This window comes from Paraburkholderia phosphatilytica, assembly GCF_003443895.1.
GTDB lineage: Bacteria > Pseudomonadota > Gammaproteobacteria > Burkholderiales > Burkholderiaceae > Paraburkholderia > Paraburkholderia phosphatilytica.
Map to the genome: position 1 here is coordinate 1 of NZ_QQOA01000022.1, position 115,343 is coordinate 115,343.

Genomic DNA, 115,343 nt, shown 5'->3' on the forward strand with positions numbered 1-115,343 from the left:
TGAACACGACCCGCAAACCACCCGCGAACCGCGCCCAACCACACCTTCCCGCTTCCCCGCGCCCCGTTCCCGAAGCGCGAAAGACCGAGATTCTAGACACATGATCGTGGACATGCAAGCGCTTATTTTGCGCACGCTAAAGACACTCGCCGGCAAGCGATGAAGTGCAGTGAACGTTGACGCGCAATGCGATTTCACTTAGGCGGGCATCGCCTTTTCCATCACGCGTTCGACAACCTGAAGGTAGTGATCGATATCGGGCGTCGCCATTCCCGCGACCTTTGCGCGGTCGTCCCAGCGTCGCAAACGCAAAGCATCCTGCGCATACGCTTTGCCAAGAAATGCTTGCGCTGCTTCGTCGCTAAAGATGCCGCCTTGCAGTTCAAGGCTACGCACCGAATCCGCTGAAAGGCGCTCGAAGTAACCCGGCTCGATCGCGCACAGGCAGCGCTTGGCATCGACATGCAGCCTGATCGGTTCGAGCACGGCTTCCGGCAACGCAGGCCTAAGGAACGGCAGCACGAAATACTGATGCAGGTCGTCGATGCGCCGCGTCGTGGGCGATTCGCCTTTGCGGTTCAGCAAATGTCCAAGGTCATGCAGGAACGCTGCGGCAACGAGTTCGTCGCTTGCACCTTCCTGTTCCGCCAGCGCCCCGCTTTGCAGTGCATGTTCGAGCTGGGTCACGGGCTCGCCGCTATAAGCGAGACTTCCGTGGCGATCGAACAGCATGCGAACGTCGTCAAGACTCAAAGCCAACTTCTTACCCCCACGGTAATGAAAACGTCTTCAGATTCGTGAAGCTCTTCATTGCTTCCTGCACGCCTTCCTTGTAGCCGAGCCCGGAATCCTTGATGCCGCCGAACGGCGTCAGTTCAATGCGATAGCCCGGCACCTCCCATACGTTCACCGTACCCACGCGCAGTTCATTGATGAAGCGCGTGATCGCATCCTGCCGGTTGGTGCAGACACCGGACGACAAACCGAACGGCGTGCCGTTACTCAGCCGGATCGCGTCATCGAGCGTGTCGAACGTGAGAATCGGCGACACCGGGCCGAAGGTTTCTTCGCGCACCAGCGTCATCGACGGCGACACGTTGTCGACGACGGTAGGCGCATAGAGCGCGCCGCGCCGCGTGTTGCCGGTCAACAGCCGCGCGCCCTGCGCGACCGCTTCGTTCACGCGCGACTCGAACAGCGTCGCCGCGGCTTCATCGATCACCGTGCCCATCTGGTTCGACGCATCGAACGGATCGCCGTACGACCACGCGTGCGTCTTCTCCACCACGAGTTCGGTGAAGCGCGCCGCCACGCTCTTTTGCACCAGCATCCGCTTCACCGCGGTACAACGCTGGCCCGAGTTCTTGTACGAGCCTTGCACCGCGAGTTCAGCCGCACGATCGAGATCCGCATCCTCGAGGACGATCAGCGGATCGTTGCCGCCGAGTTCCAGCACGACACGTCGATAGCCCGCCTTCGCCGCGATCAGCTTGCCGATCGCGACGCCACCGGTAAACGTCACGAGCTCCGCGAGTGGATGCGTGACGAGTTCGTCGGCAATCTCGCCCGGGTCGCCGGTGATCACCTGCAGCATCGGCGCGGGCAAGCCCGCTTCGTACAGCAGGTCGGCGAGATAGAACGCCGACAGCGGCACTTTCTCCGACGGCTTGAGCAGCACGCGATTGTTCGTCGCGATGGCCGGCGCGATCTTGTGCGCGACCTGGTTCATCGGGTGATTGAACGGCGTGATCGCGACGATCACGCCATCGAGCGGCTCACGCTGCGTAAACACGCGGCGCTTGCGGCCATGCGGCGTCAGATCGCACGAGAAGCTCTGGCCGTCGTCGCGCATCGTTTCGATCGACGCGAAACGCAGCACATCCGCCACCCGCCCGATCTCGTAGCGCGAGTCCTGTTTCGACAAACCAGACTCGGCGGAAATCAGATCGGATGCTTCCTCGGTCCGCTCACGCAGCAAGGCCGCCGCGCGCTCGAGAATCTGCGACCGCTCGTACCGCGACAGCGTCGACTGGAACGCCGCCGCATGCTCGAGTGCGGCACGCACATCGTCGACGCTTGCCTTCGGCACGGTGCCGACACGCTGCCCCGAATACGGATCGAACACGTCTACCGTACGTTCGCGCGCAACGCGTTTGCCCTGCAGGCGCAGCGTTTCCGCGCGGAACAGCCGATGATCGTCGCGCGCAGCATTCATGGCGTCACCACGTGGTTGAGGACGAGATCGAACACGTCGAAATTGCGCAGACGCCTGCCGTCATGCGCCGATGCATCGACGCGCCGGTTGAACACGAGCGGCACGGTCTGCTCGGAAATGCCGCCATGCGAGCGCAACGGCACCGTGAGCCCCGACAGGTCATGTTCGTCGCGACGCGTGCCGAGCACCACGTCGCGGCGGCTGACCACCACCACGTCGCCGATGCGATCGCGCGGGAGCTCGAAGCGCTCGCACGCAGCGCGGTTATCCAGCACCGTTTCGATGCCGTCCGTGCCGCGCAGCCGCTCGATGAGTCCTGCCGCGTCCGCACTTTCAGGCAGATAGATCGTCGCGAACGAACCGAGCGCGCCGTGGTGCACGACGTACGGGTCGGTGATCGGCAGAATCACTCGCGCCGCGCGCGCGCCGAGCCATTCGTCCATCACGTCCTGCAGATAGATGACGTTCGGCTCGCCGGTAGCGGGATCGTGCTTCGCGTTCATGCCGTGATCGGCCGTCAGACCGATACGCCAGCCCAGTGCGTCGAGGCGCGCCAGATAGCCGTCCATCATCGCGTAGAACGCGTTGGCGTCCGGCGTGCCGGGCGCGCTCTTGTGCTGCACGTAGTCAGTGGTGGACAGATACATCAGATCGAGGCTGCGCGTTTCAGCGAGCCTCACGCCCGCTGCGAACACGAACTCGGACAGGCCCGCGCTATAGACGTCCGGCACCGGCAGACCGACCAGCTCGAGCACGTTGTCGATGCCGTTCTCAGCTAGCGTGACTTCATTGGCCTTCTCCGCCGAAAAACAGATGCCGTTCAGTTGCCAGCCGAGGAGCCGCCTCAGCTTGTCCTTCGCGGTCACCACCGCGACCGCTGCGCCCGCATTCGCCGCGGCGGCGAGAATGGTGCCCGCGCGCAGATAGGACGGGTCGTTCATCATCACTTCCGCGCCCTTTCCGCCGTTCGCGTCCGGGTCCCAGAAGTAGTTGCCGCAGATGCCGTGCACCGAGGGCGGCACACCGCACACGATCGACAGGTTGTTCGGGTTGGTGAACGACGGAATCACGCAGTCGCCCTTGAGCGCCGTGCCGTCGCGCAGCATGCGGCCGATGAACGGCGCGACGCCCGCGGCGACCGCCGCTTCGAGATAGTCGTACTCGCAGCCGTCCACACACACGACGACCACCGGCGCATTGCCCTCGCCGCCCAGCCGGTAACGGCGTCCATTCACATCAATCGTCGTTTGCATTTGCGTCGACATCGCGATTCATCCGTGTTCAGCGCGCAGTGCACCGCGCGGCATGCCGTTGATCCACGCGGGTTCAGCCCTGAAGCACCCGCACAACCTGTACCCGTTCAATCCGTTCAGTGAAGCCCTCATTGAACCGTTCAATGAACCCCTCAGTGAAGACTTCATTGAACGCTTCAACATCCTTACGCCGTCGCCACGCGCGCATAAGCTTCGTGGACCCGCCGGCGCCCACCCTCGACATGCTCGCGCAGCAACTTCACGGCCCGCTCCGCATCCCTCGAAGCGATCGCCGTCAGGATCGCGCGATGTTCAGCAAGCGACTGCTGCATCGCATCCTCATGCGCCGCCAGCGCCGCGCGTCGAAACAGGCTCAGCTCGCCCACCAGTTGCCGGTACATGCCGAGCAGCTTGCCGTTCCCCGCGCCCGCGACGATCGCCAGGTGAAACTCGACATTCGCTCTCGCATAAGCGTCGCGATCGCGCACGTCGAGCGCATCGCGCATCGCATCGACCGGCGCGCGCAACTGCGCAACCCTCGCCGCGTCGACCCGCTCCGCGAGCAGCGCGCACGCCGCCTCTTCGAGCATCAGCCGCACCGCATAGATCTCGTCGGCCTCCGCGAGCGACACGACGCGCACGAACACGCCGCGATGCTTCTCGGTCCGTACGAGGGCCGCCTGCTCGAGCGCGCGAAACGCTTCGCGCACCGGCCCGCGCGATACCGCGAGCCGCTCGGCCCAGTCGACCTCGTTCAGCTTGTCGCCCGGGGCAAGGCGCCCCGACACGATGTGCTGCTCGATCGCATCGCGCACCCGCTCGGCGAGGGAAACATCGCGCGCCGCCTCGACCGGTTCACCCAGAACCATTTGCATATTTTCCGTCATTTTGCCATTAATTGCCACATCGACAAACGCGATATGCCGGCAAACGGCACATCAAAGGAAAAATTTCAGGCATCGGCCGAGGCCGCGATCAGTAGCGCCGCGAAACATGCAAGCAGCGCTCAACCCAGTCGCGGCATGCATGCAGCAGCTCGCCCACGATCAGCGCTCGCGCAACACACAACGCTCAACACCGCCACCGCACGCGCGCAGCCACTCCCCCACCATCAGCGCTCGCGCAGCACGCAGCGACAGCCCTCACCGCCGCCGCGGCACCCGCGCGGCAATCAACGTCAACGCCGCGAGCGAAACGAGCAGCAGGATCAGCGACAGCGCCGAGGCCGGCAGATAGTAGCCACGCTCAACCTGGCCGACGACGACGATCGGCACCGTCGCGAAGCCCGGCGGGTAGACGGTCAGCGTCGCGCCCAGCTCGCCGAGCGACAACGCGAAGCCCAGCGCGAGACTCGCGCGTATGGCGGGCACCAACTGCGGCAGCACGACCCGGCGCAGCACCATCGAAGGCGGCGCGCCCAGACTTGCGGCCGCTTCGCGCAGGATCGTCAGCTCGGGCCGCAGCGCGGCGGCCGCGCAGCGATAGCAGAACGGCATCACCAGCGCGAGCTGCACCAGCACGACGATCGCGGCAGAACTCGACAGGTCGACCGGCGCCTTGTGATACGCGATCAGCACCGCGAGACCGAGCACAACGCTCGGCACGCCGTTGGGCATCATCGCGATCGTGTCGACGACGGCGCCGAGGCCGCGCCGGTCGCGCCCTTCGAGCGCCAGCGCCAGCCACAAACCGAGCACGGTGCCGAGCACCGCGACGCCGAAGCCGATCTCGAGACTCGCGGTCAGCGCGTCGAAATCGCTCGAACCGAGCCGCTCGAACCAGCGCGTGCTGAAACCGGACGGCAGGATCGTGCCGGACCAGTGCGACGCGACGCTCGACAGCGCGACAACGATCACCGGCAGCACGAACAGCCAGAAGCACAGCAACGCGGCGAACGCGAGGAACGCACCGCCCGCGATGCGCGTCAGCAGACTGCGCTGGACGGGACGCGCACGCAGGTGCATCACCGGCAATGCAGCGGGATCGACGTCAGCCACGGCGGACTCCTGTATTGCGACGGTTCACGCGGCGATAGAGCGCGTACAGCGACAGCGACATCGCGAGCATCACGACCGCGCCCGCGGCCGCGGTCGGCAGATCGAGGTCGACCGTCGCCGAGCTGTAGATCGCCACCGGCAGCGTGACGAGGTGCGCGCTGCCGAGCACGAGCAGAATGCCGAACTCGTTCAAGGTCAGCAGGAAACAGAGCAGCGTGCCCGCGGCGATGCCCGGCCACGCGAGCGGCAGGATCACGCGGAACGCGACCATCCAGCCGTTCGCGCCAAGGCTGCGCGCGGCCTCGATCAGCCGCATGTCGAGCAGCGCGAACGACGCGAGCGTCGGACGCACGACGAACGGCGCGTAGAACACCACCTCGGCGAGCACCACGCCGCCGATGCCGAACAGGAAGTCGAGCGGCGGCGACTGCAGATGAAAGAGCTGCTGCAGGCCGATGCTGACGGAGCCCTGCGAGCCGTACAGAAAGATCAGCGTGAACGCGACGAGGAACGACGGGAACGCGACGAACAGCTCGAGAAACCGCGTGACGAGCCGCGCGCCGGGAAATGGCTTGAAAAACAGGATCGACGCGAGCGCGACGCCGAGCAGCGACGCGAGACCCGCACTCAGGAACAGGATCCACAGCGTCGTGCCGATCACGCCGCGCGCATCGGGATTGCCGAAAAACGTCGCATACGCATGCAGGCCGAAACCGTGCGCTTCGGTGAGACTCAGCAGCAACAGGCGCACGAGCGGATAGATCACGATCGGGCCGAGCACCACGACGAGCAGAAACAGCAGATGCCATTGCGCGCGCCGTTCGCGCCGCCGCACCGCCGCCGCATGCGAAGCGGCGGTCGCGTCGCGGCGCGCCTGCGCTGCCGCGTCGGCGGCCAGCGCGTCAGGGCTGGATAAGGACGACATCGTCAGCCTCGTAGCGCAGGGAAATCCGGGTGCCCTTCTCGGGCGTCAAACCGTGGCCGCGTTGCGTCTGCACGAGCACGGGGTCGTTCGGCATCGCGTCGAGCACGACCGACACCGACAGCACCGCGCCATACCATTCGACCGACGCGATCTGCCCATGCAGATGGCCCTCGCCGAGCGGCACGATACGCATGCCCTCGGGGCGCAGACACGCGACCTTGTCACGCACGTCGTGCCGCGCATCGCCGAGCGGGAACGCGACGTTCGGCGGCAGCAGATTCGCCGCGCCCAGATAGCGCGCGACGAAACCGTCGTTCGGCTGGTCGTACAGCTGCTGCGGCGTGCCGAGCTGCGCGATGCGGCCGTCGCGCATCAGCAGCGTGCGGTCGGACAGCACCAGCGCGTCGTCCTGATCGTGCGTCACGCACACGATGGTCAGGTTCGGCAGCCGCTCGTGCAGCGCCTTCAGCTCCGAACGCACCGACGCGCGCAGGTTTGCATCGAGCGCCGACAGCGGCTCGTCGAGCAGCAGCACGTCCGGCTCGATCACGAGCGCGCGCGCCAGCGCGACACGCTGCTGCATGCCGCCCGACAGCTGCGCGGGCATCACGTGCCCCGAGTCGCCGAGCTGCACGAGCTTCAGCGCGTCGGCGACGCGCCGCGCGATGTCCTTCGTCGAGATGCCGCGCGCGCGCAGACCGAACGCGACGTTCTCGAACACCGACAGATGCGGAAAGAGCGCATAGCTCTGGAACAGCAGGCCGAGGTTGCGGCGATGCGGCGGCACGTGCGTGAGGTCGCGCCCCGCGACCGTCAGCGTGCCGGCCAGGCCATCGGCCTCGATGAACCCGGCGATGAAGCGCAGCAGCGTGGTCTTGCCGCAGCCGCTGCGGCCGAGCACGGTCAGCAGTTCGCCGCGCTCGATCGTCAGCGACAGGTCGTCGAGCACGGTGCGCGTGCCGAAGCGCACCGTCAGATGCTCGATCTGCACGCCGCCCGGCGCGCCCTCGAGGGCTGCGCCGGCGACGTCGGGCGTGGCGTCGAGCGCGCCGGGATGAGCAAGACTGGCTGTATTCACCGGGTTCATCTCCACTACGGATACGTCAGAAACCAACGAACGCCGAAACCAGGCTTACTGCGCCGGCTTCACGACATCGAGCTGCTTGCCCGAATTGCCGATCACGTCGTTCTTCCAGCGCGTCGTCCAGTCGGCCTTCTTCGCCATCACCTGGTTCCAGTCCACCGGCACCAGCTTCACGCCGGCGATCGCCTGCTTCACCGCCTCGCCGTTCTTGCCCGCGAGCGGCACGTCCGTGCGGCCCGGGATGCCGAAGATGTCCGGCACCTTCGCCTGCACGTCCTTTGACATCAGGTAGTCGATCAGTTTCTTGCCTTCGGTCTGGTTCGGACCGTTCTTGATCAGCGCGATCGCGTACGGCAGCTGGAACGTGGTCGGCTTGCCGCCGGGCGCGGCCGCGAGGAAGATCGGCTTCAGCGTCAGGCCGCCGTTCGCCGCGTCGTCGAGGTCCATCTGCAGGTCGCCGTTCGCCACCGAGATTTCGTTGCGCGACAGCAGCACGTCGAGGTAGCCCGTGCCCTTGGTGTGGAACTTCGCGCTCTGCTCGAGCTTCTTCAGGTAGTCGAACGCCTTGTCTTCACCCATCAGCGACGTCGTCAGGATGATCACGGCCATGCCGTCGCCCGCCGTCGCCGGGTTCGAGTACGCGACCTTGCCGCTGTAGTCCGGCTGCAGCAGATCGGCGAACGTCTTCGGCTCGCTCTTCACGACGTCCGGATTGATCGCGAACGAGAAGTAGTTGTTGACGAAGGTCGCCCACGCGCCGTTGCTCGCCTTCGCGATCGCCGGCACGCCCTTGTAGTTCGCGCTCTGGTACGGCTGCAGCAGACCCGCCTGGTCGGCCTGCTGGATGAACGGCGGCAGCGTGACGAGCACGTCGGCCTTCGGCGAATCCTTCTCGACCGTCGCGCGGTTCACGACTTCGCCACTACCGGCCGTCACGATATCCACCTTGACGCCTTCCTGCTTCTCGAAAGCCGGCAGCACATCCTTGTACAGGTTCTCGAGACCGTCGGCGGTGTACAGCACGACCGAACCGGCTGCCTGCGCCGGCATGGCCAGCGAACCGAAAGCGGCAGCTACCGCGAGTGCCGGCAGGAGCTTGCGCACGATGCGGCCCGTGGTGCGAACGTGATTCGTCTTTTTCATCTCTATCTCCGAAAGGCAGAAACCAGACGGTCGGGGGAACCCCGCAACCTGTTGTGATGGAACGGCGGTAGCGTTGCGCCGCATGTTGCCACGCTGGCCGGTTTCAGATTGCTGACAACCGGCCATTCCGCAGACGGATCCCCGGCCGGTCTCGCGAGCCGGTGGCGCGCTCGGCGCCCTGAAGTGCCCGTCCTGTGTGGGCCCGGCAAGAATCACAGGTTTGCGTGACGACGCCGTGACAATTGCAGCGATTTCCATAAAATGACACAATTTGCCAATAAACTCCATGTTGCCGATCCCGATGGACGGCATCATCTTGATAGAAGGAGGCGGTGTGATTCTCGGAAACGAACCCGTCCTGCTGACCCCGGGTCCGCTGACGACTTCCCCTGCAACGCGCGAGGCGATGCGTCGCGACTGGGGTTCGTGGGACACCGGGTTCAACCGGATGACGCAGACGATCTGCGCGGACCTGGTGGAAATCGTACATGGCGGAAATGACTATGTGTGCGTGCCCCTGCAGGGCAGCGGGACCTTTGCCGTCGAAGCGGCGCTCGGCACGCTCGTGCCGCGCCAGGCCCGCGTGCTGGTGCCCGACAACGGCGCGTACTGCGCGCGCATCGTGCGGATCCTGCAGCGGCTCGGTATCGATTATGTGGAGCTGAAGTTCGCCGAGCACGAACCGGCGAGCGTCGCCGCGATCGAGGACGCGCTGAACGCCGACCCGCGCATCACGCACGTCGCGCAGGTGCATCTGGAAACCAGCGCGGGCCTGCTGAACCCGCTCGAGGAAATCGCCGCGGTGTGCCGGCGGCGCGACGTGCGCCTGATCGTCGATGCGATGAGTTCGTTCGGCGCGCTGCCGATCGATCTGCGCGCGGGCGGCATCGACGCGCTCGTGTCGGCGAGCGGCAAGTGTCTCGAAGGCGTGCCGGGGATGGGCTTCGCGATCGTGCGGCGCAGTCTGCTCGAAGCGAGCGCCGGCCAGTCGCCGTCGCTCGCGCTCGATCTGTACGACCAGTACGCGTACATGCAGAAGACCACGCAGTGGCGCTTCACGCCGCCCACGCACGTGCTCGCCGCGCTGCGCGCCGCGCTCGACCAGTTTCTCGCCGAAGGCGGCCAGCCCGCGCGCGGCGCGCGTTACCGGCACAACTGCGAGACGCTGGTGAACAGCATGCGCGCGCTCGGCTTCGAGCCGTTTCTCGCGCCGGAAGTACAGGCACCCGTGATCGTCACGTTCCATGCGCCGCGCGATCCGAAGTGGCGTTTTGCGGACTTCTACAACGCCGTGCGCGACGCGGGCTACATCCTCTACCCGGGCAAGCTCACGGAGGTGGAGACGTTCCGCGTGGGCTGCATCGGCGCGATCGACGAGAACGAAATGCACAACGCGGTCGCGGCGATCGCGCGCGTGCTGACGGCGCTCGGCATCAGCGTGCGCTGAAGGGACGTGGGTCGGAGGACGCCGGCTCATCGGGCCGGCTCATCGGACCGGCAATACGCGAGACCCGCGCGAGGCCCGCGCGCGGCGCGCGGGTCGCTCACGCGATCGTGATTTCGGGGCCCTGCGCGGTGACCGCCTTCGCGATCGACCGTTCGGGCGCCACCTCGGTCACCACGTAACGCACCGCCTCGAAACCGAGGATGCGCACGGGCGTCACGCGGCCGAACTTCGAATTGTCGGCGACGACGACCGACAGGTTCGCCGCGGCGATCATCCGGGCGCGGACTTCGGCAGCCATCCGCGTGTAGTCGGTCAGATGCCCTTCCGGCGTGATGCCGCCCGCGCCGACGAACGCGAAATCCGCGTGGTACTGCGAGAGTTGCTGCACCGTGTCGAGGCCGAAGGTCGCGTCCTCGTTGTCGGACAGTTCACCGCCGAGCAGCGTCACGCGGTTTTCGTTGCGCCGCCCGAGCAGCAGCGCGATGCGCCAGTCGTTGGTGTAGATCGAGAGCCGGTGGCGATCGGTCAGCGCCCGCGCGACCGCCTGGGTGGTGCTGCCCGAATCGATGATCACCGAGGCGCCGTCCGGCACCAGCTGCGCCGCGCGCTCGCCGATCGCGCGCTTCGCGCCTGCGTTCGCCGCCTCGCGCACGTCGAGATCGGGTTCGCGCCGGTCGCTGGACAGCGCGCCGCCGTGCGTCGTGACGAGCAGCCCGCGGCCGGCGAGCGCGTTGAGGTCGCGCCGGATCGTCTCGCGCGACACGTTGAGCTCGCGGACCAGCTCCGCAACCGACAATGCGCCGTTTCGCGCGACCTGCGACAGGATGTATTGGTGACGTTGTTCTGCGAGCATGTGTCGATCCGAAAACGGGGTCAGTCGTCTGGAAATCCGGCGTATTGTATTACGTCATTTGTCGGCGCGCCGCAGCTTGCGAAATGCTTCCATCTCGCTCGCCGAACCGGCCCGCGCGGTCCCCGCGGTGTTCCCGCAACGCCCCTGCAGTACTCCAGGTGGCACTCCCACGTTCGGTCCGGCGCCGGATTTGCTACCCTGTCGGTCCCGGCAGGGCCAGGGGACGCGCGATCGGCACGCGCGCTGTCCACCGCAGCCAGCCGCATCGACCGACCGTAGATGCGTTCACTGTTTCGCCGTCTTCATCTCATCCTGCTCGCGCTGCGCTACGGCGTGCACCTGATCTGGTCGCTCGGACCCGAGCACCACCGGCTGCACTGGGCGCTCACGCTCGTCGAGCGGATGCATGTGCAGGGCCGCACGCCGGCCGGCCTGAACCGCGCGCTGCCGCGGCTCGGCCCACTCGCCGGCGTGTTCGCGCAGGCTCTTCTCGAGCACCCCGAACTCGCCGACAAGACGCTGCACGACGCGCTCGACGCGATCGCGCATCTCGAGATTCCGCTGCCTCCCGCCGAGACCGAGCACACGCTCGCCGCCGGTTACGGCCGGCCGCTCGCCACCCTGTTCCGCTCGATCGACCTGATCCCCGCGCGCAACGCGCTCGCCGAGCAGACCCATCGCGCGGAACTGCTCACGCCGATCAACGGCCACACGCACGTCGCGATCAAGCTCGTGCGGATGGCCCAGGTGCGCGAGATCGCCGACGACGCCGACCTGCTCTGCTGGCTCGCGCGCTGGGCCGAACGCTGTTCGCGCCGCGCGCGCGGCCTGAAGGTGCGCGCGCTCGCCGAATCGTTTTCGCGCGACATCCTCGCGCGTTTCGACCTGCGCGCGGAAGCCGCAAACCTGAGCCAGAGCGGTCATCACTTCGACGGCGACGCGCGCATCGCCGTCGCCGACGTGCTGTGGGAACTCTGCAACGACCACATCCTGACGATGCAGCACATCGAGACCGTCGCCGCCACCGACATCCCCGCGCTGCACGCGAACCACATCAAGCTCGCACCGCTCGCCGCGCACATCATCGAGCTCGTCACCGAGCAGGCGTTCGAGCACGGCTTCTTTCACGCGGCGCTCGACGCGCACCGGGTGCGCGTCAGCATCGAGCCGGACACGCTCGGCCGGCTCGTGCTCGCCGACTTCGCGGTGATGTCGAGTCTGTCTTCGCAGGAGCGCGAGTTTTTCGTGCACGGCGCGACGGCGCTCTTCGACCAGGACTACGAACGGCTCGCCGATCTGCATCGCGACCACGGCCACGTCGATCACACGACGCGCACCGAAGTGCTCGCCGCCGAACTGCGCACGCGCAGCGAGCAGCATTTCGCGGCGGAACCGCACGAGCGGACCGCGGGCGCGCTGTTCCATCATCTGCTGCATGCGGTGCAGCCGTTCGACGGCAACGTGTCGCCGCGTCTCGCCGCCGCGCAGCGCTCGTTCGAACAGGCCGAGATGCTCGCGCAGGCGCTGCATCCGGGCGCGAACACGTGGCATCTCGCGAAGGAAGCGCTTGGCCGCATCGCGCAGCGCGACATCGATCATCGCGGCTGGATCAGGCGGATCTCGGAGGAGCTGCCGCATCTCGCGCATATCGTGCCGCGCGTGCCGCAGCTCGTCGTGCGCTATCTGCAACATCAGCAGCATCGCGGCTCCGTGCAGTACGACGCGCAGCTGCTGCGCGAGCTTGCCGTCGAATTGCGCCGCACGCGGCGGCTCCTGTGGGCGTGCGGGCTGGCGCTCGGCGCGGCGGTGGTGTTCGCGGGCGCGTTGCAGTAGCGGAGGAATGCGCGTGCCCTGACGACGTGCGCGCGGCAGCCGGCGTATCGCGCAGGATGCCAGCGCGGAGGTGTCTGCGCCAGACCCGGCGCTGGAGGTGCGCACGCATGCTCCCGCCGCGGCTCGCGCAACACCAACGGGTGCAGGCGCAAACAAGACGCGTCGCCCTCGAACGGCGATGATGGCGTTTTCCACTTTCGTTCGCGTCGCGTCCCGCGTCTTTCATCGATGTTCGCCACTTTCATCGCTGCCGTGTTCGTCGTGCTGTGGTCGACGGGTTTCGTCGTCGCGCGCGCGATCACGCCGTACGCCGATCCCAACCTGTTCCTGCTGGCCCGCTTCGGCGGCACCGCGCTGCTGTTCGCGCTCGCCGCGATCGTCAGGCGCGCAGCCTGGCCGACTGGACGCGAACTCGGCAAGCATCTGTTCGCGGGCGCGCTGCTGCAAGGCGTGTATCTGGGCTCGGGCTACTGGGCGGTCGCGCAGGGATTGAGCGCGGGCGTGATGGCGCTGCTCGGCGCGCTGCAACCGCTGCTGACGGCAGCGCTCGCCGCGCGGCTCTTCGGCGAGCGGCTGGCGGCGCGCGGCTGGGCCGGCATGGCGCTCGGGCTTGCCGGCGTCGCGCTGGTGCTCGAACCGAGGCTCGCGGCTTCAGGGGCGACGGGGTCTGCTGTGTCTCACGCTGCACACGGCAGCGCGCCGGCGTGGCTCGTCGTCGCGATCTCGATTCTCGCGGTCGTCGCGATCACGGCGGGCACGCTGTTCCAGAAGACGTCGCTCGCGAAAGCGGACCTGCTGAGCGCGAGCGCGGTGCAGAACGCGGGCGCGGCGCTCGTCGCGGCCGTGCTCGCGGTGGCGCTCGGCGAGCACCGCTTCATCGCGGCGCCGATGCTGTGGGCGTCGCTTGCGTGGGGCATCGTGATGCTGTCCGGCGCGAGCGTGACGATACTCGTGTGGATGGTCCGGCGCGGCGACGCGTCGCGCGCCACCGCCCTGCTGTTCCTCGCGCCGCCGCTCGCCGCGCTCGAAGGCTGGCTCGGCTTCGGCGAGACGCTGCTGCCGGTGCAGATCGCGGGGTTCGTCGTGACGCTCGCGGGGGTGTGGCTCGCGCGGTCTTGAGCGGCTTCAGGCGCTGCGACCTCGAGCGGTATCAAGCGCGGCCCTGAACCGCCGCGAGGTTCGGCCCGCGCGGTCGTCAGCGTTCCCGCGCACGATCTCACGCGCTCGCAAACGCGACCATCAGTGCTCGCAAGATCAATCCGCCGTATCGGCGCTGGCCGGCATCTTCTTTCGCGCGGCGGGGTTCGGCAACGGCGACCACGCCGGGCGAACCTTGCGCTGCGAATCGATGACGACGAGATAGCGCCCCGCCCACGGCGTGATCTCGCGGTCGCCGTGCAGCACCCACAGCGAACTGCCCGAACTGACGAGCGCCTGATAGTCGGCATCGAGAATGCCGTAATGATCGAGCAGCACGTTCAGCGACGACGGAATCCGCACGCAGCCCTTCGAATGACGGATGCCGAGCAGCGGTTCGAGCTTGTCGGGGTCGGTCGCGTGCATCTGGAAGCGCATCTGCGACACACCGCCCTTGCCCCAGCCGCGCTCGGCGTTTGCCCAGCCGAAATCGAAGATGCGCAGGTCGCGCCTGCCGTAGCCGCGAATGCCGTTTTCGTTGGTCGTGCCTTCCGCGCGGAAATCCATGTTGTCGGGCGTGTGCTCGAACACGCCGACCGGCGTAATGAAGTGATCGTACTGCCCGGGCCGCCCGGTCGCGACCGGCGATGCGCCGATCATCTGCCACGCGTCGGCAGGCGTCGCGCGGAAATAGATGAAGAGCGCCTGCACATTCTGGTTCCGATCGACCAGCACGACGTATTCGCCTGCGAGCTGGGCGAGCTGCGCATCCGCGAGCGCGGCCTGCATGCGCTGGCCGTACGCGCGTTGCTCGGACGTGGGTACGCGCAGACGGCGGCTCACGTCCTTCGCGAAGATGCCGCGCAACAGGAATGCGCGACGAGGATCGACGGTGCCGTTTTCCGGAGCGACGGCCCATGGCGCGAAGGGCGGCGGTTTTGGGGGTGTGGCGGGAGCGGCCGATGAAGCAGGAGGCGTCGGCCAGCCGGTCGTGGCGCCAGGGGACACCCATGAGGCTGCCGACCGCGATGTCGCTGCTGGCGGCATCGATGCTGCCGAAGGCGCGGACGTCGTCGAACCCGCTTCAGCCGACGCCGCCAGCGCCTTCGTTACCGCGCCCGACGCAATCGCAGCCGGCGGGTCGCCCTGCGCGAGCGCAGCCACGGTCCAGCAGGTCACGAACGCGACGACGCACCACCGCAACACCGTGCCGCCAGATGTGCCAGATGGGCAAAATGCGGAGCCACAAGTAGCTCCACCCGCGAACCAGCCGAAAACCTTGTTGTAATCCATGCCTTCGTGAAGCGAATTGCCTATGCAATACCGCGCGACCCCGCGCGAAACATAGCGATCAACCGCGGCGGCGCGCGTGTAACGCGCCACCCCGATGCCCGGCCCGAACGTCGCACGTGTGCGCGGCAACGCCGCGATTGCGCGCCAGGCCCCTCATCGTTTGAAGGCAAATATCCGGATTGGTTTCGACAGCCGGCGACGCTTCGCTGCGCTGCGGCATGTCGAGGACAGCAGATCAACCGGCCAGTCGCATCCCGTCATTCAGGACGCGGGGCCTCGCGCTGGTCGAACGGCGCGGCGCTGACCCGCAGTTCCACGCCTTCGAGGCGGCGTCCCTGCAGCTGGCTCGCGATCGCTTCGCCAGCGTAGGGCGTTTCGGCATTGAGTTCGACTTTCGCATACGCGTTGTCCGTGCCGGTCTCGTAGACCGAGATGTCTTTCGCGTAGTGGCCGAGCTCGTGTGAAAGGAAATCGCGCACCTGCTGTTCCGTGCAGCGCTCAGGGATGTTCCAGACGATCAGGTTCATGGTGTCCACGACTCCGGTTTTGACGAGTCAACACGCTGCAGGCGGCGCGCCGGCTGCGAAGGTGCTGCAAGGTAGGCGCCGCGAAAACCAGCTCGGGTTGAGGCCGGCAAGCCATTCAAATACGCCCGGCGCATTTCGTCCTGATGTCAGCATAGCGGGAAACATACCCGAGCGCGCAGCGGCACGGCACCGGGGGCCGTCGCGGCGAAAAGAGGAAATCCGGGGAAGCCGGCAGGCAGGTCGATCGCGCGACGCCGGCACAGTCCGCCAACGGGGAAGGCGGCTGCACGCGAAGCGGGGAGCGCGACGGCGGACTGCGACGGGGTCGGTCCGCCGTTTCCCATTGTGGGTGGTTGCACTCACCATCGCTGGCGCCGCATCGCGCGAAAGCGCGAAGCCTGTTCGCGCCGCGACGAAACGTCGCGCTCAGGAGCCGCCGTCGTCGCTCGCCATACCGTCGCCATCCGAATCGCACGACATGTGCGTGACGTCGAGATAGTGCGCCGGCCAGTTGCCGCTGATGATGCCCTGCGCGTCACGCAGCGAGATCTTGCCCGCGCACACGCAACGCTTCAGCTTGACCGCGAGCAGGTCCTTGCGGCGCTCACCGTCGTGGCCCGCCCACGGCAGCAGATCGAGATTCGCCGGCGCTTCCGGCGAGCCGCCGAGCAGCACCGGCACGCGCCGGTCGAGCGCGTAGTCGTCGCGATCGTCGGGATCGATGCCGTGGCGCTGCAACAGCGCATCGCGATGCGCGATCATCCGGTCGAGCGGCGGCGAGACCTCGTCCACATAGCCTGGCCGGCAGATCGTCCTCGCGACCGAATGCTGCGTGACGCGCGCATCGAGCATCGACGCGTCCTGCGCGAACGCTCGCGCGGCGGGCGAGATGAGACCGGCGCAGAGTGCGCCCGCCGCGACGGCGCGAACGGTGCGCCTGCAACGACAGGACCAGCGCCCGCGAAGCGCGGGGCGCATGCACTTCACTGCGAGGAGATGCGCGTTGCGGCGCGTGTCGGATAACCCTGCATTCATTCGTCGGCGCACCGCTAAAACGGCGCGAGATGGTTCGATTGCAGCCCGATTAAAACACAATCGTTATGCGCGACGCACAAACGTGCGCCGCGCTGGCTGCCGCGAGCCGCTCGATGCCCCTCGAGCGGCCCTTCCAGTCTGACGAAACCCAGCGGCTCACGGCTTCTTGCGCGCCTGCAACGCCCGCACCCGCGTCAGCGCCTCGGTGTTGCTCACCGTGGAGTCGTACATCTTCGCCAGGTCGCCCTTCAGCGCGGTGCGCGAACCGTTGTCGAGATACACCATGTGCCCCGACGGGTAGAACCGCGCCGCAAGGTTCTGCCGCACCTGCGCGCTGACGAGCGGCATCTGCTGCAGATCCAGCACGGTCTGGTAGAACGGCGTCACGTAATCGTAGAAGCCGTTCGCCGACAGCACCTTCAGGTCGACGTTGAGCGCCATCACGGCCGCGAGGTCGCCCGCGGTGTAGAGGATCACGTTGCCTTTCGAATCGAGGCCCTTCTGCGCGCCGGTCGGGTCGATGTGGCTGAAGTCCCAGTACTTGAACGCCTGATCGTTGAGATCGGTGAACGACGAGTTCGACGTGTACTTCAGCTGCTCGTTGAGGTACGTGTTCCACATCGTCGTGTAGACGCCCGTCACCGCCGTCATCGTCGGATCGTTGCCGCCGGAGTTCGGGTCGATCTTGCCGGCGATGCCGGTGTCGATCGCGGTCACGCGGCCGTCGTACTCGCCAAGCGCAAGACCCTGCGATTTGAGCAGCGTGGTCAGGAACAGCGAATTGCCGCGGCTGTCGTACGCAGCGATGTCGAGGCTCCACGCGATCAGCGTCGTCTTGTCGATGCCGGTGTATTCGCTGAGCTTTTCCACCACCGCGTCGTCCGTGGTCGGGAACTTGCGCAGCGCGGCGAGATAGTCGGTGCGCGCGAACTGTGCGACTTCCTCGGCGAACGTGCCGAGGTCGGTGGGCGTGGGCGCGAGGCCGAGCTTCTTGTGGTACCACGCATCGGCGGCGGCCGTGGGCAGCGCGCCGACGGGGTTGCCCGCCTGCGTGTAGTCGAGAATCGACGACTGCAGCGTGACGCCGTTCAGGTCGATGCCGTCCTCGTGCAGCATGTACGCGAGCACGCAGCTGCGCGCCGTGCCGTACGATTCGCCATACAGAAACTTCGGCGAATTCCAGCGGTCGTTTTTTGTCAGGAAGCGCTTGATGAACTGCTTGATCGACGACGCGTCCTGATCGACGCCCCAGAACTTGCGGTTCGTGTTCGGCGCGATCGCGGCCGAATAGCCGGTGCCCACCGGGTTGATGAACACCAGGTCGCTGCGGTCGAGCAGGCTGTCCGGGTTATCTTCCATCGCGTACGGCGCGGGCGGCGTGAAGCCCGGCATCGAGGTCTTGATGCGGCGCGGCGCGAACGAGCCGAGCAGCACGAATACCGACGACGAACCCGGCCCGCCGTTATAGAAGAACGTGACCGGACGCGACTCTTCCTTCTGGTTGTCCTCCGTGAAGGCCACGTAGAACATTTTCGCGGACGGCTGCGAGCTGCTCGGGTCGACCGTGACGAGGTGGCCCGCGGTGGCCGTGTAGTTGATCTTGCGGCCGCCGATCACGCACGTGTGGTGGGTGATGGCCGCGGCTTCGGTGGCGTCCGTGACGGAATCGTCGGGACCGTTGCCGTACGCGGTGGGATCGAAGAAGGGCTCGTCCTTGCCCTGCTGCGCCGTCGTGCCGCCGTGGCTGACCGCCGCGGCGTGAAAGGCCGCGGGCGCGTGAGCACCGTGTGAATTGTGAAACGACTTCGAACTGCCGGTACCTGCTGCGGGATTCGTCATGATCGCTCCATCGGTGTTGTTGGCGGCGCACGGCCCTGACGGCAACGAGCCGGTACCGCTCGCGCAAGGCGCGCCGGTTGTGCCGGCACGCCGTCTGTCGACGACTATAGTGCCGCCGACACCTTCGCGCCATCGGGACTGCCAAGTCCGGTGCACGCATCCCAGCCGGACGCCGCGGCATAGCTGCCGTTGTTGCCCTGCGTGATGTCGTTGCAGACGCCCGATGCCGCATAAAGCTTCGCGTTGATGAAGCCGACCGACTGCCCCTTCGCCGCGTTGATGCGCGCGATCAGCGCCGCCCACAGCGGCGCCACCGCGCTCGTGCCGCCGACCACCGTCTGCTGGCCGTCGATCAGCACCGTGTAACCCGTTTCCGGCGACGCATCGGCCGCCACGTCCGGCACGCCGCGCTTCGTGAGCTTCGTCTTCCCGCCGCTGGTGAGCGCGGCCGACAGCCCTTCCTGCCACGCCGGCACCGCGAACGTGCCGCTGATGCCGCCGCCCGTCGCGCCGCCCTGCTCGCCGTCGTTCCACACCGTTTCGCGCGAGATCGACGCGCCCGACGCGTGCAGGTTCGTGCCGCCGCAGGCCAGCACATACGGGCTCGACGCCGGGAAATCGACGTGGTTCTGGCCATCCGTCGCGCCATCGGACGAGCCGCTGTCGCCCGCCGCGGCGCACACCGTGACGCCGAGCGTGGCGGCATCCTGCAGCGCCGCATTGAACGCCTGCAGCGACTGCGCGGGCCACGAGCTCTCCGGCGCGCCCCAGCTGATCGAGATCACCGACGGTTTGTTGGTCGTATCGTGCACCGCCTGGCTCACCGCGTCGACGAAACCGGCCTCGCCGTTCTGCGTGAAATAGACCGCGATCGTCGCGGCGGGCGCGATCGCGCCGACGATCTCGATGTCGAGCGTCACCTCGCCGTCCGGCCCGTTCGGGTCGCCGGTCGGCTGGTTCGAGCCCTGGTCGACGCTGACGGGCACCACCTTCGGCTCGCTCACGCCCAGCTGCGAGAAATACTGCTTCAGATCGGACGTGTTGTAGCCGCCGCCCAGTTCGACGATGCCGACGCACTGCCCTTTGCCGTCGCCGGCCGGGAACTGGTACAGCGACGCGAGTTGCACCGGCGTGTACGACACCTGCGCGGCCTGCGCGGCGCGCATCGGCGGACGGATGCGGAAGTGCGGTTGCGCCTGCGGCCGGTCGTCGAGACCGAGCACCGCGGTGACGGCGTCGTGAATGTCGTCCGGCACCTGCACGGGACCGGCGTGGGTGCGGTAGCGGCCCAGCTGATGATGCTCGAAGTGTTCGAGGCGCACGCCGAACGCGTCCTGGAACTGCGCGACCGTGCCGGACAGCACGACCGAGCGCGCGCCGGTATCCGAGCGCACAATCTTCAGCCCTTGCGCGTTCGCGAACGACTGCAGCTTCGCGACGTCTTCGGGCGCCGCGCCGAAGCGCTGCGCGAACGCCTCGCGCGACAGCGGCTTCGCGGCGGGGTCGCCCGCGCCGATCTGCTTCGCGAACGCCTGGAAACTCGCTTCGTCACGGCGGCGTAACATCACGACCACCTCGATGCTCTGGGCCGGATCGCACTGCCCCAGCGGTTTCGAACCCTGCGCCACGGCCCGCTCGCTACCAGCCAGTGGATGTTTCGTCATGGTGTCGACTCCTCTTGGCGGCCCGCGAAGGCCGCGCGTTGGATCCGGCGGGCATGCCTCGCGCATGCCGAAGTGCTCTCGAGTTTTCCTGGAAGCCGCGCCGGATCGTCGTTTCAGGACGTAAGCCATACCGTCCGACCGGATCCTTCGATCACAGTTCCAGGTTGCCGCGCAGTCAGCCGGATGGCCAGTCCGCGCAGGCGGAAAAATCGCCGATGCGGCGAGCATGGACATGCCGCGCAGTCAGCAGATGACCGCGCTATGATGGCGCGGCGGCCACGCTCGCGTGCCACATGCGCCGCGCGTCCTTCATGCGGAAGCGCGTGCGCGAACAAGGACACACAGGAAACCATCCCATGTCAATTTCGATGTTTCAGGCGTCGGTGCCGGTGCTCGTGCACGGTCTGACGAGCCTCAAGACGATCCTCGGCAAGGCCCAGGCCCACGCGGCCGAAAAGCAGGTCGACGAGCACGTGTTCACGGGCGCGCGCCTCTTCCCCGACATGCTGCCGCTCAACCGCCAGGTCCACATCGCGACGGATACCGCGAAGGGCTGCGCGGGGCGTCTCGCGCGCACCGAGATGCCGAAGTACGACGACACCGAAGTCACGTTCGACGAACTGATCGCCCGTATAGACAAAACGATTGGCTATCTGCAGGAATTCAAGGCGGAGCAGATCGACGGCTCGGAGGACGTGCCGATCTCGCTGAAGATGCGCAGCGGCCCGGTCGAGTTCACCGGGCAGAGCTATCTGCTGTCGTTCGCGCTGCCGAACTTCTTCTTCCACGTGACGACCGCGTACGACATCCTGCGTCATAACGGTGTCGACATCGGCAAGCTCGATTACCTGGGCGTGCGGCGCTAGGTTTTTTGTCGTTCAGCGCCGGCTGTCGCGCATGACTGACGACTGGCGTTTGACGACAGGCGGGGCGGTCGGATCGACTCGCCCTTCTGCGTGGCTTGAGGGCTTCGAGAGGATCGCTCGGCCACGCAGCGCGTACGCGTGACATCGCGCGTCGCGCGTGAACGTCGTTGTCGGAGTACGCGCGCGGGCTCGACCGTTAGTTGCGGTTGATGCGTTAAAAAAGCGGCGCGCTGCGGCCAACGGAAGCCACTGCGCGCCGGGGTCAGGTAATCGCGTTCATATCACCCTTCATGCCGCTGCTCGTGCCATCCCTCAGGCCACCCGCCTGCTGCGCCGGAACTGGTCGTACAGCACCGCGAGCAGCAGGATCGCGCCGCGGATCAGGTACTGGTAGAAGGTCGGCACGTTGAGCAGACTCATCGCGTCCTGCACCGCGCCCATGATCAGCACGCCGACCAGCACGCCGGAGATCGTCGCGACGCCGCCCGTCAGCGACACGCCGCCCAGCACGCACGCCGAGATCACGCCGAGCTCGAGCCCGACCGACGTTTTCGGATCGCCGAGGCTCATCCGCGACGCGAGCATCACGCCCGCGAAGCCGGTGACGAGTCCCTGCAGCACGAACACCGTGATCTTGATGCGCGTGACCGGCAGCCCCGCGAGCACCGCCGCCTCGCTGTTGCCGCCCACCGCCAGCACGTTCTTGCCGAACACGGTCTTGCGCAGCAGGAAGCCGAACAGCACGAAGCCGACGATGTTGCTCCAGATCGGATACGAGATGCCGAGGAACGCGCCGCCGCCGAGGTCGAAGAAGCGCTCTTCGGAGATCATCACCGCGTCGCCGTTCGACGTGAGGAACGCGAGGCCGCGCACCACTTCCATCATCGCGAGCGTGACGATCAGCGAATTGATCTTGTAGCGCGCCACCAGCACGCCGTTCACGAGTCCGACCGCGCCGCCCGCGAGCACGCCGACCGCGATGCCGAACAGCACGCTGTGCGTCGCGGTGATCACGGTCGATGCGACCACCCCGGAAAACGCGACGATCGACGCAACCGACAGGTCCACCTCGCCCAGCGCGAGCACGAACATCATCGTGACCGCGATCGAGCCGATCAGCGTGACCGACAGCAGCAGGCCCTGGATGTTGCGGGTCGTGAGGAAGTCCGGCACGGTGAACGACAGCACCGCGAACAGGATCACGAACACCATCACGATGCCCGAGCGGCTGATCAGATCCCACATGCGCGCCGCGCGCGCGGCCGCGCCGGGCTGCGTCTGGGCCTGGACCGCGGCGGGAGAGGTGGTCGGACGGCTGGTTGGAGATTCCATGATTTCTCTCGTTGCCAAGCCGCGCGCTTTGCGCGGCGTGTTTCGTCGATGCTTCACTTCATTCAGGTTGCGCAGGCGGATGTCGCCGTGCGCGAGAACGCCGCTCAGCGCGGCAGCGCAAGCTTGATCAGCTGATCGGGCGTGGCTTCGGCTTTCGGCAGATCGCCGACGATCTGCCCTTCCTTCATCACGAGCACGCGGTCCGCGACGCCGATCACCTCGGCCAGATCGCTCGACACGAGCAGCACCGTGCGCCCCGCTTCCGCGAGTTCGTACAGCAGGTTGTAGATTTCGGCGCGCGCGCCGACGTCGATGCCGCGCGTCGGTTCGTCCATCAGGAACACGTCGATCTGTTCCGCGAGCCAACGCGAAAGAATCACCTTCTGCTGGTTGCCGCCCGAGAGCGTGCCGATCGGCGTCTCGGTGTTGCGCGTCTTGATCGCGAGCTTCGCGATGTATTCGCTCGCAAGCGAACGTTCGCGGCGCGCATCGAGCAGGAAGCGCCACGGACTGAAATGGCGCCGCGCGCTGAGATTGAGGTTGTCCGCTACCGAAGCGATCGCGACGATACCTTCCGCCTTGCGATCTTCCGGACACAGCGCGAGCCCCGCGCGCACCGCGTCGCGCGGCGTGCCGAAGCGCACCGGCTTGCCGTTCAGCACGATCTCGCCCGAGGCCGGTTTCGCCGCGCCGTAGATCAGCTTCATCAGCTCCGAGCGCCCCGCGCCCACGAGCCCGAAGAAGCCGACGATCTCGCCCTTGCGCGCGGCGAACGACACCGGCGCCGCGAGCCCCGGCCCCGTCAGCTCGCGCACTTCGAGCTGCACGTCGCCGCCCTTGCGCGAACGGTAGCCGTAGACGTCCTGGATCGAGCGCCCCACCATGCACTGGATCAGCCGGTCGCGCTCCAGATCCGCGACCGATTCGAACGTCTCGATGCAGCGCCCGTCGCGAAACACGGTGACGCGGTCGCACAGCTCATAGACCTCGTCCATCCGGTGCGTGACGTAGACGATCGCGCGGCCTTCCGCGCGCAGCGCCTGGATGATCTTCATCAGTTGCTTCGTCTCGCGCGACGACAGCGAACTCGTCGGTTCGTCGAACGCGATCACGCGCGCATCGCGCATCAGCGCCTTGCCGATCTCGATCATCTGGCGCTGGCCGATCGACAGGTTCTTCACCTGCGCGTTCGGATCGATGCGCTCGCCGAGCCGCTCGAGCCCTGCCAGCGCCCGCGCGACCAGCGCGCGCTGGTCGAGCACGCCGAAGCGCGCCGGCATCTGCCCGAGCAGCAGATTCTCCGCGACCGTCAGCTCCGGCACGAGATGCAGCTCCTGGTAGATGATCGCGATGCCCGCATCGATCGCCGCCTTGGTGCCCGTGAAATGCTGCTCGACGCCGCCGATCCTGAGCGCGCCGGCCTGCGTCGTGTTGACGCCGGACAGCACCTTCAGCAACGTCGACTTGCCCGCACCGTTCTCGCCCATCAGGCCGTGCACCTCGCCCGCGCGCACGTCGAACGACACGCCGTCGAGCGCCAGCACGCCCGGAAACGCGACCGTGATCCCATCGAGCTCGAGATACGCGCGCCCCGCCTGCTGCGCGGGCCGCGCGTCGCTCACTACCGTTTCTGCCATGAGTATTGCCTCGTGCCGGTACAGCCTTAGATGCCCAGATCCGAGCGCACCTGCAGCCAGTTGTCGCGCGTCATCAGCTTGCCGGTGGTCTGCGTATCGGCCGGCGGCACCTTGCCTTTCTCGATCCAGTCGACGAGGTTCTCCGTGCTCTCGCGGCCGTGGTTCGTCGAGCTCACCGCGATCGTGCCGTAGAAGCCGGTCGGTTCCTTCTTCTGGAATTCGGCGAACGCTTCGCCCGCGCCGTTGATGCCGACGCCGATCACGTCGGCTGCCGGAATGTGCAGCTGTTCCGTTGCGCGCACGCCGCCCAGCACCGTCTCTTCGTTGAGCGCGTAGACGATCCACTTCTTGATGTTCGGATGCTTCGACAGCACCGGCGATGCCGCGTTGAAGCCGCCTTCGTCGTCGGTGGTCTTCTGCGGCGCGTCGAAGATGTTGTCCTTCTTGAAGCCGTTGGCCAGCAGCGTTTCGGTCGCGCCGTCGGTGCGCAGCTTCGCGGTCGGCAGTTCGTAGTCGGTGATGCGGATCGCGCCCACTTCTTCCGGCTTCCAGCCGCGCTTCTTCATTTCGTCGGAGATCGCCTGGCCCACCTGGTTGCCGATCTTGAACGCGGACATGCCGAGGTGCGGCACGCCTGCGAGCGGCTTGCCGGTCGAATCGACGAGCTGGTCGTCCACCGTCACGAACTTCATGTTGTAGCGCTTCGCGCGCGCCTGGATCGCCGGTCCGAGACGCACGTCCGGCGCGCAGATCACGAAGCCCTTCGCGCCTTGCGCGCCGAGGTTGTCGATCGCGCCGAGCACCTTCTCGCCGTCCGGCGTGCCGATGTTCACCACCGTGAAGCCGTCCTTCTTGCCGAGCGCGGTCGCCGCCTTCTGCTCGTTGATGAACCATGCCTGCTCGGGCATCTTCACGAGGAAGCCGACCTTGAGCGGTTCGTCCGCGTGTGCGGTCATCTGCATCGCGAACGGCGCCGCGAGGGTCGCGGCCAGAATCGCACTCAAGGTAGTGCGGCGAAGCTTGCTGGTCATACTCGTCTCCTGATGATTCGGGTCGTTACCGACCGCGCGTGTGGTTGGTGTTCGTGACTGGGAAAACGAAGGATGACGAAGTGTTCGTGTCCGTCAGAGACCGAACGCTTCGACCTCATGGCGCGCGCCGAGCAGGAATGCATCGGCGACGTGACGCAACGGGCGCACGTCGACGTCTTCCGCGCCATGCGCGATCAGCCAGTCGAAGCGCTCGTAGAGCGACGGATATTCGCGCTCGGCCGCGAGTTCGACCGCTTCGCCCGCGATCGACAGCCGCTTGCCGCCGCCCGAAATCTGCAGCAGGCCCGCGCCGGTGACGACGTCGATCTCCCACTGCTCGACCGGGCCATGCCGCCAGTCGAATTCGGCGCGCACCGGCACGCCCGCTTCGTCGATGAACGCGAGTTCGGCGGCGATCGGCGTCTGTGCGTCGGCGGGTACCCACAGCGTTGCGTCCTGCAACAGGATTTCGCGCGGCAGGATGCGCGTCACGATCGACAGCGCGTTGATGCCCGGATCGAACACGCCGAGGCCGCCTGGCTGCCAGATCCAGTCCTGACCCGGATGCCAGCGCCGCACGTCTTCTTTCCAGCGCACCGCGACCGATTCGATACGCTGCGTCGCGAGCCACTCGCGCGCGGGTTCGACCGCCGGCGCATGACGCGAATGCCACGTTGCGAACAGCGTGCGGTTCGCGTCGCGCGCCATCGTGCGCAGCACCTCGATTTCGCCGAGGTTCGCGGTGGGCGGCTTTTCGAGCATCACGTGCTTGCCGGCGGCGAGTGCCGCGCGTGCCTGTTCAAAGCGCACCTGCGGCGTTGCCGTGAGCGAGATCGCATCGAGTTCCGGCTCGACTGCCAGCAGCCGTTCGATGTCGGTGTAGTTGCGCACGCCGTTGACTTCGGCGTTGCGGCTCGCGCACGCAGTGAGCGCGAAACGCGGATTGGCGGCGATCGCCGGCAGATGCTGGTCGCGCGCGATCTTGCCGATGCCGACGAGGCCAAGCTTCAGTGAGTTGTTCATGGGACGAAGACGTGTGCGAGCTCAATGTCCCCAGCGCAGCGCGAGCGGATTCGCCTCGCGCGCGAGTTCGAGCAGTTCGGCACGCACGGCAGGCGCGAGCGGCTCGAGCGGATGACGCACGTGATCGCTCTTGATCACGCCGCCTTCCATCATCACGGTCTTGGTTGCGCGCAGACCGCACTGACGGTTCTCGTAATTGATCAGCGGCAGGATGCGCGCATAGCCGGCGCGCGCTTCGTCGCGGCGGCCTGCATGAAACGCGTCGAACACCGGGCGGATCAGATCGGGCAGCAGCGCGCTCGACATCACACCCGTCGCGCCCGCGTCGAGATCGGGCATCAGCGTAATCGCCTCCTCGCCGTCGAACGGCCCTTCGATCACGTCGCCGCCCGCGGCGATCAGCGCGCGCAGCTTCGCGGCCGTGCCCGGCATCTCGATCTTGAAGTAGCGCACCAGCGGCAGTTCACGCGCGAGACGCGTGAGGAACGGCACGCTCAGCGTGACGCCGGAGAGCGGTGCGTCCTGCACCATCACCGGAATGCCGGCCGCTTCGGACACGCGCGCGAAATGTTCGTACACGCCCTTCTCGTCGGCACGCAGCGATGCGCCGTGATACGGCGGCATCAGCATCACGATGCTCGCGCCCGCGTCCGCCGCGCGCTTCGCGCGATCGCTCGCGATCCGCGTGCTGAAGTGGCTGCACGTGACCATCACCGGCACGCGGCCGGCCGTGTGCTCGATGCACGCGTCCATCACCGCGTCGCGCTCGGCATCGGTCAGCAGGAACTGCTCGGAGTAGTTCGCGAGAATGCAGATGCCGTCGACCTGCTGGTCGACCATGCAATCGATCACGCGGCGCTGGCCGTCGAGATCGAGATCGCCCGTTTCGGTGAACGCCGTGGGCGCGACCGGGAACAGGCCGGAGAAAATTCGGGAAGCGTGATTCATTGGATCGGGTTTCCGCTGATCGAGGCTCGCAGCCGAGCCCGTTGGATGATTCAATAGTAATACTATCTCAGTCGTCATTGCGCGATTCCATTCGGGTTTTCCCGAAAATCCGTTTAAATAGTATTTCTTTTATGGATCTGCGGACGAACGTCAACGCGCCGCCCCACCGCGCGGCGTTCAAGGCCCCGTCATGCGTTTTTTATGTATCGAGCCCGTCCGCCACATCGCCCCGTTCGACGAGGCGCGCGAGACGCAGGATGTCGCTCAGACCGAAATCGCCCGGGTCCGGACGCGGCCGGCGATGATGCGCGGCGATCCGCGTCGCCAGATGCAGCGCTTCGGAGCGCTCGCGCAACAGAGCGCGCAGCGCGTCGGCGACGAGCTGCCGGTCGGCGGCGCCGCTCAGGTCGAGCGCGAGCCGTCGCGCCGTTCGTTCGGGGCTCACGTGGGTGCCCGACTGCGCGGCGCGCCCGGAGGCGCTGTCCGCTATGGAATGCTGTCGCATGTCATCACCTCGCCGGCATGGGGTGCACGTCGACAATCGCGCGCCACCCGGAAGCCGGTCTCACACCATCGACACGAGATCGGCCTTGCCCTCGGGCTCCGCGGGCGGCGGCCGTTTGCCGTCCGGCGGTTGCAGCTTCGCGTCGAGCCCCGTGCCGCCCGACTGCCGCCGCGCCGCATGCCGCTCGATGATCCGCTGCAGCAGGCAGAAGATGCACAGCAGCGCGCCGATCACGATGCGCGTCCACCACGAACTCAGCGTGCCGTCGAACGTGATCAGCGTCTGGATCGTGCCGAGAATGCCGACGCCGAACACCGAGCCGATCACATAGCCGACGCCGCCCGTCAAGAGCGTGCCGCCGATCACAGTCGCCGCGATCGCATCGAGCTCCATGCCCTGTGCCTGCAGGCCGTAACCCGACAGCACGTAGAGCGTGAACACCACGCCGCCGAGCGCCGAGCACAGGCCGCTCAACGCATACACCGCGACCTTCGTGCGCGCGACCGGCAAGCCCATCAGCAGCGCCGAGCGCTCGTTGCCGCCCACCGCATAGACGTTGCGGCCGAAGCGCGTGAAGTGCGCGACGTAGATCGCCACCGCGAGCGTGGCCAGCGCGATCAGCGCGCCCGAACTCAGCGAGCCGCCGCCGACCGGCACGCTGAACGCCGCGATCGCATGGAACACCGGCTCGTTGATCGTGATCGACTGCGTGGTGATCAGGAAGCACGCGCCGCGCGCGAGGAACATGCCGGCCAGCGTGACGATGAACGGCTGCAGCTTGAAGAAGTGGATCAGCGCGCCCATCGCCGCGCCGTACAGCGCGCCGAACGCGAGCACGAGCGGCACGATCACCCACACGGGCCAGTGCAGCCACTCCGCGCCGACCGCGCAGAAGATCGTCGTCAGCGCGACAACCGCGCCCACCGACAGATCGATGCCGCCCGATACGATCACGAAGGTCATGCCGATCGCGACGATCAAGAGGAAGCCGTTGTCGACGAGCAGCCCCGTCAGCACCTGCATCGAGAAGAAGCCCGTGTACATCACCGAGCCGAAACCGAACAGCACCGCGAACAGCACGACCGTGACGACGATCGGCAGCGTGCGAGGGTCGGCCAGCCGGCCGATCATTTTTCTCATGATGTCGTGGTCCCCGTGGTTGCGCCGTGCCGTGCCGGTGCAAAAAGCCGCAACACCTGCCGCACGAGGAACGCGCGCGCGGTGTCGGACTGGATCACGCTCACCACCAGCACGACGATCGCCTTCACGACGAGCGTCGCCTCCGGCGGCACGCCGATCGAATAGGTCGTATACGTCAATGTCTGGATGATCAGCGCGCCGAGCACCGTGCCCGCGAGACTGAAGCGGCCGCCCAGCAGCGACGTGCCGCCGAGCGTCACCGCAAGAATCGCGTCGAGTTCGAGCAGCAGGCCTGCGTTGTTGCCGTCCGCGCTGCGCACGTTCGAACTCGCGATCACACCCGCAACCGCCGACATCAGCCCGGAGAACACATACACGCTGAACACGATCGCGCCCGAGCGCAGACCGACCAGCCGCGTCGCGACCGGATTCACGCCGATCGAACGGATGAAGAGGCCGAGCGCGGTGCGGTTCATCAGCAACGCGGTGGCGGCCGTGACCGCGATCGCGATCCACACCGAGCACGGCACCGTGGCGAGATAACCGTCGCCCAGCCGCAGATAGCCGGGCGCGCCGATCGGGATGATCTGGCCGCCCGTCAGCAGCTGCGCGACGCCGCGCCCCGCCACCATCAGGATCAGCGTCGCGATGATCGGCTGCATGCCGACGAACGCAACCAGCACGCCGTTCCAGATGCCCGCGAGCACGCCGACCGCGAGCGCGGCTAGCACCGCCTCGCCGACCGCCGAAGGATCGTTCTGCAGCACGATCGCGGCCGCCGCGCCGGCAATCGCGACGATCGCGCCAACGGAAATGTCGATGCCGCGCGTCGCGATCACGAGCGTCATGCCAAGCGACACGATCACGAGCGGCGCGGCATGGTTCAGGATATCGATCGGCGCGCCGAACAGATGGCCGCCGAGCATCGTGATCGCGAGGAAGTTCGCTCGGTGCGCGATATCGAGCGCGAACAGCAGCACGAGCGTGAGCGCGGGCCAGACGAGCTGATGGCGAAACAGCGCCTGAATGCGCGTCATGACTGGCCTCCGGCGATGAGCTGATACACCTGGTCTTCCGACAGCGATTCGCCGGATACTTCGGCAACCTTACGACGGTCGCGCAGCACCGCGATGCGATGGCTCACGCGCACCACCTCGCTCACTTCCGACGAGATGAACAGGATCGCGAGCCCCTTCGCGCACAGCGCGAGCACGCGGTCCATGATGTCGAACTTCGCGGCGACGTCGATGCCGCGCGTGGGTTCGTCGAGAATCAAGAGCTTCGGTTCGGTCGCGAGCCAGCGCGCGAGCAGCACCTTCTGCTGGTTGCCGCCCGACAGCAGCCCGATCGGCTGCTCCGCGTCGCGCGCCTTGATGCCGAGGCGCGCGATGTAGTCGTCGGCGATCTCGCGCTGGCGCGCGCGGCTCAGCATGCGCCACCAGCCGCGCTGCGCCTGCAGCGCGAGCACGATGTTCTCGCGGATCGACAGCGCCGCGACGATGCCCTCCTTCTTGCGGTCTTCCGGGCAATACGCGATGCCGTGGCGCACCGCGTCGTGCGGCGAGCTGAGCTTCACGGTCGCGCCGTCCACCTGCATCGTGCCGGTGTCCGCACGCTCCGCGCCGAACACGAGCCGCGCGGTTTCGGTGCGCCCCGAGCCGAGCAGGCCGGCCAGGCCGAGAATCTGCCCCGGCCGCACGTCGAGATCGACCGGGTTCATCAGGCCGCGCCGGCCCACGCCCTGCATCGACAGGAACGGCGCGGCGCGCCGGTCCTCGCGCACGGCTTCGGACGCGCCGCCCTTCAGGCGTTCGCTCATGCGCTCGTGGCCCGTCATCTTCGAGACCAGCAGCTCGACCGGCAGGTCCTTCGCCAGATACTCGCCCTCGCGCTCGCCGTTGCGCATCACGGTGATACGGTCGGAGATCGCGTAGGTCTGCTCGAGAAAGTGCGTGACGAACAGGATCGCGATGCCCGACTCCTTCAGCTGCCGCAGCACCGCGAAAAGACGCGCGACTTCGCCGTCGTCGAGGCTCGACGTCGGTTCGTCGAGAATCAGCACGCGCGCGTCGACCGACACCGCGCGCGCGATCGCGACCATCTGCTGCACGGCGATCGGATATGAATCGAGCGAACGGGTGACGTCGAGGTAGATCTTGAGATTCGCGAGCGCTTCTTTGGCGCGCGTATGGATCGTCTTCCAGTCGATCGCGCCGCGCTTCATCGGCTGACGGCCCGCGAAGATGTTCTCCGCTACCGACAGGTTCGGGCACAGGTTCACTTCCTGGTAGAGCGTCTGGATGCCGGCGGCTTCCGCTTCGAGCGGCGCGGCGAAGCGCACTGGCGCGCCGGCCAGATGGATCTCGCCGGCGTCCTGTTCGATCACGCCGGTGAGCACGTTGATGAGCGTCGACTTGCCGGCACCGTTCTGCCCCATCAGCGTATGGACCTCGCCCGGGAAGAGCCGGAAGTTCACCTGCTGCAGCGCCTTGACGCCGGGGAAGGTCTTGTCGATGCCGATCGTTTCGAGAATGGGTGCGTCGGTCATAGGCAGAGCGGGACGCGAAGGCCGTCCGTGAAAGTCGTTCAGACAAAGCGCGACCCGGCGTCACGCGCCGGATCGCGCCGCTACTTCGAGCGTCGGTTACGCTATCCGATTAGTACTTGCGGGTCGGCAGCACCTGCGCCGCGACGTTCATCGGGAACACGGTTTCGTTCGTCACGATGCGCTTCGGCAGCTGCTTGCCGGCCACGACGTCCTTCACCGCGCTCATCAGCTGCGGCCCGAGCAGCGGGCTGCACTCCACGTCGACATTGATCTTGCCCGCCACCATCGCCTGGAAGCCGCCCTTCGTCGCATCGAACGACACGACGCTCACGTCCGTGCCGGGCTTGATGCCCGCTTCTTCCATCGCCTGGATCGCGCCGAGCGCCATGTCGTCGTTATGCGCGTAGACCACGTTGATCTGCTTGCCGTAGGTCTTCGCGAACGCTTCCATCACCTGCTTGCCGCCGGCCAGCGTGAAGTCGCCGCTCTGCGACGCGATGATCTTGAACTTCGGATCATTCTTGATCACTTCCATCAGACCCGAGTGACGGTCGTTGGCCGGTGCGGAACCGACCGTGCCCTGCAGTTCGACGATGTTGATCGGGCCTTTGTCGTTCTTGTAGCGCTCTTCGAGCCAGCGGCCGGCGCGGCGGCCTTCTTCCAGGAAGTCCGAGCCGATCATCGTGGTGTACAGCGACGTGTCCTTCACGTCGATCGCGCGGTCGGTCAGGATCACCGGAATGTGCGCGGCCTTCGCCTCGGTCAGCACCGGCTCCCAGCCGGACTCGACGACCGGCGAGAACGCGATCACGTCCACCTTCTGCGCGATGAACGAGCGGATCGCCTTGATCTGGTTTTCCTGCTTCTGCTGCGCGTCCGAAAACTTCAGGTTGATGCCCGCGTCCTTCGCGGCGGCTTTCACCGATACGGTGTTGGCCGTGCGCCAGGCGCTCTCGGCGCCGACCTGCGAGAAGCCGAGCGTGATCTGCTTGTCCTGCGCCGATGCGTTGAAGCTCGCGCCCAACGTCAGCGCCGTGCCGAGCAGCGCGCCGAGCGCCAGTCTTCTGGTGAGTCTCATGTTTACGTCTCCGATTGTCGTTGGCTTTTTTTTCCCGGCGCCGTACTGCGCGCGATGACGTCCACGACTCAACGCGTGACCCCCTCGCCAGCGCCACCTGTCACAGCACACCCACTTAATAGCCAAACTATATGTGTCGGATCCTGGGCTTTCGATTAGCGTTTTCCCCACCCCACATCCCTCAATAGTCATGCTATTTATAGTAGGAGACGTCGTACACTGTTAAGATTGCTGCTTCTGGCAAGTAATTTTCTGGAAACGGCGGGACCCAGGCTTTCGGAAAGGTTTGTCTGTAGCCGCGGGCTCACGTTTCACCCAGTTCGACTTATAGTCTTACTATTTAATCGTAGCTTACTTAACTCATGACCGACAGACAGCGCAAGTTACGCTCCGCCGAATGGTTCGGCACCGCGGACAAGAACGGCTTCATGTACCGGAGCTGGATGAAGAACCAGGGCATCCCGGATCACGAATTCCAGGGCAAGCCGATCATCGGCATCTGCAACACGTGGTCGGAGCTGACGCCGTGCAACGCGCACTTCCGCAAGCTCGCCGAACACGTGAAGCACGGGGTGCTCGAGGCGGGCGGCTTCCCCGTCGAGTTCCCGGTGTTCTCCAACGGCGAATCGAACCTGCGGCCCACCGCGATGTTCACGCGCAATCTTGCGTCGATGGACGTCGAAGAAGCGATCCGCGGCAATCCGGTCGACGCCGTCGTGCTGCTGACCGGCTGCGACAAGACCACGCCGGCGCTCTTGATGGGCGCCGCGAGCTGCGACGTGCCGGCGATCGTCGTGACCGGCGGGCCGATGCTCAACGGCAAGCACCACGGCCGCGACATCGGCTCCGGCACGATCGTGTGGCAGCTCTCCGAGCAGGTGAAGGCGGGCAAGATCTCGCTGCACGAATTCATGTCGGCGGAAGCCGGCATGTCGCGCTCGGCGGGCACCTGCAACACGATGGGCACCGCATCGACGATGGCGTGCATGGCGGAATCGCTCGGCGTATCGCTGCCGCACAACGCGGCGATCCCCGCCGTCGACGCGCGCCGCTACGTGCTCGCGCACATGTCCGGCATGCGCATCGTCGAGATGGCGCTCGACGACCTGCGGCTGTCGAAGCTGCTCACGCGCGAAGCGTTCGAAAACGCGATCCGCGTGAACGCGGCGATCGGCGGCTCGACCAATGCGGCGATCCATCTGAAGGCGATCGCGGGCCGCATCGGCGTGCCGCTCGAACTCGACGACTGGACACGCATCGGCCGCGGCACGCCGACGCTCGTCGATCTGCAGCCGTCGGGCCGCTTCCTAATGGAGGAGTTCTATTACGCGGGCGGTCTGCCCGCGGTGATCCGGCGGCTCGGCGAAGCGAACCTGCTGCCGCATCCGGATGCGCTGACGGCGAACGGCCGCACGCTGTGGGATAACTGCCAGGACGCGCCGCTCTACGACGAAGAGGTGATCCGTCCGCTCGACAAGCCGCTCGTCGACGACGGCGGCCTCTGCGTGCTGCGCGGCAATCTCGCGCCGAACGGCGCGGTGCTGAAGCCCTCGGCGGCAACGCCGGAACTGCTCGTGCATCGCGGCCGCGCGGTCGTGTTCGAGAACTTCGAGGACTACAAGGCGCGCATCGCCGACCCCGAGCTCGACGTCAGCAAGGATTCCATCCTCGTGATGAAGAACTGCGGACCGAAGGGTTACCCAGGCATGGCGGAAGTCGGCAACATGGGGCTGCCGCCGAAGCTGCTCGCGGAAGGCGTGACCGACATGGTGCGAATCTCGGATGCGCGGATGAGCGGCACCGCATACGGCACGGTCGTGCTGCACGTCGCACCGGAAGCGCGCGCGGGCGGACCGCTCGCGGTCGTGCGCAATGGCGACTGGATCGAGCTCGACTGCAACGCGGGCCGCCTGCAGCTCGACATTCCCGACGCAGAACTCGAAGCGCGTCTCTCACAATGGCACGAATCGCAGAAGAAGGAGCCGCTCGGCGCGGGCGGCGGCTACAAGAGTCTCTACGTCGAACACGTGCTGCAGGCCGATCAGGGTTGCGACTTCGACTTCCTCGTTGGATGCCGCGGCGCGGAGGTGCCGAGGCACTCGCATTGAACGGTGTGCGCTGCGCGGTGTGCGGTTGACACTGCGCAACGCACACGCGCACAAGCACGCGCATCGACCGTGGCGCGCGATGAACGCGTCTCGCGTACCAAGCACTACCAACACATCTCCCTGCATTCCGCCTGCCCTCCTGACACACGCGTGACACGTTCACGCGTCCCGTCGCATCGCTCCCCTCGCCTTTTCTCCACGCCTTCGCATCGACATGCGAAGGTCTTCGGGTTTACACGCAGCATGCTTCGCTCAAGCCGGCTTCCGCGCGCGCCGATATATGTACTATCTGGTTAACCTCGCGAAGGCCCCGCATGAAGCTGTCGACCAAACTGCTCGTACTCGTCATCGCCGCGTTGCTCGGCGTCGTCGCACTCGCCGCCACCGCGCTGCATACGTTACGCGGCGCGCTCGTCGATTCGCGGCGCGAGGAAGTGGTGATCCTGCTGGAAAAAGCCGAACATCTGATCGATTCGTATCACCAGCTGGAACTCGCCGGTACGCTCACGCGCGACCAGGCGCAGCAGCAGGCGAAAGCGGCGCTCGCACAACTGAACGCGAACGCGAAGAGCTACTACTGGGTCACGACGTCGGACGGCATCAATCTCGTGCATCCGAACGCGAAATTCATCGGTACGAAGGCGAAGGGCAATCGCACCACGACCGGCCTCACCGATAGCGAAGCGTACCGGCAAGGCATGGCGCAGGCGCATTTCGCGCTCGTCGACGTGCTGATCAAGCGCAGCCCCGACGCGCCGGTCGAACCGAAGCTGCAGGGCGTGGTCGGCGTGCCGTACTGGGACTGGTGGGTCGGCACCGGCTTCTGGTACGACGACATCAACGCGAGCTTCGCGAAACTGGCGACGATGCTTGGCGCGATCGCACTCGTGATTGGAGTCGTGGTCGCCGCGATCGCGTGGGCGGTGCTGCGCAGCGTGCGACGCACGCTCGGCGGCGAACCGGCTTACGCAACGCACATTGCGCGGGAAATCGCGAGCGGCAATCTCGCCGTGCAGTTCGACGCGGGCGACAACGCGAGCGGCAGCCTGCTCGCGGCGCTCGGCGACATGAAGGCGCGCCTCGCCGCGATGATCGCGGAAATCCAGTCGGCGAGCCAGTCGATCGCGCTCGGTTCCGGCGAGATCGCGCAGGGCAATCTCGACCTGTCGCAGCGCACCGAGGAACAGGCTGCGTCGCTGCAGGAAACCGCGGCGAGCATGGAGCAGATCACCGCGACCGTGAAGCAGAACGCCGATCACGCGCACAACGCGAACGCGCTCGTCGTCACCGCGAGCGAAGCGACCGGACGCGGCGCAAGCGCGGTGCAGCAGGTGGTCGACACGATGCAGCAGATCACCACGGAATCCAGCAAGATCGCCGACATCACGACCGTGATCGAAAGCATCGCATTCCAGACCAATATTCTCGCGCTGAACGCGGCCGTCGAAGCGGCGCGAGCCGGCGAGGAAGGCCGCGGGTTCGCGGTGGTGGCCGCAGAGGTCCGCTCGCTCGCGCAGCGCAGCGGCGCTGCGGCGAAGGACATCAAGGAATTGATCCAGCGCTCGGCCGAACGCGTCGGCGACGGCAACCGGCTCGTCGAAGTCGCGGGCGAACGGATGACCGACATCGAGCGTTCGATCCGCCAGGTCGCGGGCATCATGGGCGAAATCGCCGCCGCGTCGGTGGAACAGAGCACCGGCATCGAACAGGTGAGCCGCGCCGTCACGCAGATGGACGAAGTGACGCAGCAGAACGCGGCGCTCGTCGAAGAAGCGGCGGCCGCGTCGTCGTCGCTGGACGAGCAGGCGCAGCGGCTGCGCTCGGCGGTTTCAGTGTTCCGGCTTGTCTGAAGAAGCGGCGGCGCGGACGCGAAACGGCGCGACGTAGCAACCGCTCGAAGCACAGCGCCCGCGCCACCCTCAGGAGAGCGCCGCCCTTCCCGGCAGCCGCACCGGCACGCGCACCTTGATCACGGTGCCGTTGCCGCGCGCGCTGCCGACGACGATCTCGCCGCCCAGCATCATCACGCGTTCCTTCATGCCGGCGAGTCCGAACGAATTGCGCCGGATCGCGTCGGGATCGAAGCCGCGGCCGTCGTCGCGCACTTCGAGCACGCAGTCGTCGCCGCTCTGGCGCAGTTCCACTGCCACTTCATGCGCGCCCGCATGCCGCGCGACATTGGTAAGCGCTTCCTGAACGATGCGAAAGAGCGCGATGGCGCGGTCCTCGTCGAGCTCGATGCCGTCCGGCGGCACGTGCAGGCGGCACACCGCGCCGCTGTCGCGCGAAAATTCGTCGGCGAGCCATTCGAGCGCGGCGACGATGCCCGCATCGATCGCAGTGGGCCGCAACGAAGTCACGACGTCGCGCACCACCTGAATGGTCCGGTCCGTCACCGACAGCATTTTCTGCACGTGTTCGATCAGCTCCGGGTTGTCGCGCGCGAACACGATGCGCAGCGTCGACACGCCCATGCGCAGCGCGGTGAGCTGCTGGCCAAGCTCGTCGTGCATCTCGCGCGCAATGCGCTTGCGTTCCTCTTCGCGCGCCGTCTCGCGCCGCGACGTCAGCTCGCGCAGCATCTCGTACGATTCGCGCAGCCGATACTCCGCTTCCTTGCGCTCCGAGATATCGCGCCAGACCGTCAGCACGCTCTGGATCGAACCGTCGGCGCTGAATTCCGGCACCGCGTGCACGTACCAGCAGCGCTCCTTGAAGCCGTCGTCCCAGCTCAGCTCGAACTTGGTCGGCGCACCGGTTCGCATCACGTCGCGCAGCAGGATCTTGAGCTGTGCGGCCACCTGCGGCGCGCCGCGCCGGTCGCCCGCCGGCTTGCCGATCATCTCGTCGGCGCTCATGCGCGTGATCCGTTCGAACTCCGGATTGACGTAGGTCCGCGTGCACGCCAGGTCGTAGCGGATGATCGGGTCCGGCGCGTTCTCCGCCAGCGTGCGGAACGCGCGCTCGCTGTCGCGCAGCGCCTGCTCGGCCAGCCGCAGCGGTGTGATGTCGCGCGCGACGCCGAGCACGCTGACCACGCGCCCTTCAGGATCCTTCTCCGGAATGTGCCGGACCTCGAACACGCGCTCGCCGTCCACCGTCATCCAGCGCACTTCCTCGCCGTTCGGTTCGCCCTCCGCGAACGCGCGCCGGATGCCTTCCTCGAGCAGCAGGTTCTTGCCGATGTCGTCCGATGGCGAGATCTCGCTCGGCCGCCTGCCGATGAACGCTTGCCACGGCGCGCCGATCACGCGCATCACGGCGGGATTCACGTAGGTGAAGCGGCAGTCGCGGTCGAAGCGGCAGATGAAGTCGGGGAAGTTTTCGGCGAGCGTGCGGAACAGCTGTTCGCTGCGCTTCAGTTCGTCGATGTCGCGGTAGATTGCCAGCACGCTCGCGACGCGGCCGTCGGCGCCGAACTCCGGCACCACGCGCAGATGGCCCCAGCGCAGACGTCCGCCCGCATCGACGAGCGCCATTTCCTCGATCGCCTGGGTGCCGGTCTGCGCGACCGAGCGCAGCAGGTCCATGTACGCGGACACGTCGACGAAATACGACAGTTCGGCGGGCGTCTTGCCGAGCAGTTCGTCCGCCGTGCACTCCATCAGCGACAGCAGCGCGGGGTTCGCGAAAATGCGGCGGAAGTTCAGATCGTAGCGGGCGATGTAGTCCGGCGAATGTTCGACGACCGCGCGAAACGCCTGCTCGCTCGCGTGCGGCCGCGGCGGGTCGCGTTCGGCGGCCGCATGCCGCAGCGCGTCGAGCTCCCGCTCCAGCGCCTCGATCCGTCGTTCGAGCGCTTGCCGGGTGGTGCTAGCCATCTCGTCACGCTCGAACGCGCTCATGTTCCGCCTGTCGTGATGCCGGGACGGCGCTTGCGCGCCTGCATCGAATCCCGCCGGTACCGGCGGATTTCCTGACGCATCGCGCGGCGCGCTGCGCCCCGAAATGCTCGGCCAAGTGTAAGCGGAATGCCGTGTCATGTCTGCCCGGGACCGACCCGCGGACAGCGCGCGTCATGCGCCGCGACCGACGCCGTGCGGCGAGCGACGCCAGCTGCGGCGGTGCTCCGCGCGCTTCGTGCTGCGAATCATCGGTTTGCTTCAGGCAAGCATCGTGCAAGATGCTGTATGAATCGCGGGCCCAACTTCAGGAAATCCTGACCTCTGACAGTTTCGAATCCTGACGACCTGCATCGAGCCTGCAACAGGCCGACAGTAGACCGACAGCAAGCCATCCGATCGCGGACGGCAACCGGCAACACCCGCCTGACCGTGGCATAGTGGGCGCCCGGGCCGATCGCGGCCAGGCCACCTTGGAGCAGAGATGACAGACGAAGAGGCACGCGCGGAAGAAGCGCGCGCGATGGAACGCGTGCTCGACGCGACGAAGCGGGTCCAGACGGCGTTCACGTCGCTGCAGTCGCAGTTTCCGCCGGAGGGCGCCGGCAAGCCGTCGCAGTTCGCGCTGACGACCTTCGACGCCGCGCTGCAGGAGCTCGAAGACGCGCAGGCCGCGTTCGACGAAATGCTCGGCGATCTGCTCGACGGCAACCGTTGAGCGTGTTACCGGAAGGCGAGCTGCGCGCTCGTGGCGGAAGGCGCTGCGCCGCTCGCGGCGAATGCCGCGTGGCCGCGAGCGCATCGCTGGCGCTCGCGTTTCGCCGCGCGGCTCGTGGGCGCCGCGCGCGCTAGACCGTTAGTTGCTGTTTCCAGGAAAAAATTCGCTTGCCGCCTGGCCCGCGATTCAGCGAGCCAGGCGGCAAGCCACGTCGCGCAACGTCATGACCGCCGCGTCAAAGCACCTTGCCCGGATTCAGCATGCCGGACGGATCGAGCGCCGTCTTTATCCGGCGCATCAGGTCGATCTCCGCCGCGCTGCGCGAGTGGCCGAGCCAGGGCCGCTTCAGTTGCCCGATCCCGTGCTCCGCGGAAATCGATCCGCCCAGTTCGCGCACCATGCCGTACACCACAGCGTCCACTGCTGCTTCGCCGTGTGCCGGCAGATCCGCGAGCGATACGCCCAGGTGCACGTTGCTGTCGCCGATATGGCCGAAGAACAGGCTCACCGCGTGCGGCCAGCGTTGCGCGAGCGCGGCGCGGCAGCGCTCGGCGAACACGCCGATCTGCCCCACCGGCAGACTCACGTCGAAGTTGATCAGATGCGGTAGCGTATCGATCGCGAGACCTTCGCGCAGCGTCCACATGTTGGCGGCCTGGCGTGCCGAGGTAGCGAGCGCCGCATCGTCGATCAGACCGTCCTCGAGACAACCGGCGAGGCAGGCCTCGAGCGCGGCCTGCGCGTCCGCCGCGCCGTGCGCGTCACCTTGCGCTGAAACCTTCGCGCCGGCAGCAAACGCACACTCGACCAGCACGACGAAGCCGTCGTCGGCCGCGAGCGGCGCCGTCACGCCGGGCGTGTGCGCGGTGACGAACCCGTAGAACTCCGGCCACATCGCCTCGAAGCTCACGACCGACGGCAACCCCGCGCGGACCCGGTCCCACAGCTTCACGACGGCGTCGTAACTGGCCGCGCGGCACAGCGCGGTCGCCGGCGCCGCGAGCTTCGGATGCAGCCGGAGCACCGCGCGCGTGATCACGCCGAGCGTGCCTTCGCTGCCGATGAACAGCTGCTTCCAGTCGTAGCCGGCGTTGTTCTTCAGCATCCGGTTCAGCGACGTGACGACCGTGCCGTCCGCCAGCACGGCCTCGAGACCGAGCACCTGCTCGCGCATCAGTCCGTAGCGGATCGCGCGGGTACCGCCGGCGTTCGTCGCGATGTTGCCGCCGATCTGGCACGAGCCGCGCGCGCCCAGATCGACGCCGAGCGCGAAGCCCGCGGCGTCGGCCGCTTCCTGCGCCGTTTGCAGCGGGGTGCCGGCGCGCACGGTCATGGTGGCGGCCGCGGGGTCGATCTCCTCGATGCCGGCGAAACGCTCCATCGACAGCACGACCTCCCCGCCGCGCGCAACGCCGCCGCGCGCGAGCCCGGTGCGGCCACCCTGCGGCACGACGGGCTGCGCGAGCCGCGCGCAAAGCGCGAGCGTGCGCGACACGTCGTCCACCGTACGCGGCCGCACCAGCGCACGCGGGCGCACCCCCGGCGCTTCGTTCCACGCCGTGTAGTGGCGCGCGTCGATCGCGTCGCCGACGCTCACGAGGTCGTCGCCCAGTTCGCGTTGCAACGCCGCCGCCACCATCGCGTCGCGCTCCGGCGGGCCGGCTCCGTCAGGTTGCTGCGTGCCGGAAGCTGGCTGGCCGTGCGCCGCCGTCGGTTCCTGCTCCATCGCGCGCGCCGTCAATGCGCGGAAATATCGATGTCGCCGAAATACTTCTTGCCGAGCGTCGTCACCGTGCCGTCGGCCTTCACTTTCGCGATCGCGTCGTCGAGCTGTTTGCGCAGCGCGGCGTCGTTCTTGCGCACGCCGAACGCGATGCCGCTGCCGAGGATCTTGTCGTCGCGCACCGGCTGGCCGACGAACGCGTAGTCCTTGCCGTCCGGTTTCGTGAGAAAGCCCGACTGCCCCGCGGGCGCGAGCACGAGCGTGCCGTCCAGCCGGCCCGCGACGAGATCCGCGTACGCCTGGTTCTGGTCCTGGTAAGCCTCGATGTCGACGCCCGCCGGCTGCCAGTGCGCCTTCGCGTAGGTCTCCTGAATCGAGCCCTGCAGCACGCCGATGCGTTTGCCCTTCAGCGACTGCGGCGTCGCGTCGAGCCCGCTGTCGCGCTTCGCGATCAGCCGGGTCGGCACGCGGTAGATCACGGTCGTGAAGTCGATCGCCTGGCGGCGCTTGTCGGTCGCGTTCATCGCCGAGTTGATCGCGTCGAACTTGCGCGCCTGCAGCGCGGGAATCAGCCCGTCGAACGAGGTCTCGACCCAGCTGCACGTCAGATGCGCCGCCGCGCAGACCGCGTTGCCGATATCGATGTCGATGCCCTGCAGGCTGCCGTCGGCGGCCTTCGATTCGAACGGCGGGTATTGCGCTTCGAGCCCGAAGCGCAGCGACGTGGCGTCGGCAAGCGCGGCCGTCGAAGCCAGCGCGAACGCGAGTCCGAACAGCACCTTGAGTCGTGTCATCGTGGATCTCCTTTCCCTCTGTGTAATGTCGTTTTCCCTACTGCCGCATCGGTGCCCGCAAGCCGGGCGTCAGCGGCTCCGACCCGGATGGACCGGCGCCATGCGGGCGTCGCATGCGGGCGCTCAGTCCGGATACCGTCATTGGGCCCCACCATAAAGGCAGCCACAATCGAAACTTCGTCATGGGCGACATGCGCTCACGTCATACGTTCAAGCGGTCATCGCGTGCAACGTTGGCGCCGCAAGCTCGCATGCAAAACGCAAAACCTGACCGGCTCGAAAGCTCCGGGCGTTACAATGGCCGACGCGTTTGCCGCACCGCGTGAGGCCGATGCTGCCTATGCAATCGATGCGCACGCTTCGATTGCATGCGTCCCGACAGTATCGCCGCGCGCTGCCGATAACCATGGTGTGGCCGTGTCGTCGAGGTCCGCGCGGCAACGCTCATCATCCCGCTGGAGAAGGAGTCTATCGAGGTGTCGTACACGTGACGGACAACAGCCTCATCAGCCTCACTGCGACGCGGCGGCATCGCCTTTTTGCGAACTTCGTGATGGCGGCGCTGCTCGGGTCCGCGCTCGCGCTGCTCCCGTTCGCGCGGCTGCCGATGCCGCACATGGAGGCGTTCGTGCCGATGCACGCCACCGCCGTGTTCGCCACCGAAGCGCTGACCGCCTACCTGTTGTGGACGCAGTTCGTGCTGCGCCGCGACCCGTACCTCGCGGCATTGTCCGGCGCATACGCGTTCACCGCGGCGAACGTCACGCTCCAGCTGCTCGTGTTCCCGGGCGTGTTCGCACCGGAGGGCCTGTTCGGCGCCGGCGCCCAGTCGGCCGTGTGGCTATGGGTGACCTGGCATGTCGGCACCCCGCTGCTGCTGACGCTGGCGGTGGCGGTGCGCGCGCGGCACCCGGGTCCCGTGTCCGTCGCGCGCGGCGCGTCGCTCGTCGCACTGCCGCTGGTTCTCACGCTCGTTTCGCTCGCGGTCGTCACGCAACGGGCCAGCGCGCTGCCCGCGCTGCTCGCCGGCGATGGGTTCGCGCGCACGCATCCCGCGGGCATCGGCGTCGCGATCGGCCTGCTCGGCTGCGGCGCATGGCTTGCGCTCGTCGTCGTGACGCGGCTGCGCACGCTGCTCGATCTGTGGTTGTCCGTAGCGCTCTGCGCGGGCGTCGCCGACGTGTGTCTGTCGCTCACGGGCGGCGGGCGCTTCTCGGTGGGCTGGTACGGCGCGCGGGTGTACGCGCTGGTCGGCTCCGGCACCGTGCTCGCGGTGCTGATCTGGAAAGTGAGCCGCATGTACGCGGCGCTGGAAGAAGCCAACGCGAAGCTGCACGAATACGCGATGCTCGATGGCCTGACCGGCATCTTCAACCGCCGCTATTTCGACGAACGCTATCCCGCCGAGCTCGCGCGCGCGGCGCAGGACCGCCGGCCGCTGTCGCTGCTGCTGATCGACGTCGACCGCTTCAAGCACTACAACGATCAGTGGGGACACCTGCGCGGCGACGAATGTCTGACGAGCGTCGCGCGCACCTTGAAAGACGCGCTGCTGCGTCCACAGGATTTCGTTGCGCGCTACGGCGGCGAAGAGTTCGTGGTGGTGCTGCCCGACTGCGACGAAGTCGCGGCGCTGAATACCGGTGAGGCGCTGCGCACCGCGGTCGAACTGCTGGTGCTCGCGCCGGCCTCGGCGCCGAACAGCCATATCACCGTATCGATCGGCGCCGCGACGCTGGCGGCGGGGAACCCGTCGGATGCGGACCGCCTGCTGGCCGCCGCGGATGCCGCGCTCTACCGCGCGAAGGCCGCGGGTCGCAACTGCGTGAGTGGCACGGCGCGATCCGATACATCCGCCGCCCCCCGCACCGTTGACGACGACGCGCGCTACCCGGCGTCCGGCGGCGCGGCGAGTCTGCTGTAAGGGCGTCGACGCACTCGGCTTCAACGCGTCGCCATCAATGCGGAGGCTTCAACGCGCCCGCTTCGATACGCGTCGTTCAATCCACCACCTTCAATGCGCCGCTCTCAACGCGCGACATTCAACGCGCCACGCTCAATGCGACACTCTCAGCGCGCGGCGCTCAATCGCCACGCTCAGTGCGACATCCTCAATGCGCGCAACTCAACCCGCCACGCTCAATGCGCCGCCGTCTCGCAGCTCCCATGCCGCGGATCGCATAGCCAATCCGCCGTCCAGCCGCCGCCCAGGTCGCCGAACAGCGTCGCCGTGTCGAGCAGGCGCTGTTCGTGCACGGTCAGCGCGGATTCCTCGCTGGTCAGCTGAGTCGCCTGCGCGGTCGCGACCGTCGTGTAGTCAACCGTGCCCGCCTGATACTCGTTCTTCGCGATCTGCGTACCGCGCGTCGCATCGCGCACCGCGCCGTCGATCACGGTCTGCTGCTGCGACAGAATGCGCAGCCCGGACAGATCGTTCTCCACATCTTCGAACGCCGTCAGCACGGTGCCGCGGTAGTTCGCGACGGCTGCGTCGTACGCGGCGCGCGCGGCCGCCACCTTGCCGCTGCGCTCGCCGCCGTCGAAGATCGTCTCGCTCGCGCTGCCGCCCAGCGACCACACGCGGTTCGCGGCCTTCAGCAAGCCGTTCAGCGGCGACTGCGTGAATTCGCCGATCGCGGACAGCGACACCGTCGGGTAGTACGCGGCAATCTCGACGCCGATCGCCGCGTTCTGCGAAGCCATCTGACGTTCCGCGACCGCGATGTCGGGCCGGCGCTGCAGCAGCGTCGACGGCACGCCCGCCGGAATGGCCGGCATCGACGGCAGCTTCTCGCTGTGCGGGATCGTCAGTTCCTCGGGGTTCTTGCCGACCAGCACCGCGATCGCGTGCGCGTACTGCGCGCGCGCCACGCCGAGCGCGATCAGGCTCGACTGCGCGTTTTCGAGCTGCGTCTGCGCGCTGACCAGATCCGACGGCGCGATGGTGCCGGCCTTGTCCTGCGCGGCGATCACGCGCAGGTACTCCGTGTATTCGTTGACCGTGCGCTGGTACAGGTCGATGTTCGCATCGGCCACGCGCAGGTCGATCACCGCGGTGGCCAGCGCGACCTGCTCGGACAGCGTCGCGTTCGCGAGTGTCGCCTGGCTTGCCTGCGCGGTGGCCGCGTTTTCCTCGATCGTGCGGCGCACCTCGCCCCACAGGTCCAGGTCCCAGCTGACGGAGCCTTCGAGCGAGCCCGAGTTGTACACCGACGACCTCGTGCCCAGGCTCGTGGACGTGGTGCTGGCGGACGCACGCTGGCGCGTGGCCGAACCGGTCACGCCGATGGTCGGGAACAGCGACGCGCGCGCCACCTTCACTTCGGCGAGCGCTTCCTGATAGCTCGCGTAGTCCTGCCGCACCGTCTGGTTCGACACCGAGATCATCGGCTCGAGCTGATTGAGCAGCGGATCGTCGAACGCGGTCCACCAGTCGCCCTTCGGCGCCTCGGCTTCCGCCGGCTGCGCCTGGGTCCAGCCTTCGAGTTCCGAATACGTGGCCGGCACCGGCACCGTCGGGCGCTTGTAGTCCGGGCCGACCGTGCAGCCCGCCGCGAGGCAGGCGAGCGCAGCGAGGACCGCTATCCGCAGGGTTTTCATGTTCATGCTCTTCATGCTTCAGGGTCCGCTTGCCGGTTCCACGGCAGGTTCGCGGCCCAGGCCGCGAGCCGCGCGCGCAGCCGGTCGAGGTAGAGGTAGATCACCGGTGTCGTGTACAGCGTGAACACCTGGGAGAGAATCAGGCCGCCCATCACGGTGACGCCGAGCGGCTGGCGCAGCGACCCACCCTGGCCGATGCCGATCGCGAGCGGCACCGCGCCGAGCACGGCCGCCGCCGTCGTCATCATGATCGGCCGCAGACGCACCACCGCGGCTTCGTGGATCGCCTGCTTCGCCGGCATGCCGTCGTTGCGCTGCAGCTGGATCGCGACGTCGACCATCATGATCCCGTTCTTCTTGACGATACCGATCAGCAGGATGATGCCGATCATCGCGATTACCGAGAACGGCGTGCCGAAGATCAGCAGCGCGAGCGTCGCGCCGATGCCCGCGGACGGCAACGTCGACAGGATCGTGATCGGGTGGATCGTGTTCTCGTACAGCACGCCGAGCACGATGTACACCACGGCGAGCGCGGCGAGGATCAGCAGCGGCACCGTGCCCATCGATTGAGAATACGCCTGCGCCGCGCCCGCGAACGCACCGTGGATCGACGCCGGCACGCCGATCTCCGCGCTCACCTCCTTGATCGCGGCGTCCGCCTTGCTGAGCGAGCCGCCTGTCGGCAGGTTGAACGAGATCGTCGCGGCGACGAGCCCGCTCTGGTGATTCACCTGGGTCGCCGTGTGGCTGCTCAGGTAGCTCGCCATCGCGGGCAGCGGCACCATCGTTTCCGCCGACGTGCTGTCCGCGCTACCGCTCGACGTGCCGCCCTTGCTGTTCGAGATGCTGTTGGTGGTCTGGTTCGCTTCCGCGTTCGAATTCGACGAATTCGTCTCCGAGCTCGTCGACGTCGTGCTCGCCTTCGCCGTCGTCATCTGCGTCTGCGCGGTGCCGGTCGCGTTGCCCGCGGCGGTGCTCAGATACATCTGGTCGAGCATCTGCGGGAACTGCCAGTACGGCGGCGCGAGCTCCATCACCACCGCATACTGGTTGATCTGGTTGTAGATCGTGGACACGGTGCGCTGACCGAACGCGTCGTACAGCACGTTGTCGATCTGGTTCGGCTGGAAGCCGTAGCGCATCGCGGTCTCGCGGCTCACGTTCACGTAGGTCTGCAGACCGTTCTGCTGCAGGTCCGAGTTCACGTCCGTCAGCTGCGAGCGGTACTTGCCGAGCGCGGTGACGAGCGCGGGCGTCCACTTGTAGAGCGCCTCGGGATCGTCGCTCGTCAGCGTGTACTGGTATTCCGCCGCCGACTGCCGCCCGCCGATGCGCAGATCCTGCTGCGCCTGCAGGAAGAGCCGCGCGCCGGACACCCGTTCGAGCTTCGGCCGCAGCCGGTTCACCACGTCCGTCGCGGTCGCGTGACGCTGCGCGAGCGGCTTCAGCGAAATGAACACCTGCGCGGTATTGAGCGCGCGGCCGCCGGTGAAGCCCGCCACTGTCGCCACCGCCGGGTCGGTCTGCACGATCGACTGCAGCTGCTCGAGCTTCTTCTTCATCGCCGGGAACGAGATGCTCTGGTCGGCGATGATCTGCCCGATCAGCATGCCGTTGTCCTGCTCGGGAAAGAACGTGGACGGCACCAGCTTGAACAGGAACACGTTCGCGATCATCAGCGCGAGCAGCACCAGGATCACCAGCAGCGAGTGGTCGAGCACCGCGGTCAGCGAGCGCGAATAGCCGTCCTTGAAGCGGTCGAACTGGCGTTCCACCCAGCGCGCCCAGCGCCAGCGCGACGGCCCCGCGCTCTCGCGCGACAGCACGTACGCGCACATCGCCGGCGTCACCGTCAGCGACACGACGAGCGAGATCAGGATCGACACCGACAGCGTGACCGCGAACTCGTGGAACAGCAGCCCGACGATGCCCGGCATCAGCAGGATCGGCAGAAACACCGCGATCAGCGACAGGCTCATCGAGATCACGGTGAACGACACCTCGGCGCTGCCGCGCAACGCCGCCTCGTGCGGACTGAGCCCCGCCTCCAGGTGCCGCACGATGTTCTCCAGCACCACCACCGCATCGTCGACGACGAAGCCGGTCGCAATGGTGAGCGCCATCAGCGACAGGTTGTCGATGCTGTAGCCCATCAGCCACATCGGCCCGAACGTGCCGACGATCGACAGCGGCAGCGCGACGGCCGGCACCAGCACCGCGCGCGGCGACTGCAGGAACACGAACACCACGCCCACCACCAGCAGCACCGCGATGAACAGCGTGCGCTCCGTGTCACCGACCGACGCGTGCACGGACTGCGAGTGATCGACCGCGACGCCGACGTGCACGCCGCTCGGCAAGGTCGCCTCGATGGACGGCAGCACCGCCTTGATCTGCCCGACCGTCTTCACGACGTTGCCGCCCGGCGTCGGGAACACGATCACGAGCACGGCCGCCTTGCCGTTGTAGAGCCCCGCGTTGCGGATGTTCTCGTTCGAATCGATCACGTCGGCGACGTCTTTCAGCAGCACCGGCGAGCCCTTGCGATACGCGACGACAAGGTCCCGATATGGCGCCGCCTTCGTGATCTGGTCGTTCGACGTCACCTCGTAGCGCTGCTGGCCCTGATCGATGTGCCCTTTCGCGCTGTCCGCGTTCGCGGCACTCACCGCCGCGCGCACGTCCTCCAGGCCGATGCCGTAGCTGTTGAGCTTGCCCGGCTGCAGTTCGACGCGCACCGCGGGCAGCGCACCGCCGCCCACCGTGATCTGCCCGACGCCGCTGATCTGCGACAGCTGCTGCAGGATCACCGAATCCGCGGAGTCGTAGAGCTGCGCGGTGGTGAGCGTGTCCGACGTCAGCGCGAGCACCATCAGCGGCGCCTCGGCCGGGTTGTACTGGCGGTAGCTCGGATTGCTTCGCAGCGTGGTGGGCAGATCGGCGCGCGCCGCCTGGATCGCGGCTTCGACGTCGCGGGCCGCGCCGTTGATGTCGCGGTTCAGCCCGAACACGACGACGATCATCGACGTGCCCACCGAATTGATCGACGTCAATTCGTTGACGTCGGCGATCGTGCCGAGCCGCTTTTCGAGCGGCTCCGCCACCGTCGACGCCATGATTTCCGGGCTTGCGCCGGCCATCATCGCCTGCACGACGATCACCGGATACGCGACGTTCGGCAGCGGCGAAACCGGCAGCCGGAAGTACGCGAGGAAGCCCGAGATCGCGATGGCGATCGCGAGCAGCGTGGTCGCGACCGGCCGTTTGATGAAGAGCGCCGAAATGTTCACGGCGCGTTCTCCACCGGGTGATCATCGCCGCCGTCTTCGCCGCGTTCACCACGACGCCGCGCGCGCCACGCCCTGAAGCGCCGCGCCATGCGGTCGAACAGCAGGTAGATCACGGGCGTCGTGAAGAGCGTCAGCAGCTGGCTCAGCGTCAGGCCACCGATGATCGCAAGACCGAGCGGCCGGCGCAGCTCGGAGCCCGTGCCGGTGCCGAGCAGCATCGGCAGCGCGCCGAGCATCGCGGCGAGCGTCGTCATCAGGATCGGGCGGAAGCGCAGCAGCGATGCCTCGAAGATCGCCTCGTGCGGCGGCTTGCCGTGCTCGCGTTCGGCTTCGAGCGCGAAGTCCACCATCATGATCGCGTTCTTCTTCACGATGCCGATCAACAGCACGATACCGATGATGCCGATCACGCCGAGGTCGCTGCCCGCCATCATCAGCGCGAGCAGCGCGCCGATACCGGCGGACGGCAGCGTCGAAAGAATTGTGACCGGATGCACGAAGCTCTCGTACAGCACGCCGAGCACGATATACACCGCGACGAGGGCCGCGATCAGCAGGTACACCTCGCTGGAGAGCGAGTCTTCGAACGCCTGCGCGGCGCCCTGGAACGACGACGTGATCGACGGCGGCAGGTTCACCGCGGACTGCGCCTTGCGAATGTCCCTCACTGCAGCGCTCAGCGACGCGTCCGGCGTCAGGTTGAACGACACCGTCACCGCCGGGAACTGCGCGAGGTGGCTGATCACGAGCGGCGAGCGCGTGAGCTTGATGGCCGCGATCTGCGACAGCGGCACCTGCCCGCTCGACGCGGTCTGGCTCGGCAGATACAGGTTGCCGAGCGACTCGATGGTCGGCACCGATTCCGGCTTCGAGACGAGAATCACGCGGTACTGGCTCGACTGCTCGAAGATCGTCGACACGATACGCTGGCCGAGCGCGTCGTACAGCGCGTTGTCGATCGTCGCGGGCGTGATGCCGTAGCGCGCCGCGAGCTGCCGGTTCACCTCGACGTCGATGCTCATGCCGTCGGTATCGAGATCGCTGGTTACTTCGGACAACGACGGAATCTGCTTCATCTTCGCGACGAGCGCCGGCACGTACTGCTGCAGCACCTGCTGGCTCGGGCCGCGCAGCACCAGCTTGTACTGGCTTGGCGAGATCGTGGTGTCGAGCGTCAGGTCCTGCTCGGGCTGCAGGTACAGCTTGATGCCCGGCACGTTCGTGACCGACGCCTGCAGCCGCTGCGCGATGTCCGCGGCCGACTCCGAGCGGTCGTCGCGCTGCTTCAGGTTGATCAGGAAGCGGCCGTTGTTGAGCGTCGTATTGGTGCCGTCGATGCCGACGTACGACGTCAGCGATTCGACGTCCGGGTCCTTCAGCAGCACGTCGGCGAGCGCGTTCTGGCGCGACACCATCGCCTTGTACGACACCGAGTTGTCGGCCACGCTGATGCCCTGGATCACGCCCACGTCCTGCACCGGGAACAGGCCCTTCGGAATCAGCACGTACAGCAGCACGGTCAGCACCACCGTACCGACCGCCACCAGCAGCGTCAGCTTCTGATGCTCGAGCACCCAGCGCAGCCCGCGTTCGTACGCGTTCAGCGTGCGATTGAAAAGCCCCTCGCTGATCCGCTCGAAACGGCTCGGATGCCGCTCGGCCTGTGCGCGCAGGATCCGCGCGCACAGCATCGGCACCACGGTCAGCGACACGACCGCCGACAGCACGATCGTCACCGCGAGCGTGATCGCGAATTCGCTGAAAAGCCGGCCGATCACGCCGCCCATGAACAGCAGCGGAATCAGCACCGCGATCAGCGAGATCGTCAGCGACAGGATCGTGAAGCCGATCTGCCCCGCGCCTTTCAGCGCGGCCTGCAGCGGCGTCTCGCCTTCTTCCAGATAACGCACCACGTTCTCAATCATCACGATCGAATCGTCGACGACGAAACCGGTCGCGATGATGAGCGCCATCAAGGACAGGTTGTCGATCGAGTAGTTGAGCTCGTACATCACCGCGAGCGTGCCGATCAACGACACCGGCACCGAGATGCTCGGGATGATCGTGGCCGGCACGTTGCGCAGGAACACGAAGATCACCGCGACCACCAGCAGCACCGCGAGAATCAGTTCGAACGCCGCGTCGCGCACCGACGCCTGGATCACGCCGGTGCCATCCGACACCACCGTGAGCTGCATGCCGGCCGGCAGCGTCGCTTCGAGAATGGGCAGCTGCTTCTTGATCTGCGAGACCGTCTGGATCACGTTCGCGCCCGGCTGGCGCTGCACGTTCAGCACGATCGCCGGCGCGCGGTTGTACGACGCGCCCTGCTCGATGTCCTGCGCCGCGGTACTCACGCGCGCCACGTCGCGCAGATACACCGGCGCGCCGTTCTGATACGCGATCACCGTGTTCAGGTAGTCCTTCGGATCGGAGATCTGGTCGTTCGCGTTGATCGTGTAGTCGAGATCCGGCCCGTCGAAGTTGCCCTTCGGCTGGCTCACGTTCACGTCCGCCAGCAGCGTGCGCAGGTCGTCGAGATTGAGGCCGTACGCGGCGAGCTTCTGCGGATCCGCTTCGACGCGCACCGCCGGCACGTTGCCGCCCGACGTGGTGACGAGACCGACGCCCGGCACTTCCGAGATCTTGGTGCCGAGACGGTTGTTCGCGATGTCCTGCAGCTGCGTGAGCGACATCGACTTCGACGTGATCGCGAGCGTCATGATCGGCTGGTCGGCCGGATTGACCTTCGCGTACGTGGGCGGCGCGGGCAGGCCGCTCGGCAGATAGCTGTTCGACGCGTTGATCGCCTGCTGCACGTCCTGCTCGGCGACGTCGAGGTTCAGCGACAGGTCGAACTGCAGCGTGATCACCGACGCGCCTTCCGAGCTGTACGAAATCATCTGCTGCAGGCCCGGAATTTCGCCGAGCTGCACTTCGAGCGGCGCGGTGACGGTGGTCGCCATCACGTCGGGACTCGCGCCCGGATAGAAGGTCTGCACCTGGATCGTCGGATAGTCGACGTTCGGCAGCGACGATACGGGCAAAAAGCGCATCGCGAGCAGACCCACGAGCACGACGGCGATCATCAGCAGCCATGTGGCTACCGGCCGCAGAATGAACAGACGGGACAGATTCATCGTGTCAGCCGCCCTTCACTCACGAAGCCTGCGACGCAGCCGCCGCGCCGGATGCGGCGTGGCCGCGATGCGCGTGCGCGCCGGAGGCGCCCGAAGCTTCGGCCGCTTCCGACGCGCCGCCTTCAGCAGCGCCTGAAGCACCCGCAGCACCCGAAGCCGGCCGCGCCGCGGCTGCGCGGATCTTCGCGCCGTCGCTCAGGCGGTCCATGCCGTCGGTCACGACCGTATCGCCTTCGTTGAGACCCGACGCGATCACCGTGTGCGTGCCGTCGCTCGGGCCGATCGTCACCTTGTGAACCGACACCGTGCTGTCCGGATTGACGAGGTACACGTAGTTGCCCGGCGCGCCGCTCTGCACAGCCGGCGTGGGCACGAGCACCGCGTTCTGCATCGTGTCGACCAGCAGCTTCACGTTGACGAACTCGTTCGGGAACAGCGCGTTGTCGGCATTCGGAAAGCTCGCGCGCAGCGTCACCGTGCCGGTGCTCGTCGTCATCTGGTTGCTGATCGCGTACAGCGTGCCGGTTTCGATCTGGCGGCTGTTGTCGCTGCTGTACGCGGTGACGGCCAGCTTCGCGCCAGTGTTGAAGCGCGCCAGCACCTTGCCGAGCGAATCCTGCGGCACCGCGAATTCGACGGTGGTGGGCTGCATCGTCGTGACGACCGCGATGCCGGTGGTGCTCGACGCGGTCACGTAGTTGCCCGGGTCGACGAGACGCAGGCCCACGCGCCCCGAAACCGGCGACGTGATGTGGCAATACTCGATGTCGAGGTTGTACTGCGCGATCGCGGCCATGTCCGCCTTCACCGCGGCTTCGTCCTGCTGCACGGTGAACTGCTGGTCGACGTAGGTCTGTTCGGCGATCGACTTCTGCTGCGAGAGCTGCTGGTAACGCGCGAGGTCCGAATGCGCCTGACCGAGCGCCGCCTTGTCCTTCGCGAGCTGGGCCTCTTCCTGCTGCCTGCTGATCTGATACTGGCGGTCGTCGATCTGCGCGAGCAGCTGCCCCTTCTTCACGTCTTCGCCTTCGGTGTACGGCACCGAGGTCAGGTAGCCCGACAGCTGCGGCAGCACCGTGACCGTCGCGACCGGCGTGACGGTGCCGAGCGCGCTCAGCGTTTCCGGCATCGCGCCGAGCGCGGCCTTCGAAACCGTCACCACCTGCACGGCGGCGGTGCGCTTCGGCTGCCGCTGCCGCAGGATGTGCAGCACGACCAGCACGATCAGGATCAGCACGATGATGATCAGCACCCAGCGGCCGGTGTGGCGGCGCTTTGCCGGCGGCTGGCCGGACGGCGGGCTCGGTGGCGGGCTGGATGAGCGGTGCGGTTCGGACGAAGACGGGGAAGGCGGTTGCGCCGATGGCCTGGTGGTATCGCTCATGCCGACCTCCGGATCTCGAAAGGTTGCGGCCGGCGGGCGGCGTCTGCACGTTTTTGCGTAGCGACTGACGGCACGGCAGGCAGCGTGGCCAGCGGCACGAAAGCGGACCCTACGGCCGAGTGGGCCGGTTGATTTCTTCTTTGCGACATACAGCTCCCCATGATGCGAAGGTGCCGGCCAGGGACGGCAGCGGTGACATTGGCGACTGTAGACAACATCGGCTCCGCATAGGCTACATGTCCCTCACGGTTCATTCCAGTTCATTACAAGCATCGCGCTCGTAATATCCGGTAATTGAGCCAACCGAAAGTGTTACGTGATGAAACAGACAGGCGGCGACCGTGGACCGGTGAGGCCGGCCGACGGCCTCGTTGCAAGGCCATCGGCGGAAGCAGAAGTTGCGCCCGTGGCGGGCGCGAGTGCGACGCAGACCGGCTGGACGACGGTCTGGTCAAGAACTGTTTGATGCGTAGTTAAAGTCGGGGCGCGGCCGGGCTGCTGCCAGGCCGGGTTACTGCCCGGTCGAGCCGGCACTCTTCACCGCGCAGCTCGCCGTCACCTTCTCGCCATCGCTGAACGAGAACGTCAGCGGCGTCGTCGTGCCGACCTTCAGTTTCGTCTTCGGCTGTTCGAGCATCACGTGATATCCGCCGGGTGCGAAGGTCAGCGTGCCGTGCGCGGGCAACGGCGCCTTGTCGACCATCGCCATCGTCGACGTGCTGCCCTGGCTCTGCGTCTGATGCAGCATCGCCATGCCGAATGCTTCGCTGTCCACGCCGACGAGATCGAGCGCTTCCGCGCCGCTATTGTTCGCCTTGAAGTAGCCGCCCGACGGCAGGTTGCCCGGCAGCAGGCGGATCCAGCAGTCGGACACGCTGACGGCCGCCGGCGCGGCGAAGCCCGGCGCGGACAGGGTGGCCAACCCGGCGGCAAGCGCTCCGGCGATCAGGATGCTCGGAATGCGACGGATGCGATTCATACGATTTTCTCCAGGCTAAACGAAATAGTCATAGGGCAGCTGCTGTTGCAACTGCGGCGATTCAGGATGCAAGACCGCGCGCGCCGCCGCGAAATGCCAGGTGATCGGCGAACCGGACGATCGGGTTCGCACTCGTTGAAAGCGATCTGAAATGTTAGCGCCGCGAGCGCGTCCGCGGCAGCCCGAGCACGATGCGGTCGACGCGAACGCGCGCGTTCGCCGAGGCGTGCGATCGGGCGGTCTGCTGCTAAAGCGGCAATCAGGAAGCGAGCGGAGGAGCGCGTGGACGCCCGGACGGGAATACGCCGAGCGGCGTGAAGCGGACGGACAGCACCGCCACGACGAGAATCGCGACGAGCGTCAGCATCTGGACAGCGACGGGCGGCACCGAAGACATCGCAGTGTGCGTGGTGAGCAGATCGCAGTAGCCGCACGCGGCGAGCGAACCGGCTGCCGTGTCGTGATGCTTCGGCGTGGCGATCGACGCAGCGGCGGGCGTAGTCGCGGAGCACAGTGAAGCGATGGGTTCGTGCGCACGCGACGAGACGACGAACTGACTCACGAGCGGCGCACACACGACGAGCCACATGGCGACGAGGCCAAGCCATGCGGTGACGCGTGCGTATCGGTGAAGTGTCGTCATGTCGTGCGAAGGTGCGAGCGTCGCGGAGTCTAGCACCATGAAAGTGGCATGGCCAGCCGGGCCCGTGTGATGAACGCTATTCCTGCCGCGGCTTCGTCGCGGGTTGCGCACGCGGAAACGCGTGTGCATAATCGCCCCACTTTCCCGCGCATCCGCGCCCTTCCCGATGCACACCAGACGTCTACAGAAACTCGGCAGCCTGCTGGGATTGCTTGCAATCCTGATGGCCACGCTCGCGCCGACGATCTCGCAGACGCTTGCGTGGAATCATCGTCTCGACGTCGCGCTCGACACCTACTGCACGGTGTCCGCGGACAGCGATGCGGGTGCCGCGCACGGCGGCAAAACGTCGCGCTCCGCCGCGCTGCATCTGCAGGCGTGCGCGTACTGCAGCCTGCTCGCGCATGTGCCGACCGTGCCGCACGCGGCCACTCCGCTTGCCGTTGCGCTTGCCGAGACGCGCGCACCTGCTGCCGCTCCGCACGCCGCGGAAACCGCGCGCTTCTCCTACGCCGTCGCGCAGCCGCGCGCGCCACCATCGTTCTCCTGATCATCGGCGAGCCGATCGCCTGAGCGCGATCGCCGTCATGCTGCGTTGAACCGCAGCGGTTCGTCTGTGCCCGTTCAACGTGCGCAATGCGACACCGCACGACACGAACGGGCATGGCACGACACGACAACCGGAGAACTTCATGCTTCAGCGCTTCAACCTGCGCAGCGACGGCGCGCGCTCGGCGTGCGCGACCACCGTCACGCTGTTCGCGTGCCTTGCGGCCGCCCCCACTTCAGCCGATGCGCACGCCGTCGTCGGCGACCGCGTTTTCCCCGCCACGATGACCGTGGACGACCCAGGCGTCGGCGACGAATTCGACACGCAGTTCGGTCACATCAAATCGCCCGACGACGACGGCGACACCATGAACGTCAACACCGTCTCGTACGAATGGGACAAGCTGATCACGAAGAACCTCGCGTTCAGCATCGGCGGCAACTATGTGAGCCAGAACGCGCCGAACGGCAACTCGGCGAAGGGCTGGGACAACCTGTCGCTCGGCGTGAAATACCTCGTGTACGCGAACGCGGAGCACGAATTCATGGCGTCCGTCGGCCTCGAAACGGACATCGGCGGCACCGGCGCGCGCTCGATCGGCGATGCGTATTCGACCTTCACACCGACCGCTTACTTCGGCAAGGGCTTCGGCGATCTGCCTTCGAGTCTCGGGCTGCTGCGTCCGTTCGCGATCACCGGCGAGATCGGCCCGAACATCACGACGGCCTCCGTCGGCAACGGACCGAACTCGCTCGGCTGGGGCATGACGCTGCAATACAGCATCCCGTATCTGCAATCGCAGGTGAAGGATCTGGGCCTGCCGCAACCGTTCGCGAACCTGATTCCCGTCGTCGAATTCCCGATGAGCACCTGCACGGCCGGCGCATGTTCCGGCCACACGACGGGCACGATCAACCCCGGCGTACTGTGGACGAACCGCTACGGCCAGTTCGGCGTGGAAGCGCAGATCCCGGTGAACCGCGCGAGCGGCACACACGTGGGCGTGCTGTTCGACGCGCATCTGTACTTCGACGACATCTTCCCCAACTCGCTTGGCAAACCCCTGTTCTGATATCCGATCATGAAAAACTCGAAATCCACGTTGATGCCGCTGCGGGGCGCGCTTGCCGCCCTCGCTTTCAGCACCGCTCAACTCGCGTACGCGCATGCGTATCCGACACATCAATCGCCGGCTGCCGGCGCGACCGTCACCACGTCGCAGCAGGACGTCGCGATCGATTTCGACGACGGCCTGGAGTCCGCGTTCAGCTCGATCGCCGTGACCGATGCGAACCAACAGTCTGTGACGAAGGGTCGTGCCATCGTCGATCCGTCGAACCCGAAGCACATGTCGGTCGAGCTGAACCCGCTCGAGCCTGGCGTGTACACCGTCGCGTGGGTCGCGGTCGCGAACGACGGCCATCGCACGCAGGGCCACTACTCGTTCACGGCGAAATAAGCGGCCCTGCGTTTCTGCCGCGGGCGGCGTGCGTTACTGCGCGGTGTAGCCGCCGTCGACTGCGACGATCTGTCCAGTCAGATAGCCCGCGTGTTCGCCAGCAAGGAACACGATGGTCTGCGCGATTTCTTCCGGCATGCCTGCGCGGCGCGCCGGAACCGTCGCGAGCAGGCCGTCGCGCGCTGCATCGTTGCCGCCGGTGAAGCGGTCCAGCATCTGCGTCGCGACCGGGCCCGGCGCAACGGCGTTCACGCGCACGCCGGCGGCCGCGCCTTCGAGCGCCGCACTCTTCGTGAGGCCTTCCACTGCGTGCTTGCTCGCCACGTACACCGACGCGTGCGGCATGCCGACATGCCCCGCGATCGACGACAGGTTGACGATCGCGCCCGACCCTTGTGCCTGCATCACGCGCATTTCGTGCTTCAGCGACAGCAGCGTGCCGAGCACGTTGGCCGAGAAGGTCGCCTCGTAGTTCGCAACCGACTGCTCCGCGAGCGGCGCGAGTTCGCCTTCGGTGCCGGCGTTGTTGACCGCGATATCGATGCGGCCGAAACGTTCGACGGTCGCTTCGACGAGACGGCGCACGTCGTCTTCGAAACGCACGTCGGCGTGCACGAATTCGGCTTCGACGCCGAGCGCGCGAAGCTCGGCCGCGAGCGCGAGGCCCGCTTCGTCGCGCCGGCCGCTGACAACGACACGGTGGCCCGCGCGGGCGAACGCGATGGCGGTCGCGCGGCCGATGCCGGTCAGCGCGCCGGTGACGAGAACGACGGGTGCATGGGTGTTCATGATGGAGCTCCTTGCGGTGGTGGACCGCGTATGACTTCGGTTCTGGAACGCTGCCGGGATGGCAGCGAGCGATGGCGTGGAAGTGACTGTGACTGATTCCATCGAGTTGAACTAGCAGGCTGCCGCTCCTATCATTCAGTCCACTGAGGAATAAACAGGACGGAGCAACGATGGACAAGCTGCTGGCGATGCGAACCTTCGTGCGGGTCGTCGAAGCGGGCAGTTTCTCCGCCGTCGCGCACGAATCCGGCACCACGCAAAGCGCGGTCAGCAAGCAGGTGGCCGCGCTCGAACGCGAACTCGGCGCGAAGCTGCTGACGCGCACCACCCGCTCGCTCGCGCTCACCGAAGACGGCGCGCGCTACTTCGAGGAAACGCGCCGGCTCGTCGCCGAAATCGCGGAAGCGGAAAGCACGCTGCAGCGCGGCGAGCAGCAGCTGACCGGCCGGCTGCGGATCGCGGCATCGGTCGGGTTCGGGCGGATGAAGCTGATGCCGCTCGTGCGTTCGTTTCTCGCTGAGAACCCGGGCGTCAAGATCGATCTGCGACTGCACGACAACTTCATCGACCTCGTCGAGCACGGCATCGACATCGCGGTGCGGATCGGCGAGCTGCCCGACAGCCGGCTGATCGCGCGGCGCATCGGCACCGCCGAGCGCAGGCTGCTCGCGCATCGCCGCTATCTGCGTTCACTGCCGAAGGGCATGAAAGCGCCGAAGCAACCCGACGATCTGACCGCGCACAACTGCATCGTCTACACCGGGATCGCCGCGCGCAACGACTGGACCTTCATCGCGGATGCCGGCGCGTCCGAACCGCCCGGCACGACGCGCAGCGTGCGCGTGGACGGCAATCTGCAGACCAATAGCAGTGAGGTGCTGCGCGCATCGATCCTCGCCGGCATGGGCATCGGCCATGCGCCGGCATGGCTCTTCGATGAAGAAATCGCAAGCGACGAAGTCGTCACGCTGCTGCCGGACTGGCACACGTTCGCGAGTCCGATCCATCTCGTCAGCCCACCGGAGCGACGGCATTCGGCCAAGGTGAAGGCGTTCGCGGACCACGTCGCCGCGGGTCTCGCGCAGCCGGCGGCCGGTTCATCGGCTCGTTCATCGGCTCGTTCATCGGCCTGAAATCCGACTGAAATCCGCTTGAGACGATTGGGCATGCTGTTGAGACGCCCTCGCATTCGAATTCGCGTCGCCGGCTCCTAAAGTTCTATCCAACGAAGGACGGCAGCTGCTGCCCTCGCCTTTCAGGAGAAGACAATGAACGGGAGTCGTGAACCGATGCCGGCTGGATTCTTCGGCATCGCAGTGGGAACGCTGGCGCTGGCCGGCGCATGGCGTGTCGGCGTGAAGCTGTGGGCGTTGCCCGCGGATCTCGCCGCGCTCGCAACGAGCGTCGCGCTCGTCGTGTGGCTCGCGGTGATGGCAGGTTACGCACACAAGTGGCTCACGAACCGGGAAAGCGCGCTGGCCGAATGGCGTCACCCGGTGCAATCGCTGTTTCTGCCGCTCGGCCCGGTCTCGACGCTGCTGGCCGCGCAGGCGCTGCTCGCGTGGTCGCGGCCGCTCGCGGTGCTGCTGTTCGTGCTCGGCACCGTGAGCCAGCTCGCGCTGGGTGTCGCGATGCAAGGCCGCTTCTGGCAGGGCGGCCGCAAGACGGGGCTCGTCACGCCGGCCATCTATCTGCCGACGGTCGCACCGAGCTTCGTCGCGGGCACGACAGCCGCCGCGCTCGGCTGGACCCAGCTCGGCGAGCTGTTCTTCGGCGTGGGCGTGCTGTCGTGGTTCGCGATCGAATCGGTGATCCTGCACCGCACCGCACATCATGACGCGCTGCCCGAAGCGCTGCGGCCGGCGCTTGGCATCCAGCTGGCGCCGCCGGTCGTGGGCGGCGTGACGTGGCTCGCGATCTCGCACGGTGCGCCGGACGTGTTCGCCTACGCGCTGTTCGGCTACGGTCTCTATCAAGCACTGCTGTTGCTGCGCCTGCTGCCGTGGATCCGCAAGCAACCGTTCGCACCGTCGTACTGGGCGTTCAGCTTCGGCGTCGCCGCGCTGCCGACGATGGCGATGCGTCTTGCCGGTGTCGGCGCACCCGACTGGATCGGCTGGCTCGCAGTCGTGCTGTTCATCGCGGCGAATGGTGTAATCGGTTTGCTGATCGTGAAGACCGTGGAACTGATCGCGAGCGACCGGTTGCTGCCCGCGCGGGCCGCGGCCTGAACATTCAGTGAATGTGTTGTTCAGCGAATGTGTTGAAGTGGAGCGATCAGTGAAGCGCGGTGAACCGTTCAATGAATGGTTCACCGCGACCTCATTGCAGTTTCAGCGCTTCGATATCGCGCCGGGGCGGCGCACCGAACATCCGCGCATACTCCCGGCTGAACTGCGACGCGCTTTCGTAGCCCACCTTCCACGCGGCCGATTCCGCGTTCGCCGCGCCCGTCACCATCAGTTGACGCGCTTCCAGCAGGCGCAGCTGCTTCTGGTACTGCAGCGGCGTCATCGACGTCAGCGCCTTGAACTGCCGATGAAACGCCGACGGACTCATCTGCGCGACCGCCGCCAGTTCGTCGATGCGGATGGTCTCCGCGAACTGGTCGCGCAGCGCGTGAATCGCGGTGACCACGCGCTGCGCGTGGCTGTTCGCAAGTGCAATCTTCGCGACCTCGTTGCCATGCGCGCCCGTGAGCAGCCAGTAGCAGATCTCACGCATGATCAACGGTGCGATCGCCGGAATGGCGCGCGGCGTGTCGAGCAGACGCATCATGCGCTGCACGCAGTCGGCCAGCGGACCGTCGAAGTCGGTGACGAACACGCCGTGGCCCATGGTGTCTTCCGGCTTCGGCGATGCATCGAGATGCTGCACGACGTCATGCATGATCGCGAGATCGAACTCGATCACGACGCCGAGAAACGGCGCCTCCGGGCTCGCCTTCTCGACGCGGCTGAACGCCGGCATCTCGACGCTGACGACGAGCGCCTGGCCGGCCCGGTAGTCGTGGCGGCGATCGCCGAACGTCGACCATTTGGCGCCCTGCACCACGACGCACAGCGCGGGCTTCATGATCCGGTGGGCTGGATGCTTTTCCTGATTCGCGCGCAGGATCGTCACGCCGTCGATCGCGGTGGCGTACGGGCCCTCCGCTTCCAGCTGGCTTTCGGTAAAGCGTTTGACACTCTCGAGCAGTGCATTCGACATGTGAACGCTCTCCACTTCCTGATTCCCGCATCGTACAGGCTGGCGCGGCGGGTTGCAGGCCGCCGGCAGGATCAGGCAAGAACTGAGGTAGTTCAGGCATTCGTGCTGCGGCGTCGCAGCAATAAGCTTGATCCCTGAGCAAACTCAAGTGGAGCACAAGATGACCGTCGCAAAGATCGCAATCGTCACTGGCGGTAGCCGTGGCCTTGGACGCAATACCGTGCTGCAGCTGGCGAAGCGCGGCGTGTGTTCCATCTTCACGTATCGCACGAACCGGGCGGAAGCGGACAACGTAGTGAACCTCGCCGCGGAAGCGGGACAACGCGCGATCGCGCTGCCGCTCGATACCGGACAGGTGAGCGCATTCGATGCCTTCGTCGAACAGGTGCGCGACGCGCTGAAGGAACTGGGCGCCGCGCGCTTCGACTACCTGGTGAACAACGCGGGCACTTCGCATCACGCGCCGTTCGAAGCGACCACCGAAGCTGAACTGGACAGCCTGTACAACGTTCATTTCAAGGGCGTGTTTTTCCTCACGCAGAAGCTGCTGCCGCTGATCAACGACGGCGGGCGCATCGTGAACGTTTCGTCGGGTCTCACGCGGATCGCGTATCCGGGCAGCACGTCTTACGCGTCGATGAAAGGCGCGGTCGAAGTGCTCACCCGTTATCTCGCGAAGGAACTGGGCCCGCGCCGTATCGCGGTGAACACGGTCGCGCCCGGCGCCGTGGCCACGGATTTCAGCGGCGGCATGGTGCGCGACAATCCTGAAGTGAACCGGCTGGTGTCCGAAGCGACGGCGCTGGGTCGTGCTGGCGTGCCCGACGATATCGGTCCGATGATCGCGTCGCTGCTGTCCGACGATCATCGCTGGGTGAACGCGCAGCGGATCGAGGTGTCGGGTGGGTTGATGATCTAGGCAGGCGCGCGCCGGCAGCGGCGCTAGCCCGCTTCGGCCTCGGTCTGCTCGAGTCTCGCAGCATGCCGGCGTATCCCGGCAAACACCGCTTCGGCAATGTCCATCGGAAAGCCGTCGGGAATCTCCGCCGCGACGGTATCGATGACACTCTCCGTTGCGGCAACGATGTCCGCGATGATCGATTCGACTTCCTCGGGCGCCAGCCCCACGCGCTGCCCCTGCGCGATCCAGTGACGCGGATAGATCTGAGCCAGCGCGTAGTGCGCATTGCGCCCTCGCACCGCCATCGCAAGCTTCGCACGTTGGGGCGCAAGCCGGTTAGCGCCCTTGCCGATGATCGGATGGGCCGAGAGCACGTCGTAAAGCGGCGTGGATGCATAGCGGTTGCCGGGCAGATGCGCGATGCTGAAATTCTTCGCATGGCCGTCGATCGCGGCGAGCAGCCAGAACACGATCTGCGTCGCGAAGAAATTACGGCGGTCCACGCCCGCATGCATCGAGCCGCCCAGCAGCGCCATGATCGTGTCGATGCCCGGGCCGCCATCCGCCTCGTACTTGTTCGCACCCGGCGTGCCGGTTGCCTGGCACATGTCTTCCTGGGGCAAACGCACAATCCAGCTGCCGTCGCTTGCGTAACGCCGGTCGAAGCGTTCGACGACCAGCGCCTTCATGTCCTCGAACGTCGCGATGCCGCAGCGGGCAATCGGCAAACCGTATGCCGCGACGATTCGCGAGCACAGCCATTCGTTCTCGACCGACGTGCGCATGTCGGCGCGCATATTGCCAACGAGGCCCATCGGCAGCTTGAGGATGTGCGTGGTCGGCGTGCTGCCTTCCGGCAGCAGCCATTCGCCGTCATGCCAGAGCAGCGCGGTCTTTTCCTGCGCGCCGGCGATGGAGAGCCGCAGATCGTCGACCGGTTCGTGGTGACCGATGCCGGGTGCCGCGGTGGTATCGCGCAGCAGCTGCGCGATGGCGGTTTCGTCGAGTGGTCGGCCGCGGATCGTTTCGAGGTCCTGCGGTTCGTGCTCCGTCGGCAGCATCTGCAGCGCGCCCACGCAATCGCGTCCGAGCACCGCGAGCAGTTCGAACGGCGAGGTGCCGCTGGTCCGGTAACGCGCCGCGATACGACGGCGGATCGACTCGCTGTCTGGCAGCAGATTGTCGAAAAAATCGGTGACGAGGGAACCGCGATGCGGCTGGTTGCCCGGCGTAAACGGCAACGATAGCGACAGCGGCCGGCCTCGCTCATCCGCCAACCAGCTGTCGAGGTACACGAGACGCTCGACGCCGCGCGCGACTTCCCAGTGACCGACAGGCACGCCGTTCATCCACAGGTGAAGCCGACCCGGTTGCCGCTGACCCGCCATCACCAGATCTCCGGTTTTCTGGCGGCGGATGTGCTCGAGCGTGGCTTCGTCTGTTTCGTCTGCTTCGTCTGTTTTGCGGGTTTGGCCTGCTTCATCGGTACGGCCTCTTTCACCTGTTTCGTCTGCTTGACCGGCTTCGCGGCGGTACCGCGTGCGGTCGCAGCAGCCGGTTTCAAGGCCTTCTTTACAGCGGTAGCACGAGGCGCGCGCGCGCCTGCCTTCGCTTCACGCGGTGTGGCGTTGCTGCCCCCCGGCCCATCGCCTGCTGCCGTGAGCGTCAGTTCGACGTCGAGAAGCCGGAGCACCCGAAACAGCCGGTCGACGCTCGCCGACGCCGGGTTGGCCTCGAACTCCGCATAGCTCTGCTGCGTGATACCGAGTCGCGTTGCCATCGATGCCTGCGTAAGCCCGGCACTCTTGCGAAAACCCATCACGACCGGGCGAATCTGACTGATGGTCTTCAGCGGGAAGTCCATGGTTGTATTCCTGCGTGAGGTTCTTACAGGATAAAACCTGTATTTAAAAAATACAAGCTATAGCCTGTAATTTTTATATACAGGTTATCCCCTGTAAAATACAAAAACAGGCCATAGCCTGTTTTTTTAGATGAACCCTGGCTACCCGATCACGCCACCACGTTCGCCCGCTCCAGAATCATGTCGTACAGCGCACGCGCGGCCGGAGACAACTGCGCCATCGTGCGCGTCACCAGCACCAGCGTGCGCGACACCACCGGATCGGTCAGTTCGATCGTGTGCACGGTCGGATACGCGCCTTTCTGCACCGCCAGCCGCGGCACCACCGCGGCACCCAGTCCTTCCGCCACGAGGCCGATCGCCGTCGAACTGCGCTGCACCTCGTAGAACGAGCGCAACGCGATGCCGTGGGTCTTCAGCGCGACGTCGAGCAAACCGCGATTGCCGCTGACCTCGCCCGCGAAGATCAGCGGATGCGGCTCCAGCTGACGCCAGCCGATACGCCGGCGCTTCGCCAGCGGATAATCGTCGCGACAGGTCAGCACGTAGCGGTCGGTCGTCAGCGGCACGCTGGTCAGGTCCGGATGCGGGTCTCCGGCGATACTGATGCCGAACTCCGCTTCGCGCCGCAACACCGCGTGCACGACCGAAGATGATGCATGGTCGAGAATCTTCACGCGGTTATGTGGATGACGCGCCGAATACGCACACAAAATGCGCGGCAGATACTGCACGCCCACTGTCGGCACGCATGCGATCGATACGTCGCCGCGCTGGCTCATGCCGGTCTCACGAATCTCGGTAAGCGCGTCCGACAGCTCGCCGAGCAGGCGTCGCGCCTGCGGCAGAAAGCGGCTGCCGGTGTCGGTCAACGCGATGCTGCGGGTGGTCCGTTCGATCAGCGCGACGCCGAGAAACTCCTCGAGCTTGCGCAGACGCTGCGTGATCGCCGTCTGCGTCACGTGCAGCGTTTCGGCGGCCCGTTTGAAGCTGCCGCCATCGGCAATGGCCACGAATGCCTGAACCCCGAGCGTGTCGATTTTCATAAGAAAAATCAAATAATGCTGAAATTCAATTCATTTTACTGAAGCGACCGACGAGCACAAAATAGCCTGCGTTCCGCATCCACCGTTCACGACAGGGAGAGCACGATGAGTTCAGCCACCGGTTGGCACGCGCAGCAGTACACGATGTTCGAAAATGAACGGACCCGGCCGGTCAAGGATCTGCTGGCAGCCGTGCCGTCAGAAAACGTGAGCGTCGCCATCGACATCGGCTGCGGGCCCGGCAATTCCACCGAGGTACTGGCCGCGCGCGTACCCGGCGCGACGCTGAGCGGCATCGACAGTTCCACCGACATGATCGACGCCGCGCGCAAGCGCCTGCCCGAGGTGCGTTTCGACGTGGCCGACATCGCGGCCTGGAACGACACGCAGCCGTACGACCTGATCCTCGCGAACGCGGTGCTGCAATGGCTGCCCGATCACCAGACGCTGTTTCCGCAGCTGATCGGCCGGCTCGCATCGGGCGGTCATCTCGCCGTGCAGATGCCCGACAATCTCGACGAGCCTGCGCACCGGCTGCTGCGCGAAACCGCCGCCGACGGCCCGTGGGCGGAAAAATTGAAGGGCGTCGAACGCACCGCGCGGCATCAGCCGCGCTGGTACTACGAGCTGCTCGCGCCGCACTGCGCGCGCGTCGACGTGTGGCGCACGACCTACCACCATCCGCTGCAGGGCGGCGCCGACGCGGTGGTCGAATGGTTCAAGGGCAGCGCGCTCAGGCCGTTCATCGCTGCGTTGAACAGCGATGAACAGAGCGCGTTCATTGCGCGCTACCGCAACGGGATCGCAAAGGCGTATCCGGCACTGGCCGATGGCACCGTGCTGCTGCCGTTTCCGCGGCTCTTCATCGTCGCGACACGCGCATGACGCTTTGTGTATGAACGGTGGAATGAAAAACGCGACGGCCCTGAAGGCTCGCCGCGTCTTTGTTCATCGTGCTTTTTAGTCAAGCGCAGCGATCTTCAGGACTCGACGTCCTCCAGGCTGAAAATCTCCGTCTGGTCGTTGTACGAAAACACTTCCCCGTAACGCCCCCAGTTGATCACCGCATCGAGCGTCTCTTCCGCCGCGCTGTCGGACAGGAAGTCTTCCAGCTCCTGCTCGAAACGCACACGCGGCGCGCGATGCCCCGGCCGCTCGTCGAGCACTTTGCGCACTCGCGTGGCGAGCGGCACATTGCGCAGCAGATGCTCGGCGAACATCACCTTGCGCTCCTGCGTGCCGAGGTCCGCGAAGGTCCTGGCCGGCGGCGTCAGATAGATATCGCCTTCACGCACGTCGGCAAAGCCCAGGTACTGCAGCACTTCGGCGATCGGGAACAGGTCGTCCACCTCGAGATGCAGCGAGCGCGCGATTTCCGGCATATCCGCGCGACCGTTATAAGGCGCGGCCGCCAGCGTCTCGATCAGACCGGCCATCAGGTTGGTCGACACATGCGGCAGCCACGATCCGAGCTCCAGCCCCTTCTTCGTCGTCTCGTCCGTCTGGCGCGCCGTCATCTTTGCGTAGATGTCGTCCACCAGCTTGCGGAACGCCGGATCCAGACGGTTGCGCGGATGCTTGAACGGCACCTTGATCTCGGCAATCACGCGCCCCGGATTCGACGACAGCACCAGAATGCGGTCGCACATGAACACCGCTTCCTCGATGTTGTGCGTGACGATCAGCACCGACTTGATCGGCATGCGCCCTTGCGTCCACAGGTCCAGCAGGTCGGTACGCAGCGTCTCGGCCGTCAGCACGTCAAGCGCGGAGAACGGCTCGTCCATCAGCAGCAGCGTCGGGTCGACCACCAGCGCGCGCGCAAAACCCACACGCTGGCGCATGCCGCCCGACAGCTCGCGCGGGTACGCGTTTTCGAAACCATCGAGACCGATCAGGTCGATCGCGGCCAGCGCGCGCTCGCGGCGTTCGCGCGCGCCGACGCCGAGCGCTTCCAGCCCCGCTTCCACGTTCTGCAGCACGGTCAGCCACGGAAACAGCGCGAAGGTCTGGAACACCATCGCGACGCCTTCGGCCGGACCGTCGAGCGGCTTGCCCTTGTAGGTCACGGTGCCGCCGGTCGGCTCGATCAGGCCGGCGATGATGCGCAAGAGCGTCGACTTGCCCGAGCCCGAACGGCCGAGCAGCCCGACGATCTCGCCTTCGCGCAGCTGCAGGTTCGCGCCGTCGAGCACCAGCAGTTCGCCCTGGCTCTTGTTGAAACCGCGGCACACGTCCTTGACGTTGAGAATTTCCTCGCCGGTGCCCTTCTGAGCGGCTTGCTGCAATTCGACGGACATCAGTTCTGGCTGGTTCATGGTTTCCTCACTCTCAATCAAGGCGCAGTTTCGACTCGGCATAGGTGTACAGCGGGCGCCACAAGGTTCGATTGAACAGCGTGACGAACAGGGACATCACGGCGATGCCGAGGATGATCTTCGGGAAGTCGCCGGCGGCGGTGGTCTGCGCGATATACGCGCCCAGCCCGTGCGCGACGACTTTCGTATCGCCCCACTGGACGAACTCGGACACGATGCTCGCGTTCCACGCGCCGCCCGACGCGGTGATCGCACCCGTCACGTAGTACGGGAAGATGCCCGGCAGCATCGCCTGCTTCCACCACTGCCAGCCGCGAATGCGAAAATTCGCCGCCGCTTCCTTGTAGTCGTTCGGATAGGCGGTCGTGCCCGCGATCACGTTGAACAGGATGTACCACTGCGTGCCGAGCACGATGAGCGGCGACAGCCAGATGTCCGGGTTCAGATGGAAATGCACGATGAAAATCACGAACACCGGAAACAGCAGGTTCGCCGGGAACGCAGCAAGGAACTGCGCGAGCGGCTGGATCTTCTCGGCAAGCGCGGGGCGCAGGCCGATCTGCACCCCGAGCGGCACCCAGATCACCGACGAGATCGCGATCAGCACGATCACTCGAAACAGCGTGATCAGGCCGAGCACGAACACATGGCCGACCTCGTCGAGTGTGACGCCGGTGCGCACATAGCTCACGACGCGATACACCACATAGACGGTCAGCAATATCAGCAGCACGGCCCAGACGATGTCGCCGATGCGCGACGTGCTCTGCCGATGCTCGCGCCCGACGCGCACCTGGCCCATGAACGGCAGCCGCAGCGGCGCGCGCGCGGCGCCCGCGAACAGCCTGCCGAACGGCACCAGCATCCGGTGAATCAGCCGCGTGCGGCGAACCACGTCGAGCAGCCACGATTCCGGCGCATTGCCGGACGACGTGGTTTCGAGCCGGAACTTGTCGGCCCACGCGACGAGCGGACGGAACAGCAACTGGTCGTATGCGAGGATCACAACCGTCATCGTGAGAATCACCCAGCCGACAGCAGCGAGATTCTTGTCCGAGATGGCCTGCGCCAGATAGGCGCCGATGCCCGGCAGCGTGATCGTGTTGTTGCCGACGGTGATGGCTTCCGATGCGACGACGAAAAACCAGCCGCCCGACATCGACATCATCATGTTCCAGATCAGGCCCGGCATCGAGAACGGCACTTCGAGTTTCCAGAAGCGCTGCCACGCGGTGAGATGAAAGCCGCGCGACACTTCATCGAGATCGCGCGGCACCGTGCGCAGCGACTGGTAGAAGCTGAAGGTCATGTTCCAGGCCTGGCTCGTGAAGATCGCGAAAATCGCGGCAAGCTCGGCGCCCAGTACGCGCGACGGAAACAGCGCGAGAAAGAACGTGACCGTAAACGAGATATAGCCCAGCACCGGCACCGACTGCAGGATGTCGAGCATCGGCACCAGCAGTTTCTCGGCGCGCCGGCTCTTCGCCGCGAGCGTGCCGTAGACCAGCGTGAACACGAGCGATGCAAACATCGCCGCGAGCATGCGCAGCGTGGTGCGCATCGCGTACTCGGGCAGGTTCGAAGGATCGAGCGAGATGACCTGGGTCTTCAGCGTCGACATGGGCGCCATCGTCTGGTGGAAACCGATCGCCGCCATCGCCACGATGCAGATGATCAGCGGGAACGCGACGAAGTCCCAGCGGTTCGGCAGTACGCGCCATGCGGACGCATTGGCCGTGCGGTTGAGGTTGAAGCTGAATTCCATCAAAGGCCTCCGTTCGGCGAAGCCGTCGGCGCCGCGTGCGCGACAGGCACAGCAGCAGCCGGCGTGTTGCCACCGGCGCGAGGCCGGAAGTTAAGCGTATTCATGATCGGGAAACGCAGGTCGTAAGGTGGAGGAAAGCGCGCCGGACGAGTTCTGTAATCGGCATGGTTTCTCTTCCGATGATCGCGTGCATTTATGACGAAATCTTTGCATAACTGAAGAAACCGATAACAGGCTTTCATCGGACGAGCGCGAACGCATGCAACCGCGCGACGTGACGGCGGCACGATGCCGCGGGCGACGCACGGATGCGGCTCGCCTGTGCGATACGAAATAAGCGATGCGGGTTACGACGAAACTGCTGCGGTTGTGACGCGCACCGTCTGCCTGTTACGGGCGGGACGGCGGCTGGAAGAAAAGCGCGGACGTCCTGCCGGTCAGGCGGCGAAACTGATCGAAGATCGACTACTGCTACTGTCCAAGACAATGACTCCTTGCATGACGACGGCCGGATTTTAGACAGTGAAGCGAACCAAGGTCAACTGGAAAATTGCTAAGCAGAGCCAGGGTAATCGGTCACGCTGTCTTTCTCATTACAATGCCCCTTCGGCTTCGCGCGATCGGGCTGACAGTGGAGAAAGTATCGGAGAAGGTCGCGCACACGCAGGCGCGGCCGGGTGCGTGAGGTGCTAAAAGGCGAGGTGAGGAAAGAAACGCCGCCGGTTGGCTGCAGACGGTTGTCGACAGAAACAGGGTTGCGTCAACCCGATAACCGTCAGACCGCGCGGGCGTTCAGCACGTCGTCGACGATGCGCTGGCCGGCGCTATAGCCGCCCATCAGCGCGTCGACTTCCTGCAAGAACCAGCGGCCGTCCTTATCCGTCAGATGAAGCGGGGAAAACTGGGGCGTCGCGGCGCCGCGGCGGAAGATCTCCACCTGCGTCACGAACCCCGTGTCGCGCATGAGCACGCCGCGCAGCGCGGGCACGCTGACCGTTTCAACCGAGACGTGGATCGAATAGCCCTTGTATTCGTAATCGCGTTGCATATCTCATCCTGACTACTGTCTTTGCGGCAGTATAAGCAGCCAATATGACGACAACATCAATTTTCCTGGTGTCGCTTTGATTCCATCCGTTACCCGACGCACACTTGCGTCCTTTACAACAAAAAATACGCGGTGCAATTCAATGCCGATTCGCGTCACGCTAATTCCAGGCCACTTTTGAAGCCAGCGAAAATATCGGTTCTGTCACACCGGAACAACACCAGCGATTCACCGATGGCCGCGCTTCTGCCGGTTCAGTTGCCGGTCAAGCCAGTCAGGCAGCAAACCCACGTACCGCGGCCAGCAGACCAGATGGTGCGCCCACACGAAGGTCGACAATGGCCCCTGTCGCCAGGCCGGCCCGAGCCCCAGTGACGGAAAACTGTCCAGCGAGCGATAACCGATCGCCATCACCCCGGCAGCCAGCCACGCGCCCGCAAATACCGCGGTCGGCCGCGAAGCCGCGCACGCGAGCGCCAGCAACGCCATTGGCACGGCAATGTTCGAATACGTCCGAATTCTCATGACCACTCCTGCTGCCTGTCAGCTTCGCCGCTAACCGGACATTCCCACACAGTTATTCCGGGCAGACCCTGTTTGCGGCGAACGGCAATGACAGAAATACCTTACGCAAAATCACACCAAATTACACGGAGAAAATCCGGACATAATTCGCCGGATTATCTTCGGGCCGCGAAAAACGCGGCGTCACGGCAAGCCGGATCCAGACCACCCTGACTCCTGCCCCTGCCTTATCGGTCGCAAGACGGAAGACTTTATGTATCTGCCCCCAATTCGCAACGCAGCGGTCATCGGCACCTGGCAGGCCGCGTGTCGCGTGGGCGCTTCCGGGCGCATCGTCCTGCCCGCGCTCCCTGCTCCCCCGGTACGTCAGCACGATCCGAGCCATACCCGAAGTCGTTGACGGCGCACCTGCCCGTAGTCCGGGATCGTCCTTTCGCGCAGACGAACGTCGCCGTTTGATCGATCAGTTATCCATATCAATCTGGAGACACCGCTCCACGCCAATTTCCAGCAGGCGACACCGTTCGATCGCGCCTCTCCGTCCGCCGCCCGCATCGATCCATGACATAGCTCGACATAGTTTTGAAGCTGACTGCGCGGGCCGCACTGCCTATAGTTCGCCTCGTTGCCGCAGCGCCCTCTTGCGAAGCGGACCCATCATCGGAGGAATTGATCGTGAACGCCCGCTCGCCCCACCTGCATATCGACCCGCATCTCGACCACACAGCACACACACAGCGCGTTTCAAACGCTTCGCTCTCGTCCGCACGCCGTGTGGCTCGCGTCCTCGTCCGCGTCGGCGCTGCCGCCGCGCTGGTACTCGGCAGCACCTCGGCATTCGCGGGCTGGTCCGGTCACGGCACGGCCTACACGCCGCGCGGGCAATACAACGGCGCGCACGCTGGTTCCTGCGGCGGCGGCAGCTGCTCGCATGCGGGCGGCGTGGTCGGGCCTTATGGCGGCGTCGCGACCAACACCGGCACCGTGACGCGCACCGCGCCGGGTCAGTTCTCGAACTCGGGCACCGCGGTCGGCCCGAACGGCAACACCGTACAGCACGCGGGCAACACGAACTGCGCGGGCGGCACCTGCTCGCACACGGGTTCGATGACCGGTCCCGACGGCAACACCGCGACGACTTCCGGCAGCGTGACGCGCAACGGCCCCGGCCAGTATTCGTCGTCGGGTACGGTCACGGCGGCGAACGGCAATACGTACGACCACTCGGCGTCGACGAACTGCGCCGGCTCGACCTGCTCGCGCTCCGGTACGGTCAACGGTCCCGACGACGGCACCGTCACGCACTCCGGCTCCGCCACGCGCGTCGCGCCGGGCGTCGTCGTGACGTCGGGCAGCGCGACCGGCGTGCATGGCACGACGGTCACGGGTTCAGGCAGCGTCGTGGTCGGTGGAACCGTAGCCGTGGCGCCCGCGCCGGTCGCTTACGTGCCGCCTCCGCCGACGGCAGCGGTCGTGGTGACGGCACCGCTTCCCGCCCCCGCTCCCGCCGCGGTCGTCGTGACGCCGCCGCCTCCGGTGCCCGCGCCGGTCGTGGTCGCACCGCCGCCCGCGCCGCCGAAAGCGGTCGTGGTCGCGCCGCCGCCCGCGCCGAAGACGGTGTATGTCGCGCCGCCTCCGCCGAAGGTCGTCTACGTTGCGCCGCCTCCGCCGAAGGTCGTGTATGTCGCGGCGCCGCCCCGGGTCGTGTATGTCGCGCCGCCGAGAGCCGTGTACGTCGCGCCGCCGCGCGCTGCCGTGTGGGTGCCGGCGCACTGGGTCGGCCGCGTGTGGGTGCCTGCGCACTGGGCCTGATCGACGACACACGGCGACATGATTCTTCGATCGCTTTCGCAACCGCACATCCCTACGATTCAACCCGCCGACGCTCGCATCGCAGCATCCCGCCAGCGACGATCCGTCGGCCACACCACGGAGTTCTTCATGAAGCAGATGATTGCCGCTATCGTCTTGTGTATCGTATGCGCAGGAGCATCGGCACAAGCCCTCGACGCACAGGGAGCCGGCGGTGCCCGCATGCAGCACGCGATGCAGCAGCTGGACGCGCGCTTCAGCGCCGCCAACGTCACGCACGACGGCAAGCTGACCCGCGAGCAGGCGCAGCAAGGCATGCCGCGCGTTGCCCAGCATTTCGACGAGATCGACACGCTGAAGGCAGGCTATGTCACGCTGCCGCAGATCCAGCAGTTCATGATGCAGCAGGCGGCCGCGCGCTGAACCGCGACCAGGGGCGGAGGCACTCGATGGAACGCGTAGACAAGATCATCGTGCTCGACGACGAAGCGGAACTGCGCAACATGCTGCAGCGCTTCCTGACCGGCCAGGGTTTCCAGGTGCGGGTCGTCGCCGACGGCAAGCGGCTCGACCGCTTCCTGCAGCGCGAACCGTTCGATCTGCTGGTGCTCGATCTGATGATGGAACCCGAGGACGGCCTCACGATCTGCCGGCGGCTGCGCGCCGAAGGCCACACGCTGCCGATCCTGATGCTCACCGCGAAGGGCGACCCCGTCGACCGCGTGGTGGGCCTCGAGACCGGCGCCGACGACTATCTCGCGAAGCCGTTCCTGCCCAACGAACTCGTCGCGCGCATTCGCGCGCTGCTGCGCCGCCAGCGCATCGCATCCGGCGACCCGACCGTATCGGCGTCGCAACTGCTGTCGTTCGGCGATTTCCGCTTCGACGTCGCGAAGCAGACGCTCACGCGCAACAGCTCGCCCGTCGACGTGCATTCCGCGCAGATGTTGTTGCTGCACGCGCTCGGCTCGTCGCCGAACCGCCCGGTGAGCCGCGAAAACCTGCTCGCCCGAGCGCGCGGGCGCGATCACGACGCGCTCGATCGCAGCATCGACGTGCAGGTGCTGCGGCTGCGCCAGATCATCGAAGCGGACCCGTCGAAACCGCGCTACATCAAGACCGTCTGGGGCGTCGGCTACATGCTGGTCGCCGATCTCGTCTCATGATGAGACGCCCTTTCCTGCTGCGCTCGCTGCTCGCGCGCAACATCGCGCTGCTGGTGGTGCTGCTCGCGCTCACGCAGATCGTCGGCGTCGGCGTGCTCGTGCATTTCGTGCAGGCGCCGCGCGTCGAACGTGCGGCGGCCGTTTTTGCCAGCTACGTCCGCACGCTCGATGGCACGCTGTCGAATCTCTCGCCCGCCGAAGCACACGCGAACGCCGAGCGTCTCGGCGCGCGCCCGGACGCGCCGGATACGACGGACGTCGAGCCCGCGCCGCCGCGTCTGATCCATTTCTTCCAGTCGTGGCAACGCGACGTGTTTTTCGACACGCTGCAACGCGATCTGCCGCCCGACATGCCGGTACGCTGGGACAGCACGCGCGGCACGCTATGGATCCGCGTGCACTTCGCGACTACACCAATGTGGGTCTCGCTCGCCGTCAGCGACGAGATACACGCGTCCGGCCTCACGACCGCGCTCGTGCTGTCCGGCTCGCTCGCGCTGCTCGCGGCGCTCGCGGGCTATCTGATCCAGCTGCGTATCAGCCGGCCGCTTGCGGACCTCGCCCACGCGGCGCGGCGCGTGAGCTCGGGCGAACCGCCCGCGCCATTGCCTATCGATGGTCCAACCGAAATCAACCAGGTGAGCATCGCGTTCAACCAGATGACGGACGCGTTGAAGCAGGCCGAGGCGACGCGCGCGCTGATGCTCGCCGGCGTATCGCACGACATCCGCACGCCGCTCACGAAACTGCGTCTCGCGATGGCGATGGCCGGCGCGGACGCGAATCTCGTCGCGTCCGCCGAAAACTATCTCGACCACATCGACACGATCCTCCAGCAGTTCATGGACTACGCAGGCAGCGGCGAACGCGAAGCACCGCAAACGGGCGACCTCAATGGTCTGATCAGTCAGCTTGCCGCGGATTTCGCGGGGCTCGGCCACGAGTTCGAGCTGTCGCTCGGCAAGGTGCCGCATTTCGCGTTCAGGCCCGTCGCCGTGATGCGCGTGCTGATGAACCTGATGCAGAACGCGACCGTCTATGGAAAACCCGATTTCACGGTCCGCACGTGGATCATGAACGGTCACGCGTGCGTCGCGATCGGCGATCGCGGCGACGGCATCAGTGCCGAAGCGCTCGAAAAACTGAAGGCGCCGTTCAGCCGCGGGCAGAATGCACGAAGCCACACCGGCGGCACCGGGCTCGGACTCGCGATCGTCGAGCGCATCGCGCGTCTGCATGGCGGCACGCTGCACTTCACATCACGCGAAGGCGGCGGTCTCGAAGCACGTGTCACGTTCGCGCTCAGCGCGCCTGTCGGCGCGGCTTCTTCGAACGCACATGCCAGCGTGATCTCCTCCCCCCTCTGACATCCCCCGACATAATTCCCGCGTGGATTTCAGCGCGCCCGCCTCGCATACTCTGGCCTGCGTGTTGCGGCATCGAATCACAGTACAGACCCCGAAGCCCTGTCACACGCAGACGTAATCGCCGGCTATCAGTGCATAGTTTGCATAACGAACGATGCACCGGCGAACGCTCCGTAACGAACGGCCCAGGTGCCCACAAGGTGATCGACATGCAACGCTCCTTCTTCAAATCCGTAACCCGCCGCGTTTCGCGCTTCGCCAGCGCCGCCGTGCTCGCAGGCTCGCTGCTCTTCGGCGGCTGCGCGAATGCGTCCACGCACGTGACTTCCGCGAGCGCCGCGCAGCAAACGCCAGTACGTGCCGATGTGATCGTCGTCTATCCGTTCACCGGCTCGGCGGATCAGGTGCAGCTCGACAGCGGCATGGCGCAGCGCCTGAAAACGCAGATGTCCGGCTCGTCGGCCGAAGCGGAACAGATGAAGGCTGCCACGCAGGCCAGCGAACAGGTGGCCGATGAAATCGTCAAGCGTCTGCAGGCGATGGGGCTCAACGCGCAGCGCGCGAACAGCACGACGGCGACTGCGCAGAATGCAGTGTTCGTCGAAGGCAGCTTCGAATCGCTCGATGCAGGCAGCCGTCGCCGCCGCATGCTGATCGGCTTCGGCGCCGGCAAGAGCAAGGTCAGCGCATCCGTCGCGCTGATCTATCAGCAGGCCCCGGGCGAAGCGGTCACGCTGCGTACCTTCAGCGCGGACGCGGACAGCGGCAAGGCGCCCGGCATCGCAGTCACCGCGGGCGTCGGCGCAGCGGCCGATCGCGCCGCCACCGCCGTGGTCACCGGCACGGGCATCCATGGCGTGTCGGAAGCGCATCACGACACGCTGTCGGCCGACACCAAACGCATGGCCGATGCGATCGCGAAGCAGATCGCGAGCGCGGTGACGGGCGGCGCGAACGTCACTCAAAACGCGAACTAAGCCGCATTTCGACGAAATGCAGCGACATGCGGCGACATAACTTCCGCATAGCTTGTAACGGGCCGCATCCCTAGACTTCTCACATCGAACGAACACACGACAACACCTGGGCAACGCGCCACGAGCACCGCGCCCACCACATTCGGAGCAACCACATTATGGTATCGACTGGAACAATGATGGCCTGGGGGACGGGCTTCGTCGTCGCCGCGGCGATGATCGAAGCATGGGTGCTGACCCGCAAGCCCAACGCGAATTTCGACTGGAACGAAGTGATGCTGTCGTTCGCGGACCTGATCGGCCGCAAGCTGCTCGCGTTCCTGCCGATCTCCCTCGCCGCTCCGATCTTCGACTTCGCGTGGGAACACCGCATCCATACGATGTCGATGCACAGCGTGCTCGCCGTGCTGCTGCTCTTCATCGGCCAGGAGTTCTGCTACTACTGGTACCACCGCGCGTCGCACCGCATCCGTTTCTTCTGGGCGACGCACGCCGTGCACCACTCGCCGAACCAGCTGACGCTTTCCACCGCGTTCCGTCTTGGCTGGACCGGAAAGCTCGCGGGGCCGGCCATGTTCTTCGCGCCGCTCGTGTTTCTCGGCGTGCGTCCCGAGGTGGTGATGGCGACGCTGATGATCAACCTGCTGTACCAGTTCTGGCTGCATACCACGTGGATTCCGAAGCTCGGCTGGTTCGAATACCTGTTCAACACGCCGTCCGCACACCGGGTGCACCATGCGTCGAACGCGGAATACCTCGATGCGAACTTCGGCGGCGTGCTGGTGATCTTCGACCGGCTGTTCGGTACCTACGTCGAGGAACGCGAAGACGTGCCGTGCGTCTATGGCCTGACCACGCCGACCCGCTCGCGCAATCCGTTCGTCGTCGAGTTCGAGCACTGGGTGAGCCTTGGCCGCGACGTGCTCAAGTCGAAGAACCCGCTCACCGCGATCTCGTTCATTCTGCGGCCGCCGGGCTGGAATCCTGAAGGCCGCGGACAAACCGCTGAAGAACTGCGTCAGCAGGCGAACGCGAAAATGAAAGTGAAGGTGAAGGTGCATGCGTGAAATCTGACTCTGTTTGCGCGTGACACATGCCTCGCGCAACGTAAAGCAAACCCCGAATCGGCCTCCCTGTGAGGCCGATCTGCTTTTATCGCATCGCACCGCCTTCGCCTGGGGGTAACCCCAATTTCCCCCTTGCCTCTCCCCACCTAGCATTCGCCTAACGAAATTTTAGAACGACGTTCTATTAAATAGAACGACAAACAAGGCGAACCATGCTTCCGCTCCCGCTCTCCGGCATTCGCGTGCTGGACCTGTCGAACGTCCTGTCCGGGCCGTTCTGCACCTATCAGCTGGCGCTGCTCGGCGCCGACGTGCTCAAGATCGAAAACCCCGACGGCGGCGATCTCGCGCGGCGGCTCGGCGCCGATCCAAAGGCGTCGGCGCGCAACATGGGCGCGTCGTTCATTGCCGTGAACGCCGGCAAGGAATCGATGACGCTCAACCTGAAGCACGCGGCCGGCAAAGACATCCTGCGCAAGCTCGTCGCCGAGGCAGACGTGCTGGTCGAGAACTTCAGGCCCGGCGTGATGGATCGCCTCGGCTTGAGCGCGCCGTCGCTGCTCGCGGTGAATCCGCGCCTCGTCTACTGCGCGATCTCCGGGTTCGGCAACGACGGACCGCTCGCGCACCGGCCCGCGTACGACCAGATCATCCAGGGCATGTCCGGCGCGATGAGCGTGACGGGCGATGCCGCAAGCGCGCCGCTGCGCGTCGGCTACCCGGTGTCGGACACGGTAGGCGGCATGAGCGCCGCGCTCGCGATCTGCGCGGCCGTGCTCGCGGCACAGCGCACGGGCGAAGGCCGGATCATCGACGTGTCGATGCTCGAAGCCACGCTCTCGACGATGGGCTGGGTCGTGTCGAACTATCTGAACGCCGGGGTGCGCCCAACGCCGATGGGCAACGAGAATTTCACCGCGGCGCCGTCCGGCACATTCGAATGCGGCGAGGGGAAACTGAACATCGCTGCCAATGAAACCCGGCAGTTCATTGCGCTGTGCGAATGCATCGGGCGTCCCGATCTGCCGCAGGACACGCGCTTCAGTGAACGCAATTCACGCAAGGTTCATCGCGCTGAACTGAAGCGCGAGATCGAGACGGCGCTCGCCGCCGATACCGCCGCCAGCTGGGAAACGCGCCTGACTGCCGTCGGCGTGCCGGCCGGCCTCGTGCTCTCCGTGCCCGAGGCGATCGGCCAGCCGCAGATCGAGGGCCGCGGCTTCGTTCACACGTTCGAGGATGGCGACAGCACGCAGCGCGTCACCCGCGCGGGCTTCCGCTTCGCGGACGCGCACGGCGACGCACAGGACAGCCGCCCGACCGCACGCGCACCGCATCTGTCCGAACACACGATCTCCCACCTGCAACGGCTCGGCTTCGACGCGGACACGATCGCGCGGCTCAAGGACGAAGGCGCGATCTGAAGCCCGCGCGCATCGAACACACAAACACGCACACACGCACAATGAAACTGGAGGAGTCCATGAGACAGACGTTTACCGCCGCGCCGGCCTCGGCCGGACGCGCGGAACCCGCCGAAGCCGCGCACAGCGACGCCGGCCGTGACGCAGTCGCGCGCGGCATCGTCGCGCGCCTCGACCGGCTGCCCGCCACCCGCCATATCTGGACCATCGTATTCCTGCTGTCGCTTGGCGGCTGCTTCGAGTTCTACGACCTCTTCATGACCGGCTATATCGCGCCGGGGCTGATCACGAGCGGGCTGTTCGTCAAGACGTCCACGTCGATCTTCGCGATGAACAGCATCGCGGCGTTCGTCGCGGCGACCTTCCTCGGCCTCTTCATCGGCACGATGGGCCTGGGTTTTCTCGCGGACCGCTTCGGCCGGCGCCGCATCTTCGTCGTCGCGCTGCTCGCGTATACGGCCGCCAGCATCCTGATGGCGTTCCAGCAGAGCGCGGTCGGCGTGAACCTGTTCCGCCTGCTGGCCGGCATCGGGCTCGGCGTCGAGATGGTAACCATCAACACCTACGTGGCCGAGCTGATGCCGAAGGATCTGCGCGGCCGCGCGTTCGCGATCACGCAGATCGTGCCGTACTGCGCGGTGCCCGTCGTCGCGCTGATGTCATGGTGGCTCGTGCCGCAGCAGCCGTTCGGCCTCGACGGCTGGCGCTGCGTGGTGCTCGCGAGCGCGATCGGCGCCGCCTTCGTGTGGGTGATCCGTCTCGGCATTCCGGAAAGCCCGCGCTGGCTCGTGTCGCGCGGCCGCCTCGACGAAGCCGCGCAGGTCACGCAGCAGATCGAGCGCGTGGTGGAGCGCGAGTACGGCTCGGCTCTGCCGCAACCGGCGCCGCATGAACACAGCGCGCCGACGACTGAACGCCGCTTCGTCGATATCCTGAAGGCGCCGTATCTGAAGCGTACGATCATGATGTCGCTGTTCAATGCGGTCTCGGTGATCGGCTTCTACGGTTTCAGCAACTGGATTCCGTCGCTGCTGACGAGCAAGGGCATCGGCCTCGTGCACAGCCTCCAGTACTCGTTTTTGATGTCCATCGCGCTGCCGCTCGGCCCCACGCTGTTCTTCTGGTTCGCCGACAAGGTGGAGCGCAAGTGGAGCCTCGTCGGCTCGTCCGGCGCGATCGCGGTGTTCGGTCTGCTGTTCGCCAGCCAGACCGGTTCGGCGGGCTTGATCGCGTTCGGCTTCTGCATGAATCTCGCGCTCACGATCATGACGTACTCGTTCCAGACCTATCAGTCCGAGCTGTACCCGACCGAGATCCGCGCCCGCGCGATCGGCTTCGTCTACTCGTGGAGCCGGCTCGCCGCGATCTTCTCGGGCTTTCTCGTCGCGTTCTTCCTGCGCGACTTCGGTTCGACCGGCGTGTTCTACATGATCAGCGGCTGCATGGTCTTCGTGATGCTGCTGATCGGCATCATGGGACCGGCAACCCGAGGCCTCGCCCTCGAAGACATCAATCGCTGAACCCACCGCTGAATCAGGCACTGAACATGACTGAAGCCAGACTGAACGATTCGAACGATTCACTGAATGGCGGAATGAACGACGCGTTGAAAGAACTCGCGCAGTCGTTTCCGCAGGACGTGGAATGGGCGCGCCAGTCCGCCGCCGCGATGCGCGACACGCTGCGCGAACTCGATGCGTGGCAGTGGCCGGATGCACCAGATGCACTGCAAGCACCGGAGGCCACGTGATGAATCTCGCCGCCCTGTCCGTGCGCGAACTCGGCCAGTTGCTCGCCACGCGCGAGCTCACGTCGGTCGAGCTGACCCGCCATTACCTTGCTCGCATCGAACGTTGGGACAGCGAGATTCATGCGTTCATTTCGCTCGATCCTCAGAACGCACTGGCCCAGGCCGAAGCCTGCGACGATGAACTGCGGCGAAGCGTCCCGCGCAGTCCGCTGCATGGCATTCCCGTCGCGCTGAAAGACATGATCGACGTGCGCGGCGTGCCCACGACGTTTCATTCGAAGCTGCTGCTCGACAACGTCGCGCGCGCCGATGCGGCGTGCGTGCGGCAGTTGCGCGATGCCGGCGCGATCGTGCTCGGCAAGCTCGCGACGCACGAGTTCGCGCTTGGCGGTCCGAGTTTCGACAACGCATTTCCGCCGGCGCGCAATCCGTGGAACACGTCGCTGCATCCAGGCGGTTCGTCGTCGGGCCCCGGCGCGGGACTCGCGGCGGGCTTGTTTCCGCTCGCGGTCGGCACCGATTCCGGCGGCTCGATCCGCGGCCCCGCGGCCATGTGCGGCATCGTCGGCTTCAAGCCGACCTGGCGCGCGGTGTCCGAGGACGGCGTGCTGCCGGTCTCGCCATCCGTCGATCACGTCGGCCCGATGGCGCGCTCGGTCGGCGACGCGGCGCTGCTGTTCGATGTACTGCGCGACCGTTCGCGAGCAGGCGACATGCCCGCGGCGCAACCGGCGAGCCTCGCGGGCGCGCGCATCGCATATCTGGACGGCTTTCATCGCGACGATTGCGATCCGGCGATCGCTGCTGCGCTCGAGCGCGCGTTCGATTGCCTGCGCGCGGCGGGCGCGCGGATCGAACGTGTCGAAGCACCGCCGCTCGCGCCGATGCGCGCGGCGAACCAGCTGATCATGAGCCACGAATGCTGGGCGCTGTACGCCGACAAGGTGCTTGCGCGCCCTGGCGACGTGTCGCGCACGAGCCGGCGCCGCATGGTTGCGGGCGCATTCGTCGGCGAACGCGACTATGCGGCCGCGCGTGCGACGCAGGCGCGCGTCACGCTGTTCTTCGACGCGTTGTTCGACCGCTACGAGTTCGTGCTGTGCGCGAACTCGATGGCGTTGCCCTGCCCGATCGACGACGAAGCGCAGTTCCATGCCACCGCGCCGAAGCAGGCCCGCGCGCCGTTCAACCTGAGCGGTCACCCGGCCATCGCGCTCTGCGCCGGCTTCGCGCCGAACGGACTACCCGTCTCCCTGCAACTCGCCGGCCGCCGCGCGCGCGACTTCACGCTGCTCGCATTCGCCGAAGCAGTCGAAACGGCGCTCGCCGTCACGCCGCGCTGGCCCGAACCAAAGGATTCCCAATCATGAGCAACCCGCAGGATTTCGCGGCCCTCGCGGCCGATTACTGGAGCACGTCGATCATCGATATCCACCCGGGTTCGATCCGCGTGCGCGGCTATCCGATTCAGGAACTGATCGGCAACATCAGCTTCCCGCAGATGATCTGGCTGATGCTGCGCGGCGAGTTGCCGGGCGCTGGCGAGGCGCGGCTGCTAGAAGCGGCGCTCGTCGCGTCCGTCGATCACGGCCCGCATGCGCCGTCGATTGCGATTTCGCGGATGGCCGTCAGCTGCGGCCTGCCGCTGAACGGCGCGATGGCCTCGGCGTTGAACACACTCGACGACGTGCACGGCGGCGCGGGACAACAGGCCGTCGAGCTCTTTCACGATATTGAACGAGCAAATGAACAGGGCAAGCCGCTCGCTCAGGCGATTGAAACCTGTGTCGACGCGTTCACTGAAACCCGCGGCAAATATCTGCCGGGTTTCGGGCACCGCTTTCACCCGGTCGATCCGCGCGCGGGCCGCCTGCTCGGCATGGTCGACGAAGCCGCCGCGCAAGGCATCGTGCCGGGCCGCTACGCGGCGATCGGGCGCGGCATCGAAGCGCTGCTCGCGGCACGCAAGGGCCGCGCGATTCCGATGAACATCGATGGCGCGACGGCCGTCATCTATGCCGAACTCGGCTTCGCGCCGGAACTGGCGCGCGGCATCTTCTGCCTGTCGCGCGCGGTCGGCATCCTGTCGCACGCGTGGGAGCAGCGCGGCCGCGCCGAACGCAACAAGGGGCCGATGCCGCGGCAGATGCCGTACCGCTACACCGGCGCCGCCGAGCGTCACCATCAAGCCGGCACGGACGGAGACGAACGATGAGCTGGACGCCCCCGCCGCGCATCGTCGCGACCGACGTGTTCACCGCGATGCCGGACGCGCTGCGCAAACACGGCGTGGTGTCGGAATGGTCGCGCGCCAACAAGGGCGGCGAGCCGATCGACTGCTTCATCGAAGGCCCGTGCTTCGATCCCGACGGCAATCTCTACATCGTCGACATTCCGCATGGGCGCATCTTCCAGATCACGCCCGCGCTGGAGTGGCGCGCGATCGCCGCGTACGACGGCGAGCCGAACGGACTGGCGTGGCATCCGCAGCATCGTCTGATCATTGCGGACTATAAAAACGGCGTGCTGAAGCTCGATCCGGCCGAGGGTGAAGTGCGTCCGCTGCTCGCGCGCCGCAACAGCGAGCGCTTCAAAGGCGTGAACGACCTGATCGTCGCGCGCAACGGCGACATCTACTTCACCGATCAAGGTCAGACTGGGCTGCACGATCCGACCGGACGCGTGTTTCGTCTGTGCGCCGACGGGCGTCTCGACTGCCTGATCGGCAACGGCCCGAGCCCGAACGGCCTCGTGCTGGATGCGAAGGAAAAGGTGCTGTTCGTCGCGATGACACGCGACAACTCGGTCTGGCGCCTGCCGCTGTTGCCGGACGGCAGCACCAGCAAGGTCGGGCGCTTCGCGCAGTTCTACGGCATCAGCGGCCCGGACGGGCTCACGATCGACACGGACGGCAACCTGTTCGTCGCGCACGCATCGCTTGGCGCCGTATTCGTGCTGAACGCGCATGGAGAAGGCATCGCGAAGATCGAATCCTGCGCCGGGCGCACGATCACCAACGTGACCTTCGGCGGCCCACGGAAGCAGACGCTCTTCATCACCGATTCGAGCAGCGGCTCGGTGCTGTGCGCGCAATGGGATACGCCAGGGCTTTGACCGACACCGCGCGCCTTTCCATATGCTTTCAACGCATGATGAAAGGCGCGCGATCACACCCCGCCAAACGCCCGCAGTAAATATCCGCACCTGTCCAGCTTTTTATCGTTTGCGCGCCCGTTCGTTGCCGTCGCAACACACCCGCGCAAGGCTTTCGTGCAGCAAAGCAACATGAACAAACCGAGTCACGAAAGTGAAATCTGTGACGCATAGCATCCCGGTCGACTTGGCGCCAGCCTCGCGTCATTATTCGCGTTCCTGATTACCGCGTCTTACAGGAACGAGCGGAGACGCGTGCGACGCATCCTGCTGGTGCACGCCAGGTCGTCACGGCTCGCCTCGACCAGCCGGCCCGGATCTGCCCGCACGAACATTGCAGACGGCTCGTCAGGCGCTGCCTTCACCCAACTGACCTCGATACCGAACAATGAAACTGATAAAGACCACGGCTGCCCTCCTCGCGCTCAGCGCTTTCGCTGGCGCTGCCCATGCGCAGAGCAGCGTGACGCTCTACGGCATCGTCGATGCCGGCATCCTGTTCAACAACAACGTGAAGGGCCTGCGCGAATACGCGATGAGCCAGGGCACGTCGTCGCGCTTCGGCCTGAAGGGCGCTGAAGACCTCGGCGGTGGCCTGAAGGCGATCTTCACGTTGGAAAACGGCTTCACGACGGCTTCCGGCGCGCTCGGTCAAGGCGGCCTGCTGTTCGGCCGCAAGGCGTTCGTCGGTGTGTCGAGCAGCACGTGGGGTACGCTCACGGCCGGCCGTCAGTACTCGGTGAGCAACGACTTCACGTCGCAGTTCGCGTCGGGCGCCGACTGGGCAGCGTCGGGCCTCGGCTACGGCACGCACGCCAGCGACGTCGACAACGTCGATACGTCGAACCGCGTGCAGAACTCGATCAAGTACGTGAGCCCGAGCTTCGCCGGCCTGCAGTTCGGCGGCATGTACAGCCTCGGCGGCGTGGCTGGCAATGCCACGCAGAACGAAGTGATCGACGCGGCCGTGTCGTACTCGAACGGTCCGATCAACCTCGGCGCAGGCTATACGTTCGTGAAGGATCCGTACTACGCGACGTACGGCAACCAGGGCAACTCGTCGACGTCGTCGACGGGCACCAACGACAACATGAACAACAAGATCTACGGTGGCTACGCTTCGGCGTCGTCGCAGCAGATCATCGTCGTCGGCGGTTCGTATGCACTGGGACCGGCCACGATCGGCCTCGAATACTCGAACACGCAGTTCGGCAACCTGGGTTCGGTCAACGCCGGCGGCGCGATCACCGCACCGAAGTACACGGGCGGCAGCGCGACGTTCAACTCGGGCGAAGTCAACGTCAAGTACCAGTTGACGCCGGCTCTGCAACTGGGCGGCGCGTACATCTACACGCGTAACAGCGGCGCGGACGGCTTCAGCGGCGCGCACTACAACCAGTTCAACCTGGGCGCGATCTACAGCGTGTCGAAGCGCACGTCGTTCTACGCGATCGGCTTCTACGAAACCGCATCGGGTACGGACTCGACGGGCAAGGCAGCCGTTGCCGACCTGAACGGTTCGGCCTACAGCGCGGACAACCACCAGGTTGCCGCCATCGTCGGCATGACGCATCGCTTCTGATGCACCGGGGCGCGGCGGCGCCTCGTCGCCGCGCCTTTCACGTCACACGTCAGTCTCCCCACCGCAGCGAAGCGCGCGTCTGCACGACGCTCGAGCCAGGCTGCATGCCGGGCGCCGCCACCAGCACGCTCGCCATCACGAATCTCGACTTGCCTTCCCGTTTCGCCTGATACATCGCCGCATCCGCCGACGGCACGAGGTCCGCGGGCCGCGCCGCCATGTCCGGATACACGCTGATGCCGATGCTCACGCCCACCGGCGCCGCATGGCCATAGCGCCCCGCCGAGAGCCCGCCGATCCGCTCGATCAACCGTTTCGCCATCTCCATCAGGTCCGCGTACGTGATGAAGCCCGTAACCCAGATCACGAACTCGTCGCCGCCCATCCGCGCCACGACGTCGTCGCCGCGCGCGCTGCCGCGCAGCACGTCCGCGATCTCGCGCAGCAGCCGGTCGCCTTCGGGGTGTCCCCACGTGTCGTTGACCTGCTTGAATCCGTCGACGTCGAGGTACAGGCACGCGAGCCGTTCGGCCTGACGCGCCTGTTCGTGCGCGTCGACCATCGAGAGGATCATCCGGCGATTCATCAGCCCGGTGAGCGGGTCCTGCACGAGCTGCGCGTCGATCCGCTCGCTGGTATCGACGATCTGCTGGAACACGCGGCGCTGCAGGCACGCCATCGTCACGAGCACCGTGGTTACGAGGCCGACGAACGCGAGCAGCGTCGCGACGGCGACGCGCAGCAGCGCATGCATTTCGCCACGCGTCGCGGCGAGCTCGTCGCTCCATACCTGCGCGGATGCGCGCAGCGCGTGGTAAGCGTCGTTCGCGAGCGAATCGACGAGCGGCACGCAGGCGCCGATCGAGCCGGCGTGCGCGGCGCACACGGGCCATTCGAGCTGCGCAACGCTCGCCGCGAGCTGGCCGCGCGCCTGGCGCAGCGTGTCGCCGCGTCCATCGTCGGCGAACGCCGGCTGGCGAACGTCGCCGTCGGCCAGTTCACGGGCTCGCGCAAGCGCGCGCCGGTATGCGGAGGTGTGATCGGGATCGTCGCTGCGCGCGGCCAGCAGCGCGTCGCGCTGCGCATCGCGCAGGCTGTCGGTCAGCGCGTGATTCGCCGCGAGCGCCTCGAGCGCCGCGTCCTCGCGACGCGACAGGTCGCGCCATCCGCTCGCTTCGAGGCACAGCACGGACACCACGAAGATCAGGCAGCACACGACCACCGCATAGACGCACCAGAGGCGGCGTTCTTCCTTCAGGACGGTTCGGGCGATAGGTGACATGGAGAGCGGCAACCAGAATCTGTTGCGACACGACACGGGATACCAACGCGTATTCCATTCGCGCACAGCCGTTCTAACGGCGCGTCGTTGCCGCGACTTGATGCGGATTTCCCCGCACTGGAGCCGCCTGATTCGCGACGACGTCCGTCATGGCCGTGCAGGCGCACAGCCATGAATCGCGGCAATCAGTCAGGCAATCGATCAGTCAGTCAGGCAACGTGAAAAACGTCGATGGCCGAACGCAGCTGGTCCGTCTGGTCTTCGAGCGCGCCGGCCGAAGCGGCGGCTTCCTCGACGAGCGCCGCGTTCTGCTGCGTCACCTCGTCCATCTGCGCGACCGCGAGGCCGACCTGCTCGATGCCGCGGCTCTGCTCGTGCGATGCAGCCGCGATCTCGGTCATGATCGCCGTCACGCGCTCGATCGACGATTCGATCCGGTGCATCGTCTCACCGGCCCGTGTGACGAGCTCCGAACCCGTCTGCACGCGCGCGCCCGAGGTTTCGATCAGCGCCTTGATTTCCTTCGCCGCCGAAGCGGAACGCTGCGCCAGCGAGCGCACTTCGCTCGCGACGACCGCGAAGCCGCGGCCGTGCTCGCCGGCACGCGCGGCCTCGACTGCCGCGTTCAGCGCGAGGATGTTGGTCTGGAACGCGACGCCCTCGATCATCGAGATGATCTCGGCCATCCGGTCCGCGCTCTCGTTGATCTCGGCCATCGTCTTCACGACGTCGCCGACGATCGCGCTGCCTTCGTTCGCCACCGAGCGCGCTTCGTTCGCGAAGCCGCTCGCGTGCTGCGCGTTGTCGGAGTTCTGCTTCACGGTCGCGGTGAGCTGCTCCATGCTCGCGGCCGTTTCCTGCAGCGAGGCCGCCTGCTGTTCAGTGCGCGACGACAGGTCCATATTGCCCGCCGCGATCTGCCGGGTCGCATCGGCAATGGCCGACACCGACGTCTTGATCGTACCGATCGTGTGCGACAGCTGCGTCTGCATCTGGCCGATCGAGAACAGCAGGCTCGTCTCGTCCGCGTGGCCCACGTCGAAGCGCGCCGCGAGATTGCCCTGCGCGATCTCGAACGCGGCTTCGCGCGCATGAGCCGGGTCGCCGCCGATCTCGCGCGACAGGCTGCGGATGATCCACGCCGCAAGCAGCGACGCGAGGCCACCCGCCAGCAGCACTTCGAGCCCCTGCACGACGAGCGCGCGATAGAACGCCGCGTCGATATCGTCGATATACGCGCCGGTGCCGATCACCCAGTTCCAGCCGCTCACCGCGCGGACCGCCGACAGCTTCGCCGAGTCCGTCTTCTCGCCCGGCTTCGGCGTATTGGTATGCACATAACCGCGGCCAGGATCGCGGAGTAGATCAGGTTGCCCTTCGAATCCTTCAGGTCGCCGGCGTACTTGCCGACCATCTGCGGCCGCGTGGGGTTCAGCAGTATCACCGGTTCGGTGGTCGCGGCGAAAATGTAGCCGTCCTTGCCGTAGCGCATCCGGCCGAGTTCGGCGAGCGCCGCCTTCTGCGCGTCCGCGAGCGGCATCTGGTTCGCGTCCACCTTCTCCTTGTACGCGTCGATCACGTGACTGGCCGCGTCGAGCACGGTATCGAGCGTGGCCTTGCGGTCCTCGAGCATGGTCGTGCGATGCTCCCACACGGCAAGCCCGCCGATAACAGCGAGCACCAGCCAGACGAGTGCAACGAGGGACCACAGCTTCCGGTGAAATGACAGACGGCTCATGATGATGTGCGATTCAGATTACAAAGTCTTCCAGCCTGCTGCTAACGGCATCCGCGCGCCAAACTTGACCCGGGACAAACACCGCTGCGCGAATCGCGAAGCCCGGCGCAGCATGACGCCACGTTATGGCGACCCCAACAATTCGGGAATTGCTGGCGCGAATATGGTCCTCTATATTTTTTGCCAGAGGGCCAGCCGGCCGGGACTTGCAGCACGCGTCGCGGTCGTCCGGCGCCGGCGCGCGGGTCGCGTGCCCCGGCGTTTGACATGAGCTTTCCTGTGCCCGCCCCAACCCATCGTTCGAGGATCTTTTTCATGAAAGCATTCAAGCGAGGTCTCGTGTCCGGTTCGGCGCTCGTCGGCATTACGTGGGCGGCCACGGCGCTCGCGGGCGGGCAGATCACCTTCGTGTCGCAGGGCGGCGCGTACCAGGAAGCGCAGACGAAAGCGATCCTCGATCCGGCCGCGAAGCAGCTCGGCATCACGGTCAACCAGGACAGCATTCCGGACGCGTATCCGGCCATCAAGGCGCAGGCGTCGGCCGGCAAGCCGATCTGGGACGTGATCGACACGCCGACGTCGAACTGTCTGCGCGGCGGCAAGGAAGGCCTCGTCGAGAAGCTCGACTTCTCGAAGCTCCCGAACGCAGCGTCGATTCCCGCGGAATACCGCACGCCGTACTCGGCCGCGTACGAGTTCTACTCGTCGGTGATCGGCTACAACAAGAAGACGCTGAAGAAGATCCCCAACAGCTGGAAGGACTTCTGGGACGTGAAGGACTTCCCGGGCACGCGCGCGCTGCGCAACGACCCGCAGACCACGCTCGAAGCCGCGCTGATGGCCGACGGCGTGCCGCGCGACAAGCTCTATCCGCTCGACGTCGACCGCGCGTTCAAGAAGCTCGCGGAGATCAAGCCGAATATCGCCGTGTGGTGGACTTCGGGCGGCCAGTCGGCGCAGCTGCTGCACGACGGCGAAGTGGACATGGAGATGATCTGGAACGGCCGCGCGAGCACCGTCGCGAAAGACAATCCCGATATCGCGTTCACCTATAACGACGGCCTGCTGCAGGACACGCAGCTGTGCATGGTGAAGAACGCGCCGAACATGGCGGACGCGTACCGCTTCATGAACGCGGCGCTGTCGCCCGATCTGCAGGCGAACCTGCCGCTTTACATCGACTACGGTCCCGGCAATCCGGCCGCGTTCAAGACCGGCAAGATCACGCCGCAACGCGCGGCCCAGCTGCCGAGCGCGCCCGCCAACGCGGCGAAGCAGGCGCTGCTGAACGAGGAATGGTGGGCGTCCGATGCGGGCATCGCCGCCCGCGCGCGCTGGCTCAAGTTCATGCAGCAGTGAGGTGACCGACTATCTCGTGCTGGGCGGCGGCTCGGCCGGCTGCGTGCTGGCCGCCCGGCTGTCGGAGAACCCGGAGGTACGCGTCTGCCTCGTCGAGGCGGGCCGCGATATCTCGCAGCGCACGATGCCCGCCGCGATCCGCAGCCGCTATCCGGGCCGCGCGTATCTCGACGTGCGCAACATCTGGCAGCGTCTGACCGCGCTGATGGGCGCTGGAACTCCCACATCTCCTTCAACCGAGCGCCGCTACGAGCAGGCCCGCATTCTCGGCGGCGGCTCCGCGATCAACGCGTTGATGGCCAATCGCGGCGCGCCAGCCGACTACGACGAATGGGACGCGCTCGGCGCGCGCGGCTGGAACTGGCAGGCGTGCGCGCCGTGGTTCCGCCGCATCGAACACGACTGCGACTTCGCGGGCGATCACCACGGCCACAACGGCCCGTTGCGCATCCGCCGCGCGCGGCCCGAACGCGTATCGCCGTTCGTGCGCGCGGTGATCGCTGCACTCGAGCAGCGCGGCTACCGGCATAAGGTCGACCAGAACGCCGCGTGGGAAGACGGCAGCTTCCTCGGTGCGTTCGCGGTCAGCGCGGACGGCGAGCGCATCCCGACTTCGGTCTGCTATCTGACCGACGACGTGCGGCGCCGGCCGAATCTGCGGATCGTCACGGATACGCTCGTCGATCGCGTGCTGTTCGATGGCACAAAAGCACGTGGCGCACGTCTGCTGCATGCCGACGGCAACCGCGAAGACATCGACGCGCGCGAGGTCATCGTCTGCGCCGGCGCGATCCACAGCCCTGCGCTGCTGATGCGCAGCGGCATCGGCCCCGCGGCCGAACTCGCGGCGTTGGGCATTCCGCTTGTCGCGGACCGGCCGGGCGTCGGCGGAAACCTGATGGAGCATCCGTCGATCGCGGTCTCCGCATGGCTGCCGCGGCGGCTGCGCACGCCGTTCCCCGACGAGCATCACGAGCAGGCGATCGTGCGCTTCTCGTCGGGTCTGCCCGATACGCCCGCCGGCGACATGCACGGCGCGATCCTGTCGCGCTCCGGCTGGCATTCAATCGGCTACCGCCTCGGCACGATCTTCTTCTGGGTCAACAAGTCGTATTCGCGCGGCCGGCTCGCGCTGGCTTCGACCGATCCGCACGACGAACCGCGCGTCGACTTCCGGCTGCTCTCCGACGCGCGCGATCTCGAACGGCTGAAGCACGCGGTCCGCTTCGGCGCGGCGACGCTCGCTGTACCGTCTGTGAAGACCCAGTGTGGGCCGGTGTTTCCGTCGAGCTATTCGCCGCGTGTCGCGAAGGTCGCGGTGCCGGGTATGTCGAACGCTTTGCAGCGCGGCACGCTCTCAGCACTGCTCGATATCGCGGGACCATTGCGCGGCTGGCTGATCCGCCGCATCGTCACACGCGGCGTCAGTCTCGGCGATCTGCTCGAAGACGATGCGGCGCTCACGCGCTTCGTGATGCAATCGGTGGGCGTGACATGGCATCCATCGGGCACCTGCCGGATGGGCGCACCGGACGATCCCCTCGCGGTCACGGACCCGGCGGGCGCGGTGTATGGCGTGACAGGACTGCGCGTGTGCGATGCGTCGCTGATGCCGAGCATTCCGTGTGCAAACACGAATCTGCCGACCATCATGATCGCCGAGCGCATCGCCGACATGATGGCTGCGGAAGCACGCGGCGAACACGAAGCGGCCTCACCCGCTACGCCCGCTTCGCCGACCGCCGGCTCACCACCACACCCAGCACGAGACACAGCGTGAGCGCAGTCAGCATCGTGCTGATCGCCGCGATGGTCGGGTCGATTTCGTCGCGCAACGTCACGAACATGCGACGCGTGAGCGTCTGGTTCGGACCACCCGAGATGAACAGCGCGACGACCGTTTCGTCGAGCGCCTGAATGAATACGAACACCGCGCCGGAAATCACGCTCGCGCGAATCTGCGGCAAGGTCACCGTCATGAAGCTGCGCAGCCGGTTCATGCCGAGACTGCGCGCGACCATCTCCTGGGTCGCGTCGAACGTGCGCAGATCCGCGCCCACCGAAATCAGCATGTACGGCAGGCCGAGCATCGCATCGGCGATCACGAGCCCCGTCAGCGTGTTGACGAAGCCCATCTGCGAATAGACGAAGAACACGCCGACCGCGACGATGATGATCGGCACCATCAGCGGCAGCATCAGCGCCGTGCGCACGTAGCGCAGGCTCCAGTGCGTGCCGTGCTGGATGCCGTACGCGGCCGCGACGCCCACCGGCGTGGCGATCACGACGGCGCCGAGCGACGCGATGATCGTGGTGCGCGCGGCGTCCATCCATGCGGGGTTGCCGAAGAACGCGTGATACCAGCGCAACGACAGCGCGGGCGGCGGAAAGGTCATGAAGCGCGTGTCGGAAAACGACAGCGGCACGACGATCACGATGGGCAGCAGCAGGAACACCAGAATCAGCCCGACGGCGATGCCGAGCAGTACCCTCGACATGCTCAGATTGAAGGTTGGGTTCATTTTGCCCCCAGCGTTTTTTCGAGCGGAATCACGCGGCTCGCCGCGAAGAAAATCGCGAACACGCAGACCAGCAGCACGAGGCTCACCGCGCTCGCCGCGCCCCAGCTGTTGTAGAGCTCGACGTTCTGGCTCACCACCATCGACACCATCACCGAACGCCCGCCGCCCATCAGCTCCGGCGTGATGTAGAAGCCGAGGCACAGCACGAACACGAGCGTCGTGCCCGCCACCACACCCGACAGCGACAGCGGCAAAAACACCCGCAGAAACACGTGCAGCGGCGAACCGCCGAGACTCGCGCCGGCCTGCATCAGGTTCGCCGGAATCTTCTGCATGGCCGAGTAAAGCGGCAGCACCATGAACGGCAGCAGGATGTGGATCATCGCGATCGCGGTGCCGAGATCGTTGTACGCGAGCTGCAACGGATGATCGATGATGCCGAACGACATCAGCGTGCGGTTGACGATGCCGGTGCGCTGCAGCAGCACGAGCCACGCGTAGGTACGCACCAGCACGCTGGTCCAGAACGGCAGCACCACCATGCCGAGCACGAGCGCGCTCAGACGCGGCGGCAATGCCGACGCCGCATACGCGACCGGATAGCCGAGCAGCAGCGTGACGAGCGTGACGATCACGCTCAGCTTGAAGGTCAGCGCGAACGTATCCCAGTACACCGACTGCGTGAAAATGCGCCGGTAGTTGACGAGCGTGAAGCCGTCCGCGTAGATGGATTGCCACGCGAGCCAGACGAGCGGCGCGACCAGCAGCGCCACGACGACGATCAGCGCAGGCGCGGTCAGGAGCAGCATCGCGCGGTCTTCGCGGCGCTGATGGCGGAACGCGGCATCGACGATCGGTGCGCTCATTGGCGGCGCGCCTTCGGTAAGCCGGTTGGCGTGCATGAAAGCCTCCCGTCAGACGCCCACGGCGTCGAGTAACTGATACCACGCGGCGACGAGCCGTACGCCCGGCGTGCGCAACGCGAGAAACGGCACGGGCTTCAAGCCATCGGCCGCGAGCAGCGACAGTTCCGGACGTTCGCCCAGCGCAAGCGCCGCCGCGTGCCGGCCGAGCAGGCTCGCCATCGCGACGCCAGCGCCGTTGTAGCCGAGGCAGAACACCGTGCGGTCGTCCGCGCGGCCGATCTGCGGCAGTGCGCTGAACGTCATCGCAACGTAGCCCGACCAGCCGTATTCCACCTTCACGTCCGCGAGATCCGGAAACAGCCCGATCATCGCGCGTTGCAGCGCCGCGAGGCCATCGGTGCGCCCTTCCTTGCCGAACGCGTCACGGCCTCCGAACAGCATACGGCCATCCACTTTCCTGAACCACTTCATCATGCGCCGCGTTTCAGTGTAGCTGCGCCGCTCCACCATCAGCCGCGCATCGAGGTCGGCCGGCAGCCGTTCGGTCGCGATCATCGCGCTGCGAAACGGCACCAGTGCCTGCTGGTACGGCGCCGTCGCCGCGCCGAGATTCGAGTACGCGTTGGTCGCGACGATCACCTGGCGCGCGCGGACCGTCGCCGACGGCGTGCGCAGCAGCACGCGGTCGCCGTCGCGTTCGATCTTCGTTACCGGCGTCGATTCCCAGACCGGCACACCGCGCCGCACGAGGCCGGCAGCCAGGCCGCGCACGTAACGCAGCGGCAGGATGGTGCCCGCATCCTTGCCCAACACGCCGCCGACGAATGCGCTGGAGCCCGTCTCGCGCGTCACTTCTTCGCGCGACAGCACCGACATCGACGTATCGCCGAGCGTCTGCCGCAGCCACTCCGCTTCAGCGCGGATCGCGTCGAACGTGCGCTCCGTATGCGCGCAGCGCAGGTTGCCGGTGTGCGCATAGCACGCGTCGTCGAGCCCGTATTCGTCGACCACCGATTCGATCACGCGCACACCGTCGTGCGCGATCCGGTGCATCGTGCGCGCCGTCTCGAGGCCGTGAACGCGCGCGATGGTCGGGAACGACGGCCGGAACTTCGACGACACGACGCCGCCATTGCGGCCGCTCGCGCCCCAGCCTACCGTCTTCGCGTCCAGCACGACCGTCTCGACGCCGCGCCCGATCAGCGCATGCGCGGCGTTGAGCCCCGAGTAGCCCGCGCCGATCACCGCGACGTCGACAGTGAGGTCGCGCGCGAGCGCAACGCCCGAACTCGCGTGCACCGCGCCGCCCAGCTGTTCCCACAGCGAGCCGATGCCAGTCTCGACGGCCGGCATGCGTTCGTGGACTTCGCGGACGTGCATCTGGTTCATGCCGCGACGCGCAGTTCCGCTTCGACTGCGTCCGCCAGACCCTTGAGCGTCGGGAAGCAGTAATCCGGCTTCGTCACGGCGCCCGGCACCGGCGTGCCGCCGAAGCCCTGCATGCCCTGGCGGCGCTGGATCCAGCAGGTCGCGTAACCCAGTTCGCGCGCAATGCCGATGTCGTGATACTGGCTCTGCGCGACGTGCAGGATCTCGCGGAACTTGTAGCCGAACGCGGCCTGGCGGCCCTTGTTGTACGCGAAGAACTGCGGGTCCGGCTTCGCGACGCCGGTCTCGTCGGCGCACACGGTGTCGTCGAACGGATCGCCGAGCGTATGCGCGTACGCGGACAGCGCGACACGGTCGGCATTGGTCATCGCGACGAGGCGGAAGTGCTTGCGCAGGCGGCGCAATGCATCCACCGAGTCTTCGAACGCGGGCCAGTCGAGCACGTCGCGCTGGAACGCGGCGGCCGTCTGCGGATCCGCGGGCAGGTCCAGTTCTTTCGCGAGCGACAGATACACATGCGCCATTGCGTGGCTCGAGCGCCCCGGGAACGCCGCGCGGCCGCGGATATACGGCTCGAAGATCTGCTCGTCGCTCAGGTGCTTCGCCGCTTCACCGCCCAGCCGGCGCACCGACTCCAGAATGCCCTTCTCGAAGTGGATCAGCGTGCCCACGACGTCGAACGTCAGGACCTTGAAGTCGGAAAATTTCATGATTCGTCATCCTTATGAACAAGACGGTTGTTGCGGCGCGATGGGCCGCTGCAGGTCAGAAAACGGGTCAGGCCGCGACGACGATCGTGTCCTGCGGATCGATCACGACGGTCATGTCGTTGCCGGGCGGCGGAATCCGGGTACGCGCATGGTGGCTGCCGGGCTGGCGCAGGCTGATCGCGGTGCCGTCCGCGAGCGTCGCGAACACGCGCAGGCTCTCGCCCTGGTACAGCACTTCGGTCACGCGGCAGCGCAGGCGGTTTACGCCGTTCAGGCCACCGCCGTCCGCCTGTTCGTCCGCGTTGTCGTCAATCCGCAGCTTTTCGGTCTGCACCGCGAGCAGCAGCTCCTCGCCGCGCGGCAGCGGATGCGCGGTATGCAGGACCGCATCGCCGAGCTTCACCGCGCTGTCGCCGGCGCGCGCAACGTTCAGCAGCGTCGCCTCGCCGATGAAGCTCGCGACGAAGCGGTCGCACGGGCGGTCGTACAGACGCTCCGGTGCATCGATCTGCACGAGCCGGCCGTTGCGCATCACCGCGACGCGGTCGCTCATCGTCAGCGCCTCGCGCTGGTCGTGCGTCACGTAGACGATCGTCGCGCCCAGCTTGCGATGCAGGCGGCGCAGTTCGATCTGCATGTTTTCGCGCAGCTGTTTGTCGAGCGCGGAAAGCGGCTCGTCCATCAGGATCAGTTGCGGCTCGAAGACGATTGCGCGGGCCAGCGCCACGCGTTGCCGCTGGCCGCCGGAGAGCTGCGCGATGCCGCGGTTCTCGTAGCCGGACAGCTCGACCATTGCGAGCGCATCGGCCACTTTCGCGGCCCAGCCGCCTTTCGGCAGACGGCGTGCACGCAGCGGAAACGCGACGTTCTCGCCCACCGTCATGTGCGGAAACAGCGCGTAGTTCTGGAACACGATGCCGATGTCGCGCTTGTGCGGCGGCTCGAATGTAATGTCGCGCTCGCCCACCCACACGGAGCCGGAGGTCGGCTTTACGAAGCCGCCGAGAATGCCGAGCAGCGTCGTCTTGCCGGAGCCCGACGGCCCGAGCAGCGATACGAATTCGCCCGGTGCGATGTCGAGCGATACGTCGTCGAGGCCCACCACCGCGCCATAACGTTTCGTGGCGGAGCGGATGGATACGCCGGTTTTCGATCTTGCGTCCATGACTCGGAGGTCCCGTGCAGAACTAGCGTCGTTGAAGAGACTATAGGTCGATGACTTTTTGGCGGCAATTCCCAAATTGTTGGATCGGGCATAACATCACGTCATGCCGAACCTCAGAAAGAAGCTGCCGAGCGCCAACGCGCTCTTCGTGTTCGAGGCCGCCGCCCGCTGCGGAAACTTCACGCGCGCGGCGCGCGAGCTCTACGTGAGCCAGCCCGCCGTGAGCCGCATGCTGTCGCGGATGGAAGACCATCTCGGCGTACGCCTGTTCGAGCGCGTGCACGGCGGCATCGAGCTCACCGAAAGCGGCCGGATCCTGTACCGCGCGATTTCCGACGGTTTTTCCGGCATCGAATCCGCGATGCTCGAAATCGAGGCACGCGCCACGGGTGTCGAATCCGTCACGCTGTCCGTCTCCACCGCGTTCACCACGCACTGGCTGATGCCGCGCATGAACCGGCTGAACCAGGCGTTTCCATCCGTCGACCTGCGTTTCCAGCTCATTTCAGGCCGCATTGGCGGCCCGCTCGTCGACGTCGATCTCGGCATGCGCTACCTGCCGGAAAGCGAGATCGACGAGCACAGCGTGCTGCTGATGCCGGAAATCCTGCTGCCCGTGTGCAATCCGCCGTACCGCGAGCGCGCGTTGCGCGACGATGCGGCGCAGCATGGCGACACGATCATCATCATGGACGACGGCGAGCGCGGCTGGCACGACCAGTTCGATGCCTTCGCGCAGCACCGGCGTCTTGCGGCCAGCATGCTGAGCTTTTCCGATTACGCGATCGTGCTGCAGGCGGCGCTGCTCGGCCAGGGCATCGCGCTCGGCTGGCTCAACGTGGTGTCGCACTGGCTGATCCACGGCGCGCTCGTGCCCGCGGAAGAACAGCTGGTGATGACGAAACGCGTGTGCTATCTCGTCACGCCGCCGAACCGACCGGTGCGGCCCATCGTCACGCAGATCCGCGAATGGATCCTGAAGGAGATGCGCGAAGACATGGAGAAGATCGATCGCGCGTATCCCGCGCTGGGCGTGGCGGAGACGCTGGCCGGATCCGGCCACGCGGGGTGGCCGGTCGCCGCTCACATGTAGTTCTGCTGGAAGCGCTGGTAAAGCGCCTTGTCCTGCGTCTCGTTGTCCAGCACTCGCTGCCACGTTTCGTCGGGCGTCACGTAGTTCGACGACAGGCCGTTCTGCAGCATCGCGTACGTCTCCTTGCCCGTGGCCGGATCGATCCGCGCGCGCCACACTGGCGTGCCGCCGAGCGTGCGCACTTCGAGCGTATCCGGGCCACCCGCCACCGCGTAAAAACCGTCCTTGAACAACCACGCGGCGTTGCGCGCGGCGAGCCATTTGCGCGCCGCCGCAGCATCGCCCTGCGCGATGTGATCCGGGTAGAACAGGAAGCTGTCGCCCTTGTGAGACTTCACGCCGGGCACATTCGTGACGAAGTGCGAAGCGCCTTGCGGCAGCGCGCTGTCCGGATCGTGGTAGAACTGCAGGAGCTGGCCGGCACTGCCAGCGGTGGAATTCCGGAAAGCGGCAAGCGGTACGGGGGGCGCACGGCGTTTCCGGACGGGTCCGCCAGCGTCCACTGCTGCCTCGCCATGATCCCGTTCGTACCTTGGGGCACCGCGACGTACGGCGTATCGTCCACCGCGCCTTCGGTGAGCAGCTTGCCGTCCTCCGCGTGAATCAGCGTGCCGCTCTTCGGCTCGTACGCGAACACCCCGTTGAGGCTGTTGCCGTCGGGAATCGGGCCAATGTACGCATTACCCTGGCCGTCGATACGCAGCACCTTGCTGTCATCGTTCGCCATGTGGATGCGTCCGTCGTCGCCCATGCGGAACTGGTCCGCATCGCCGCTGGCGGCCGACCGGTCGATCGAAGCCGAGCCTGAACTGAAGTTCAAGCGCGCAGGCTTGTCGGCGCCGCTGTTGTTCCACACAGGCTTGATGGCCACCGGGCCCCGATAATCCAGATGGTTCGCCTGGTCGCTCACGCGCTGCTGGATGTCGGCGTTCGCATGCTGGTAGAACCGCGCCTGCGCCAGCGCCGGATTCTCGTTCGGCCGGTACAGCGTCTTGCCGTCCTGCTGGAACGGCGTGACAAACGCACGATGGTCGGCGTCGGCCCATGCGGGGTCGTCCGGCGAGAAGTGCGCGAGCTGCGGCTGCGCGCCCGATGTACGAGTGCGGTCGTACACGTCCCAGCGATAGTCGGGGTTGGCTTCGTAGTTGCCGAGCTTGCCGTTCTCGACCTTCTGCCAGCCACGGATCTGCGCATAGTCGATGCGGCCCATCGCGGCCACTTCGCGATCGTCCGGCGCGCGCGCGTGCGTGCTGCCCAGACTGCCCGACACGTCCACCATGTTCGGCGACGGCGCAACGTCGTAGATGTAGCCGCTCTTGCCTTCCATTGCGTCGAGGCGCTTTTGCGCCGTATCGCGCAAGCCGAACGTGCCGAGGTAGCCGCCGCCGTCCACCGCCGCAGGATGGCCCGACACGATCGAATCGTGCAGATCGAGATTGACGTTGCCGAGCGACGTGTCGTCGACCGAGAAGCCCTGCTGTTTCCTGAGTTCTTCCGGCGTGACCCGCGACGGACGGAACAACGCGGCCGGCTGGTCCGGATCCGGCGCGTCCGTGGAACGCCTGAAGTCGTGATGCGTGCCATCCCAGCCGGATGGACCCGGCTGGTCGAAGTTGGGCGGTGGCGGAAGCTCGGGGTCCGTTGGTGCGAGCATGGGTGTTCGCTGCGCGCCGAACGCGCGCAACGCAGCCAGTTGCATCATCTGCCGATGAGCGTCCGGCCTGACGCCGGTATAAGGACGCCAGGTGAGCGGGTCGGCGTACCAGGCTGTCTGGGCCGCATCGACCCCGCCGAAATTCTGGTAAGCGTGATCGAAGATCTCGTTCATCGTGGCAGCCAGCCGGTCGAAGCCGCGATAGGTAAAGACCCCGTGGTTCGAATCGTAGAGCTGGTAATCATCGGCAAGGTAGTCCAGCGTTCGACCGACGCGCTGGATCAGGATTGCGTGCCCACCGATCCGGTCGCCGTACCTGAACGTCACGTCGGCGAAGGTGTTTTGTGCGGTACCTAATCCGTCCGCGGACGGATAGCGGGTCGAAAAGCGAATCCGCAGATTGTCGACGAGCGAGGCGGCGTCCGGCCAGGTCGCACCGCCCGCACGCATTTCGAAGCCAGGTACGTCCGTGATCGGCGCGACTTCGTGCGCCGTCTGCAGGCGCCGGATTTCGTCGAGCGTCGACTGCCGCGTGACGGGATTGAGAAGTCGCTGTTGAGTGGCTTGCGTCGCGCCTACCAGGTCCACCGCCTGTCCCGCTGCCACATTCAGGATCGCTAACGAGGTGAGACCGGCACACTGGTTGTGCAGAGCATCCGACCGCCCGGCCGCCGCCTCGAGCGCAGTCTGATCCATGCCGTTGTCGCCGCTCGCGGAATTTGCGTACGCGCCGTACGTTGCCAGATTCGCGCTATCGGGCGAATCCGTCTGCCGGGGAACCCTCCCGGCGGCCGCCGCATCCGTCTTCACCGACGGAGCGCCTCGAGCGGGCGTACCGCGATCGGGCGAATGACGCGCACCCGGGTCTTGCCGAACTTCGTCCCGCCGGCCATCCGTCGAATCAAATGGTCTTTCGTCGGTGCCGTCAAAGCCGATCGCACCGTTTCCCACTGCCGATACCGTCATCGTCGCACCTCGCGCGCTCACACAAGATGCGACCATCAAACCAGATCACGCCGACCGCAGGTAATGCGGGAACATCGAGATCGACGCATTCAACTTACGGGTCTCCCGCGTCGCGCTCGCTCAGCGTCCCGTATGCCTATCCTCGTCGCGCGGACGCGGCGCCGCCACGTAATGCCCCGGCGTCATCCCCACCATGCGCCGGAAGTGCCGCCCCAGATGACTCTGGTCGAAGAAGCCGACCTCGGTCGCCACCGCGCACGGCGGCACGCCATCGCGCAACAGCCGCTGCGCGTGCCGGATCCGCACGACGCACACGTAGCGATGCGGCGAGATGCCGACTTCCTTGCGGAACAGCGTCGCGAAACGCGATACGCTCAGGCCCGCCGTCGCGGCGAGCGTCGCGAGGCTCACGGGCTGCGCGAACGAACGCTCGATGAACGCGACGGCCCGCTGGATCGGGCGCGAGGCACGCAATGAGGGCGATGCGGACAGACTGATCGGCACTTCGCCCGCCGCGTAGTCGAAGACTCTGGCCATGTCATGCCTCGTGCGGCTGCCGAGCCGCGGTGCGCTGCTCGCCAGGCGACGCGGCTTTCAGTTGCGGATAGCTGACGCACAGCTGCGCGAACAGCGCGTCCACGAGCGCCGCGTGACCATCGTCCCGCTCGCCTCGCGATGCGATGTCGGCGAGCCGCGCATCGAGCGCCTCGAACAGCCGGTGCTTGATGAAGTACCGCCACTGCACCGGCACGCCGGCGAGAATCGACGTGAGCGCCGCGTAACGCGCATGCGTCCACTTCGCTTCGAACGCTTCGCGATACGGGCCGTAGGAAAACGCGGGCACGTCCACGCCCGCAAGCTTCGAACGCAATGCATCGCGCAGCCGTACCGTCTCCTCCACGTCCAGTTCGTCGCCATTCAGCGCGACGCCGTACACGTCGCGCGCTTCGTCCATGCTCACATAGCCGCGCAAGACGTCGTCGCGGACCCGCAGCGGCTCGCGATCGACCGGACGTCCATAGCCGCCCGCCCCCGCGCCGACGAGGCGAATCACATCGCCCGGCATGCACACGACGAGATCGTTGTTGTCGAGCTCTTCCGCGCGCGGCGTATCGGGATTGCGCGTGAAGCGCGCATTCGCGCCCGCATGTCCGCCGCGCACGCCCCACGACGCGAAACGCGTGCGATCGCGATTGCGCGCGGTGACGAGCGTGTTCGGCGAGAACACCTTGAACTCCATCACGAGCCCTTGCCCACCGCGATACTGTCCCGCGCCGCCCGACCCCGGCGCGACTCCGTAACGCAGAATGCGGATCGGCACCTCGGCCTCGTTGATTTCGACCGGCGTATTGCGCAGGAACGCGTTGTTCGCGCCGGAGCCGTCCTCGCCGTCGTCGGTCGGGCCACCGCCCGCGCCGCCGCCGATCGGTCCGATGGACGCCATCACCGTCGCGCCCTGGCGGTCCATCGTCTTCACGTTAAGAATCGACAGGCCGCCAGCAGGACACGCGCCGAGACGCTCCGGCACCGCCTGCGAAAACGCGCCGAAGGTCAGCAGGTGCGTGAGCTTGCAGGTGAGGCTGCGCATCCCCACCGCCGAAGGCGGCAGCGCATTGACCACCGTGCCTTCCGGCAGGATGCAGCGCGCGACGCGCAGCATACCGGTGTTGAGCAGGATCTCCGGGTTCAGCGTGTACAGCACATAGACGAGCCCGACCAGCGCGAGCGCATGCCGCTCGCGTCCGCCCGTCGGCATGTTCAGCGACGACTGCAGCTGCGGATCGCTGCCTGTGTAGTCCATCTCCACCCAGCCGTCGCGGATGCGCGCGGTCAGCGCGACGCGCATCGGCTTGCCGTTCACCGAGTCTTCGTCGGCGAATTCGGAGAAGAAGTAGTCGCCGTCCGGAATGCCGCGCAGGATCGTGCGCGCCTGCTCTTCCGAATAGTCGAGCAGCGCCTTCATGCCCGCCTTGAAGCCTTCGATGCCGAAGCGTTCAATGATCTCCAGCACGCGCCGCTCGCCGGTATGCAGCGACGCGAGCTGTGCATGCAGGTCGCCGGTGTTCTGCCCCGGCACGCGCACGTTGGTCGCCATCAACTGGATCAGCGATTCGTCGACCACGCCTTTGCTCACGATCTTGCACGGCGGAAAACGGATGCCCTCCTGCTGGATCTCCGTGAGCGTGCGCGACAGCGACGCGGGCACCGCGCCACCCATGTCAGTGTTATGGATGTGGCCGCCCACGAAGCAGACGATCTCGCCTTCGTAGAACACCGGTTTCCACAGCACGATGTCCGGCGTATGGGTCGCGACGAAGCCGCTGTACGCGTCGTTCGTCATGCCGATGTCGCCCGGCTCGTAATGGTCGATCATGCCGATCACCGAGCTGTAGTCGAGCCCCACGTACCAGGTCGCGCCGAGCGTTTTCGGCGACGCGAACGTGAGGCCTTCGGGCGTCGTGATCGCGCACGAGAAATCTTCGGTTTCCTTCACGAAGGTCGAACGCGCGGTGCGCACCAGCGTGTATGCCATGCTTTCGGCGGCCGCCACGCAGTAGTTCGCGAAGATCTGAAGCACTGCCTTGTCGAATTGCATCTGCGCTGCTCCGTGCGGATTCATTGAACGAGCGTGAACACGAGGTTGCCGTACGCATCGACGCGGCCACGAAAGCCCGGCAGCACGCTCGTCGTACAGTCGTCCTGCGCGATCACCGCGGGGCCGTCGAGCGTCTGCCCCGCCTTCAGGTCCACGCGACGGTAGAGCGCGGCATCGTGGAATGCGCCGCCCATGTACACGCGGATCGTGCCCGCCGGCACCGGCGCCCTATCGTCACCCTCCGCCGCTTCGATCGGCACCGGCTTCGGTTTCGGCGTGGCCGCGCTGATCACGAGCCGCAGCGCGACCACCTGCACCTTCGCCTTCACGTCGCGATGACCGTACAGACGTTCATGCTCGCGATGGAACGCCTCCGCGAGCGGCGTGGTATCGCCGCCCAGAATCCAGCCCATGTCCAGCGGCGTGTCGATCTCGAACGACTGCCCCTTGTAGCGCATGTCCGCCGATACCGCGACGCTCGCATGCGTGTCGTCGCCCGTCTGCGCGCGCATCCACTCGCGCGCGTTCGCATCGAGCGCGCGCACGTCGTCCGCGAGGCGCGCGAGCGTCTCGGTGTCGAGATCGTAGTAAGTGGTCTTCACGAAGTCGTTGCGGGTGTCCGCGATCAGGCCGCCGAGCGCGCTCAGCACGCCCGGCGCGGTCGGCACCACGATCTGCTCCATCCCGAGCGCCCGCGCGAAGTAGCACGCGAGCATCGGGCCCGCGCCGCCGAACGGCAGCAGCGCGAACATCCGCGGATCGATGCCGAAGCGCGACACGATGCGGCTCACGCCCGCATACATGCCCGACACCGACACGTCGACGATCGCTTCGGCGGCCGCGTACACGTCGATGCGGAGCTTGTGCGCGAGTGCGCCGATCGCGCGATGCGCGGCGTCATGATCGACCGTGACCGAGTTGTAGCCGAGGCTCGAGTTGCCGATCACGCCGAGTACGACGAACGCATCGGTGATGGTCGCGCGCGTGCCGCCGCGTCCATAGCAGACCGGGCCCGGATTCGAGCCCGCGCTTTCGGGACCCACCTTCAGCACGCCGAATTCGTCGACCCACGCGATCGACCCGCCGCCGTCGCCGATCGACGATACGGATACCGATGGAATATGAATCTGGAAGTCGCCGATATACTCGCCGGTCGCATACTGCGGTTTGCCGTCGACGATCAGCGCGACGTCCGCGGTCGTGCCGCCGATGTCGAGGCTCATGCAATGCTGCAGACCGCTTTGCTTCGCCACATAGGCCGCGCCGATCACGCCGGACGCGGTGCCCGACAGGATCATCTGCACGCAGTTGGTCTTGCCGGCTTCGGCGCTCATCACGCCGCCGTTCGACTTGGTCACCTTCATGTCGGCGGTAATGCCGGTCTCGACCAGCGCGCGCTGCAGCGAACTCAGATAATGCGAAACCTTCGGCTGCACGTAGCCGCCTATCACCGCCGTCGACGTGCGTTCGTATTCGCGGATGATCGGCCACACGTCGCTCGAGCACGACACGAAAAAGCCCGGCATCTCGCGTTCGACAATCGCCTTCACCGCATGCTCGTGCGCCGGGTTGCGATACGCGTGCAGCAGCGCGACCACCACGCCTTCGCAGCCCGCGCGCTTCAGTCGTTCCACCGCATCGAGCACGCTCGCTTCGTCGACCGGGGTTTCGCCGCTGCCGTCCGCCGCGAGCCGCTCCGTCACGCCGAACACGCGTTCGCGCGGCACCAGCGGCGCGGGCCGCTTCGACAGCAGGCTGTACATGTCGGGGCCCTTGAGGCGCGCGAGATCGAGCACGTCCTCGAAGTGGCGCGTCGTGATCAGGCCGAGCCGCAGCCCCTTGCGCTGCACGACCGCATTCACGCCGACGGTCGTGCCGTGGGTGAAATACGTGACGTCGGCAGGTGCGATGCCGTCGCGCTCGCGCAGCTGCTCCATGCCGCGCAGCACTTCGCTGCCGGGGCTGTCGGGACGCGAAAACACCTTGAGCGTTTTCAGCTCGCCGGTTGCATCATCCAGTACCGCGAAATCGGCAAACGACCCGCCGATATCCACCCCGATTCTCAAGCCCATTGACCCCTACCCTCGCAAGATGGCCGGCCTCGGCAGGCGCCGGACGAGCTGGTCCGCGCCCCGCGTCGCAACGCGACGGGACTGCGGGCACCACCGATGAATCGCACGCCGCGTCCGCCTCCGGTGCAGGCGAACGCGGCGCAAAAAACCGCTACTGGACCGTCACGCGCTGCGCACTTCCGCCAGCCTCCGCGCCCTCGGCGGGCGGCAGCGTTTGATAGCGCTCGAGCTCCTCTTCGCTGCGATGACACAGCACCTGCGCGCCGTTCGCGAGCGTGCGCGTGGAAGGCGACGTGCGGTTGCACACACCGTCGATGCGCATCGGACAGCGCGCGAGGAACGTGCACAGTTCGGGGTCGTCGGTCGACGGACCGATCGGCGCGAGGGTCTGGTGGCAGCGTTCGCTCGCTTCGTCGAGCCAGCCTGCGCGCAGCTCCGGCGCGGACGACACGAGCAGATGCGAGTACGGATGGAACGGCGGCGCGGACAGCGCATCGCGATTGCCGGTTTCGACGCGATGACCTGAGTACAGCACGACGATGTCGTCGCTGATCGCGCGCACCTTCGCGATGTCGTGCGTGATGAACAGATACGACACGCCCAGCTTCTTCTGCAGGTCGCGCAGCAGATCGAGAATCGCCGCGCCCACCACCGTATCGAGCGCCGACGTCACTTCGTCGCACAGGATCAGTTCGGGTTCGGCGGCGAGCGCGCGCGCGAGATTCACACGCTGCTTCTGCCCGCCCGAGAGTTCGCCGGTACGACGTTGCGCGCATGCTGCGGGCAGACGCACCAGTTCGAGCAGCTCGGCCACGCGGCGACGCGCAGCCTCACCCTTCATGCCGTGATAGAACTGCAGCGGCCGCGCGAGCGTGCGCTCGACCGTATGCACGGGGTTCAACGCGGTATCCGCGTTCTGGAACACGATCTGGATGCGGCGGAACTGCTCGCGGCTTCGATGATTCAGGTCGCCAGCCAGCGGTTCGCCATCGAGCAGCAGTTTGCCGCCCGCGATCGGCACGAGGCCCGCGATCACTTTCGCGAGCGTCGTCTTGCCCGAACCCGATTCGCCGATCACGCCCACGGTCTGCCCACGGCGGATCACGAGGTCCACCTCGTTCAGGATCACCTTCTCGGGCAGCCCCTTCGCGCTCTTGCGGCCGTAGCCCGCCGTCATGCGGCGCACTTCGAGCAAGGGCTTCTCAGCTGCCGCTGAGTCAGCCACGTTACCCACCGGCATAACCGGCGTCACCGCAGCAACAAGACTCTGCGTATAGGGATGCGCAGGCGCGTGAAGAATCTGCTCCGTCGCGCCCACTTCGCGAATCTCGCCATCGCTCAGGACGACGATACGATCCGCCATCTGCGCAACCACGGCCAGGTCGTGCGACACGTACACGGCCGTCATCCCGTACTGGCGGATCACGCGTTTGAATGCCTGCAGCACGTCGATCTGCGTGGTGACGTCGAGCGCGGTGGTCGGTTCGTCGAGCACCACGAGTTCTGGGTCAGTGATCAGCGCCATCGCCGCCATCAGCCGCTGCAGCTGACCGCCCGACACCTGGTGCGGATAACGCTTGCCGATCGTCTCCGGTTCCGGCAACGCAAGCGCGCGGAACAGCTCGACGGCCTTCGCCTGCGCGGCGCGTTTGCTCAGCGTGCCGTGAATCAGCGCGCTTTCGATCACCTGATCCATGATCGAACGCGACGGGTTGAACGCGGCCGCCGCGCTCTGCGCGATATACGCGACCTTGCGGCCGCGCAACGCGGCGAGCCCTTTCGCCGACAGCGCGCGCACGTCGGTGTCGCCCACGCGGATCGCGCCGCCCGTGATGCGGCAGCCGCTGCGCGCATGGCCCATCAGCGACAGCGCGATCGTGGTCTTGCCCGAGCCCGATTCGCCGATCAGCGCGAGCACCTCGCCGCGCGCGATGTCGAAGTCGATGTCGTGGACGATCGTCGTGTCCGCTTCGCCCGGCCGGCTGCCGACCACGCGCAGCCCGCGCACCTCGACGAGATTGCCAGTGGCGTTCAACGCGGTTGCGGCGGCAAGGTTCGAGAGTTCGTCGCTCATTCAATGTCCTCCGTCCGCGTCCGCGGCTTGCTTGCGGCGCGAACCGCGATGCGGCAGCCCGTCGATCAGCAGGTTCACGCCCACCGTCAGCACCGCGATCGCGAGCGCCGGCAGGATCACGACCGGCACGCCTTCGCCGAGACCCGCGATGTTCTCGCGCACGAGCGAGCCGAGGTCCGCGTACGGCGGCTGCACGCCGAGACCGAGGAAGCTCAGGCTGCTCAGCAGCAGCACGACGAACGTGAAGCGCAGGCCCGTGTCCGCGAGCATCGGATGGAGCATGTTCGGCAGCATCTCGAAGCACGCGATATAGAGCGCGCTTTCTCCGCGCGCCCGCGCCACCTGCACGTATTCGAGCGTGCCGATGTTCACCGCGAGCGAACGCGCAATGCGATACGAGCCGGGCATGTAGCTGATCGCCGCCGTGAGGATCAGCAGCGTCAGCGACGAGCCGAACGCGGCCACGATCATCAGCGCGAACATCTTCGACGGAATCGACGTGATCGCATCGAGCAGCCGGCTCATCGTCTCGTCGATGCGGCGGCCGGCCACAGCGGCGAGCAGACCCAGCGTCGTGCCGGTGAGCGCGGCGAGCAGCGCGGACGCCATCGCGAGCACGACGGTGAGCCGCGTGCCGTAGATGATGCGGGTCAGCATGTCGCGGCCGAGGTAGTCGGAGCCGAGCGGCAGCTTCGCGCTGAAACCCGCGAACACATCGGTCGTGACGATCGAGCCCACCGAATGCGGCGCGATCCACGGCGCGAACGCCGCGACGAAGAGCGCGCAGCAGACCATGCCGAAGCCGATCCAGCCGCCGGTCGAGAGCCCCATGCGCTGGGTCAGCGTGCGGCGCCTCACGGGCGTGGCGGGTGGCGTCGGCGCACCGCCGCCCCACGGCCGCGACGGCTCGGCGCCGGGCGGCAACGCGCTGCTGCGTTGCACAGGGTCGATCGGATCGGGCCGGCCTTGCTGCCGCCGGGGTTGTTGAGAGAGCGGTCGAAGCATCGTCATGTCCGCAGCCTCGGGTTGGAGATGATTGCGCACAGGTCCGCCATCAGCACGAGCATCAGGTAGCCGAGACAGAACAGCAGCGTGCACGCCTGCACGAGCGGGAAGTCGCGGTTGCTGACCGCGTCCACCATCAGGCGCGCGAGGCCGGGATAGTTGAAGATCGTCTCGACGACGATCACGCCGCCGAGCAGATACGACAGGCTCAGCGCGATCGCGTTGGCGATCGGGCCGATCGCGTTCGGCAGCGCGTGGCGCAGCACGACGCGCGCGGGGCTCGCGCCCTTCAGCATCGCCATCTCGACATACGACGAACTCAGCTGCTCGATCACCGCGGCGCGCGTCATGCGCGCCATCTGCGCGATCACGACCGCGCACAGCGTGACGACCGGCATCGCGTACGCGCGCAGAAAATCGTGCAGGCTGTCGATCTCGCCGCCATACGACAGCGCGGACAGCCAGTGCAGCTTCACCGCGAGCACATATACGGCGATGGTGGCGATCAGGAACTCGGGCGTCGCGACGAGCGACAGCGTGCCGAGGCTCACGATGCGATCGACGATCGATTCGCGGTTCACCGCCGCGATGATGCCCGCCGATACCGCGATCGGCACCGACACGGCCGTCGTGATCGCGGCGAGCGTCAGCGAGTTCGGCAGCCGTCCCGCGATCAGCTCGGTCACCGGCAGGTTGTTCGACAGCGACATGCCGAAGTTGCCGTGCAGCAGCGCCACCAGCCAGTGCACGTAACGCAGCCATGCGGGCTGGTCGAGCCCGAACTGCTGGCGCAGCGCCGCAACCGTTTCGGCCGTCGCGGACTGGCCGAGTGCGGCCTGCGCGGCATCGCCCGGCAGCAGGTTGGTGATCACGAAAATGATGATCGAGACGATCACCAGCGTCAGCGCGGTCACCGCGATGCGCCGGCCGATCAGCTCGACGATGTTCCGGTTCATCTGTGAGCCCTCCTGGAGTGGCAATGCACGCGCATGGTTTGCGCGTGGCGTGGGCGCAGGGGCAACAACCGCGGCGCGTGCCGTTGCAAGGCACGCGCCGCGTTACATCAGGCGTTCCACCACACGTGTTCGGCGAACATGAAGCCCATCATCGCGCCGCTCGGATTCGCCTGGAGCCCTTGCAGACGCTTGTCGTTCGCGTCGAGCAGGCTCAGGAACGTCGGGATGCCGATGCCGCCCTGTTCGGACACGATCACCTGCATGTCGCCGTACATCTGCTTGCGCTTCGCGTCGTCGGTTTCCGAGCGCGCGGCCGCGAGCAGCTGGTCGAACTTCGGACTGTTCCAGCCGGACTCGTTCCACGGGGCGTCGGACTTGAAGAACTGCGTGAACAGCACGTCGGCGCTCGAACGCGGATTGATGCTGCCGAAACCGAGCGGATGCTTCATCCAGTGGTTCGACCAGTAGCCGTCCGCGGGCACGCGGTTGATCGTCAGGTTCACGCCGATCTTCGCGCCGGACTGCTGCAGCAGTTCGCCCATTTCGATCGAACCGTTCGCGTCCGTCGTCGCGTAGATCGGCGGCAGCGTCGTGCCGATCGCGCCGGCCTTCTGGAAGTGGAACTTCGCCTTGTCCGGATCGTACGGACGCTGCGGCAGCGACGCGTTGAAGTAGCGGTGTTCCGGCGGAATCGGCTGGTCGTTGCCGATCACCGCATAGCCGCGGAACACGGCGCTCTTCACCTGGTTGCGGTCGAACAGGTACTTCATGCCCTGCACGAAGTCGGGATTACCCGAGATCGGGTTATCCCTGCGCATGATGAGGTCGGTATAGAGACCGGACCTGGTCTCGCGCACCTCGTAGCCGTCCGTCGACGCGATGCGTTGCGTCGAGCGTGGGTCGACCGAACTGATCAGCTGCACGTCGCCGGAGAGCAGCGCGTTCACGCGCGCCGCGTCGTCGCCGATGCCGATCAGCTCGATCTGGTCGAGATACGGACCGCTGCCCGTCTTCCAGAAACTGTCGTTGCGCACGCCGATGGTGGACACGCCCGGCTTGAACGACTTGACCTTGTACGGGCCCGTGCCGTTCGCGGTCGTGAAGTCGGTCGTACCGTCCTTGATGATCACGAATTGCGGCGTGGCCAGAATCACCGGCAGGTCCGCGTTGGCGGAGGTCAGCGTGAGCGTCACTTCGTTCGGGCCGGTCTGCTTCACGTCGGCGAACTGGTCCGCGAGCGTCTTCACTTTCGAGGCGGTCGCGGCATTCTTGTGACGCGTCAGCGAGTACACGACGTCGGCCGGCGTGAGCGGCTTGCCGTCATGGAAGTTGACGCCCTTGCGCAGCTTGATCACCCACGTCTTCGCGTCGCTCGTGTCCACTGCCTCAGCCAGATTCATCTGCGGCGTCAGCGTCGAATCGAGCTGCGTCAGGCTGCTGTAGAACATGAAGAAGCGGATGTAGTCGGAGCCCGTCGAGCCCTTCGCCGGATCGAGCGTATCGGCCGTCGAAGACGAGTCGTACGCGACCCGGATCTTGCCGCCCTTCTTCGGCGCAGGGGCCGCGAACGCGGTCGTCGCAGTCGCGAGCAGGCCGCCGGCGCCGACAGCCGCCATGCCTCCCGCGGCCAGCAAACGCATCATGTCGCGGCGGCTGATACCACCTCTTTTGATTTCGTCGTCGTACATGAACTGCTCCTCACTCATGGGATTGAACGTGGGAAATCCAGCTTTGGTGTTCGACGGGGCGCGCGTGCTGGTCGCGGCCGACGCTGCTGCATGAAAAGATTTAAGCACCGCAAAAAATGCGGCATGTCGCGTATCGCCGGGTCCGACCATTCGAAATGGCGGTTTTGGGTAGCCTCGGCAGCATGTTTTGCCATACCTGGCGTTGACCCTTACCCCGCTCGAGCGCTTTGCCGGATTGCCCGCGCAACCATTGCGTCGCGTCCTGAACATCATCGTAAGATCGGCAGGCCCGCAGATACCGCCGACAAAATTGCGGATACAGCAGAATCCACGCGTTCTGGCCGGCATGACTGCGTGTTTTGCATCGTGCTCCCGCGGGCGCGCCGCGGTGGTGCGCCCGGTGCAGCGTCGTGCAGCAGGATGAGAAGTTCGTCCTAGTCACGCGCCGCGCGACGTGCAACAGTCGCGCAAGGCCGACTACCCCATGGAGTGCTTCGTGTCCGCAACCAGAGCCAGCGCGCCGTTCGCCTGCCGGCGCCTCACGCCCGACGACATCGCGGCGGCGCAGCGCCTGTCGGCCGCGATCGGCTGGCCGCACCGCCGCGAAGACTGGCGCTTCTCGATCGGCACCGGCGTGGGCTTCGCCGCCGAGGTGGACGGCGCGCTCGTCGGCACCGCGATGTGCTGGAAGTTCGGCGCGGACCAGGCGACGCTCGGTATGGTCATCGTCGCGTCCGGATATCGCCGGCAAGGCATCGGCCGCGCGCTGATCCGCTGCGTGCTCGACGAACTCGGCGTGCGCGAGATCACGCTGTACGCCACGCAGATGTCGAAGCCGCTGTTCGACGCGACCGGCTTCGAAGCGTGCGGCACGCTCGACCAGCTGCAGGGCGCGGCGTTCCGTCCGCCGCTCGTCGCGCTGCCGGCCGGCGAGCGGCTGCGTCCGCTCGGCGCGAACGACGCGGAGCAACTGGCCGCGCTCGCCACCGAGGCACGCGGTCTCGACCGCGCGCAGGTGCTGCCCGTGCTGCTCGGTCACGCCGACGGCATCGCGCTCGATCGCGACGGCGAACTGCTCGGCTTTTCGCTGTTCCGCCGCTTCGGGCGCGGCTTCCTGATCGGCCCGGTGGTCGCCGCGGACGCGCCCGATTCGGTGCGCGCGAAAGCATTGATCCGCCACTGGCTCGCGCTCAACGAAGGCGCGCTCGTGCGCATCGATCTGCCCGACGACAGCGGGTTGCGCGACTGGCTGACGGGTCTCGGCCTCACGCGCAGCGAGACCGTCGTGAAGATGACGCGGCGCGGCAATGCGGCTTCGCCGGTCCCGAAGGACGATGCGAGCGATGCGGGCGATGCGCCGCTGCGGCAGTTCGCGGTGATTACGCAGTCGCTGACCTGATCCTCGCAGGTCGATCCCACCCGCGCCCCGCCATTAAGCGTGTGCAGCACAAAATGCTGTAAGGCGGGTGCAAAACGCGGCGCCCGCGCTCTTTCGGCCTTTTTTTGGCGGAACGCTGCGCACGCCGCTCTCGCTACCATCGAGTGGTCCAGTACCACCTGATCACACTGTGCGGGGAAATCCCATCATGTCCAGCTCATCGCCTGCTTCCGCCCTCGTCGACGCCGACCGCAAGCACCTGATTCATCCGGTCATCAACTACCGCGCGCACGAAGCGCGCGGCGCCACCGTGCTCGACTCCGGTCATGGCGCGTATCTGCGCGACATCGACGGCAACGAGCTGCTCGATGCGTTCTCGGGCCTGTGGTGCGTGAACGTCGGCTACGGCCAGCAGAGCATCGTCGAAGCCGCGACGCGGCAGATGACCAAGCTGCCTTACGCGACCACCTACTTCCACTTCTCGTCGGAGCCCGCGATCGAACTCGCGGAAAAGCTCGTGTCGCTCGCGCCCGCGTCGCTGCGCCACGTGTATTTCACGCTCGGCGGCTCGGACGCGGTTGATTCGGCCGTCCGCTTCATCACGCACTACTTCAACGCGACGGGCCGTCCGTCGAAGAAGCAGATGATCGCGCTCGAACGCGGCTATCACGGCTCGTCGTCGATCGGCGCCGGGCTGACCGCATTGCCCGCGTTCCATCGCCACTTCGATCTGCCGCTGCCGAACCAGCATCATCTGCCGTCGCCGTACGCGTACCGTCAGCCGGAAGGCAACGATCCGCAGGCGCTGATCGCGGCATCGGTCGCGGCGCTCGAAGCGAAGGTCGCGGAACTCGGCGCGGACAACGTCGCCGCGTTCTTCTGCGAACCGATCCAGGGCTCGGGCGGCGTGATCGTGCCGCCGGTCGGCTGGCTGAAGGCGATGCGCGACGCGTGCCGGCGCCTCGGCATCCTGTTCGTCGCCGATGAAGTGATCACCGGTTTCGGTCGCACCGGACCGCTGTTCGCGTGCGATGCGGAAAACGTCGAGCCGGATCTGATGACGGTCGCGAAGGGGCTGACCGCCGGCTATGCGCCGATGGGCGCGTTGCTGATGTCCGACGAAATCTACCAGGGCCTGGCGGGCGATGCGAAAGAGACGGCCGTGGTCGGTCACGGTCAGACCTACTCCGCGCATCCGGTCAGCGCCGCGATCGCACTCGAAGTGCTGCGTCTCTATCACGAAGGCGGCCTGCTCGCGAATGGCGTGAAGCACGCGCCGCATTTCGCGGCCGGACTCGATGCGCTGCTCGACCATCCGCTCGTCGGCGACTCGCGGCATCGCGGTCTGCTGGGCGCGCTGGAACTCGTGGCCGACAAGGATTCGCGCGCGCGTTTCGACCCGTCGCTGAAGCTGTCCGACCGCATTGCCGCGGCCGCGTACCGCAACCGTCTGGTGTTCCGCGCATTCGGCGACAACATCCTCGGTTTCGCGCCCGCGCTCTGCTATGGCGAAGCCGAATTCGAGCAGCTGTTCGCGCGTCTGAAACGCACGCTCGACGAGGTGTCCGACGAAGCGGAGGTGCGTGCCGCGCTACGCTCCGCAAGCCGCGCGGCAGCATAGCCGCGTGATAACATCGGCCTGCGCAATACGATGTGCGAAGCGAAACCTTCCACGGGCAGACCGATACATGACGATGAGCGGCGACACGAAACTGGACCGGATTGACCTGCGTATTCTTTCGCAACTCCAGAAGAAAGGCCGCATCACGAACGTCGAGCTGGCAGACGCCGTGGGGCTCTCCCCGAGCCCCTGTCTGATCCGCGTGAAGCGGCTCGAAAAAGCCGGCTACATCGTCGGCTACGGCGCGCATATCCAGTTGCAGAAGCTCGGCGACGTGCAGATCGTCTTCACCGAAGTCACGCTCGCCGACCATCGCCGCGAAGACTTCGCCAAGTTCGAGGCGGCCATCCGCCCGGTCGACGAAATCGTGGAATGCCATCTGGCGAGCGGCGGCTACGACTACCTGCTGAAGTTCGTCACGCGCAGCGTGAACCACTATCAGAGCGTGATAGAAGGGCTGCTCGAACGCGATATCGGCATCGAGAAATACTTCAGCTACGTGATCATCAAGACGCCGTTCATCAAGACGGAGTATCCGCTCGAAGCGCTGTTTTCACGGCAGCATCAGTGAGGTTGAAACGCGCGCTGATTAAGCGCGCGTTGTGGATACTAAGCGTGCTGCCCGGCCGTTGATGCACCTTCCGTCGCCGTTGCGCTGGTGGCAAAGCGGCGGATGTCGAACGGTTCGATCGGCGTGCTGGTCGCGCCCGTGTCGATCAGTTCGGCCATCGTATCGCCAACGCCTGGGCCCAGCTGGAAGCCGTGGCCGCAAAAACCGAACGCATAGAAAAGGCCGCTCGTCGTGCCGCTCGCGCCCATGATCGGCCGGTCGTCGGGCATATAGCCTTCCACGCCGCTCCACACGCGGATGATGTTGAGCTTCTTCAGCATCGGCGCGACGCGCTGTGCCTGACGAAACTGCAGCAGCGTGTTCTGTGGCAACACCTTCGCACGGCGCTCATCGAGAAATGCCGGCGCACGCGCGCAACCGCCGATCACCACATTGCCGCGCTTCACCTGGCGGAAGTACACGATCTCTTCCGTATGCGGCGACGACACGCCGACCACGGACTCGATTGAATACGGCACCGGTTCGGTCACGCACATCTGCGGACCGTTCGCCGCGATCGGCACCGGCTCGCCGAACTGCTCCGACAGCAGGCTGCCCCATGCGCCGGCGGTGATCAGCAGCACCGGTGCGTGGAAGGTGCGGCCATCGGCGGCGGTCGCGCGAAACTCGTTGCCTTCCTTTTCGACCGTCACGACGTCGCAGTTCTCGACGATCTGCGCGCCGAGGCGCGCCGCCGCGCGGCCGAATGCGGGCGCCGCAAGGCGCGGATTCGCGTGGCCGTCCATCTGCGAATACGAACCCGCGAGCACTTCGGGACCGATGAACGGGAAGCGCTTACGCAGCGCGTCGCCGCGAAACAGATCGAGTTTCAGGCCGTAATGCGCAGCCTCTTTCGCGTAGGTCTCGAACTGGTCCGCCTGCTCGTCGCGATAGCAGACCCGCACGTGACCCGACATCAGGAATTCTGCATCGTGCTGGATCAGTTCCGGCAGACGCCCCCAGATTTCGCGCGAACGGTTCGCGAGCGGCAGTTGCGGCAGAAAGCGCCCCTGGCGACGCACGTTGCCGAAGTTGGTGCCGCTGGCCTGCTGGCCCACCAGCTGCCGTTCGAGCAGGATCACCGAACGGCCGCGCTTCCTCAGGAAAAACGCGGTCGCGGCGCCCATGAAGCCGCCACCCACGATCAGCACGTCGGCCTGCGCGCGGTTCGGATTCATTCGGTATCCTCCACAGTTGCGATCGACAGCGGTTTGACGGGCGCCTGCCCGCGCAGCCGGCCGACCTGTTCGAGCGGCACGTTCGCCGCGGCCGCGATGATCTCGGCGCCTGCGTGACCGCAATAGCGCCCCTGGCAGCGCCCCATGCCGACGCGGCTGAACGCCTTCGCGCGGTTCGCTTCCTGCGCGCCTTCGTCGTGCACCACGCGGCGCAGTTCGCCTGCGGTGATGCCTTCGCAGCGGCAGACGATCGTATCGTCCGACAGACGCGCGGCTTGTTCCGCAGGCCACGCGAACGCCTCGACGAGACCGAGCCGGAAGCGGTCCATTTTGCGCTGTTCGCGCTTCAATGGCTCGAGCGTCGCGGCCGGAATCTCGTGACCGAGGTCGATCAGCGCGGCGTACGCCGCGAGACGCCCGGCGATCTCCGCACCATCGGCGCCGAGCACGCGCGCGCCGTCGCCCGCGATATACACGTTCTTTTCGCTGCTGCGGCCAAGCTCGTCGATCTGCGGCAGCCACTGGCGCGTGGTCGCGTCGAAGCGGAATGCGCAGCGCGCGAGGTCGGCAAGCTGCGTTTCGGAACGCAGGTGATAGCCGAGGCCCACCGCATCGCAATCGATCTGTTCGACGTTGCCGCTCGCGTCGCGATAGCGTACGCCCCGCACGCCGTCGGCCGCATTGCCGATGATTTCGAGTGGCTCGATGCCGTTCGCGACGATCACGCCCGAGCGCTTCAGCGACGCCACCAGCGCGCTGCCCTTGCGCAGCACGTCGAAGCGCGCGAGCAGCTTCGGCAGCGCACGCAGCCGCGCGCCGGCCTTCGACGTATCGAGCACCGCGGCCACCTGCGCGCCCGCCTGCACGTACTGGTTCGCGACGAGATACAGCAGCGGCCCGGTGCCCATGAACACCACCCGGCTGCCGATCGCGCACGCCTGCGATTTCAATGCGATCTGCGCGGCGCCGAGGCTGTAGGTGCCCGCGAACTGCCAGCCCTTCATCGGCATCAGCCGGTCCGTCGCGCCGGGACACAGGATCAGCGCGTCGTACGGCAACGCGCTCGCGTGG

At 66.3% G+C, this 115,343-nt stretch carries 95 protein-coding genes (1 of these 95 running past the window's edge); 35 read left to right on the forward strand and 60 right to left on the reverse strand.

What is annotated here, in order from left to right; genetic code table 11:
• Positions 1-198: 198 nt before the first annotated feature.
• The 8 genes from DVS29_RS22100 to phnS all read right to left on the reverse strand — a co-directional run bounded on the left by DVS29_RS22100 (position 199) and on the right by phnS (position 8,617).
• A complete protein-coding gene (locus DVS29_RS22100; RefSeq protein ID WP_118182638.1) occupies positions 199-759 on the reverse strand; it encodes a phosphonate degradation HD-domain oxygenase in 561 nt (186 codons plus the stop codon).
• A 4-nt stretch (positions 760-763) separates the two neighbouring features.
• A complete protein-coding gene (phnY, locus tag DVS29_RS22105; RefSeq protein WP_118182639.1) occupies positions 764-2,215 on the reverse strand; it encodes a phosphonoacetaldehyde dehydrogenase in 1,452 nt (483 codons plus the stop codon).
• Entirely contained in the window at positions 2,212-3,480 is a 1,269-nt protein-coding gene (phnA, locus tag DVS29_RS22110; protein ID WP_118182640.1) for a phosphonoacetate hydrolase, read from the reverse strand. Before phnA ends, phnY begins: the two co-directional genes overlap by 4 nt.
• Positions 3,481-3,653: 173 nt before the next feature.
• Positions 3,654-4,355 carry a phosphonate utilization associated transcriptional regulator gene (locus tag DVS29_RS22115; protein ID WP_118182641.1) on the reverse strand — a complete coding sequence of 234 codons (702 nt, stop codon included), beginning with the start codon at positions 4,353-4,355 and terminating at the stop codon, positions 3,654-3,656.
• Positions 4,356-4,610: 255 nt separating this feature from the next.
• Positions 4,611-5,432 carry a 2-aminoethylphosphonate ABC transport system, membrane component PhnV gene (gene phnV / locus DVS29_RS22120; RefSeq protein WP_205962502.1) on the reverse strand — a complete coding sequence of 274 codons (822 nt, stop codon included), beginning with the start codon at positions 5,430-5,432 and terminating at the stop codon, positions 4,611-4,613.
• Positions 5,433-5,457: 25 nt separating this feature from the next.
• Positions 5,458-6,390: a 2-aminoethylphosphonate ABC transporter permease subunit gene (gene phnU, locus DVS29_RS22125; RefSeq protein WP_118182643.1), complete on the reverse strand. Its 933-nt coding sequence runs from the start codon at positions 6,388-6,390 to the stop codon at positions 5,458-5,460.
• Positions 6,368-7,468, reverse strand: a complete 1,101-nt coding sequence (gene phnT / locus DVS29_RS22130; protein WP_118182731.1) for a 2-aminoethylphosphonate ABC transport system ATP-binding subunit PhnT — start codon at positions 7,466-7,468, stop codon at positions 6,368-6,370. The genes phnU and phnT overlap by 23 nt, the downstream gene beginning before the upstream one ends.
• A gap of 54 nt (positions 7,469-7,522) precedes the next feature.
• On the reverse strand, positions 7,523-8,617 hold the full coding sequence (gene phnS, locus DVS29_RS22135; RefSeq protein ID WP_118182644.1) for a 2-aminoethylphosphonate ABC transporter substrate-binding protein: 1,095 nt from the start codon (positions 8,615-8,617) through the stop codon (positions 7,523-7,525).
• 301 nt (positions 8,618-8,918) lie between these two features.
• Between phnS and DVS29_RS22140 the strand changes: the two genes are divergently transcribed.
• Complete coding sequence (locus DVS29_RS22140; protein ID WP_420816153.1) at positions 8,919-10,064, forward strand: 2-aminoethylphosphonate--pyruvate transaminase; 1,146 nt, start codon at positions 8,919-8,921, stop codon at positions 10,062-10,064.
• A gap of 97 nt (positions 10,065-10,161) precedes the next feature.
• On the opposite strand, the gene DVS29_RS22145 is transcribed toward DVS29_RS22140, so the two are convergent.
• On the reverse strand, positions 10,162-10,917 hold the full coding sequence (locus DVS29_RS22145; RefSeq protein WP_118182645.1) for a DeoR/GlpR family DNA-binding transcription regulator: 756 nt from the start codon (positions 10,915-10,917) through the stop codon (positions 10,162-10,164).
• A 279-nt stretch (positions 10,918-11,196) separates the two neighbouring features.
• On the opposite strand from DVS29_RS22145, the gene DVS29_RS22150 reads away from it, so the two are divergent.
• Together DVS29_RS22150 and DVS29_RS22155 are read left to right on the forward strand one after the other, a co-directional pair.
• Entirely contained in the window at positions 11,197-12,750 is a 1,554-nt protein-coding gene (locus DVS29_RS22150; RefSeq protein WP_118182646.1) for an ABC1 kinase family protein, read from the forward strand.
• 228 nt (positions 12,751-12,978) lie between these two features.
• Positions 12,979-13,869 carry a DMT family transporter gene (locus tag DVS29_RS22155; RefSeq protein ID WP_118182647.1) on the forward strand — a complete coding sequence of 297 codons (891 nt, stop codon included), beginning with the start codon at positions 12,979-12,981 and terminating at the stop codon, positions 13,867-13,869.
• Positions 13,870-14,004: 135 nt separating this feature from the next.
• Here DVS29_RS22155 and DVS29_RS22160 read toward each other — a convergent pair whose 3' ends face one another.
• Positions 14,005-14,895 (reverse strand): L,D-transpeptidase, encoded by an 891-nt coding sequence (locus tag DVS29_RS22160; protein WP_240655743.1) that lies wholly within the window; start codon positions 14,893-14,895, stop codon positions 14,005-14,007.
• On the opposite strand from DVS29_RS22160, the gene DVS29_RS37900 reads away from it, so the two are divergent.
• A complete protein-coding gene (locus tag DVS29_RS37900; protein ID WP_240655745.1) occupies positions 14,780-15,175 on the forward strand; it encodes a hypothetical protein in 396 nt (131 codons plus the stop codon). The genes DVS29_RS22160 and DVS29_RS37900 overlap by 116 nt on opposite strands.
• Before the next feature lie 262 nt (positions 15,176-15,437).
• On the opposite strand, the gene DVS29_RS22165 is transcribed toward DVS29_RS37900, so the two are convergent.
• From DVS29_RS22165 to DVS29_RS22180, 4 genes are all read right to left on the reverse strand, one after another.
• Positions 15,438-15,707: an RNA recognition motif domain-containing protein gene (locus DVS29_RS22165; protein WP_118182648.1), complete on the reverse strand. Its 270-nt coding sequence runs from the start codon at positions 15,705-15,707 to the stop codon at positions 15,438-15,440.
• A gap of 426 nt (positions 15,708-16,133) precedes the next feature.
• Positions 16,134-16,559, reverse strand: a complete 426-nt coding sequence (locus DVS29_RS22170; RefSeq protein WP_124800677.1) for a hypothetical protein — start codon at positions 16,557-16,559, stop codon at positions 16,134-16,136.
• 339 nt (positions 16,560-16,898) lie between these two features.
• Positions 16,899-18,581: a S10 family peptidase gene (locus DVS29_RS22175; protein WP_118182650.1), complete on the reverse strand. Its 1,683-nt coding sequence runs from the start codon at positions 18,579-18,581 to the stop codon at positions 16,899-16,901.
• Positions 18,582-18,685: 104 nt separating this feature from the next.
• Complete coding sequence (locus tag DVS29_RS22180) at positions 18,686-20,245, reverse strand: S53 family peptidase (protein ID WP_118182651.1); 1,560 nt, start codon at positions 20,243-20,245, stop codon at positions 18,686-18,688.
• Between the two features lie 356 nt (positions 20,246-20,601).
• Between DVS29_RS22180 and DVS29_RS22185 the strand changes: the two genes are divergently transcribed.
• Entirely contained in the window at positions 20,602-21,111 is a 510-nt protein-coding gene (locus DVS29_RS22185) for a DUF1993 domain-containing protein (RefSeq protein WP_118182652.1), read from the forward strand.
• 312 nt (positions 21,112-21,423) lie between these two features.
• Here DVS29_RS22185 and araH read toward each other — a convergent pair whose 3' ends face one another.
• The 10 genes from araH to DVS29_RS22235 all read right to left on the reverse strand — a co-directional run bounded on the left by araH (position 21,424) and on the right by DVS29_RS22235 (position 32,353).
• Complete coding sequence (gene araH / locus DVS29_RS22190) at positions 21,424-22,443, reverse strand: L-arabinose ABC transporter permease AraH (RefSeq protein WP_118182653.1); 1,020 nt, start codon at positions 22,441-22,443, stop codon at positions 21,424-21,426.
• 104 nt (positions 22,444-22,547) lie between these two features.
• Positions 22,548-24,080 carry an L-arabinose ABC transporter ATP-binding protein AraG gene (gene araG, locus DVS29_RS22195; protein WP_118182654.1) on the reverse strand — a complete coding sequence of 511 codons (1,533 nt, stop codon included), beginning with the start codon at positions 24,078-24,080 and terminating at the stop codon, positions 22,548-22,550.
• A 26-nt stretch (positions 24,081-24,106) separates the two neighbouring features.
• Entirely contained in the window at positions 24,107-25,111 is a 1,005-nt protein-coding gene (locus tag DVS29_RS22200) for an arabinose ABC transporter substrate-binding protein (protein WP_118182655.1), read from the reverse strand.
• Between the two features lie 93 nt (positions 25,112-25,204).
• On the reverse strand, positions 25,205-26,134 hold the full coding sequence (locus DVS29_RS22205) for a Gfo/Idh/MocA family protein (RefSeq protein WP_118182656.1): 930 nt from the start codon (positions 26,132-26,134) through the stop codon (positions 25,205-25,207).
• A gap of 21 nt (positions 26,135-26,155) precedes the next feature.
• The gene (locus DVS29_RS22210; RefSeq protein ID WP_118182657.1) at positions 26,156-27,082 is read right to left on the reverse strand and encodes a dihydrodipicolinate synthase family protein; all 927 of its coding nucleotides are present in this window, start codon (positions 27,080-27,082) and stop codon (positions 26,156-26,158) included.
• 199 nt (positions 27,083-27,281) lie between these two features.
• Positions 27,282-27,587 (reverse strand): hypothetical protein, encoded by a 306-nt coding sequence (locus DVS29_RS22215; RefSeq protein WP_240655735.1) that lies wholly within the window; start codon positions 27,585-27,587, stop codon positions 27,282-27,284.
• A 60-nt stretch (positions 27,588-27,647) separates the two neighbouring features.
• On the reverse strand, positions 27,648-28,727 hold the full coding sequence (gene yjfF, locus DVS29_RS22220; protein ID WP_118182658.1) for a galactofuranose ABC transporter, permease protein YjfF: 1,080 nt from the start codon (positions 28,725-28,727) through the stop codon (positions 27,648-27,650).
• Positions 28,724-29,764 (reverse strand): ABC transporter permease, encoded by a 1,041-nt coding sequence (locus DVS29_RS22225; protein ID WP_118182659.1) that lies wholly within the window; start codon positions 29,762-29,764, stop codon positions 28,724-28,726. The genes yjfF and DVS29_RS22225 overlap by 4 nt, the downstream gene beginning before the upstream one ends.
• Positions 29,761-31,275 carry a sugar ABC transporter ATP-binding protein gene (locus DVS29_RS22230; RefSeq protein WP_118182660.1) on the reverse strand — a complete coding sequence of 505 codons (1,515 nt, stop codon included), beginning with the start codon at positions 31,273-31,275 and terminating at the stop codon, positions 29,761-29,763. Before DVS29_RS22230 ends, DVS29_RS22225 begins: the two co-directional genes overlap by 4 nt.
• Positions 31,276-31,384: 109 nt before the next feature.
• Complete coding sequence (locus DVS29_RS22235; RefSeq protein ID WP_118182661.1) at positions 31,385-32,353, reverse strand: ABC transporter substrate-binding protein; 969 nt, start codon at positions 32,351-32,353, stop codon at positions 31,385-31,387.
• A gap of 362 nt (positions 32,354-32,715) precedes the next feature.
• Here DVS29_RS22235 and DVS29_RS22240 point away from each other — a divergent pair, with 362 nt between their 5' ends.
• Both DVS29_RS22240 and DVS29_RS22245 read left to right on the forward strand, forming a co-directional pair.
• Positions 32,716-34,461 (forward strand): IlvD/Edd family dehydratase, encoded by a 1,746-nt coding sequence (locus tag DVS29_RS22240; protein ID WP_118182662.1) that lies wholly within the window; start codon positions 32,716-32,718, stop codon positions 34,459-34,461.
• A gap of 314 nt (positions 34,462-34,775) precedes the next feature.
• Positions 34,776-36,311 carry a methyl-accepting chemotaxis protein gene (locus tag DVS29_RS22245; protein WP_118182663.1) on the forward strand — a complete coding sequence of 512 codons (1,536 nt, stop codon included), beginning with the start codon at positions 34,776-34,778 and terminating at the stop codon, positions 36,309-36,311.
• A gap of 69 nt (positions 36,312-36,380) precedes the next feature.
• Here the strand turns inward: DVS29_RS22245 and DVS29_RS22250 are convergent, their stop codons facing one another.
• Complete coding sequence (locus DVS29_RS22250) at positions 36,381-38,282, reverse strand: sensor histidine kinase (RefSeq protein ID WP_240655736.1); 1,902 nt, start codon at positions 38,280-38,282, stop codon at positions 36,381-36,383.
• A 505-nt stretch (positions 38,283-38,787) separates the two neighbouring features.
• Here DVS29_RS22250 and DVS29_RS22255 point away from each other — a divergent pair.
• Positions 38,788-39,021 (forward strand): hypothetical protein, encoded by a 234-nt coding sequence (locus DVS29_RS22255; RefSeq protein ID WP_118182665.1) that lies wholly within the window; start codon positions 38,788-38,790, stop codon positions 39,019-39,021.
• Between the two features lie 235 nt (positions 39,022-39,256).
• On the opposite strand, the gene DVS29_RS22260 is transcribed toward DVS29_RS22255, so the two are convergent.
• Positions 39,257-40,747 carry an FAD-binding oxidoreductase gene (locus DVS29_RS22260; protein ID WP_118182735.1) on the reverse strand — a complete coding sequence of 497 codons (1,491 nt, stop codon included), beginning with the start codon at positions 40,745-40,747 and terminating at the stop codon, positions 39,257-39,259.
• Between the two features lie 11 nt (positions 40,748-40,758).
• Positions 40,759-41,538: an ABC transporter substrate-binding protein gene (locus tag DVS29_RS22265; RefSeq protein WP_118182666.1), complete on the reverse strand. Its 780-nt coding sequence runs from the start codon at positions 41,536-41,538 to the stop codon at positions 40,759-40,761.
• Positions 41,539-42,025: 487 nt separating this feature from the next.
• Between DVS29_RS22265 and DVS29_RS22270 the strand changes: the two genes are divergently transcribed.
• On the forward strand, positions 42,026-43,462 hold the full coding sequence (locus DVS29_RS22270) for a sensor domain-containing diguanylate cyclase (protein ID WP_164707964.1): 1,437 nt from the start codon (positions 42,026-42,028) through the stop codon (positions 43,460-43,462).
• 215 nt (positions 43,463-43,677) lie between these two features.
• On the opposite strand, the gene DVS29_RS22275 is transcribed toward DVS29_RS22270, so the two are convergent.
• The 6 genes from DVS29_RS22275 to DVS29_RS22300 all read right to left on the reverse strand — a co-directional run bounded on the left by DVS29_RS22275 (position 43,678) and on the right by DVS29_RS22300 (position 54,616).
• The gene (locus DVS29_RS22275; protein WP_420816154.1) at positions 43,678-45,153 is read right to left on the reverse strand and encodes an efflux transporter outer membrane subunit; all 1,476 of its coding nucleotides are present in this window, start codon (positions 45,151-45,153) and stop codon (positions 43,678-43,680) included.
• Complete coding sequence (locus tag DVS29_RS22280) at positions 45,150-48,431, reverse strand: efflux RND transporter permease subunit (protein ID WP_118182669.1); 3,282 nt, start codon at positions 48,429-48,431, stop codon at positions 45,150-45,152. The genes DVS29_RS22275 and DVS29_RS22280 overlap by 4 nt, the downstream gene beginning before the upstream one ends.
• Positions 48,428-51,571 carry an efflux RND transporter permease subunit gene (locus DVS29_RS22285; protein ID WP_118182670.1) on the reverse strand — a complete coding sequence of 1,048 codons (3,144 nt, stop codon included), beginning with the start codon at positions 51,569-51,571 and terminating at the stop codon, positions 48,428-48,430. The genes DVS29_RS22280 and DVS29_RS22285 overlap by 4 nt, the downstream gene beginning before the upstream one ends.
• 19 nt (positions 51,572-51,590) lie before the next feature.
• Positions 51,591-52,955 (reverse strand): efflux RND transporter periplasmic adaptor subunit, encoded by a 1,365-nt coding sequence (locus DVS29_RS22290; protein WP_118182672.1) that lies wholly within the window; start codon positions 52,953-52,955, stop codon positions 51,591-51,593.
• A gap of 511 nt (positions 52,956-53,466) precedes the next feature.
• On the reverse strand, positions 53,467-53,934 hold the full coding sequence (locus tag DVS29_RS22295; RefSeq protein ID WP_118182673.1) for a copper chaperone PCu(A)C: 468 nt from the start codon (positions 53,932-53,934) through the stop codon (positions 53,467-53,469).
• 259 nt (positions 53,935-54,193) lie between these two features.
• Positions 54,194-54,616 (reverse strand): DUF2946 domain-containing protein, encoded by a 423-nt coding sequence (locus DVS29_RS22300; RefSeq protein WP_338069341.1) that lies wholly within the window; start codon positions 54,614-54,616, stop codon positions 54,194-54,196.
• Between the two features lie 127 nt (positions 54,617-54,743).
• On the opposite strand from DVS29_RS22300, the gene DVS29_RS22305 reads away from it, so the two are divergent.
• The 3 genes from DVS29_RS22305 to DVS29_RS22315 all read left to right on the forward strand — a co-directional run bounded on the left by DVS29_RS22305 (position 54,744) and on the right by DVS29_RS22315 (position 56,586).
• On the forward strand, positions 54,744-55,127 hold the full coding sequence (locus DVS29_RS22305) for a DUF2946 domain-containing protein (RefSeq protein ID WP_118182675.1): 384 nt from the start codon (positions 54,744-54,746) through the stop codon (positions 55,125-55,127).
• A 142-nt stretch (positions 55,128-55,269) separates the two neighbouring features.
• Complete coding sequence (locus DVS29_RS22310) at positions 55,270-56,199, forward strand: hypothetical protein (RefSeq protein ID WP_240655737.1); 930 nt, start codon at positions 55,270-55,272, stop codon at positions 56,197-56,199.
• Between the two features lie 9 nt (positions 56,200-56,208).
• Positions 56,209-56,586 (forward strand): copper resistance CopC family protein, encoded by a 378-nt coding sequence (locus DVS29_RS22315; RefSeq protein WP_118182676.1) that lies wholly within the window; start codon positions 56,209-56,211, stop codon positions 56,584-56,586.
• 33 nt (positions 56,587-56,619) lie between these two features.
• Here DVS29_RS22315 and DVS29_RS22320 read toward each other — a convergent pair whose 3' ends face one another.
• Entirely contained in the window at positions 56,620-57,375 is a 756-nt protein-coding gene (locus tag DVS29_RS22320) for a glucose 1-dehydrogenase (RefSeq protein WP_118182677.1), read from the reverse strand.
• A 170-nt stretch (positions 57,376-57,545) separates the two neighbouring features.
• Here DVS29_RS22320 and DVS29_RS22325 point away from each other — a divergent pair, with 170 nt between their 5' ends.
• Together DVS29_RS22325 and tehA are read left to right on the forward strand one after the other, a co-directional pair.
• The gene (locus tag DVS29_RS22325; protein ID WP_118182678.1) at positions 57,546-58,508 is read left to right on the forward strand and encodes a LysR family transcriptional regulator; all 963 of its coding nucleotides are present in this window, start codon (positions 57,546-57,548) and stop codon (positions 58,506-58,508) included.
• Between the two features lie 135 nt (positions 58,509-58,643).
• The gene (tehA, locus tag DVS29_RS22330; RefSeq protein WP_118182679.1) at positions 58,644-59,606 is read left to right on the forward strand and encodes a dicarboxylate transporter/tellurite-resistance protein TehA; all 963 of its coding nucleotides are present in this window, start codon (positions 58,644-58,646) and stop codon (positions 59,604-59,606) included.
• A 91-nt stretch (positions 59,607-59,697) separates the two neighbouring features.
• Here the strand turns inward: tehA and DVS29_RS22335 are convergent, their stop codons facing one another.
• The gene (locus tag DVS29_RS22335) at positions 59,698-60,585 is read right to left on the reverse strand and encodes an AraC family transcriptional regulator (protein ID WP_118182680.1); all 888 of its coding nucleotides are present in this window, start codon (positions 60,583-60,585) and stop codon (positions 59,698-59,700) included.
• A 160-nt stretch (positions 60,586-60,745) separates the two neighbouring features.
• Between DVS29_RS22335 and DVS29_RS22340 the strand changes: the two genes are divergently transcribed.
• Positions 60,746-61,504 (forward strand): SDR family NAD(P)-dependent oxidoreductase, encoded by a 759-nt coding sequence (locus DVS29_RS22340; protein ID WP_118182681.1) that lies wholly within the window; start codon positions 60,746-60,748, stop codon positions 61,502-61,504.
• Between the two features lie 23 nt (positions 61,505-61,527).
• Here DVS29_RS22340 and DVS29_RS22345 read toward each other — a convergent pair whose 3' ends face one another.
• The 3 genes from DVS29_RS22345 to DVS29_RS22355 all read right to left on the reverse strand — a co-directional run bounded on the left by DVS29_RS22345 (position 61,528) and on the right by DVS29_RS22355 (position 64,396).
• On the reverse strand, positions 61,528-62,877 hold the full coding sequence (locus DVS29_RS22345; protein WP_420816155.1) for a type II toxin-antitoxin system HipA family toxin: 1,350 nt from the start codon (positions 62,875-62,877) through the stop codon (positions 61,528-61,530).
• On the reverse strand, positions 62,874-63,350 hold the full coding sequence (locus DVS29_RS22350; RefSeq protein WP_118182683.1) for a helix-turn-helix domain-containing protein: 477 nt from the start codon (positions 63,348-63,350) through the stop codon (positions 62,874-62,876). Before DVS29_RS22350 ends, DVS29_RS22345 begins: the two co-directional genes overlap by 4 nt.
• A gap of 149 nt (positions 63,351-63,499) precedes the next feature.
• On the reverse strand, positions 63,500-64,396 hold the full coding sequence (locus tag DVS29_RS22355) for a LysR family transcriptional regulator (RefSeq protein WP_118182685.1): 897 nt from the start codon (positions 64,394-64,396) through the stop codon (positions 63,500-63,502).
• A gap of 105 nt (positions 64,397-64,501) precedes the next feature.
• On the opposite strand from DVS29_RS22355, the gene tam reads away from it, so the two are divergent.
• Positions 64,502-65,281: a trans-aconitate 2-methyltransferase gene (gene tam / locus DVS29_RS22360; protein WP_118182686.1), complete on the forward strand. Its 780-nt coding sequence runs from the start codon at positions 64,502-64,504 to the stop codon at positions 65,279-65,281.
• A 95-nt stretch (positions 65,282-65,376) separates the two neighbouring features.
• Here the strand turns inward: tam and DVS29_RS22365 are convergent, their stop codons facing one another.
• The 4 genes from DVS29_RS22365 to DVS29_RS22380 form a co-directional block, all read right to left on the reverse strand.
• A complete protein-coding gene (locus DVS29_RS22365; RefSeq protein WP_118182687.1) occupies positions 65,377-66,714 on the reverse strand; it encodes an ABC transporter ATP-binding protein in 1,338 nt (445 codons plus the stop codon).
• Positions 66,715-66,727: 13 nt separating this feature from the next.
• On the reverse strand, positions 66,728-68,479 hold the full coding sequence (locus DVS29_RS22370) for an ABC transporter permease (protein WP_118182688.1): 1,752 nt from the start codon (positions 68,477-68,479) through the stop codon (positions 66,728-66,730).
• Positions 68,480-69,254: 775 nt separating this feature from the next.
• The gene (locus DVS29_RS22375) at positions 69,255-69,527 is read right to left on the reverse strand and encodes a hypothetical protein (protein WP_118182689.1); all 273 of its coding nucleotides are present in this window, start codon (positions 69,525-69,527) and stop codon (positions 69,255-69,257) included.
• 228 nt (positions 69,528-69,755) lie between these two features.
• Positions 69,756-70,052 carry a hypothetical protein gene (locus DVS29_RS22380; RefSeq protein ID WP_124800679.1) on the reverse strand — a complete coding sequence of 99 codons (297 nt, stop codon included), beginning with the start codon at positions 70,050-70,052 and terminating at the stop codon, positions 69,756-69,758.
• Between the two features lie 702 nt (positions 70,053-70,754).
• Between DVS29_RS22380 and DVS29_RS22385 the strand changes: the two genes are divergently transcribed.
• From DVS29_RS22385 to DVS29_RS22440, 13 genes are all read left to right on the forward strand, one after another.
• Positions 70,755-71,864: a hypothetical protein gene (locus tag DVS29_RS22385; RefSeq protein WP_164707968.1), complete on the forward strand. Its 1,110-nt coding sequence runs from the start codon at positions 70,755-70,757 to the stop codon at positions 71,862-71,864.
• A 129-nt stretch (positions 71,865-71,993) separates the two neighbouring features.
• Positions 71,994-72,287: an EF-hand domain-containing protein gene (locus tag DVS29_RS22390; protein WP_118182692.1), complete on the forward strand. Its 294-nt coding sequence runs from the start codon at positions 71,994-71,996 to the stop codon at positions 72,285-72,287.
• Between the two features lie 26 nt (positions 72,288-72,313).
• Positions 72,314-73,030, forward strand: a complete 717-nt coding sequence (locus DVS29_RS22395) for a response regulator (RefSeq protein WP_118182694.1) — start codon at positions 72,314-72,316, stop codon at positions 73,028-73,030.
• Positions 73,030-74,397: an ATP-binding protein gene (locus DVS29_RS22400; protein WP_118182739.1), complete on the forward strand. Its 1,368-nt coding sequence runs from the start codon at positions 73,030-73,032 to the stop codon at positions 74,395-74,397. The genes DVS29_RS22395 and DVS29_RS22400 overlap by 1 nt, the downstream gene beginning before the upstream one ends.
• A gap of 209 nt (positions 74,398-74,606) precedes the next feature.
• A complete protein-coding gene (locus tag DVS29_RS22405; RefSeq protein WP_118182740.1) occupies positions 74,607-75,374 on the forward strand; it encodes a DUF4410 domain-containing protein in 768 nt (255 codons plus the stop codon).
• A gap of 158 nt (positions 75,375-75,532) precedes the next feature.
• Positions 75,533-76,441 carry a sterol desaturase family protein gene (locus DVS29_RS22410; protein WP_118182695.1) on the forward strand — a complete coding sequence of 303 codons (909 nt, stop codon included), beginning with the start codon at positions 75,533-75,535 and terminating at the stop codon, positions 76,439-76,441.
• Positions 76,442-76,653: 212 nt separating this feature from the next.
• Positions 76,654-77,865 carry a CaiB/BaiF CoA transferase family protein gene (locus DVS29_RS22415; RefSeq protein WP_118182697.1) on the forward strand — a complete coding sequence of 404 codons (1,212 nt, stop codon included), beginning with the start codon at positions 76,654-76,656 and terminating at the stop codon, positions 77,863-77,865.
• A 59-nt stretch (positions 77,866-77,924) separates the two neighbouring features.
• Positions 77,925-79,385 (forward strand): MFS transporter, encoded by a 1,461-nt coding sequence (locus tag DVS29_RS22420; RefSeq protein ID WP_118182741.1) that lies wholly within the window; start codon positions 77,925-77,927, stop codon positions 79,383-79,385.
• Between the two features lie 26 nt (positions 79,386-79,411).
• A complete protein-coding gene (locus DVS29_RS37385) occupies positions 79,412-79,615 on the forward strand; it encodes a hypothetical protein (RefSeq protein ID WP_164707965.1) in 204 nt (67 codons plus the stop codon).
• A complete protein-coding gene (locus DVS29_RS22425) occupies positions 79,615-80,985 on the forward strand; it encodes an amidase (protein ID WP_164707966.1) in 1,371 nt (456 codons plus the stop codon). The genes DVS29_RS37385 and DVS29_RS22425 overlap by 1 nt, the downstream gene beginning before the upstream one ends.
• Positions 80,982-81,830, forward strand: coding sequence for a citryl-CoA lyase (locus DVS29_RS22430; protein WP_164707967.1), 849 nt, complete (start codon positions 80,982-80,984; stop codon positions 81,828-81,830). Before DVS29_RS22425 ends, DVS29_RS22430 begins: the two co-directional genes overlap by 4 nt.
• Positions 81,827-82,729 carry an SMP-30/gluconolactonase/LRE family protein gene (locus DVS29_RS22435; protein WP_118182699.1) on the forward strand — a complete coding sequence of 301 codons (903 nt, stop codon included), beginning with the start codon at positions 81,827-81,829 and terminating at the stop codon, positions 82,727-82,729. Before DVS29_RS22430 ends, DVS29_RS22435 begins: the two co-directional genes overlap by 4 nt.
• 433 nt (positions 82,730-83,162) lie before the next feature.
• A complete protein-coding gene (locus tag DVS29_RS22440) occupies positions 83,163-84,350 on the forward strand; it encodes a porin (protein ID WP_118182743.1) in 1,188 nt (395 codons plus the stop codon).
• Positions 84,351-84,399: 49 nt separating this feature from the next.
• Here DVS29_RS22440 and DVS29_RS22445 read toward each other — a convergent pair whose 3' ends face one another.
• Together DVS29_RS22445 and DVS29_RS38165 are read right to left on the reverse strand one after the other, a co-directional pair.
• A complete protein-coding gene (locus DVS29_RS22445; RefSeq protein ID WP_124800680.1) occupies positions 84,400-85,632 on the reverse strand; it encodes a GGDEF domain-containing protein in 1,233 nt (410 codons plus the stop codon).
• A gap of 209 nt (positions 85,633-85,841) precedes the next feature.
• Positions 85,842-87,341 (reverse strand): methyl-accepting chemotaxis protein, encoded by a 1,500-nt coding sequence (locus tag DVS29_RS38165; RefSeq protein WP_118182701.1) that lies wholly within the window; start codon positions 87,339-87,341, stop codon positions 85,842-85,844.
• Between the two features lie 344 nt (positions 87,342-87,685).
• On the opposite strand from DVS29_RS38165, the gene DVS29_RS22455 reads away from it, so the two are divergent.
• A complete protein-coding gene (locus DVS29_RS22455) occupies positions 87,686-88,729 on the forward strand; it encodes an ABC transporter substrate-binding protein (protein WP_118182702.1) in 1,044 nt (347 codons plus the stop codon).
• Position 88,730: 1 nt separating this feature from the next.
• Positions 88,731-90,509: a GMC family oxidoreductase gene (locus DVS29_RS22460; protein WP_118182703.1), complete on the forward strand. Its 1,779-nt coding sequence runs from the start codon at positions 88,731-88,733 to the stop codon at positions 90,507-90,509.
• On the opposite strand, the gene DVS29_RS22465 is transcribed toward DVS29_RS22460, so the two are convergent.
• The 5 genes from DVS29_RS22465 to DVS29_RS22485 form a co-directional block, all read right to left on the reverse strand.
• Positions 90,451-91,251 carry an ABC transporter permease gene (locus tag DVS29_RS22465; protein ID WP_118182705.1) on the reverse strand — a complete coding sequence of 267 codons (801 nt, stop codon included), beginning with the start codon at positions 91,249-91,251 and terminating at the stop codon, positions 90,451-90,453. The genes DVS29_RS22460 and DVS29_RS22465 overlap by 59 nt on opposite strands.
• Positions 91,248-92,117, reverse strand: coding sequence for an ABC transporter permease (locus DVS29_RS22470; RefSeq protein WP_205962500.1), 870 nt, complete (start codon positions 92,115-92,117; stop codon positions 91,248-91,250). Before DVS29_RS22470 ends, DVS29_RS22465 begins: the two co-directional genes overlap by 4 nt.
• Before the next feature lie 48 nt (positions 92,118-92,165).
• Positions 92,166-93,497: an NAD(P)/FAD-dependent oxidoreductase gene (locus tag DVS29_RS22475; protein ID WP_118182744.1), complete on the reverse strand. Its 1,332-nt coding sequence runs from the start codon at positions 93,495-93,497 to the stop codon at positions 92,166-92,168.
• A gap of 5 nt (positions 93,498-93,502) precedes the next feature.
• Positions 93,503-94,216: an HAD-IA family hydrolase gene (locus tag DVS29_RS22480; protein WP_118182707.1), complete on the reverse strand. Its 714-nt coding sequence runs from the start codon at positions 94,214-94,216 to the stop codon at positions 93,503-93,505.
• Between the two features lie 67 nt (positions 94,217-94,283).
• Positions 94,284-95,381 carry an ABC transporter ATP-binding protein gene (locus tag DVS29_RS22485; RefSeq protein ID WP_118182710.1) on the reverse strand — a complete coding sequence of 366 codons (1,098 nt, stop codon included), beginning with the start codon at positions 95,379-95,381 and terminating at the stop codon, positions 94,284-94,286.
• 103 nt (positions 95,382-95,484) lie between these two features.
• Between DVS29_RS22485 and DVS29_RS22490 the strand changes: the two genes are divergently transcribed.
• A complete protein-coding gene (locus DVS29_RS22490; RefSeq protein WP_118182711.1) occupies positions 95,485-96,474 on the forward strand; it encodes a LysR family transcriptional regulator in 990 nt (329 codons plus the stop codon).
• Here DVS29_RS22490 and DVS29_RS37910 read toward each other — a convergent pair.
• The 9 genes from DVS29_RS37910 to DVS29_RS22530 all read right to left on the reverse strand — a co-directional run bounded on the left by DVS29_RS37910 (position 96,465) and on the right by DVS29_RS22530 (position 109,485).
• Positions 96,465-96,812 (reverse strand): hypothetical protein, encoded by a 348-nt coding sequence (locus DVS29_RS37910; protein WP_240655740.1) that lies wholly within the window; start codon positions 96,810-96,812, stop codon positions 96,465-96,467. The genes DVS29_RS22490 and DVS29_RS37910 overlap by 10 nt on opposite strands.
• Entirely contained in the window at positions 96,809-98,824 is a 2,016-nt protein-coding gene (locus DVS29_RS22495; RefSeq protein WP_240655741.1) for an enterotoxin A family protein, read from the reverse strand. Before DVS29_RS22495 ends, DVS29_RS37910 begins: the two co-directional genes overlap by 4 nt.
• A gap of 390 nt (positions 98,825-99,214) precedes the next feature.
• On the reverse strand, positions 99,215-99,631 hold the full coding sequence (locus tag DVS29_RS22500) for a helix-turn-helix domain-containing protein (protein WP_118182713.1): 417 nt from the start codon (positions 99,629-99,631) through the stop codon (positions 99,215-99,217).
• A 1-nt stretch (position 99,632) separates the two neighbouring features.
• Complete coding sequence (locus DVS29_RS22505) at positions 99,633-101,690, reverse strand: hydantoinase B/oxoprolinase family protein (protein WP_118182745.1); 2,058 nt, start codon at positions 101,688-101,690, stop codon at positions 99,633-99,635.
• Between the two features lie 20 nt (positions 101,691-101,710).
• Positions 101,711-103,762 carry a hydantoinase/oxoprolinase family protein gene (locus DVS29_RS22510; RefSeq protein ID WP_118182714.1) on the reverse strand — a complete coding sequence of 684 codons (2,052 nt, stop codon included), beginning with the start codon at positions 103,760-103,762 and terminating at the stop codon, positions 101,711-101,713.
• 151 nt (positions 103,763-103,913) lie between these two features.
• On the reverse strand, positions 103,914-105,836 hold the full coding sequence (locus DVS29_RS22515) for an ABC transporter ATP-binding protein (RefSeq protein WP_118182715.1): 1,923 nt from the start codon (positions 105,834-105,836) through the stop codon (positions 103,914-103,916).
• The gene (locus DVS29_RS22520) at positions 105,837-106,847 is read right to left on the reverse strand and encodes an ABC transporter permease (protein ID WP_118182716.1); all 1,011 of its coding nucleotides are present in this window, start codon (positions 106,845-106,847) and stop codon (positions 105,837-105,839) included.
• Entirely contained in the window at positions 106,844-107,797 is a 954-nt protein-coding gene (locus DVS29_RS22525; protein ID WP_118182717.1) for an ABC transporter permease, read from the reverse strand. Before DVS29_RS22525 ends, DVS29_RS22520 begins: the two co-directional genes overlap by 4 nt.
• A gap of 107 nt (positions 107,798-107,904) precedes the next feature.
• Entirely contained in the window at positions 107,905-109,485 is a 1,581-nt protein-coding gene (locus DVS29_RS22530) for an ABC transporter substrate-binding protein (protein WP_118182718.1), read from the reverse strand.
• Positions 109,486-109,969: 484 nt separating this feature from the next.
• Here DVS29_RS22530 and DVS29_RS22535 point away from each other — a divergent pair, with 484 nt between their 5' ends.
• The 3 genes from DVS29_RS22535 to DVS29_RS22545 all read left to right on the forward strand — a co-directional run bounded on the left by DVS29_RS22535 (position 109,970) and on the right by DVS29_RS22545 (position 113,055).
• Positions 109,970-110,884 carry a GNAT family N-acetyltransferase gene (locus tag DVS29_RS22535; protein WP_118182746.1) on the forward strand — a complete coding sequence of 305 codons (915 nt, stop codon included), beginning with the start codon at positions 109,970-109,972 and terminating at the stop codon, positions 110,882-110,884.
• A 187-nt stretch (positions 110,885-111,071) separates the two neighbouring features.
• Entirely contained in the window at positions 111,072-112,484 is a 1,413-nt protein-coding gene (locus DVS29_RS22540; RefSeq protein ID WP_118182719.1) for an aspartate aminotransferase family protein, read from the forward strand.
• Between the two features lie 73 nt (positions 112,485-112,557).
• Positions 112,558-113,055 carry an Lrp/AsnC family transcriptional regulator gene (locus DVS29_RS22545; RefSeq protein WP_205962501.1) on the forward strand — a complete coding sequence of 166 codons (498 nt, stop codon included), beginning with the start codon at positions 112,558-112,560 and terminating at the stop codon, positions 113,053-113,055.
• Between the two features lie 38 nt (positions 113,056-113,093).
• On the opposite strand, the gene DVS29_RS22550 is transcribed toward DVS29_RS22545, so the two are convergent.
• Together DVS29_RS22550 and DVS29_RS22555 are read right to left on the reverse strand one after the other, a co-directional pair.
• Positions 113,094-114,272 (reverse strand): NAD(P)/FAD-dependent oxidoreductase, encoded by a 1,179-nt coding sequence (locus DVS29_RS22550; RefSeq protein WP_118182721.1) that lies wholly within the window; start codon positions 114,270-114,272, stop codon positions 113,094-113,096.
• Positions 114,269-115,343, reverse strand: partial view of an FAD/NAD(P)-dependent oxidoreductase gene (locus DVS29_RS22555; RefSeq protein WP_118182722.1) — the 3' portion only. 302 nt of this gene lie beyond the right edge of the window; only the last 1,075 of its 1,377 coding nucleotides appear in the window; its start codon lies beyond the right edge, outside the window — the gene reads right to left on this strand; the stop codon is at positions 114,269-114,271. Before DVS29_RS22555 ends, DVS29_RS22550 begins: the two co-directional genes overlap by 4 nt.

Coding starts and splice junctions, on each gene's coding strand:
- phnY (WP_118182639.1), bottom strand. CDS start 2,215: ATGAATGCTGCGCGCGACGATCATCGGCTGTTCCGCGCGGAAACGCTG.
- phnA (WP_118182640.1), bottom strand. CDS start 3,480: ATGTCGACGCAAATGCAAACGACGATTGATGTGAATGGACGCCGTTAC.
- DVS29_RS22115 (WP_118182641.1), bottom strand. CDS start 4,355: ATGACGGAAAATATGCAAATGGTTCTGGGTGAACCGGTCGAGGCGGCG.
- phnV (WP_205962502.1), bottom strand. CDS start 5,432: ATGCACCTGCGTGCGCGTCCCGTCCAGCGCAGTCTGCTGACGCGCATC.
- phnU (WP_118182643.1), bottom strand. CDS start 6,390: ATGTCGTCCTTATCCAGCCCTGACGCGCTGGCCGCCGACGCGGCAGCG.
- phnS (WP_118182644.1), bottom strand. CDS start 8,617: ATGAAAAAGACGAATCACGTTCGCACCACGGGCCGCATCGTGCGCAAG.
- DVS29_RS22140 (WP_420816153.1), top strand. CDS start 8,919: ATGGACGGCATCATCTTGATAGAAGGAGGCGGTGTGATTCTCGGAAAC.
- DVS29_RS22145 (WP_118182645.1), bottom strand. CDS start 10,917: ATGCTCGCAGAACAACGTCACCAATACATCCTGTCGCAGGTCGCGCGA.
- DVS29_RS22150 (WP_118182646.1), top strand. CDS start 11,197: ATGCGTTCACTGTTTCGCCGTCTTCATCTCATCCTGCTCGCGCTGCGC.
- DVS29_RS22155 (WP_118182647.1), top strand. CDS start 12,979: ATGTTCGCCACTTTCATCGCTGCCGTGTTCGTCGTGCTGTGGTCGACG.
- DVS29_RS22165 (WP_118182648.1), bottom strand. CDS start 15,707: ATGAACCTGATCGTCTGGAACATCCCTGAGCGCTGCACGGAACAGCAG.
- DVS29_RS22170 (WP_124800677.1), bottom strand. CDS start 16,559: ATGCTCGATGCGCGCGTCACGCAGCATTCGGTCGCGAGGACGATCTGC.
- DVS29_RS22175 (WP_118182650.1), bottom strand. CDS start 18,581: ATGACGAATCCCGCAGCAGGTACCGGCAGTTCGAAGTCGTTTCACAAT.
- DVS29_RS22180 (WP_118182651.1), bottom strand. CDS start 20,245: ATGACGAAACATCCACTGGCTGGTAGCGAGCGGGCCGTGGCGCAGGGT.
- DVS29_RS22185 (WP_118182652.1), top strand. CDS start 20,602: ATGTCAATTTCGATGTTTCAGGCGTCGGTGCCGGTGCTCGTGCACGGT.
- araH (WP_118182653.1), bottom strand. CDS start 22,443: ATGGAATCTCCAACCAGCCGTCCGACCACCTCTCCCGCCGCGGTCCAG.
- araG (WP_118182654.1), bottom strand. CDS start 24,080: ATGGCAGAAACGGTAGTGAGCGACGCGCGGCCCGCGCAGCAGGCGGGG.
- DVS29_RS22200 (WP_118182655.1), bottom strand. CDS start 25,111: ATGACCAGCAAGCTTCGCCGCACTACCTTGAGTGCGATTCTGGCCGCG.
- DVS29_RS22205 (WP_118182656.1), bottom strand. CDS start 26,134: ATGAACAACTCACTGAAGCTTGGCCTCGTCGGCATCGGCAAGATCGCG.
- DVS29_RS22210 (WP_118182657.1), bottom strand. CDS start 27,082: ATGAATCACGCTTCCCGAATTTTCTCCGGCCTGTTCCCGGTCGCGCCC.
- DVS29_RS22215 (WP_240655735.1), bottom strand. CDS start 27,587: ATGCGACAGCATTCCATAGCGGACAGCGCCTCCGGGCGCGCCGCGCAG.
- yjfF (WP_118182658.1), bottom strand. CDS start 28,727: ATGAGAAAAATGATCGGCCGGCTGGCCGACCCTCGCACGCTGCCGATC.
- DVS29_RS22225 (WP_118182659.1), bottom strand. CDS start 29,764: ATGACGCGCATTCAGGCGCTGTTTCGCCATCAGCTCGTCTGGCCCGCG.
- DVS29_RS22230 (WP_118182660.1), bottom strand. CDS start 31,275: ATGACCGACGCACCCATTCTCGAAACGATCGGCATCGACAAGACCTTC.
- DVS29_RS22235 (WP_118182661.1), bottom strand. CDS start 32,353: ATGAGACTCACCAGAAGACTGGCGCTCGGCGCGCTGCTCGGCACGGCG.
- DVS29_RS22240 (WP_118182662.1), top strand. CDS start 32,716: ATGACCGACAGACAGCGCAAGTTACGCTCCGCCGAATGGTTCGGCACC.
- DVS29_RS22245 (WP_118182663.1), top strand. CDS start 34,776: ATGAAGCTGTCGACCAAACTGCTCGTACTCGTCATCGCCGCGTTGCTC.
- DVS29_RS22250 (WP_240655736.1), bottom strand. CDS start 38,282: ATGGCTAGCACCACCCGGCAAGCGCTCGAACGACGGATCGAGGCGCTG.
- DVS29_RS22255 (WP_118182665.1), top strand. CDS start 38,788: ATGACAGACGAAGAGGCACGCGCGGAAGAAGCGCGCGCGATGGAACGC.
- DVS29_RS22260 (WP_118182735.1), bottom strand. CDS start 40,747: ATGGAGCAGGAACCGACGGCGGCGCACGGCCAGCCAGCTTCCGGCACG.
- DVS29_RS22265 (WP_118182666.1), bottom strand. CDS start 41,538: ATGACACGACTCAAGGTGCTGTTCGGACTCGCGTTCGCGCTGGCTTCG.
- DVS29_RS22275 (WP_420816154.1), bottom strand. CDS start 45,153: ATGAAGAGCATGAACATGAAAACCCTGCGGATAGCGGTCCTCGCTGCG.
- DVS29_RS22285 (WP_118182670.1), bottom strand. CDS start 51,571: ATGAATCTGTCCCGTCTGTTCATTCTGCGGCCGGTAGCCACATGGCTG.
- DVS29_RS22290 (WP_118182672.1), bottom strand. CDS start 52,955: ATGAGCGATACCACCAGGCCATCGGCGCAACCGCCTTCCCCGTCTTCG.
- DVS29_RS22295 (WP_118182673.1), bottom strand. CDS start 53,934: ATGAATCGCATCCGTCGCATTCCGAGCATCCTGATCGCCGGAGCGCTT.
- DVS29_RS22300 (WP_338069341.1), bottom strand. CDS start 54,616: ATGGTGCTAGACTCCGCGACGCTCGCACCTTCGCACGACATGACGACA.
- DVS29_RS22305 (WP_118182675.1), top strand. CDS start 54,744: ATGCACACCAGACGTCTACAGAAACTCGGCAGCCTGCTGGGATTGCTT.
- DVS29_RS22310 (WP_240655737.1), top strand. CDS start 55,270: ATGCTTCAGCGCTTCAACCTGCGCAGCGACGGCGCGCGCTCGGCGTGC.
- DVS29_RS22315 (WP_118182676.1), top strand. CDS start 56,209: ATGAAAAACTCGAAATCCACGTTGATGCCGCTGCGGGGCGCGCTTGCC.
- DVS29_RS22320 (WP_118182677.1), bottom strand. CDS start 57,375: ATGAACACCCATGCACCCGTCGTTCTCGTCACCGGCGCGCTGACCGGC.
- DVS29_RS22325 (WP_118182678.1), top strand. CDS start 57,546: ATGGACAAGCTGCTGGCGATGCGAACCTTCGTGCGGGTCGTCGAAGCG.
- tehA (WP_118182679.1), top strand. CDS start 58,644: ATGAACGGGAGTCGTGAACCGATGCCGGCTGGATTCTTCGGCATCGCA.
- DVS29_RS22335 (WP_118182680.1), bottom strand. CDS start 60,585: ATGTCGAATGCACTGCTCGAGAGTGTCAAACGCTTTACCGAAAGCCAG.
- DVS29_RS22340 (WP_118182681.1), top strand. CDS start 60,746: ATGACCGTCGCAAAGATCGCAATCGTCACTGGCGGTAGCCGTGGCCTT.
- DVS29_RS22350 (WP_118182683.1), bottom strand. CDS start 63,350: ATGGACTTCCCGCTGAAGACCATCAGTCAGATTCGCCCGGTCGTGATG.
- DVS29_RS22355 (WP_118182685.1), bottom strand. CDS start 64,396: ATGAAAATCGACACGCTCGGGGTTCAGGCATTCGTGGCCATTGCCGAT.
- tam (WP_118182686.1), top strand. CDS start 64,502: ATGAGTTCAGCCACCGGTTGGCACGCGCAGCAGTACACGATGTTCGAA.
- DVS29_RS22365 (WP_118182687.1), bottom strand. CDS start 66,714: ATGAACCAGCCAGAACTGATGTCCGTCGAATTGCAGCAAGCCGCTCAG.
- DVS29_RS22370 (WP_118182688.1), bottom strand. CDS start 68,479: ATGGAATTCAGCTTCAACCTCAACCGCACGGCCAATGCGTCCGCATGG.
- DVS29_RS22375 (WP_118182689.1), bottom strand. CDS start 69,527: ATGCAACGCGATTACGAATACAAGGGCTATTCGATCCACGTCTCGGTT.
- DVS29_RS22380 (WP_124800679.1), bottom strand. CDS start 70,052: ATGAGAATTCGGACGTATTCGAACATTGCCGTGCCAATGGCGTTGCTG.
- DVS29_RS22390 (WP_118182692.1), top strand. CDS start 71,994: ATGAAGCAGATGATTGCCGCTATCGTCTTGTGTATCGTATGCGCAGGA.
- DVS29_RS22395 (WP_118182694.1), top strand. CDS start 72,314: ATGGAACGCGTAGACAAGATCATCGTGCTCGACGACGAAGCGGAACTG.
- DVS29_RS22400 (WP_118182739.1), top strand. CDS start 73,030: ATGAGACGCCCTTTCCTGCTGCGCTCGCTGCTCGCGCGCAACATCGCG.
- DVS29_RS22405 (WP_118182740.1), top strand. CDS start 74,607: ATGCAACGCTCCTTCTTCAAATCCGTAACCCGCCGCGTTTCGCGCTTC.
- DVS29_RS22410 (WP_118182695.1), top strand. CDS start 75,533: ATGGTATCGACTGGAACAATGATGGCCTGGGGGACGGGCTTCGTCGTC.
- DVS29_RS22415 (WP_118182697.1), top strand. CDS start 76,654: ATGCTTCCGCTCCCGCTCTCCGGCATTCGCGTGCTGGACCTGTCGAAC.
- DVS29_RS22420 (WP_118182741.1), top strand. CDS start 77,925: ATGAGACAGACGTTTACCGCCGCGCCGGCCTCGGCCGGACGCGCGGAA.
- DVS29_RS37385 (WP_164707965.1), top strand. CDS start 79,412: ATGACTGAAGCCAGACTGAACGATTCGAACGATTCACTGAATGGCGGA.
- DVS29_RS22425 (WP_164707966.1), top strand. CDS start 79,615: ATGAATCTCGCCGCCCTGTCCGTGCGCGAACTCGGCCAGTTGCTCGCC.
- DVS29_RS22430 (WP_164707967.1), top strand. CDS start 80,982: ATGAGCAACCCGCAGGATTTCGCGGCCCTCGCGGCCGATTACTGGAGC.
- DVS29_RS22435 (WP_118182699.1), top strand. CDS start 81,827: ATGAGCTGGACGCCCCCGCCGCGCATCGTCGCGACCGACGTGTTCACC.
- DVS29_RS22445 (WP_124800680.1), bottom strand. CDS start 85,632: ATGTCACCTATCGCCCGAACCGTCCTGAAGGAAGAACGCCGCCTCTGG.
- DVS29_RS22455 (WP_118182702.1), top strand. CDS start 87,686: ATGAAAGCATTCAAGCGAGGTCTCGTGTCCGGTTCGGCGCTCGTCGGC.
- DVS29_RS22465 (WP_118182705.1), bottom strand. CDS start 91,251: ATGAACCCAACCTTCAATCTGAGCATGTCGAGGGTACTGCTCGGCATC.
- DVS29_RS22470 (WP_205962500.1), bottom strand. CDS start 92,117: ATGAGCGCACCGATCGTCGATGCCGCGTTCCGCCATCAGCGCCGCGAA.
- DVS29_RS22475 (WP_118182744.1), bottom strand. CDS start 93,497: ATGCACGTCCGCGAAGTCCACGAACGCATGCCGGCCGTCGAGACTGGC.
- DVS29_RS22480 (WP_118182707.1), bottom strand. CDS start 94,216: ATGAAATTTTCCGACTTCAAGGTCCTGACGTTCGACGTCGTGGGCACG.
- DVS29_RS22485 (WP_118182710.1), bottom strand. CDS start 95,381: ATGGACGCAAGATCGAAAACCGGCGTATCCATCCGCTCCGCCACGAAA.
- DVS29_RS22490 (WP_118182711.1), top strand. CDS start 95,485: ATGCCGAACCTCAGAAAGAAGCTGCCGAGCGCCAACGCGCTCTTCGTG.
- DVS29_RS22495 (WP_240655741.1), bottom strand. CDS start 98,824: ATGGATCAGACTGCGCTCGAGGCGGCGGCCGGGCGGTCGGATGCTCTG.
- DVS29_RS22500 (WP_118182713.1), bottom strand. CDS start 99,631: ATGGCCAGAGTCTTCGACTACGCGGCGGGCGAAGTGCCGATCAGTCTG.
- DVS29_RS22505 (WP_118182745.1), bottom strand. CDS start 101,690: ATGCAATTCGACAAGGCAGTGCTTCAGATCTTCGCGAACTACTGCGTG.
- DVS29_RS22510 (WP_118182714.1), bottom strand. CDS start 103,762: ATGGGCTTGAGAATCGGGGTGGATATCGGCGGGTCGTTTGCCGATTTC.
- DVS29_RS22515 (WP_118182715.1), bottom strand. CDS start 105,836: ATGAGCGACGAACTCTCGAACCTTGCCGCCGCAACCGCGTTGAACGCC.
- DVS29_RS22520 (WP_118182716.1), bottom strand. CDS start 106,847: ATGACGATGCTTCGACCGCTCTCTCAACAACCCCGGCGGCAGCAAGGC.
- DVS29_RS22525 (WP_118182717.1), bottom strand. CDS start 107,797: ATGAACCGGAACATCGTCGAGCTGATCGGCCGGCGCATCGCGGTGACC.
- DVS29_RS22530 (WP_118182718.1), bottom strand. CDS start 109,485: ATGTACGACGACGAAATCAAAAGAGGTGGTATCAGCCGCCGCGACATG.
- DVS29_RS22535 (WP_118182746.1), top strand. CDS start 109,970: ATGGAGTGCTTCGTGTCCGCAACCAGAGCCAGCGCGCCGTTCGCCTGC.
- DVS29_RS22540 (WP_118182719.1), top strand. CDS start 111,072: ATGTCCAGCTCATCGCCTGCTTCCGCCCTCGTCGACGCCGACCGCAAG.
- DVS29_RS22545 (WP_205962501.1), top strand. CDS start 112,558: ATGAGCGGCGACACGAAACTGGACCGGATTGACCTGCGTATTCTTTCG.
- DVS29_RS22550 (WP_118182721.1), bottom strand. CDS start 114,272: ATGAATCCGAACCGCGCGCAGGCCGACGTGCTGATCGTGGGTGGCGGC.